This window comes from Bacillus cereus group sp. BfR-BA-01350 (genome assembly GCF_022663775.1).
Taxonomy (GTDB): Bacteria; Bacillota; Bacilli; order Bacillales; family Bacillaceae_G; genus Bacillus_A; species Bacillus_A paranthracis.
This window is the reverse complement of record NZ_JAKUGD010000001.1, coordinates 1-115343: the sequence shown is the minus strand read 5'-3', so window position 1 is coordinate 115343 and position 115343 is coordinate 1. Positions and strand designations below refer to the sequence as shown.

Genomic DNA, 115343 nt, shown 5'->3' with positions numbered 1-115343 from the left:
CATGTCGTTTCTCAATTCGTTCCTCAATTTCTTTCATATTTTCTTTATTATTTAATAGTGATTGTTTATTTTCAATTAATAATTGTTTAAAAGATTTTCTCACTTTTTTTCTCATTTTCATTGTCCTCCTTGGGGGATGGTTTATATAAAAGATAAGTATTTATCTGTTTGTCTTATAATAATTGATTGTTGTGAATTCCATTTGAACTTCACATGAAAATTCCGTTTATTTTCTGACAACTTTGTGAACAAAAAAAGAAAGACCGATTCATTTTACTTTTAATCGGTCTTCCGAGTATTTACAACATATTGATTAATATTTCAGGTCTTCCCCAATTCATTTCTTCACAAACGAATCGTAGTTTTTCTTCATCCATTGTGTGTAATCCTTCTTCTAGCGAACATGAAATAGGAACTTCACAATGAATTTGCGCTAATTGTAATGAAATATTTAAATTCTCTAAATCACTTTCGATCTTCGTACGTTGCGCTTTCGTTAATGATGCCACATTTTCTAGTACAGTTGCTACTGTACCATGTTCTTGAATAAGCTTATACGCTGTTTTTTCACCGATACCTTTTACACCTGGGTAATTATCGCTCGTATCTCCCATGAAAGCTTTCGCATGCACGATTTGCCACGGTTCTACACCTTTTTCTTCCATAATTTTCTCTGGTGTATAATACTCGTAATTTCCAATTCCTTTGCGCAGAAGCATAACTGTAACATTCTTATCAACAAGCTGAAGTAAATCCGTATCACCTGTTAAAATATAAACTTCCGCTTCATTACAATATTGTTTCGCAAGCGTACCGATACAATCATCCGCTTCATACCCTTTCATACCGATGACTGGCACGGATAATTTCGCAGTCATTTCTTGTACTAAATCAAATTGCGGAATTAATTCTTCAGGCGGCGCTGCACGATTCGCTTTATAATTTGAGAACGATTCTGTTCTAAATGTCGTACTACCCATATCCCAGCATGTTACGATATGAGTCGGTTCAATTGCTTGCATTGCCGTTAATAAATGTTTCATATAACCATGAATCCCGTTTGTAGGGGTACCATCTTGTCGTTTCATAAACTGCCCGTAGACACTTGTTGCATAAAAAGCACGAAATAATAGTGCCATACCATCAACTAATAATACTTTTTTCATAATTCCTCTCCTACCAAAAAAAATAATAACCCCACGTCATCACGTAAGGTTATATAAATAGATTACCATTCTACGTTTTTCAACTTTGTCTATTATACATTGTTTTTGTATATTTCGCATCATTTACACATTAAGACGTTTTACTACAACAAGTATGAAGAATCCCTGTATACGTATTTTTCCCAGTTGAAACTACTACAGCTTTTGCATTTCCACTAACAATATACGTCCCTTTGAAACATACATTTTCAAGTTCAAGTGGGTTATAGTCTTTCATTCTTTTCAAAGGAATAAATCGTTTGCGTTCAAGATGATAGCAGCTTTCAAATTTCTCAATATTCGCATCGTTTCCTGTTAGCACAGATTCATTTACTAATAAATCATTTGCATAAATAATACGTACATCTGCTGGTACTGTATCACCTTCTGAAAGGAAAATCATATCTCCAGGAACAAGCTCTTGTACTGGCAAATTCATCATTTTTAATTCACCGTTTACACCTGTTACACTAGAACATTCTACTCGAGACACAGTAATCTTCTCACATTGTAATCCATCACGCACATGTTGTTTTGAAAAACCTGGGATCATTTCACTTAGCTTCATCATCACTTCCGCAATACGAGCTCTTTTTGAAGTTAATTCATTTCGGCCGTATACTTGAATGCGTTTTTGTGCCTCTTTCATAGATAATCCGTCTCTTGTTGTTTTAAAATACGCAAATACAGATTTTACATCTCTCGTTGCGATTTCAATTAATAAATCTTTATTTTTTTGAAGCAATGTTTGTTCTTTCATTGATTTTTTACTTAATTTATATGACGTGTTACCCACAGTTTTGTTTGCATATAACATATTATCGTCTCCTCCTTTACAACATAGGAAGAAACGCTTTGTTTCTCAATTTATCCACTTTCCTGTGAAAGTGTCTAGCGCTTAAACATACATATAAACGCTACATGATGATAAATATAAAGGGAGGAACAAGTCGTTTCCTGCCTACATCATATATTTTTGATTTGAAGTATATGGGTAACGGAACCGAGTCAGAATTTGACATGCTCCTCACCTCCTCGTTTCATTTTATAGTTTATACTATGAAATTACGCATAGCTTTGTAACAAAAAGACCTTTACTCTGAAAAGAGTAAAGGCCATGACATACACAAATAAACGATTCCTAATACAATTAGAAATCTACGGACCTCTCCCTCGCCGAGTTTTAGCACTGTATAGCATAGGTACATTACCAGCTACGTTAAGAAAAACCTTAATTCGATCATTCCTGTTGACCCATTGGCGTCTCTCGACATTTTTGGGCAGTAGCATTTCTCTATACAGGAGCCTCACCTAACAGAGACTTATTTTTATTACATAGAAAATGTTACTCTTATTTAAAATAGATGTCAACACTTTGAATGGAATCTTTTCCTTATTACAACAACTCCCTCTCATATACATATTATTTCTCTTTCGACGCATCAAATGAATAAAGCACACATTTCAAAATTAGTAAAAATAAAAACCTTACGTTTAAACGTAAGGCTTTTAATAAGTTATACAACCAGCAATTACAATCCCAATTGAAAGCGATAAAAACATAAGAAAAAGACCGACCGCTTGATTATCTTCTTCAAGACTTTTATTTATATTAAAGCGTGGTGTAAGCCACTCAGCTAAATAAAAGACGATAATTTGAGCCAAAATCCCAACCGCTCCCCACGAAACCATATCAAGAAGTGAAATGGAATTAGCTGCTGTTGAATATAAAACAATAGCTAACCCAAGTAATCGCCCTCCAAGTACATAGCTTACTGCCTTATTCCCTTGGGCCATTAACTTAAATTCTTTTACTTTCGTTGTCACTTCCATCAGGAAAAGACCTATGCATAAAAGACCAAGTGTTACTGCCAAATATAATAAAAAATTAATCATATACTTCCTCCTTTTTTATACCTACTGGTAAATAGTACGATTCATTCCCCGTAATTTTTTCACCAGCACGAATACCGATACTACTTGCTTTTCCTGCAATTAAAAACGAACCAAACACATATGACAGTTTCTCCATCCCTTTCTCTGTTTCCAAAGATACGACTGGAAGTTCTGTATACTTTTGAAATATCGGCAGTGACGCTTTATACGTTTGGTGTGCATTTTGAATCATAATATTTTCGTCCTTATCACGAATGGTAATCGTGTCTCCCTCTCTACCAAATGAAGGTTTTTGAACGAAAGAACCTTTTCCTAAAAATAAATCTGGTTCTAAATATGTAGGTAACATATATTCTTTAATCCACTGCCGTTCCTCATTTGTATAAAAGACCTCTTCTTCTGCTAATCCCCAAATAAGACACTGAACTGATTTTGGCTGAAGTAAAAATGCTGACAAAGGATTGATGATAAAAAGCTTTCCGGCTTTTACAAGTTGCAACAACTCCACACCTACCAAATCTCCTGTTTCAGGATCTTGATCCTCAATTAAATCTTCTATCGGATATGTTTGGCGATATAAAACATCAATTTGCACTCCATCCCTATCCACTAAAGCATCTTTTGTAATTCTAAGTTCTGACATTGGCACTACTTTATTTTCAACATGGCATAACTGACTTAAATACATAGTCGTATTCCAATCCTCAATATGTTCATGATGCGCTGTAAAAACAACATTTGGGTTGTCTATTCCCTTTGTCGCTTCCATTACAGCTTTTGTAACACCAGAGGATAGCAATCGCTCTTGGCCTAAGTTTGGATCATCATAACCTAGCTTTTTACAAACTTCCCCATTCATTTGAAAGCATTCCATAATAAAGGTAGGTGTATCACTATTAAACTCAAGCATTTTCATTTGGTTATCGCCTGTTAAAACGAAATCAAATCGTGAAATAACAGATTCAGGATATAATCCTTTCATTCTAATGAACGATAAGCTTGCGGGGGGAAATCCAAGTTCAAGAAGCTGTTCGTCACTTAAATTACGCAAAAGTCTAGCAGTCTTAAAAAATATTTTCCCCATTCGTTCAGTTGCAACTTGTAATTGTTTCATAGTCTCATTTGTTATAGGAAAAACATGAAACAAACTATACTCACATTCATATAAATCCGACCAGAAATCCTGATATTTTGAATAAAACTCTTTTCGATCCCTTATGTATTGCGACATATGTTAGCCCCCAAATCCTCCCTTTGAACCGCTTCCAATTCCACCTTTAAATTCCGCAGACGATTGATAAGATTTAAACGCCGATGAATTTTTGAAAGTGGATTTATTTTGATAGTATCTCCCGCCATAGAAATAATGCCCACGATATCCTGAACTACTATCATCACACTGCCATACCCCAAGTTCATCATCCCAATCCCAATCTGCACAACTTTTATCATTCGGTTTTGGGGGAAGATCTTGTGCGCAGCCAAATAAGGTGCCAGTCATTAAAGACGTTACGACACCACCTACTAACCATTTCGTTTTTGTCACCTTCGCACTCCCCTTTTTAAATTCTATTCCTATTATATAGGATGGCATGATAAAGTAGAAGAAAAAGGAAGAAGAGTGATGAAATGCGCTTAGAATACCGACTTAATGATGAAACGAAAGGGTATCCAGCTTTATGGAACTATGCAAATATTTCTAATTCTGAAATCATTGCACGCATGACTTGTGAATATTTTATAAAAGATAAAAATACATATGTTGTCACTGCAACCTCAGTAGATCCAGACGGAACAGCAGTTATATATATTCAACAAGAAACTTTCTCTAACGATCCTTCAGATCCTACTTACTTCCACATCGGTTTTGAAATTAGAGAGCTAAAGGATACAAGTTCCAACTTGATTGAAAGTAAAGATGTATGGAACTATGAAGAAATTTTACCATCTCTTCATTCAGATATTATATATATTCAGCAAGACGGCAAGCATATGGAGTTTGCTTTAGATTCAAGAGAGATTGATGAAGACAGAAAGTGCTATATTTATTACGGAAACTTCACAGGTGAATCAAGATAACATGGATATATGTATACAACAAAAAAACCTTACGTATAAAACGTAAGGTTTTTATATAGCCCCACATATGCCGTTCTCTCTAGATGTCCATAAACCTGCTCTCACAGGTGGATGCTCTCACAAATGTTTGTAACTTCCTTCTTAAAAAGATGGCATGTTAGCTACATTTAAATATTGAACTTCCATATTAAACTTATTGGTTTAAGACATGCATAAGCTACGTACACCGTAGGAATTTTATATAATGTTAGTTGAAATAAGACCCCCGCACGTGCCGCTCCTCGTAAATGTCCAAAAACCCGCTACTCGCAGGTGGATGCCCTCACAGTTACCGTACATCTTCCTCCACAAGGAAGGCTTGATGATGGTCGCTAAATATTGAGCTTCCGTATAACTAACATCGGTTTTAGACATAAATAAGTTACGCACACCGCAGGATGTATTATTTACTTGTCGTTATATTATCACATTGTTTCCAATGTGTAAAATACAAAGTTTTTCGAGCAATCTCTTGCTTGTGACCTTATTTTAATACAAATTATTTTTGCATGCAAGTGATTAATCTTCTTCTTTTGCAATTTGATTTTCTGGATAAGAAATCCAATCACTCCAGCTACCTGCATACAATTTAACATTTTGGAATCCAGCTAATTTCAATGCAACGATATTTGGACATGCTGTAACACCAGAACCACAATATACAATTGTTTCCTTATCTTTCGAAAGGTTTTGGAATCGTTCTTGTTGCTGAGCTTCATTCTTAAATTGTCCTGATTGCAGCATTCCATCCTTCCAAAAATAATTTACTGCTGTTGGAATGTGTCCTGCTTTCGGATCAACAAGTTCCTCTACACCAGCATAACGTTTTGGCTCTCTAGAATCAATTAACGTAACATCTGCACCTGCATAGATATTCTCTCTCACCGTTTCCATCGTTACAAGCATATGATTTTGTACATTTGCTTTGAATGCTTTTCGTTTAGCAACAGAAATTTCTGTTGTTACCGGTAGTCCATTCTCTTTCCATGCTGGAAATCCACCATCTAATATATATACTTTCTCATGTCCTACATAGTTTAATAACCACCAAAGACGAGAAGCATTTGCACCCGCTTCACTGTCATATGTAATCACTGTCGTATGTTCATCAATACCAGCTCGCGACAGCTTGTCTGCAAACTCCTCAATATTTGGTAACGGGTGGCGACCACCATGTTCTGTTATAGGACTTGATAAATCTACATTCAAATCAAAATATAATGCATGAGGAATATGTTCCTCCTCATACTTTTCTCTACCCCAATTAGGATTCGCTAAATCAAAACGACAATCGATTATACGGACGTTCTCATCTTCTATATGCTCACGTAACCATTCGACTGTAACTAACATCTTTAACGACCTTCTTTCTCTTTCAAACGACTTACATACTCCATAACCATTTCTTTTGTAACATATTTACGCTCTAGTGTAACACCATTTTTTGCAAGAGCATTAATTTGCTTCGTTACAACATTAATGACATCAACCGAAAATTCTTTCCCATTTGACGCAAGAGATACGGCTGCTTCAATAGCTGCTTCACGCTGCGCATCTAATTGTAAACATGCTTTTACACTTTCATTTTGTTTACGAGAATGTGCTGTAATTGCTTTATGTACTTCCATCTTCTCTTCCCCCTAAATAAGTTATACGTTCTGATTTAATTCCATTGAAAGCCGAATCATATCACGGCATACAATCCCATTTTCAATAATCTCTTCTTCATAATGCTTCGAAAAGTAATCAAAATCAATAGAAAAAATACGAAATCCACATTTTTGATAGAAAGCAAGTTGTGAAACACTAGAATTGCCTGTACCAACTTCAAGTTTTGACATACCATATCCTTTAGCAGTTTCTATAGCATGACTTATTAGCTTCTTTCCAATCCCTTTTCCTTGCAAATGCTCTACAACCGCAATATTCATAATTTCCATCGTCTTCGGCCTTGTTTCCAAAATTACATATATACCGATTACATTATCCTCTTGCTTAGCTACGTATGTTAATCCTCTTTGTACATATGCACCAATTTGCTGTTCACTTGGATCAGCAAGTAGTAATAAAGACTTCGGTATAGCTTCTTTTGAAATACGTTCTATTACAACAGTCATAAAAAATTCCCCCTTCTCTATTGTTCTAAACCCTCCTTGTCTACCATAAGTAATAGAAAGGAGGGATTCACCATGGACAACAATGAGAAAAAATGCAACGTCATCTCTATTGATGGAAAGAAGAAGAAGAGCGACACGTATTCCTATCCAAAATTAGTAGTAGAAAATAAAACATATGAATTTTCTTCGTTCGTCTTATGCGGTGAAACACCAGACGGCAGACGACTCGTTCTTACTCATATGATTTCTACCGATGAATTTGCTGGATTTGTCAAATCTTTAGATACGGTACTACAAAAGAAAATCGAACGAATCTTTTTCTCATAACGACTACATCACATACATTTCTTTTTCAATCTCTACTAATTGCTTTTGCAATTGTTCTTTACTTTGTTCATATAGTGATACATCAATCGTTTCAGCCAATGCAAATAATACACTTTCATAATAATTCATCACATCTTGCTGCATCACTTTTTGGAATAAGTTCCATTTCAAATCCCACTCTTGCTTATAATGATGAACAAATAAATCTTTTTCATCAGCTACATAGTTTGATACGAGAGGTTCTAATACAGATTTAGCGTCTTCTTGCATAAAGGCTTTGTCATTCTTTTCAAAAAAGCTTTTCTCGTTTTTAAAGTGTGCCAATGCTTTTTTGAAATCTTTTATTTCAACTGAAGGAAACGGTTCTTTATGTGTAATATCTTTATATTCATATTCCACTGTTCCATTCATAGAAATTGATTCATTTTCTACTTTACAGTTCACCACAATTTCATTCTTTGCACGCTTCATCGCTTCATCTATCCATCTTTCAAGGCGTAATGATGTCGCACGCATTTCTTGTAATAAATCATGCTGAATAAATGCTACTAATTCCATAACACACTGCTGCAACTGCACTTTCACATTTCCATCCGTTCGAAGCGATGCTGGATTAATAAATTCAGTAAACACATCGTTATAGCGTAGGAATAGACGTTGTTGCACGTAATAAAGCAATTCTTTCACTTCATTTTGCATCGCCTGTTCTTCAGCAAGCACACTATATGATGAAATAATATGAAGTAGTTGATCACGCTCTGCTTCATATTTTTTCGTTTGCTTCTCTTTCTCTTCATTCCCCTGCTTTGCACCATTTATCATATTTACTAACAGCTGATCTGCCCCTTGCAATGCACCATATAAAGCATGAACAGATACGAGCATTAAATCTCTCATCATAAAGGATGTAAATGATTCCTCGAACTTAGCAATCCCAGAGTTTTGTAAAATACCGTACTTCTCTTTCTCAATATTTTTTCCTTGTTTCTCTTCAAGCGCACATAAACTTGAAATTGCAAATAAACGTGGATTTCTAATACCGTATTGTAGTAGCTGGTCTGCGATATAACCTTTTACCATTTCAAGTTCTTCTTCAGACTCTGCTAAATCGGCCGCATTAATTAAGAAGAACATTTTATCAAGAGCAAAAGTATCCTTTACACGACCAAGCTGAATTAAAAATTCACGGTCAGCACGAGAGAACACGTGATTATAATACGTGACAAACAAAATAGCATCTGCGTTTTTAATATACTGGAACGCAACGTCTGTATGGCGGGCGTTAATAGAATCCGCTCCAGGTGTATCTACAAGCGCTACTCCTTGCCTTGTTAATGCACAATCATAATAAAGCTCCATGTACTCAACAAAACAAGATTTTTCTTCATTCGCTACATAATCAGAAAACTCTTCTAATGTAACTTGTACTTTCTCACCTAAATGTACAGAAACTGTATCATACCCTTTTTGTACTGCTCGTAAAAAGCTAAATGTTGTTTTTTGCTTCCCAGTTGGTGAAGGGTATTTCATAACTTTATCAATCTGTGCTAACGCTTCATCTAACGTAGTAATCTCATAATGAAACAGCTTATAAACAGCTTTCATATCTTCTAATAAGGCTTGCTTTGATTTAAATTGAACCATTACTGTTCCGTGTGGTTTTTCCTCTGTAACTGGCAAAATTTGATTAATCGTTGCCGTCGTCGGATTTGGTGACACTGGAAGTACTTTCTCACCAAGCAATGCATTGGCAAATGATGATTTCCCAGCACTAAAAGCTCCGAATAACGCTACTGTAAATTGTTTCGTTTCCACACGGCGCCTTTTTTCTATTACCTCTTGCTGTACATGTTTTAGCGCTGGCAATGGTTCTAATATCGTTTCAGCTTTCTTCACTTTCTCTAATATACGCTGAATATTTAAAGCTGCCGTTCCTTTTATCTCTTCCTCACGAGCCGCTACGTTATCATTTACAATTTCCTGCTCTTGTAGTGTGAATTTCTCACTAACAATTTGTTTTTTACTTTGCAATATCTCTTCTATTTGCAGCCCTTCTGGTGTAGCAACACGCTCATGCCAAACATTTTGTAAATAACTTTCATATGTCTCCAAATTGTTACTGTATTGCAATTTCGTTTCTTTTGCCGTTTGCAACATCGTATATGTTTCAATCTCTTCTTCAATACGATCAACTGCTTCTTTTACCTTTTGCTTTAAAATGACTGCACTTTTATCAAAAATTTGCTGTGCTTTTGTAAAATAACGTTTCTTTAATTCATTCGCTACATCCGCTGTATAAAGAAGTAAGTAATCACCTGTGAAACCTGCACCTTGTTTAATTACTTCCGCTAACATTTCTGGTCCAAAAGCAATTTCTAAAGCATATATGTCTTTCCCAATCTCTTCTGTAAACAACCCTTCTTCTTTTAAGAAGGCAACAATAAATTCTTTCACATGAAAATCAAGTTGCGTTTCGACAGTCTTTTGCAAAGCAGCATAAAAAGCATCTAAACGTCTCTGTTTTTCTTGCTCAGTCTTTCCTTTCGCAAATAGCAAACCAACTTTAAATTTTGTTAATTTCGTTTCTAAGTACGCATTTGCCAATTCTCTCATTTCAAATGGCATTAAATACGCGTTATCTAATATAGCTTGTAAGCCTTTTATAAATTCATTTCTCATTTGAGACTCTTTATTAGCCTCGCGATGTTTCATTTCCGTTAATTCTTCTTTCTTTTCAACTATTTCTGAAATGGAAAGCGGTGATGCTAACTCTTCCTCATATTTCAAAAGAGCTTTTTCATTTTCAGAAAGAATAAACGAGAAATGTTCCCCCATTAAATATTCTGTTTCTCGCACCATTCCATCTCTTACATACTGCTCCTTTTCTTTCATAATAGAAGTAATTAACGTTTCTAGGTTTTCAATTTCATTATGTGGATGGTTCATCATTCGTAATGATGTATAATAAACTCCATCTACTTCAATATCCCAGTTAGAGAATGATTGTTTTACACTATCGCTATAATCTGCAAACGATAATTCATTTTCTTTATGTTTATCTATTTGATTTACAACGAGATAAACCGTTTTATTACGTTGTTTCAATTCTTTAACAAATTGTAAATTCACTTCCGATTGGACGTGATTATAATCCATCATATAAAAAATTACGTCTGCTAGATGCAGCGTTGATTCTGTCGCTAGTTGATGGGCATCATCTGTTGAATCAATCCCTGGTGTATCAACTAACATAACACCTTCAGGAATTGGCGCATCATTCCGATAAATATGAACACCAATTACCTCATCGCCATCTTTACAAATTTGTTTTAATTCTTCTGCTGAATATGCACCGTCATATTCGTACTGCTCTCCAGATTTAATCGTTACAACAACACGATCAAATCCCTTTTCAATTTTAACGACGTTAGCGCTTGTTGGAATTGGACTTGTCGGTAACAACTGCGCTTTATATAGATGATTCATCATCGTTGATTTCCCTGCTGAGAAGTGACCGCAGAATGCTATCATAAGCTGCTCTCGTTTATATTTTTGAATTACTTCAAACAACTTTAAACTATTCTCTGCATCGCCGTGTTTTTGCCACTCTTCATAAAAACAAACAAGCTTTTTCATACCGTTTGTCTGTACTATGTTTGTCATCCCCTTGTTCCCCTTTATCCAAGATGTATATGCTATTTGCAAGCTAATAACCAGTGAGAAATGCACCTACTCATTGATTACCTTTTCACTTTACTATCATACTAAATTTTCAGCATATTCTCATTAAAAATAAAAAATCCCTTTCATTCTTTTTACAAATGAAAGGGATTTTATGTAATATCACTCATTTTGCTGTTCCTACTCCATTTAAAACATACTTTGCAATAACTGCATATACAGCGACTGTACCTGCTACTAATGCATATACCATACTCATGCACCAACCTTTTTTGATAATGATTATCACTTTTGAATACATTTTATCATTAAAGAGAATCATTATCAACACTTTTTCATAAAGAAAGCCCCTTATAAGAAGGAGCTTCACTGCCTGTTTTGAAAAAAGGTAAAACTTGTTGTGCACTCTTATTATATCTCATCTTACATAACTTAATAGTTAAAAAAAATGGAAATCCACCCTATACCCTCCATCTTACATTTTGTATAATAAAAGGGAATTACTTAACAAGGAGGAAAATAATGACACAAAACATTTCACAAGGCGAGAGGATACACTCCATCGATATTATTAGAGGAATAGCTGTACTTGGTATTTTTCTTGTGAACTGGCCTGTTATCGCCGGGATTGACTCACGTGATATTACAGGAGTTTACGAGGGGCTAGATAGCTATATCCGTCTATTTTACGATATGTTTATTCAAACAAAGTTTTATACTATCTTTTCGTTTTTATTCGGCCTAGGATTTTACATTTTTATGACTCGTGCTGAAGCGAAAACAGATCGACCAAAAACTTTATTTGTTCGTCGCTTACTTATTTTATTATTATTTGGTTTCTTACATTACGTTCTTTTATGGGACGGAGACATTTTACATACTTATGCAATTACCGGGTTTTTCTTATTTTTATTTTACAAAAGAAAGCCACGTACTATTTTAATATGGTCAATTGTACTATTAAGTTTCATGCAATTGTTCACATTATTAGGTTCTCTTGTCATGTTAATCGTGCCAGTAGAGGAATTAGGCCTTGCCACAGCAATTATGCCGTTAGAAAACTGGGGCTTACAAATCACAGACCGATTCTATTCTTTCTACTCTGAAGCAATAAGTAACAGTCTTATTATGCTTCCTGAAACACTAGGATTGTTTTTACTCGGATTATATGCCGGTAAAAAAGATATTTTCCGCCGTGCGAAAGAATTAGATCCAAAACTAAAGAAATGGCAAATTATTATGTTTGTTTTAACATTACCGATGTGGTTTATTATGGTTTACTTCTTTATGAACAATCAACCATACACACCATTTTCACTTATGGGTATTACGATGATAAGCGGAAAGACATTATTCATATTCTACATTTTCACACTCATGCGTTTATTACAAAAAGAAAAATGGCAAAAGATATTACGTCCGTTCCAGTACGTTGGTCGAATGGCATTAACAAATTATATCTCGCATACAATTGTTACGTTGCTTGTATTCGGAATATTGTTCAAAAATGATTATCTTGCTCCATTATGGGTAGGACCACTATTTTGCATCGGTTTCTACACGCTGCAAATCTTTATTAGCCGCTGGTGGCTGTCACGTTACCAATACGGGCCACTTGAGTATATATGGCGCCTTGGTACGTACGGAAAGATGATGCCACTTAAAAAGAAAAGCAAGGTCTCATAGTGAGACCTTGCTTTTTTATGCTTCTCTTACCGCACTTTGTATCGGAACTGGTTCATCCTTTACTTTCACTTTACGCTGTGGCACCATATTAAATACGATATTTAAAAGGACTGCTGACGCACTTCCAAGTACGATTCCGTTATCTGTTAAAATACGAATACTTTCTGGAAGTTGTGAGAATAATGTAGGAACGACAGTAACTCCTAGTCCGATTCCGACAGAACATGCAACGATTAATAAGTTTTCTTGTCTTCCAAAATCAACACTGCTTAACATTTTAATACCATATGCCATTACCATACCGAACATCGCTAACATCGCACCGCCAAGTACCGATTTCGGAATAATTGTTGTAATGGCTGCGATTTTTGGAATGAATCCAAGAGCGATTAACATACCACCACAAGTGTAAATAATCACGCGATTTCTTACTCCAGTTAATTGAACAAGCCCTACGTTTTGAGAGTATGTTGTATACGGAAAGGCGTTGAAAATACCACCTAACACCATCGCTAATCCTTCTGCACGATACCCTTTTGTTAATTCTTTTTCACCAATCTTTTTATTGCAAATATCAGATAATGCAAAGTAAACACCTGTTGCTTCTACAATCCCTACGCAAGCAACGAGAATCATCGTAATAATTGGCGTTAATTCAAACGTTGGTGTACCGAAATAAAATGGCTGGATACCATGGAACCAATCCGCTTCTCCAACCGCTTGCAAGCTTACTTTCCCCATAAATGCTGCAACGATTGTACCAAACAATAGACCTAGTAAAATAGAGATTGAACGAATAAATCCGTCAAAGAAACGATACATAATGATAATAAATAGTAACACACCAAATGCTAATGCTAAATTTTCAAGACTACCGAAATCCTTACTTCCTACTCCTCCAGCCATATCATTAATTGCTGCTGGAACAAGTGTAACTCCAATTACGGTAACGACAGATCCTGTTACAACAGGTGGAAACAGCTTTACAAGCTTTCCAAATAATTTCGCAAAAATAACAACGAATAACCCCGCAGCAATAATTGCTCCATAAATAGAAGACACGCCGTATTGTTTTCCGATTGCAATCATCGGCCCAACGGCTGTAAATGTACAACCTAGTACAACTGGGAGCCCAATACCGAAAAAGCGATTTGATAATGCTTGTAAAATTGTCGCAACGCCGCACATTAATAAATCAATTGAGACTAAATATGTTAACTCTTTTTGATTTAAACCTAGGCCGCCGCCGACAATAAGCGGAACGATAATTGCGCCAGCATACATAGCAAGCATATGCTGCATACCAAGCGATGCGATTTTAATTGGATGTTGCTTCATCGTTTATTTCACCTCCGCAGTTTCTTGCTGTACAAATGTAACTGCGTTATTATCAAGTGATGCAATTTCTGCTAGTGACTCAACACGAATTCCTTGTTCACGAAGCTTCTTTCCTCCATCTTGAAATGCTTTTTCAATAACAATACCAAGTCCAGCAATACTTGCTCCAGCTTGCTCAACTAAACTCATTAAACCTAAAGCAGCCTGACCGTTCGCTAAAAAGTCATCAATAATTAAAACGCGATCACTTTCATCGATATGATTTCGAGATAATGAAATTTCATTCGTCTCTTGTTTTGTAAATGAATATACGCTTGCAACATACATATTATCTTGTAACGTTAACGATTTACGCTTTCTAGCAAAGATTACTTTTACACCAAGCTCTAATGCAGCCATAACTGCTGGTGCAATACCTGAAGATTCAATCGTCACGATTTTTGTAATGTTCTCTTCTTTAAAACGTTTAGCAAATTCTTTTCCGATTTCTTGCATAAGTAATGGATCAATTTGATGATTTAAAAATGCATCTACCTTTAATACATCACCAGATAAAACCTTTCCTTCGTTCAAAATCTTTTCTTGTAATACTTTCATGTTTGTTCCCCCTCTTATGCAATAAAAAAACTCCAAAAGCCGCCACCACTCGTTACAAGTGAGAGACGCGCTTTTGGAGTTTCGCAAAAAAGAATGCTAAACAAGCAAATATATTCGTCCTCACTCATAGTCAAAGTATTTACGGTACTTCGGTAGAAACTTGCAGGCCATATCCCCGCGATTATATGAGTGTAGCTAACTATTTATTTTATAGAAGGATTATAACGCACTTTTTATACTTTGAAAAGCTTTTATTCATAAAACACGTACAAATTTTATAAAAACATCATTTTCGTTCGAGTTTTGTAAACTCTTTCATTCCCAATTATAACTTCGTTAAAATGATTGGTCCATCTTCTGTAATCGCAATTGTATGCTCATATTGAGCTGATAATTTCCCGTCCATCGTTCTCGCGGTCCATCCATTTAAATCTACTTTCGAATATCGCATACCTACATTGACAATTGGCTCAATTGTAATTACCATTCCTTCTTGTAACTCAGGCCCTTGTCCTTGCTTCCCAAAATGAAAAATTGCTGGTTCTTCATGAATTTCTTTACCGATTCCATGTCCCGTAAAGTCTCTTGCGACAGAAAAACCTTCAGCAGCTACATAACTTTCAATCGCATAACCAATATCTCCTACATGATTACCGATTATCGCCTGCTCAATGCCTTTATACAAAGCATTCTCAGCTACTAGTAATAACTTTTCTGCTTCATCAGAAACTTTTCCAATTCTATACGTCCAAGCAGAATCTGAAAGACCACCATTTAAGTTTACTACCATGTCAATTGTTACAATATCACCCTCAGTCAAAGGAACATCGGCCGGAAATGCATGACACATTTCATCGTTTACAGATGCACATATCGCATATGGATATCCGTTGTACCCTTTCTGCTCAGACGTTGCACCATGTTTTTCTAAATACGCTTCCACAAACGTATTAATTTCTTTTGTTGTAATACCTGGTTTCATTATCTTCGCAATTTCTCTATGACATGAAGCAAGTAACTTTCCAGATTCATGCATTAAATCTATTTCATTTTTCGTTTTAATTGTAATCATGCTGTCTCTCCTTACTAAACTTGCTATTTACCATTAAACTTCAATCATACACATCCTCTTCCAAAATTACAAAACTTCCAATTACAAATAGTAAGATTTATTTCTGCATAAAAAAACAGAAGGAGATTCTTCTGTTTTTTTAATCATTTTCACATATATAATTCATTTTCAAAAATTCAAAATAACTACCATTCGTCTTCTGTATAAACGTTCCAACTGCTTCAAACCCTGCCCTTTTATACACTTTAATCGCTCTTTTATTAAATGTAGCTACTGATAGTGTTATATAATTACATCCATATTTTTCTTTACTAAAAGCTAGTATAGCATTTATGAACTGTAAACCAAATCCATTCCCAGTTATATTAGGTCTCATTCCAAGACCTATATCAACCGTCCCATCAGTTATTTTACAAACAGTAAAATAACCAATGAGAGTGCCATTTTCCTTCACAGAAAATGTATGATCCCCTCTACTCTCATCATGTAAAAATTCAGCTAAATCTTCTTCATCTGCCTCTATATCGTAAAAGGAATATTTCCCTTCATAATGCCAGTTGTATGCAATTTCTTCTGCTTCTTCTTGCGTCATTACTGTATAAGTATACTCCATTTTTCTATCCCCTTAAAAAAAAGAGCTGCAAGTAAGCAGCCCTTTTTTATAACTCGTAAATCTCTCTATACTTCGCTTCTAAATAATCTGCTAAGTAATTTGCATTCAATCCTTCACCTGTTACATCTTCTAAAATTTCAAGTGGCTTTTTCGTTTTACCGTATTGGTGAATGTTTTCTGTTAACCATTCACGAATTGGCGTTACGTTTCCTTCTTCTAATAATGCATCAAAATTCGGAATGTCTTTTACCATTCTTTGCTTAAATTGCGCTGCATACATATAACCAAGCGCATAAGATGGGAAGTATCCAAATGAACCACCAGCCCAGTGAACATCTTGTAATACGCCTTGTGCATCGTTAGCCGGACGAATTCCTAAATATGCTTCCATTTTATCGTTCCAAGCCGCTGGTAAATCCTTCACTTGTAATGTGCCATCAAATAACTCTTTCTCAAGTTCATAACGAACCATAACGTGAAGCGGATATGTAAGCTCATCTGCTTCTATGCGAATAAATGAAGGCTTCGATTCATTTATTGCATCATAAAACTCATCTACTGATATATCATTGAATTGACCATCGCTATACTCTTTTAATAAATCATAATTTTTCTTCCAGAATGATTTATTACGACCGATAAAGTTCTCAAAGAATAATGATTGTGACTCATGAATACCCATAGATGTTCCACTACATAGCGGTGTACCTTCAAATTTCTCTGCAATATTTTGTTCATATACAGCATGACCACATTCATGAATTGTGCCAAACACAGCCATACGGAAATCTTTTTCGTCATAGCGTGTCGTAATACGAACATCCCCTCTATTTAATGTGATCTCAAATGGATGTACCGTTTCATCAAGACGACCTGCTTCAAAGTCATAATTTAATTGCTTTAATAGCTCTAATGTAAAGTTTTTTTGTTTTTCTTTTGAAAAATGTTCTGATAAAGCACTTGTCTTTAATCTCTTTTGCGAATCCGATATTTCTTTTACGAGCGGTACGATACGCTCACGAAGTTGACCAAATACGTGGTCTAACACTTCTACCGTAATGCCCGGCTCATACATATCTAATAATGTATTATATTTATATGTTTCATAACCCCAATATGTAATAAATTTCTTTTTAAATTCAACGATTTTTTCTAAATACGGACGGAACATTTCGAAATCAGATTTTTCGCGAGCTTCTTCCCACACACTTTCTGCTTTCGCTTCTAATTTCACATACGCTTCATATTCCGCTTGTGGAATTTTCTTATTTCTATCATATTCTTTACGGCACTCTTCTACCATTTTCTTCGTCGTTTCAGAAAGCTTGTCTTCACGTATTAAATCTTCAAGCTCTGTTAAATAATTTCCCATTTCATCTGAAGTCGACATAGCAAACACTTCTGATGAAAGCATGCCAATTACTTCTGAACGCTGGTCTACACCTTTTTTAGGCGCCCCTGTTCTCAAGTCCCAAAACATTAAGCTTAATGCTTCTCCGTAATTTTGTATCTTCTTCACATATGTTAAAAATTGTTTTTCTACTTCATATGTAGCTACTGTCATTATATAAAAACCTCCTTTTTCTACCTCAAACTTAATTCGACATGAAAATCTAAATTCCTTTTATAATAGAAAAAAAGCTTGGCAAGCGCCAAGCTTTCTCCTTATAATTCTTTACCTTCTACTGGTAGTACGTTTTTCACTGCTTCTACCACTTTCTCATCTTCTGTATCAGATAAGAAGATTGATATAGCACCTTTATCTTCGCTCGTACGAATTAAACGGCCAATCCCTTGACGAAGACGTAAAATCATATATGGTACATCTACATCCCAGAATGGATCATTCACATGTTTACGCTTCGCTTCAAACACAGGATCGTTTGGAGGGAATGGTAATGACCAAATAATAACATGTGATAATGATGAACCAGGAATATCTAAACCTTCCCATAAATGAACGGCACAAAGTACAGTCTCTTCTTCGTTTTGGAAACGAGAAACAAGCTGACTAATTTCTTGGTCCCCTTCATATAGGAACGGAACTGACATTTGTTCTTTACCTACATACTCTTTAAACGCCGCAAGTTCTTGCGTTGTACGGAATAATACAAGTGTACGTCCATTTGTTTTTTGTATATTTTCAAGTGTATATTGACACTTTCTTTCCCATTCATTTTCTTTCGTATGAGATAGTAAGTTTACTGCCATTTGCTCCTCATAATCAAACGGTGAGGCAACTGAGAATGATAAGTAATCTTTTACCCCTAGGCTATTTGCTGTAAATGCGAATGAATCGTTGTTAGATAATGTAGCAGAAGAGAAAATATACGGGATTTTCTTCGAGAATACTTTCTCTTGTAATACTTCTTCAACTGCACGCGGCATAATTACTAACGTGAAGGCTCCATCACCTTCTTCACCCCATGTAATTACATTTTTCTCGTGCATAAACAGACGAAGTGAATGCTCTAATACATCTAAATGTTCATCAACGATATTTAAATCATACGTGTTTACTGTATGCATTTCACTTTCAAATACTAATGCATCACCGACTTCACCAATTTTCGCATAAAGTCGCTTCGCTTCAGCCGTTACTTTTTCTGTCACAGTAATTTCTAAACGATCAGAACCAGCAATTTCTTTTTTATTCTCTTGTAACACATCAAAGAATCGCTCTGTTTGCCAAATTGTTTCTTCTACTAAATGCGCAAATTCCTCGCGAATATCATTTTGTAATAATCTCGTTAAAAGTTGCTCCATCATCGTTTGCTTTAAACGATATGTTAAAGCTTTTTGAGCTGCATATTCTACAAGATGTCCTTCATCAAATACAACACAACTACTTTCTGGTAATAATGGAATTTGTCCTTCACGCTTACGAGCATCGTACGTCCAAATATGATCCATATAGAAATCTTGAGAACAAATAATTAAATCTGCTGCTTTACGATAATGTTCACGTGATAGAGTTTGCCCGCAACGATGTCGAGAATCACAAGTGAAGCAATCTTGGAAGTAATCCCAATTTACTTTTGACCATTCCTCGTCATTTAAAAGCGGAAATTCTTTTCGGTCACCATAGTGAGTAAAGTTTTGCATCGTACCATGGTCAAATACAAACTGCGGTAATTCGTAGTACACATCTTCAATTACTTCTGGAGCTCGTCCACTCATAACATCTTCAAGTTTACGTAAACATAAATAATTATCCATTGATTTCGCAAGTCTTACATCTACCGCTAAGCCTAATGCCTCAGATAATTTAGCAATGTCCCCTTCTTCTTTCACAAGCTGCTCAATTAACGTTTCATCTGCACAAGCGATAATCGCTGGCTTTCCAGTATAACGTGCATAACAAATTGCATATAGAAGATATACAATTGTTTTCCCGGTTCCTACACCAGCTTCTGCGAACATAACTTTCTTTTCTTGAAAAGCACGCTCTAATTGAAACGCCATAAAAATTTGTTCATCACGCTCTTCAAAGCCTTTTTCCGGAAGGATGTCGTAAAACACATCTCCAATCCACTCATTCAACTTATCATAAAAATTGTCTTGTTTCCCTACTTCAAATGGTAATCTCTTCTCAGTAAACATCCTTAGCCTCCAACCAAAAAGTTTTTCTATAAAAGATATAGCAACTGCTACTCATATGTGTGCAGCCACTTTCCCCTGTTGCAATACATAGAAATACACGAAAAAAAATTTTCCTTTCGAAAAAGGAAAATTTTCTTCTATATTAATGACTTTAAATACCGTTTATCAATCGCTGTTTCATGTGAAAGAGCTGACAAATATTCTTCTTGTGCTTTTTGTATTTCATCTACAATCACACCTTGGCTATCCAGTTCTTTTCCGATCTCATCATACGTACGGTGAATAGCCTTTTGAATCATTGATAATTGGAAACTATCCATATTAGTTCCTCCTTTACGCATTACATAATAGCCAGTATATGCGCGCTGGAGGAGTTTTATACTATGAATTACGAGGTGGACGTTTTCCGAAGTATTGGTAGTAATCTGTACGAATAAATCCGTTAAACAGTTTACGTTTCTTCGATGCATCTTTTCCGTAGCACTTTTCAAATGCTTCGTAACTTGTTAATACATATGCCGACCATGTGTCTAATGGACGGAATACTTGTCCCATTTCTTTATATAGTTGTTCAACAAGTGCTTTTTCACTTAAACGTTCTCCGTATGGAGGATTCGTTACAACATAGCCATAATCCTCTTTTGTTGTGAAATCTTTTACTTGCATTTGTTTAAATGTAATTAAATCGCCTAAACCGACTTCTTCTGCATTATCTTGAGCAACACGGATCATACGATGATCAATATCTGATCCAATGATTTGCAATGGTTGATCATAGTTCGCTAAATCTTCTGCTTCTTGACGAGCTTCACGCCAGTTTTGTTTACCAACCCAGCCCCACTCATCCGATGCAAAACCACGGTTAAAACCTGGTGCGATATTTTGTCCAATTAATGCTGCTTCAATCGGAATTGTACCTGATCCGCAGAAAGGATCCACGAAAGGACGATCTGGCTTCCAGTTTGTTAATTTAATTAAAGACGCAGCTAATGTTTCTTTTAAAGGAGCTTCCCCTTGATCCACACGATATCCACGTTTATGAAGTCCAACACCGCTCGCATCGATTGTTAATGTTGCAATATCCTTGAGCATTGCAATCTCAATACGGAATAACGGGCCATCTTCTTCAAACCAAGTTGTACGTTTATATGTTGTTTTTAATTTTTCAACGACAGCCTTTTTAACGATACGCTGGCAATCCGAAACACTGAATAACTCAGATTTTAAAGATTTACCGATAACAGGGAACTCACCGTTCTCTGGAATATAATCTCCCCAGTTTAATGCTTTCGTTTTCTCAAACAGCTCATCAAATGTTGTCGCTTTAAATTCGCCAACTTTAATTTTCACACGGTCCGCAGTACGTAACCATAAATTCGTGCGACAAATCGCCTTTTCATCTGCTTCAAATGTTACTTTGCTGTTTTCTACTTGGCATTCATAACCTAGATCACGAACTTCTCGGGCAACTAAAGCTTCAATACCCATTGCCGCTGTTGCGATTAAAGTAACTTTTCCCATTTGCATTCACCTCTTATGTATATTCAAACAATAATTAATAGCCATTTATCCTATTAATTATTACATTTTACGAAGAATTTTCTCATTAACCATTTTAACTCATAATTTATAACTTCATACAAATAAAAAGCCCTCCTCTAACAAAGGAGAGCTGAGTTATTTCATAGTTGGTTCATAACGTTCTGTAAGCCATGTTCTGTTCCTTTGTACTGCAAACGGCCCACGCCTCGTACTCCGGTGGCAATCATCTATCTACAGGTTATACAACCTGTCCTTTCCCATCGTTCATTTCCTTGGAAAAGATTCCCCTACCATTATTTGGGTTTCTCGCTCGTGGGGTTTACCTCGTTCCACTCCTATCATTTCTTCAAGGACTTCGTCACTGTGGCACTTTAAAGGTAGTCAAACCATATCCGAAAGGACTTAGGTTTTTTCCCTGCCGTTAAACCAGCCTTACAGCCAGAATACCCTAGCTTATGAATTGGCTAGGCACGAACACTACAGCCATCTCAGGCCGTGCGAGCATGGACTTTCCTCTACAACGTTGGCGTTGCAGCGATTACCCAAACGTTATGACATCCATTAGTATAGTGGAAACAAAAAGATTTTGCAATGTTTTTTTCTATGTAAAATGCTTTAACCTTTTTATCACCAGAAATTATTCGTATAACTTACTTCCAAATACAGCTTTTTCTAAATTCGATAGACGTTTTAAAATGTCCGTATTCGTGTTGTTATATACTGGTTGTGCAACTGGTGTTTGTACAACTGGTTGTTGTGGAACTTGCGTTGCTGCTAGCTTTTGTTCTTCTAGTTCACGCTTTAAACGAGCATTTTGTTGCTTTAATTGCTCAAATTCCTTGTGAAAAGCTTCGTAATCTTTAATGATCATATCAAGAAACTTGTCTACTTCTTCTTGTTGATAACCTCTCATACCTGTTTTAAATTCTTTTTCTAAAATATCTTTTGCCGTTAATTTAATTTTATCCGAAATCATTTTCTTCACCTCAAATTTTTGCCAAAACTTTCATTAACTAAATTTTTTCAGAAACAATGCTTTTTGTCAATCATATATACGAGTACTATATTACATATTACTCAGCATTATTCCACTGTTCCTCTTCTATTATATCTTGTAAATCGGAAAAAAGAATGAAATAACTGTGATAATTTTCTATTTCTCCTTTTTTCTTTGCCGCTTCTACAATATATTTAGGACTCCCTGGTTTTTCTTCATCATATACAGCTAAAAGTGCATCACTTTTTTCAATAAAAAATTGATTTTTTAATTTAAATTGCTCTGGGCTTTCGTACTTCCGTTTTGTGATACTATCAACATGGTCTGCTTGAGAGAGAATAAATTCGTAATATTCACGGTTATCTTCCTTCCAACCTTCTTCTTGTTCTAAAAATGGAGTAAATACCGCTAATTTTAAATCTGGATATTCTACTTGTATTTCAAAAACAACTTCAGCAGCCCATAATTCTACACCTAACTGGCCACTTATTATAACCCACTCTAAACCATCTTCTACAAAAGCAGTTAATTTACGACGCAGCGCCTTTTTTATACATTCTACTCCTGGATGATCATTTTTAAATATTCCAAGTTCAAATGGCTTATAGCCTGTTACTGCAATAACTTTCATATCAACACTCCAATTACAAAAAAAGAACTAGCATTTCGCTAGTTCTAACATATCATTTACTTTTTAAATATTCCACCAACGTTTGGTCCAATATTCGGACCTACTGGTGATACATTATTTGGTAAAAACGGTGATACATTTGGTCCTGGTCCAAACGGTGATACATTCGGTCCTGGTCCGAATGGAGATATTTGATGACCGTGGTGGTGATGATGATGACCATGGCCACATGGTCCACATCCGCCGAATCCTGGGTCGATTGGGTCCACAACATTTACATTTGAATTTGTTTGCGGGAAGAAGTTTTGGTTTTTAATTTGTTGATGATGTACATGTGTTGTATGTGTCGGGAAAATGTGTGGCACCACCGTTGTTGAAAAAGAGTGTGTTACGCATTGTTTCGTCGGATGAATGACAGGAGCAGTTGTACAAATAGGTCCTGTAGGCTTATGCCCTCCAAAGCAAGGATGACAATGATGCATAGTTTTTCTCTCCTCTCTCATAAAAAAAATCTGATTACACTTTACAGTATGAGAAAAGAGGGGAAGCCGCTTGTTATATATACCCATTTATTCTAAGGAAATTTGTCTAGTCCTTGATTTTCTATCCAATGCTTTTTATAGACAAACCTTCGACATTACTTACCAAAAAAGCCTCCCACTTGCTTTACAATACCTGTCACTTGATTCATCGCATTCATCATTTGTCCAGCTGTATTCATCATTTTATTTACATCATAGTTACCATCTGAATTTTTAAATTGGGAAACAAAACTAGAAAATTGACTTGGTTGCTGCTGTTGCTTTTGTTTATTTTGTGTCGGATACGGTTGTTTTGGTGGATAAAACATCGCTTGTTGATTGCCATAGGGAGATGGTGGTGGCATATAGTATTGTGAATTCATATAAGGTTGCGGTTGTTGGTTCATATAAGGTTGCTGCGGTTGATTCATAAACGATACTTCAAATGGCTGGTAATAATTTTGATTTCCATAATGAGGCTCGAAAGGATACATATTATAACGTAAATATGTATCCGTATTATATTGGTACATATTTTGCTGTGCATATGGATTAGATTGCTGATATACGTTAGATTGTTGAAACATGCATTCTCTCCTCCTTCACATAAGTTTCTACATATATAATATGTACTTGTAAAATAATTTGTGTGACGGAGTATCTGTCTATTTTTGTCGGAAGTTTAAATTTTTAAAAAATTATAAAAGAAAACCCTTCCATGCTATGATAAAAAAGAAGAAGATTCTCATGGGGGAGGAATCAACATGGTATTAGGGGATTTAAAACAAGCGTTTTCTCAAAAAAAGGGGTATTACACAGAGAATGTAAATGAATTGTTAGACTTTGCGAGACATTGGTATCTCGAAGGGAAAATATGTATTTCAGATTACCGAACAGTAATAAAAGAACTAGAAATAAACGGGGCAACAAAACCTACAACAGTGACAGAAGCATAAAAAACAAGAGGGTTTCCCCTCTTGTTACTTACATTGCTCAATTATATTTTGCAAAGTATACGAAATGGCTTGATGCGTTTCAAAGAATCGCTTACCTTTACCTTTATTTACAAAGCATTGCAACACATTTGTTTGTAAATTATCGTACACTTGATCAATTTGCTGTACATGTATATACTTCGGTTTTTCTTCCTTAATCCATTCATAAGCTAATTCTTTCCACACTTTTAATTCCTCATCTACCATATCTACAAACGGTTTCATATCCTTATAAAAATCGTATTCAATCATTTCTCTTTTTTTCACATTTGCTTCATTATTATGTTGCATAAGTTTTTCCGAAGACTGTATTAATGCTTCATACTTCATTTTATTCCCACCTTATTATGCACTCACTACGACGTTTTGAAATGCCTTCACCCAATTCCCTTTTTCTTCGTGATGCACTAATTTATTTTCCATATGCTCAATATGCATTTCTGTTATTTCTATCTTGTTGCATATTTTTTCACTCTTATCCTTTAATGCATGATTCATTCTAATCCCTATATTCATTTCCAGCAAATCGAGAGAACTTAACATTTGATCCATTGTTTTCATTACATCTTCCTTCTGAACCATCGCCATATACAAAACGCCTCCTTCTTTGCTTTTCCTTTGTCATGTAATTTCGCCGAATGATTCTTCACTCCTGCCCACATGACAAAACTAGTTGTTATTCGTCAAAGAAATCATTTTGTATGTCATTTATAGAAATGGTAACAATACAAAAAGGAGGTGCATGAAAATGGCAAAGAACAAAAACGAAAAAAAGAAAAAACAAAATAAACAAAATAAACCCGAAACTGGCAATCCAAAATTAGATGGTCCAAACTTCCCTGCTACATAAAGTGAAACTTCTTTAATCTCTTATATTCATTACGTTTTGAGATTAAATGTTTAACACGCATAGTAGGATTACTTCACATTAAGAAGTCCCGTCTTCATAAATGAAGACGGGACTTCTTTTTTATTATATCACGAACTCATCTATCCTTTTAACAAAACGATTTACGGTGGAAGCAATATAGATTTGCTCCCTCTTTCTTTTATACCATTCTGTTATATCAACTTCACCCCTATACTCTTCTCGTAAAAATAGCTCATTTATTTCCGTATCTCTACAAAACCAATCTCTCATACTTATTTCATCATGTGCAACAGCAGGATAAACTTCTCTAAGAGCTGGTGTACAAGATTTTCTAGCTTCACTTACATAACATTCATAATCTGCTCTTGATCCTGTGTGTATCGTTTGCGATGCAAATCTATGGAATAAACTTTTGTAATTCGGATGGAACAGTAACGCTGCTAATTTCTTTCCTAGTTCTATACGCTTCTGTAACGTTTCAAATTGATAAACTGAAAAACCATACACCTTCCCTTCAACGGTTGGGAATATAACGGCACTAATATGAAGCATTTCTTGTAATTTAAAAAGGGCTGTATGGAATACATGTTTTTTAAAGTATGCATTCTCAATAACTGGTTTTTGAATTTTATTTTGTTCATTTATAATAAGCGCTGTCATAAGTCTATTTATATCTTTTTTCTCCCAAAAATATATCCATTCTTTTTCCATAAAAATGGATACGTTAAAATATTGTAACAAATGGAATAGTGGGATCTGCCTCCTCTTACTTTCTTCGTATAACAACAGCTGAGGAAATGCATCTAAAAAAATAATCCAATTCGCTTCTTCATAAGTCAAAAACAAATGTTTTTTTACTGTTTGAGGTAAAACAGTAGCATAATACCTCCCTTGTAAATCAGTCATATTCCACCCCGCATTTCTCGAGACCATACTCGCTAAAAAAGACCACCTAATTTCACTATTTCTTACATAATATTCTTGATAACACTGCGTTCGAGAAATGTTGTCCATATTAGCTATTTCTATTTCCCTCTTCATGTTGTAAACCATTGTTTTTTCTTTCTCTGTACAGACCGTATTTTTACGATATTGTTTAATTTTTTCATAATCATTCCATGTAAACATGAATAAGTCATCATACCTTTCTTCAAAAAGGTCACATCTTTTTTCATTTTTTGTTATAATCACCTTTGTAAGTAATTCTTAGCAAGTTGGGAGTGGACACACTATGACCATTCGTTACCCAAATGGAAAACGGTACAATCAAGCTTCACAACCTCATAAAACACCAATTAAAAAACATACTTATAGTAACAGAGGTATGTCCCTTGAAGAGGAATTGAATGAAACGAATGAATATTACTTAACCCATAATATTGCATGCGTACATAAAAAACCTACACCTCTTCAAATTGTAAAAGTAGATTACCCCGCTCGAAGTGCTGCAGTGGTAAAAGAAGCGTATTTTAAACAACCTTCTACAACAGATTACAACGGTGTATATAAAGGGAAATACATCGATTTTGAAGCGAAAGAAACAAAAAATAAAACGAGTTTTCCACTTCAAAACTTCCACCTTCATCAAATTGAGCATATGAAGCAAGTAATCGCTCATAATGGAATTGCATTTGTTATTATTAAATTTACACTTTTTGATGAACTTTATTTATTAGATGCAAAACATATTATTGCATTTTGGCATCGTCAAAATACAGGTGGAAGAAAATCGATTACGAAAGAAGAAATAGAAGAGCATGGATCTTTATTATCATGCGGTTATCACCCTCGGATTGATTATATCCGTGTACTAGACACGGTTTATTTTTCGTGATAGAGTCATCACTAAGGCTCTTTTTTCGACTTTTGGGGAGAGAATGAAAGGTAGGAGAAAGTATAATGTCAGATAATTATCGTTCTCGTACAGAACGAAATCATGTAAAAAATCAAAAGCAAGAAACAAATACAGAGAAAAAACCAAAGAAAAAAGGCTCCTTTTTTAAAAAATTCCTTATAGGTTGTCTACTTCTTGGTATCGTTGGTCTTGTAGCTGGCGTTTCCGCTTTCTTTGTTATGGTGAAGGATGCTCCAAAATTAGACAAATCAAAACTCGTCAATCCTTTATCAACAAAGTTTCTTGATAAAGATGGGAACTTTTTCTATGAATACGGTGCTGAAAAACGAACCCACGTTACGTATGATCAAATTCCAAAAGTAGTTGAAAATGCATTCCTTGCAACTGAGGACTCACGTTTCTATGATCATAATGGTATTGATTTTAAACGAACTACAAAAGCAGTTATGGAAAATGTCACTGGAGGTTTCGGATCTCAAGGTGGTAGTACGATTACACAACAAGTAGTCAAAAACTATTTTCTAACGATGGACAAAACTGCAAAGAGAAAAGTACAAGAATGGTACCTATCTTACAAATTAGAGCAACAATACTCTAAACATGAGATTTTAGAAATGTACTTAAATAAGATTAATTTAGGTAACCGTTCATATGGTATTGCGACAGCAGCGCAAAAATATTATGGAAAAGATTTAAAAGACTTACAGTTACATGAAGCTGCTATGCTCGCTGGTTTACCCCAAGGTCCAAACATTTATGATCCAACCAAAAAGGAAAATGTTGAACGAGCAACAAATCGTCGTAATGTCGTATTGTCATTAATGAATCGACATGGTTATATAACAAAAGAAGAAATGAATAATGCAGTTAAGATTCCAGTAACAGAGGGTCTTCAACCGTCTTCAGAAATAACTGAGATGAAGTATCAAGCATTTTTAGATGCGGTTGTAAAAGAAGTTGAAAAAGAATATCCTGATGTAAATATTGGTTCAGATGGTTTAACGATTCATACAACACTTGATCAAGATGCTCAAGATTATGCTGATAAAATTATGGATGGCAATCTTATTAAGTATCCGAACGATCAATTCCAAGGATCATTCGTATTTATGGATACACAATCTGGAGAAGTTCGAGCAATTGGAGCTGGGCGTAAAGAAAGTAAGTCTACTTTCAAAGGTCATAATATGGCCACTGATTTAAAACGCCAAGTTGGTTCAACAATGAAACCAATTTTCGACTACGGTCCAGCAATTGAGAATTTACAATGGTCTACATACCATCAATTAAATGACTCAGAATATACGTATTCCGATGGTAAAAAAATACGAAATGCAACAAATAGTTACAAAGGTGACGTTTCACTACGTGAAGCTTTGAAAAAATCATTAAACATTCCCGCTTTAAAGACAGCTCAAGCGGTTGGTCTTCCTAAGTCACAAGCGTTTGCTGAAGGTTTAGGTATGACATTTAAAGACGGTAAAACATATGAATCAACAGCAATTGGTAGTAACGATAGTTCTCCATTACAATTAGCGGGGGCATATGCAGCCTTTGGTAACGGTGGGAACTACAATAAACCGCACTTCGTAAAAGAAGTTACCTTCCCAGATGGGAAAAAGAAAAGTTTTAAACCGAAAGAACAACGTGCGATGCAAGACTACACAGCTTACATGGTGACTGACGTTCTTCGTGACGTAGTAAAACCTGGTTCTGGTGGTACGGGTCCAACAGCATACGTTCCAGGTATAGATGTAGCAGGTAAAACAGGAACTCAAAACTTTGATGCAGACGTAATTAAAAAATATGGTATTCCAGCTGATGCAAACAGAGATAGCTGGTTCGCTGGATATTCACCGCAATATACAATGGCTGTTTGGACTGGTTACGAAAAAGATGGTCCAGAAAATTACATTGGCGATCGCTCTACTAGAATTGCGCAACAAATGTTCCAAGTAATGATGAGCAAATTCGCTACAAATAAATCACGCTTCGAACGTCCTTCTTCCGTACAAGAATTAAATGGTGAATTGTACGTAAAAGGTGCTAAGAAAGATGCGGTTAAACAAATTAAAGTAGATGCACCTAGTGGTCTTAATGTCACTTTCGATGGCGCTAGCACAGTTACACTAAACTGGTCTGGACCAGCAGAAGTTGATGCGTATGCCGCAAGCTATAAAGCGACTGACGGTTCAAGCGGTAGTTTATCAATAAAAGGTACGACAGCTACTCTTGGTGGTATTAAACCAGGTGTTACTTATAGCTTCTCTGTAGTAGCGAAAAAAGGTACTGGAACAAGCCCGGCCGTTGGTGCATCCTTCACTGCGCCTGGAGGAACTCCAGACGCGAAGAAAGCTGAAGATGAGGCTGCTAAGAAGAAGGCTGAAGAAGAAGCTAAGAAAAAAGCCGATGAGGAAGCTCAGAAAAAGGCTAATGAAGATAAACTAAAACAAGAAGAAGCTAAGAAAAAAGCTGAAGAAGAAACTAAGAAACAACAAGAGCAGCAGCTTAAACAGCAAGAAGAAGCTCAAAAGAAAGCTGAAGAGGAAGCTAGAAAAAAAGCTGAAGAAGAAGCTAAGAAACAACAAGAACAACAACGTAAACAGCAAGAAGAGGCTCAAAAGAAAGCTGAAGAGGAAGCTAGAAAAAAAGCTGAAGAAGAAGCTAAGAAACAACAAGAACAACAACAAAATACCGGCGAAGATACACCACACGCAGACGGAAATGTTGTTACAACAGAGTCTTAATACAAAAAAAGAAGTCCTTTCTCTTAACGAGAATAGGACTTCTTTTTTGTTATTATTTTCTTTACATATAGCTTTTCTATTTCAATGTACAACTGCGCTAACTGAATATAAGAATGATAATTATTCGGTTTCTTTATAATGAACGAATATCGCTCTATAAAATTAACTGGTTGTACTTCCAACTTACTCGTGTAATCTGCCATTTTGTTCAAACAATGAACAGGTTGCTCGTTTAGCCAATATACAATTGATAACAAATGCGCTGCAAAAAGAATCATTGGGCCTTCAGCTTCTTGCTTATTTCTGTTTCGAAATAGTGTCGCAATGTCTTCATGCTTACTTTTCCATACATTCAATAGTACTGGAATACTATTTTCAATTTCATTCCACGGCTCATATTGTCTTTCCATATCATATATAAAATAAGTATTTTGTATTGTTTCTTCAAAAGACTGTTCTGTATAATATACAATCGAATTTATACTTTCTTTAAAAAATGGTAAGCATCGAAATTCTTTCGGTATTTCTATCACTCGCTCCATCCTTTATTTCCCCTTCATTCGCTTTTTTCCTTCTCGGCATACTTCTAGTAAAGGGCACTCTTCACATTGTGGTCGCTGCGCTTTACAGTGATAACGTCCAAAGAAAATCATACGGTGATGTGTAACGCTCCATTCATCCATCGGAATTTTCTTCATTAATGTCTTTTCTACTTCTAACACCGAATCTTTCCATCTACAAATCGCTAACCGTTTACTCACTCTCTCTACATGCGTATCAACAGCAATTGCCGGAATACCAAACGCTACCGAAACAACTACGTTTGCTGTTTTCCGACCTACACCTGGTAACTTCGTAAGCTCATCTCGATCTTTCGGCACTTCCCCATTGTAATCATCTAATAACATTCTGCACAATTTTTGAATGTTTTTTGCTTTATTTCTATACAAACCAATAGAACGTATATCTTGTTGTAATTCTTCTAGCGAAACACTTAAATAATCTTCTGGTGTTTTATATTTTTGAAATAAATTTTTCGTCACTTTATTTACAAGTGCATCTGTACATTGTGCAGATAATGCTACCGCTATTACTAGTTCAAACGGATTATCATGAATTAATTCACAATGTGCTTCTGGGTACATATCCGCCATTGTGTCTAAACAATAGCGAATTTGCGTTTTATTTAACATATACTTCCTCCTACATTACTGCTCCAACCAATTATAAAAAGGCACTTTTCCAGTAAATTTCGTCTCTTGTTTTGTCGTTTGCTGCGTTCGTTGTTGATTTGCTCTAAATTTCCGTCCTTGGTTTTGGGCTTGATCTACTGTTTTAATACCATTCTTTTTCCATTCAAATAAAATACGATCAATATATCGGAAATTAAGCTTACCACTCATTACAGCTTCCCTGAGGGCCGCTTGAATTAAATTCGGATGATGTTGATCTTGATCTTCCCACATTCCCAACGTTTCACATTCAAATGGAGAAAGTGGTCTTCCAAATTCTTTTTCAAATACTGTATATAAATTTACTTGCAATTGCTTTATTTCTTTTTGTTCTTCCTCTATTGATTCATTCATTAAGAAATGCAATATTTTTTCCCATAGCGGTTGTAAAGAATAACTTTCACACATCATCGCTTCTGATTTTTGTCCACCTTCTAGTGATAAAAAACCTTTTTGAATCAATGCCTGAATTACTTCCATACATTTCATTTCGGTAATCGTCATCCGTTCTGAAATCTCTGACGGAGTCGGAAACGAATTGCCCGATTCTAAAAATGTATGTACATGAAGTACAACCATAAATTCCGTTTCATTTAACCCTAATTTTTTATAATGCATCATAAGTAATTTTGGAATTGCAATGCTTCCCTGCTCAAACCACTGTAACATCATTTTCTTTTTCATCACCAAACACCTCGCTCTCTAGTATAACACACCTTTCGCTATTTCTTTTTGCCACAATTCGTCAAAAAAACCTCCCTATTATGTAGGAAGGTTTTTGTATTACATTAATAAAATATACAATTAAGCTTGCACTTTACTTTTCATAAACGTGTGAATACGTTCTAATGCTTTCTCCACTTGTTCAAGAGATGTCGCATATGATAAACGAACGTTATTTGGAGCACCAAATCCTGTACCTGGTACAAGAGCTACTTTTTCCTCTTCTAATAGAGCTTTTGCCCAATCATCAACAGTTTCGTATCCTGATAAAGCTACTGCTTCTTTTACATTAGGGAATAAGTAAAATGCACCTTGTGGTTTAATGCAAGTAAAACCAGGGATTTGAATTAATTTATCATAAATAATGTTTAATCTCTCTTCAAATGCTTGACGCATTGTTTCCACAGGTTCTTGTGAGCCTGCATATGCCGCGATTGCGCCGTATTGAGCGATTGAAGTAGGGTTTGACGTACTATGACTCGCTAAGTTCGTCATCGCTTTAATAAGCTGCTTATTTCCTGCTGCATATCCAATACGCCATCCTGTCATAGAATGAGATTTAGATACACCATTAATAATAAGTGTTTGTTCTTTTAATGCATTAGAAAGCTGGGCAACCGAAGTATATTCTGCTCCACCATAAATTAATTTCTCATAAATTTCATCTGAAACGATTAAAATATTGTGTTCTAAACATACTTCTCCAAGCTGTTGTAATTCTTCTTTGCTGTAAATCATTCCTGTTGGATTGCTCGGTGAATTAATAATAACTGCTTTCGTTTTCTCTGTAATTGCCTCACGCAGCTGCTTCGCTGTAATTTTGTATTCATTATCTTCAAGGCCTTCTACATAAACTGGCTTACCACCAGCAAGCTTTACTTGTTCCGGATAACTTACCCAGTATGGCGTAGGGATGATAACTTCATCACCTTCATCAAGTAGCACTTGGAATAATGTATATAATGCATGCTTTGCGCCGTTACATACAATAATTTCAGACGGATCATACGTAATTCCTTGATCGCGAGTAAACTTCTTCACAATTTCTTGTTTTAACGCTTGTAACCCACCTGTTGGTGTATACTTCGTATGTCCTTCTAACATCGCTTTATGTGCAGCATCCATAATATGTTCTGGCGTATTAAAGTCAGGTTCTCCTGCCCCTAATCCAATTACATCATGACCTTCTGCTTTTAATGCTTGTGCCTTTGCTGTAATTTCTAAAGTTGCAGATGGTGTTAAAGCAGCTACTCGCTTTGCTAATTTCATTTGTAGTTCCCCCTACATCTATTTTTCAATGCTGTATCGTCGTAAAAACTGCCCATCTTTAAATGCAAGATAGTAATAACTATAACGATTTTCATCATCAATATATGTAACTTCCCATAATGGTATATTGTTTTCAAAGCCTAATTTTATTTTTAAAATTTCTTTAGGCTTACTTTTGTGCTCTTTACTGTCATCTCCGACTTGTTCAATCGTTCTTTGTAAAGCCTCTTTTTCAGAAATACCTTCACTCTTTTTCCTTACTATAGTTTCCCCTTTTTTCTCAGGCACCCAAACGATAAGTTGTTCTCCTTTTTCATCTGTACCTTGTACGACAGTATATGAAGATTCTCCGTTATAATAATCCACAGATTTTACTTTTACAAGCTTTGCTTTTTCTTTTGCAATTTCTACAGATTTTGCCTCTTTAGGGATTTTCTTTTCCATTGCTTTATTATAAACATACGCCCCATATATTCCGCTAGCAACGATTACGATAACGATTGCAAAGATCCACTTTTTCATTGTATCACTACGTTCTGTAAATCGTAAATACAGCTGTTTCTTTATCTTTTTCGTCTAATGCTAATCCGAACATGAGGTCCTGCTCTTTTAACGTACGATTCAAACTATCAACGATTTTATACAAGTCAGACGAATATTGAATACGCGTCGTTGATAGGACTTCGATTTTCTTATCCATGAAAAAACTCCTCCGTTACACAAAAATTTCTAATTATAGAAGAACGCAATGCGGTTACAATAAGAGTACATTCTTTACAACCCCTGCTTCATCACCCATCTATTATAGCAGGACATGTACAGCAAAAAAAGGTTTCAAGTCGAAAACCAATACATTTTGTATACAAGAAGTAAGAAAAATAAAATTCCTCCTACCCACATTTTTTACGCCTGAAGTTTCCATGCACTTCAGGCGTGTTTTTCCTTCCAATTTTATTCAATTGGCCGTTCCTTTAATTGTTCTAACAATTCTTCTAGAGGGCCTTCATAAAGCGGAACAGTTGGAATTGATTGTAAAAAACGTTTTCCATAGGAAGCGCTTGTCAAACGACGATCTAATACAAACACCGTTCCGGTATCTGTACTTGTTCTAATAAGACGACCAAATCCTTGTTTGAAACGCAGTATTGCTTGCGGGAGTGCTAACTTAGCGAATACGTCCTCTCCTTGATTTTTTAACCACTCTCCTTTTGCTTCCATCATCGGTTGATGAGGAGGCGTAAAGGGAAGGCGAACAATAACAAGACAACTAAGGGCATCTCCAGGTATATCTATCCCTTCCCAAAAACTACTTGTTCCTAATAAAATTGATTTATCGAACTCTTGAAACTTACGAATGAGACGACTTCTGCTCTTATTATTCACACTTTGCGTTAATAATAAATAGCCTTCTAATTCCTCATCATTTTTCAAATTCGTATACGCTTCTTTCAACATTTCATACGAAGTGAACAAAACAAGCATTCTACCTTCTGTAGCTTTCGCTATTTTTGCAATATGAGCCGACACAGATTCAATATATTCTTCATTACTCGCTTGCTTAATAAAGGGCACATCCGTTGAAACCATTAATTTCATCTGTTCTTCAAAATGGAATGGTGATGGGACCTGTAATGTATTTGGAGCAAAATCATGTAAGCCTAGCTCTTCTTTTATATAGTCAAATGAATCGTTTACTGTTAGCGTTGCTGATGTGAAAATAACACTCTTTTTCTCTGTTAAAAATTCATCAGCAAATCTTTCACCAATATGAACAGGTTGCCCATATAAAACAGTTGAATGAATGGTTCCCTTCGTTTCAGTTTCCATCCATGTCACATATGAATTTTTTTCTAAAATGAGTACTTGTAAAGATTGCGCCATCTTTCTCAACAACTCAATTAAATGCATAAATTCACCTGTAACAACATGCATTTCCCATTCTAATTTACTTTGCAATATATCAACTTGCTTCTCAAGTGTAGAGAGTAATTTTCTTACATCATATACAAAGCGATTTGTTAACTCGGTAATACTATCCCATAACTTACCTTTCTCTACTTCCGTGTTATATCGATAAATGAGTGGCATATTGCTAATCCCTTGTTCCTGCTTTGTTTGTTTAAAGATGAATGCACGTAACATTTGGAATAGCTCATCCGCATCAAATTTCAATTCCTTCAAACTATGACTTACCATGCGGAAAGTAGAACGGGAGGCTTGCTCTGATTTTTTCATCATCTTATATACTTTAGAAAGTACATCATCTGTTTCTAGCGTACCAAGACGAGATAAAACTAGCTGGAAATACATACAGGAGAACTGTTCACCTAGTGTTCTACTCGCTGCTTCCTCGATATGATGAGCCTCATCAAAAATAATATGTTCACATGAAGCAAACAGTGGTTCTTCACTTGAAAAATCTTGAAATAATAACGCATGATTTGTAATAACGATATCTGCAAATAATGCTCTATTCTTTGCTCGTTGATAAAAACAACGACTAAACCAGTTGCTTTGCATCCCACCCGGACTATGTACATCACTACAAATCCGGTTCCAAAGTAACTTTCCGCCCTCAGGAATATTTAATTCATCACGATCGCCCGTTTCCGTTTGCAATAACCACACTAAAATTTTTGCCTTCGTGAGCGCCATATCATAATTCTTCTCTTCTTCTTGCAAAGCATATTCAAATTTATGTAGACAAAGATAATGCTTTCTTCCTTTCAGAAGAGCTACTTCAAATGAAAATGGCATTATTTTCTGTAATAATGGAATTTCTTTTTCTAGTATTTGTTGCTGCAGTTGTACAGTTTGGGTACTTATGATGACAGGTTCTTCTTTTTTCTTTGCAAAATAAATACTTGGAAGCAAATATGCAAGAGTCTTTCCTGTTCCTGTTCCTGCTTCAATTAGTGAAAACCTAGAATCTCTTAGCGCTGTATATATTTCCTTCATCATACTCTGTTGGCTTTCTCTTTTTTCAAACTTTGGCATATTCGACTCAAGTTTATCAATTGTCTTATGCAAGAAAGCATCAAATTTAAATGCACATGTTTCACTTAAGTTTAAAGAATAATTCCGTTTTCGAAGTGCAATATTTCGATACACTTCATATCCCTCTGCTCCTTTTTTACCATGCATCATTTTCTTTAAAATATTTTCAGAAAGCACATCCGCTATATCACTTTGAAACACATCACTCAATTCATAAAGCGATTGCAAGGTGACAAGGGGTAACTTCTCAATTTCATTTAAAAATTGTAAAAACAATTCCGCTGTTGCAAGAGCATCACTATCCGCACGATGCGGTTGATCATGCTCTAATTCGTGTTGTTTAGCTAAATCACGTAATTTATAACTATCAGCCGTTGGCAAAAGAATTTGCGCCAACTCAACTGTATCAACTTTTGGACAATGTATTTCTGTATATCCAGCCTGCCTTAATTCTTCCGTTAAAAAATTCCAATCAAAGTGAACGTTATGTGCAACGAAAGCTGCACCTTGTAATAGCTCAACAACCATCGGGGCTACATCTTCAAATAACGGGGCTTGCTTAACCATACTCTCATCAATCCCTGTTAACTCTGTAATAAATGGCGGAATCTCTCTCTTCGGATTAATAAAAGATGAAAAAATCTCTAATATCTCTCCATCTTCCACTACAACAGCTGCAATTTGGGTAATTTTATCTTTCCCATCCTTCCAGGAGTTCCCTGTCGTCTCTAAATCCACAACGACATAACGCTTACTCATATATGTAACACCTCAATTTCTTACCTATCAAACAGAAAATTATATAATGTTACTATACCACGTTTTATCTCATCTTAATGAAAAGATGCACAAAAAAGGCTATCTCCATAATAGAGATAGCCTTCTTACTTATAATATCGTACCCGCTTTTTCAGCACCTAACATTTCAATAATTTGATTATCATCGTCTAATACTGCAATTTTCGGCTCTTGTTTATGAATATTTTCTTCTGCCACTAGACCGTAGCAAATAATAATAACTTTATCTCCTGGCTGTACAAGCCTTGCAGCTGCACCATTCAAACAAACAACACCGCTACCACGTTCTCCTTTAATAACATATGTCTCTAAGCGAGCACCATTATTATTATTTACAATTTGGACTTTTTCGTTTTCTACAATATTTACTGCATCCATTAAATCTTCATCAATTGTAATACTACCTACATAATTTAAATTTGCTTCTGTTACTGTTGCGCGATGTAACTTCGCTCTCATCATTGTGCGAAACATAGTTGCTCCCCCTTATTTAACCGTTACTGTTATATTATCAATTAATCGTACATTCTCAAATTTAACTGCAATTGCTAAAATGATTCGTCCTTCAATTTTATCCACTACTTGTAGTGAAGGATACGCATATAAATCAGCATAATCTACAGTGCCTTTCGTATACGTCTCAATATACTCTTTCACAAGAGTTGTAATGATTTCTGCATTACGTTCTCCTGTCTCAATTCTTTCTTTCGCTATACATAGACTGCGGTATAAATGAGGAGCCTCTTCACGCTCTTCTTGTGATAAATACACGTTACGAGAACTTTTGGCTAATCCATCTTCTTCCCTTACAATATCCACCGGTACGATTGTAACCGGAATATTAAAATCAGCGACAAATCCTTCAATGACAGCAACTTGCTGTGCATCTTTCATACCGAAATAAGCACGTGTTGGCAATGTAATATTAAATAGTTTCATTAGTACAATCGCAACACCAGCGAAATGACCAGGTCTTTGTTTTCCGCATAACACATCGGTACGCTTCACAACTTCTACTGTTGTCGTTTGTTCTGCTGGATACATTTCTTCTACGCTCGGATAAAATAAATAATCTACACCGTTTTCTTTTGCTACATTTTCATCTCTATCAATATCACGAGGGTATCGATCTAAATCTTCATTTGGTCCAAACTGTAGCGGATTAACAAACACGCTTAAAACTACAATTTCATTTTCTTCTCTTGCCTTACGCAATAAAGTCGCATGACCTTCATGTAAATAACCCATCGTTGGGACAAAACCAATACTTTTTCCACTTGTACGTAGTTCGTTTGTAATTTGCTGCATCTCTTGCACTGTATTTATGATTTTCATTATTGTTTTCCTCCGTATAACGCTAAACATTCTTCCTCTTTCATTGTGAATGAATGTTTTTCTTCCGGAAATTGACCTGTCTTTACTTCAGTTACGTATTGTGAAATCCCTCGCACAATCTCCTCTTGAACAGACGTATATTGCTTCACAAATTTCGGAACACGATTTACGCCATATGAGATAAGATCATGATAAACGAGTACTTGCCCATCCACTTTTTGTCCTGCTCCAATTCCAATCGTTGGAATTGTTAGTTGCTTCGAAATAAATTCTGCTAGCTGCATTGGCACACATTCTAATACAAGTGCTATCGCACCAGCTTCCTCACATCTCTTCGCATCTTCTATTAATTTTTTTGCACTTTCAGCATCTTTTCCTTGTACTTTATAGCCACCTAACACTCCTACAGATTGAGGAGTTAATCCTAAGTGTGCCACGACAGGAATTCCCGCACTCGTCAAGTAATGAATAGTTGATATCACTTCTCCTGCACCTTCTACCTTCAGTGCATGAGCACCACTCTCTTGAACGATGCGGCGTGCATTCACCATCGTATCTTGAGGCGACACATGATACGACATAAATGGCATATCAGTTACAATAAACGTCTCTTTCGCTCCTCGGCGTACAGCTTTCGTATGATGAATCATATCCTCTACTGTTACAGGTACTGTTGAATCATAGCCGAGCACAACCATCCCAAGGGAATCTCCAACTAAAATCATATCAACTTCCGCTTCTTCTGCTAACTTAGCAGATGGATAATCATACGCCGTTAGCATTGTAATCGGCTCACCTTGCTCTTTCATTTTCAAAAAATCTGTTTTTGTTTTCAAAAACTACTCCTCCTTTATACAGGAGAGAGGAGATGGCCGAAATCATATAAAAAACCCCTCTGGCCATAAAAGGGCAGAAGGGTTGTGTGTTAGTCGGCATTATTCATCCCTCTGTCCCAGTCCGTTATTGGATCAAGGCAGAATCCAAGTTATTATTTTTTGTATTGCATCGAATCATGGTGCAGTTCGCTCTGATACTGCCCATATTCGAACTAATTATAGCAAACTCTAAAAAGGAATTACTACATTTTTTTGAAAAAATAATTTTTATTCTTATTACGGTATGTGAAATTTATAAGTAAACGATTCAATCATAGAAAGATAAACTTTTTAAATACATGGTATAACTCATAAAATAATGATGCAGGTTAATTGAGGAGATATACTTACAAAAGGAGAATTGCGAATGTCTATAAACAAATGGTTATTTCGATTCATCGGTTTTCTTGTGATGCTTGTGGTAATAACAACTTTAAATTCCCTCAATGTATTTGCCTCAGTTAACGACTTGGCACAACCTATTGCGTCAGCGAAAGTGATTGAAGTTGAGCTAAACGATGATTACTTTAATCCAAACGTCATCACGATTCCAATTAACGAATCAACAACTTTACTGTTGAAAAATAAAGGTAAGAGTGAGCATACCTTTACAATCAAAAAACTCGGTATTGACGTCGTCGTCGAGTCAGGAAAAGAAAAAAACATTACCGTGAAACCTAACAGTGCCGGTACATATGAATTAATATGTCGATACCATCTCCTCAAAGGAATGGAAGGTAAAGTAATCGTCAAATAAGAAGCAAACTCAACTGGACGATCTTTTAAAATAAAACTTAAATATTAAAAGATTTTATTAATATTGAAATAAAAAAGAAGTTCCAAAAGAGGAACTTCTTTTACTTAATTTCGATATCCGCAGAATGAATGTGATGTACTTTTCCTTCATGGTCTTCTAGGAGCAATACACCATCCTCTGTAATTCCTTTTGCTACACCCGTAATCGTCTCTCTCATCGTTCGAGCGTTAATTTCTTTCCCGATACTCACAGCGTAACTTTCCCAAAGAATTTTAATGACAGAGAAACCATTTTGTAAATACTCTTCATATAATTTTTCTAGTTGTAAAAAGATTTGTTGCATAAGCTCCGCACGAACAATTGGCTTACCAGATTCAATCGCTAAAGAAGTAGCAATATGCTGAATTTCCTCATCAAAATGTTCTTGCTTTTGATTCGCATTAATACCAATACCCATAATGACAGCATTAATTTTATCAGGATCAGCTTGCATTTCTGTTAATATTCCTACAGCCTTTTTCCCTTGAATTAAAATATCATTCGGCCATTTTATTCCTACGTTTACACCTGTGCACTTTTCAATTGCTTGCGCAACGCTAACAGCGGCTAACAAAGTAAGTTGTGGTGCATGTTGAACCGGGATTGATGGACGTAAAATAATACTCATCCAAATTCCTGTTCCTTTTGGTGAATGCCATTTTCTGCTTAAACGACCTCTACCTGCTGTTTGTTCTTCTGCCACAACAATTGTTCCTTCTTCTGCACCTTCATAAGCAAGCTTTGCTGCAATATGTTGCGTCGATTCAACGGACTCTTCAAAATACACTGTTCTACCAATATGTTTCGTTTGTAACCCTAACTGTATTTCATTCGCAGTCACTTTGTCTGGCTTACTTGCAATTCGATAACCTAATCGACGCACAGCTTCAAGTTCATATCCCTCATTCCGAAGGTCCTCCATATGTTTCCACACAGCAGTTCTTGAGCAACCAAGTTTATCACTAATCGTTTGACCAGATACAAACTCGCCATCCGCTTCCGAAAAAACTTGCAATAACTGCTTTCTTATAGTAGATTGCATTCTTGCAGCCACTCCCTTATACACTCTTTCTCATTTACTACGTTTCCTTGTACAATTGCTTCTTCAATTTTTTGAATCATTTCAGCAACCCACGGACCTGGCTTTTTACTTGCCCAGTTTAACAAATCATTCCCAGTCACATTCATCTCTTGTCGACTCTTAATTGGCAATGCTTGAAACAACGTTTGTACCCGGTTAACAGCTGTATGATCATAGCTTTCAATCATCGCTTCATATACTCTTTCTGCCATTTCAGCTATATGAATTCCCGTTTTATAAAGAAGAACTGTATCCCAATCCTTCTCCTTTCTCTTACGGATTGTTAATAAAACTGCGACGATATCTTTTATTTTTTTATTCGAAAACTTCCATTGACGTAAAAAGACAGCTGGATGTTCTTCCCCGATACAGTATAAGAAAAACGCCCACGCCTCAATGTCTGCTTCAAAAGAATCCCATTTATACTGCGTAGCTTTTAACAATTTCTCTTCTGACATCTGTAAATATGGTAGATGAGAAAATAGTTTCGTTTCTACTAATTGTTTGAGAGCCTTCACACAATATGTGCCAGTTAACAGTTTTTCAAACTCCACTGTAATTCTCTCAATTGCTATATGTTCCAGCAAATGTCCATATGTTTCAATTGCTTGCTTCGTTTTCGTCTCTAAAGAAAAACCTAACGTACTTACGAACCGAATACCACGCATCATTCGCAGGGCATCTTCTTGAAACCGATCCGCAGCATTTCCCACTGTCACAATTTCTCTCTTTTGAATCGCTTCCTGTCCAGCAAATAAATCGACCATTTTTCCTTCTTCTGTCATTGCAATTGCATTCATTGTGAAATCACGACGTTTTAAATCCTCTTCTAATGAACGAACAAATTGAACACTACTAGGTCTTCGAAAGTCTTCATATTCACTCTCTGTTCGAAAAGTGGTTACCTCATAAGGCTCACCATTTTCTACTACAATTACAGTTCCATGTTCAAGACCAACAGGAACATGTCTTGGAAATATAGCCATCACTTCTTCTGGTAAAGCAGATGTCGCAATATCAATATCTCCAATCGGCCTATCGATAATAAGGTCTCTTACGCTTCCACCGACAAAGTAAGCCTCATGCCCTTGTTGCTTTAAAGTCTCAATAATAGAACTAGCTTTTTTAAATCTTTCCATTTTTGTCATCCCTTAGTACATCATAGTAAATCGTTTCATATTGTGAGACGATTTTTTCAGAGCGAAACTGCTCGTAAACACTTTCTCTTGCTCGCTCTCCCATATTACGGTGAAGTTCTTCATCCTTTAATAGCTGAATGGCTTGATCTGCCACTCCTGTTGTATCGCCAACTTCACATAAATATCCTGTATCACCATGTTGAATGACTTCTGGAATACCTCCAACCCTTGTTCCGATACAAGGTACACCACACGCCATCGCTTCTAATAAAACAAGACCAAAACTCTCCTTCTCTGATAAAAGCAACATTAAATCACTCATCGCAAGTAGTTCTGCAACATTATCTTGCTTCCCTAAGAATAAGACGCGATCTTCAATATGTAAATTTTTCACCAACTGTAAAATCGTGCAAAATTCTGGTCCATCTCCAACAAGAAGCAACTTCGCATCTACTTCTGTAACAATTTTAGCAAATGCCTGCACAACATCTTGCACACGTTTCACTTTACGGAAGTTTGAAATGTGAATGAGTATCTTTTCACTCTCACTTATACCGTATTCTTTCTTTAATTGGGTCATATCACGTTTGAAATATACACGTTCGTCTATAAAGTTATATACCGTTTGAATGTCTTTATTTGGTTTTACAAGCTCATGCGTTTCGTTAATTAATGAATGCGAGACAGCCGTCACAACATCAGATTGCTCAATACCAAAACGAATTAAATTATTTAGCGAAGGGTCGGATCCTAACACAGTAATATCTGTTCCATGCAAGGTTGTAACAATTTTAATACGCTCTCCAATCATTTGTTTTGCTAAATAAGCACAAATGGCATGCGGTATTGCGTAATGCACATGTAAAATGTCTAGGTTTTCTCTTTGTGCAACCTCTGCCATTTTACTCGCTAACGCTAAATCGTATGGTGGATATTGAAATACAGAGTATTGATTTACTGTCACTTCATGAAAATAAATGTTTGGATACACTTTATTTAACCGGAATGGTAAACCCGATGTAATAAAATGAATTTCATGCCCGCGTTCCGCTAATTGCTTTCCTAATTCTGTTCCAACAACTCCAGAACCACCTACAGAAGGATAACATGTAATACCTATTTTTAATTTCATTTACATCCCCCTATTAAATCAGCATGTAATAAAACCGGTTTCTTACTCATAAACCCTTCGGCATATAAAACTCCAACTTCTTTTCCAAACATTTTCTCACGGGCGACTACAGTTTCAACGTAACCTTCTGTTAACGGCGTTTTCACACCATCACTCCCTGTTGAAAACTGACTTTCATACGCTTCTAATGCTTCCACTTTTTTCGATACGTATTCACTAATATCTATACAAAAATTCGGTTTATGAAAACCATTAATCATATAATGATAAAAAGACTCCACACGATGTGGTGGAACCTCTGGCATATATTTGCGAATTCCCGCTGAAAAAATAGCTTCTTCCACAAGTTTTGCACAATTTGCGTGATCTGGATGACGATCTTCATAATACGGCGCAAAAACTAGTTTTGGTTTATATGTACGAATTACCTTTACAATTTCACGTATATACTCTTCTTTCATATACAAACCACGGTCTGGCATCGCTAAATTTAGTCTCGTTTTTACTCCCATTATACGAGCTGCCGCCTTTGCTTCTTCTTTTCTTAACTCTATCGTTCCGTTAGAAGAAAGATCAGCTTCTGTTAAATCACAAATACCTACTTCATACCCTTGCTTCGTATATTTAGCAATGGTACCCGCCATGCCGATTTCAACATCATCGGCATGGGCACCAAACGCTAATATATGTAATCCACTCATAATTGTTCCCCTCATTTTCTTAACTTGCGGTAATCTAAATCTCCTCGCTCTAATGCGTGCATTAACATTTCAGCACTTGCCATATTCGTTGCAAGTGGAATTGCATATACATCACATAAACGAAGCAATGCATTCACATCCGGTTCATGCGGCTGTGCTGTTAATGGATCGCGGAAGAAAATTACCATGTCTAAATCATTTTTCGCAATCATTGCACCAATTTCTTGATCGCCACCAAGAGGACCAGATTGATATCTTGTTACAACTAAACCGGTCGCTTCCATAATACGAAGCCCTGTCGTTCCTGTTGCAAATAATTCATGTTGTTCAAAAATTGGTTTATATGCGTATGCAAACGAAACCATGTCATTTTTCTTTTTGTCATGTGCGATTAAGGCAATTTTCATCCGTTGTCTCCCCTTTAGTCGATAATATTTTCTAAACCGTACACAAGATGATCTAGATTCATTACTGTCTCAATTGATAGTTTTACACCAGACATAAATGATGCACGATTGAATGAATCATGACGAACTGTTAACATTTGTCCGTCTCCACCAAACATTACTTCTTGGTGTGCAATAAGTCCTGGTAAACGTACACTATGAATGTGAATGCCGTCTACGTTTGCACCACGAGCCCCTTCTAGTTGCTCTACTTCATTTGGATGACCTTGCTGCTTTGATTCACGATTTTGACGAATCAATTCTACTGTTTTTACCGCTGTACCAGATGGTGCATCTAGTTTTTGATCATGATGCAATTCAATTACTTCAACATCTTGGAAGTATTTCGCTGCCATTTGTGAGAATTTCATCATAAGAACCGCACCAATTGCAAAGTTTGGAGCGATAATTGTTCCTACTGCTTTTTCTTTCGCAGTCTCGGTTAATTGTTTTAGCTCTTCTTCTGTAAATCCAGTTGTACCAATAACAGAACGAAGTCCACGCTCAACTGCTAGTGTAACGTGTTGTTTCCCAACTTCTGGCGTTGTTAAATCTAACAACACATCTGCTTCTACTTCCTCTAAACAAGTATGTAAATCTGCGTAAATAGGTGTATCTAGCGCTGGCATTCCCGGTAAATCAGAGATTTTCTCTCCACCATGCTTATAATCCACTGCTGCTACTAAATTAAAATGTTCCGTTCTTTCCATAAGAAGAACTGCTTCATGTCCCATACGTCCTCTTGGTCCAGCGATAATTACTTTAATTTCTTTCATTATTCTTTCTCTCCCTCATCAATACGTGTCCAGCGATCTTTATCGCGAGTATTAAATTTATTCATTACAATGTTATGTGCTGTTTCTAAATCAATATTTAAACTATTTGCCATACAAATCATAACAAATAATACATCTCCAAGCTCTTCTTCAATACTACGTTCTTTTTCAGTTGTTTTCTTCGGTTTCTCACCATAATAATGATTCACCTCTCTTGCAAGCTCCCCCATTTCTTCCGTTAAACGAGCCATCATTGCAAGTGGACTGAAATAACCTTCTTTAAACTGACCAATATATGCATCAACTTCTTTCTGCATATCCTTCATCGTTTTCGCTTCCATACAATTCACCTCTAATCCTTCCTCTTTCATGTTAGCCAATTCATCGCGATTTGACAAATATTATTCCCCGCCAAACACCTATTTGCGACCCTTTTTGGGAAAGATTATAATAAAGTGAAACTTTCTTTTGCGTTTTTGGCAAAAAATCAACCAGAACCAATCGATTTTTATAGCCTTCACTATTTTCACTAGCAATTAGAAATTACTTATCATTATGTTTTACCGTTTCAGCGGAGCAATGCCATTTACATAATTAGGGGGATTTCTATATGACATCAAATTTGAAGATTCGAAATATCATTTTCATTTTAATCGGTTCCGCTATTTTTTCTTTCGGTATTGTGAATATCAATATTGAAAATCACCTTGCAGAAGGTGGATTTACTGGTATTACACTATTATTGTATTTTCTATTTAAGTTTGACCCTTCTTATTCAAACTTAATTTTAAATATCCCTATATTTTTTATTGGTTGGAAGTTACTTGGAAGAACGACATTTATATATACACTAATCGGCACATTTAGCGTATCTTTATTTCTATGGATTTTTCAGCGTTACGAAGTTCTCAACTTACATTTAAACTTACAAAATGATATGACACTCGCAGCTTTATTTGCTGGGGCATTTATTGGTATCGGTCTCGGGATCATATTTAAATACGGCGGAACTACTGGCGGTGTAGATATTATTGCGAGACTCGCTCATAAATATGTTGGCTGGAGTATGGGGAAAACGATGTTTATGTTTGATGCTATCGTCATTATCGTCTCTATCCTTACCTATTTATCATATCGCGAGGGTATGTATACGTTAGTTGCTGTTTTTATCGGGGCGAAAGTCATTGATTTTATGCAAGAAGGAGCCTATGCAGCAAAAGGAGCAACTATTATCTCCGATAAAAACGATGAAATTGCTGCTAAAATTTTATCTGAGATGGAGCGCGGAGCGACCTTTTTAAAAGCTGTTGGATCGTATACAAAAGTAGAACGGAACGTATTGTATTGCGTTGTGGCTAAAAATGAAATCGTGAAATTAAAAAATATTATTACTTCTGTAGATCCTCATGCATTTGTTGCAGTAAGTGACGTACATGATGTAGTTGGTGAAGGTTTTACGTTGGATGAAAATAAAAACCCATTACATACATAAACACAACTAGAAAAGCTAAAAAGCTTTTCTAGTTTTTTATTACGTATTGCTTAAGTTTCTCTAAATCCTCATAAATAAGCTCCAATAAGCCCCGATTATAAAAAATGGAAGCAGGATGGAAGGTCGGAAAAATATGATATTCTTTCTCTGACCATGTAAATTCTGCACTTTGCATATCCTTTAATTTTCGAATGGGCTGTTTTAATAATTGCCCGTGTACATCTGTGATTTTTTTACCTTTTCCTGTTAAACGCTGAAGACCGATATTGCCAAGCGTGACAATTAGCTTCGGATTTAGTTTCTCTAATTCATAATCTAACAAAGGTGCATGGGCAACTATTTCTCCTTGATTTGGCGTTCTATTATACTTTTTTTGTATAATAGAACCATTTCGTTCTTTTTTCTCTCGCCACTTATAAGGTCTACTCCGAACAGCACTCGTAATATATACTTCTTCCCTTGTAACGTGAATACGTTCTAAAAAACCCATTAATTGTTTTCCCGCTCTCCCGCTAAACGGAATCCCATTATGAATTTCTGTTTCACCAGGCGCTTCTCCTAACAACATAAATTTCGGATTTTCAGGGCCTTGTCCACTTAAAAAACCTTCTAATTGATAAGGAGCACTACGCTCTTTCACCTGTTTTACTAAATGGCCTGGATATTGCATTTCCCCCACCGCCTTTCCGCATTACTTCTATTATTTCTATTTGCAATACATTATATAATTCAATCCACAAAACAAAAAAGACTATCAAAATTGATAGTCTTTAGTCATCGCTACGCTGCATACCAGTATAAATTAATACGAGACGTAATAATTCAAATACCGCTACGGCTGCAGCTGCTACATATGTTAATGCTGCCGCATTTAATACTTTACGAGCTTGCCCATATTCATCTGTTGATACGATACCTAACGCTTCAATTTGTTGCATAGCACGCTTTGATGCATCAAACTCAACTGGTAATGTAACAAGTTGGAACACAACACCTGCTGCCATTAAAATGATACCTAAAAATATCATGTTGGCCATCGATGCAAAAATACCGATCATAATAAATATCCAAGAAATATTCGATCCAAAGTTCGCAACTGGCACTAACGAATGACGAATACGCATAAAGTTATAGTCTTTTGCATCTTGAATTGCGTGTCCTACTTCGTGTGCTGCAACTGCTGTACCAGCAACTGAATGACCGTAATAGTTATCTGTTGATAATCGAACTGTTTTGGCAGTTGGATCATAATGGTCTGATAAATGACCTGGTGTTTCTTCTACAGCTACGTTGTATAATCCATTTTCATCTAAGATTTTCCGAGCCACTTCTGCTCCTGTCATACCTGATGTTGAATAAACTTGTGAATACTTGCTATAGGCACTACGTACTTTTGACTGTGCATACAACGGTATGATCAAAATGATCGCGAAGTAAATTAAATAAAACATCATGAACCTCCATTGAAGTTTTAATTATAGTACTTCTCATTCTATTTTCTTCTGCCACCATTGTCAATGAATAAACCTTACAATCCGAATCTTTATTTATTACATTATCTATTCTTAGAATGTACATTACTTTTTCTTTTTTCTCTCTCTCCTTTATACTTTCTCCACCCAACATAAGTTAATGTGAATAAAATAAGACCTCCAGTAATTGTCATAAACCAAATGAGAGAGGGTGCAATTTCATCTTTTTTTACTGTGTGAAATATTTTTTGCAAATCCCCTTTAATGATTCCTAATTGCATTTGTCCACCTTTCGTTTTTAACATAACGTTACGAAATTCATCCAAATAAGATAAATGGGCATTTACACGCTGCACTTCGTTTTCTGGCAGGGCTATCATTAAGCTTGGATAAATAATATTAAATTCATGTAAAAATGTGTTTAACGTTTGTTGAAACTGTCCCGTATCTTCTTTTTTCATCGCTTTTTCCATTTGAGAAAAGGCATCCATTACTTTTCCTTCTCTTTCCATCCAAAGTGGTTGATATTTCGATACTTGCGCATCGACAGCGAGCTGCAGGGCTAACACATTATCAATTTTAACTTGTTTCCTTACATCTTCTTCCGCGAGAGATTGTTTCGCCTTGTCGTAAGCTAAAGAAATAACTCTAACTTGATCTGGCGTTACTTCCTGCTTCTTTTCATTCCCCTTTATTACAAACTGCTCCGAGAAATGTTGCAGTACTTGTACTGCTTTTTCATCTTCATTACGCTTCACTAATTGTAATGAGTCATCTAACAACCCTGTTAGTTCACTCCACTCCTCAGCATATATACGTAACGGAAACATGATAATTAGAAATGCAATCAGTCCAATTAATGTTCTCTTCATCACGGTCCCCCCTATAACTACTAGTACAAAATATGTTAATGTGGACAAGAATAGAACAGAACTGGACCGAAAAATATATTATCGTTTTACAAACAAAAAAATTCTCTTTAAACAGAGAATTTTTCTTTTGAAATCCTTTTCTTTTTTACGAAATATTTATACAAGCTATAACAAATTATGCTACCACATAAAATAAATAATAAAATAGCACACGCTGCATGCATAAAAAACTCTTCTGGTAACATTAATATAATCGGATCCGTTTCAATATCAAACATCCAATAATCATTACTGAATAAAAGCTTATGGAATAATACAAAACTCTTTTCAAAATTAATAGCAATTGGTAACACAAGCGCAATCGGAAAGATAATTGTTACAATCGATCCATGCAGTAAAAACTTTTCATTTTTCTTTTTTAATAAATACATGCCGCCTACTATTGCAATTATAATTGTCGCATACATTACATATTGTATCTTTACTAAAATATTTTTAACATCTACAAAATGAATACGGCCATTTGTAGACATATCTAATGTGGGCAACTGTAATGCACCGTCATAAAACGGAGATAAATATGTGATAAGCACATCATAATTTCTTTTAATATCATCCTTCGTCATATCTGCTAAATCTGGAATGTTTAAAAAATCAATTTCAAAATAATATAGCCATTTTCCATATACAACCGCCGTTGTTGCGAGTGCAAATATAGAAAATGCTATGCTATATGAAACAATTATCGTAATCAATCGATCCAATATTTTTGTACCACTCGTATTTTTCTTCATTTTCTCCCCCTAATGTTCTAACGATTATAAAGAAAACTGTTTTCGATTCTCACGTAAGCAATAATAATATGTCATACAAAGCACAGCAATGCTTAACCAGAACGTAAAATAACCAATTTCTCCTACAAACAAATGCATAATTCCGTATCTCGGCATTTGCCAGAACAAATAATCAATTGCATCATTATGTAATGTCCATATAGCGGCTACCGCAAAATGCCATTTTTTTATACGGTAAAACGGTGCATATAGCACTGCTTGTACCGCCATCGCAAAATGCGAAAGCATTAACATATACCCGATAAGGCCAATAGGACCTTTTACATAGATCATAACCCCATTTACAACAACAGCCCATATACCATATTTTATTAAAGTAACAATCGCTAGCGCCTCTATTAATCCCCAATTTCTCTTTATTAAAAAAGCGATTAAAACAAAGACAAAAAAGAGACTCGCCATAGGACTATCGGGTACAAACGGCCAAAATATAGGTAAAGTTTCTTTTAATTGATTTCCATACCATATAAATCCGTATATTGTACCTAATATGTTAACAACTAATAAAAATAATAATACAGAGCGTTGCCTTAACATTGCATGCAAGTAAACCAAGCTGTATGTCCAACACCTTTCATTCTTTCATCAAACTCTACTCTATTATATAGTAAACTTTCTTTCATCAAAATAAAAAGCTGACTACAATTTTTTTGTAGTCAGCTTTTTATTATTTTTTATTATACTTTGCAACGAATTCCGAAAGCTTCTTCAGTTCCTCATCTGTACCTTTAAATACACCTTTAGGCATGGAACCTTTTCCCTCTTTCGCAATTTTAGCAATTTCTTCTGGCTTCAAAGTTAAATTTTGCAGTGCTGGTGCTGCTGCGCCGCCCTGTAAATTGTCACCGTGACATGTTAAACAAGTATTTTTTTGCATTAATTTATAACCGTCATCATTTTTATCAACTGGTGCTGTTTTTACAATTGCTCCTTGTTTTTTTGCAGCTTCCCAGTCGTGGTGTGCTACAGATTCCCAAGTTAAAAAGATAATCGATGCAACTGCTAAAAGCATAAATCCCGTTGCTACAGGACGCTTCAATGGGCGTCTTTCTGGGCCTCGATCAAGAAATGGAGCTAACAGTAATGCGCCAAACGCAATCCCTGGCATAATGAACGCTCCAATTACAGTAAATGAGCCAGAAGCATAAGAATACTTTAATAACTGATACAAGAATAAGAAATACCAATCTGGAAGTGGTATATACCCAGCATCAGTTGGATCCGCCATTCTTTCAAGCGGTGACGGATGCGCCACTGTTAAACATAAATAACCGATTAAAAAAACTGCACCAACCATCCATTCTTTTAACAAGAAGTTCGGCCAAAATGCTTCTGTTTTCCCTGGGTATTCCGAATAGTCTTTTGGAATATTTGGTTTCCGAGCTACTGGTACCCGAGAATCTCCTACAAACTTCATCCCTTTGCCGCGATGCATAATCTCCCTCCTTTAGTTCTTTCCCCTTTAATTTAGCAATCTCTTATAGCGGACCGGAAATACCTTGTTTGCGAATCATGATGAAGTGGAAGGCCATTAAACCTAGAAGTGCTGCTGGTAAGAAGAAGACGTGAATAGCAAAGAAGCGAGTTAATGTTTGAGCGCCAACAATTTCGGAATGACCAGCGAGTAATGTTTTAATGTAAGGACCAATGAGCGGCGTTTGCTCTGCAATTTGAATCCCTACTTTCGTAGCAAATAACGCTTTCATATCCCACGGTAATAAATATCCGGTAAAACCAAGACCTAACATGACAAAGAAAATAAGAACACCAACAATCCAGTTTAACTCACGAGGCTTTTTATACGCACCCTGGAAGAAAACCCTAAGTGTATGTAAAAACATCATTACAATGACGAGACTAGCACCCCAGTGATGCATACCACGAACAATTTGTCCGTACGCAACCTCATTTTGTAAATAATAAACTGATTCCCAAGCATTTTTAATATCAGGCACATAATACATCGTCAAAAACATTCCAGATAAAATTTGAATTACAGTAACGAAAAAGGTAAGTCCTCCAAAACAATAAACGAATGCAGAGAAGTGATGTGCCGGGTTTACATGCTCAGGTACTTCATGATCAGCGATATCACGCCATATTGGTGTAATATCTAACCTTTCATCTACCCAATCATAAATTTTATTTAGCATCTACTTTGCACCCCCTCTTGGCTTCGCTTTACCTAAATACAGCGTCCCGTCTTTCACTTTAGATTCGTATACATCAAGTGGTGCAAGGGGCGGCGTGCCTTTAATGTTCATCCCGTCTTTTGTATAACGACCCCCGTGACATGGACAAAAGAATTGATTCGGATGTGATTTATCCGAATTCCAGTTCACTGTACATCCTAAATGTTTACATACTGGAGAGAACGCAACAATGTCTCCGCTTTCATCTTTATGAACCCAAGCTGATTTTGGCTCTTCGGACTTGTACCAACCATCAACCTGCTTCACCTTAAAGTCGAAACGTTTCGGCTCTGTTGTAATATCCTTTACTTGTGCAACAGCAACCATATCCGTTCCCGCTTCTTTTCTTAACACCGGATCAAGCGCAAATCGCGTCATCGGCATTAAAATACCCGCCGCCATAAAGCCTCCTACCCCTGTAAGAGTGTAATTTAAAAACTGTCTTCTTGACACACGATGTTCTTTCTCGCTCACGAAAATTTCCCCCCTCTATCAGAAATTGTCCCCTCGTGATAAATTATATAAAAAATAAAAACTAGGACACTATCATGATATAATACGCTCATGCACAGGTCAATATCATACTACTCATAATAATAAGAACTTTCTGTTTATTATTGTTTTCCCCATTTTTCTTCTAACATTACCATTATATTTTTTATATGTGCATGAATCACTTCTCTTTTCGCTTGATCACTAAATTGTTCTAACGCTAATGAAGGAAACCAAAATAAATCTCCCTGCAATTCTTGCATATCTTCTTTCCATGAAAAATCACTTGTAACATAATTAATATGCTTAAAACCTTGCTTTTTCAAATGATTTGTCCATTCTTGCAAACGACCTTTTTCGTTTTTTTGACTTTCTACTAAATACGTAAATGCAGGTAGTAAAAGCACTCTTCCTTTATATTCTCTTTCTAGCTCCATACTCAACAATTCGATAAATTCCCCTTGTTCTACTACCGTTTTCATTTCTTTTGCTGCTGAAATTGATAAAAGTGGTATAACACCCGTATCTACATATTCTCTTGCTTGCTCAAACTGCTCCACATCTTTTACAATCCATTTCAAATGTCTTCCCTCCCCCACCTATAAATGACAGAACTTTCACTTTATATATATTAAACCATACTAAAAGAGGTAAAAAAAGAAAAACTACCTATATTAAGGTAGTTTTTCTTAAAAAGTCTGAAATTTGTAAAATTTTATGAATCCAAATGAATTCTATAACATCTTTAACTCCGCTGTTAACCTATGAAACGCTTCCTTATCTTGCTTATCCAGCGCTTCATCAATTTGCTTTAGAAGACGTTCTCTTCTAAAAGAAAATACACTTTCTTCTAAAAATCTTTCTGCAAGTAAACGATCTTTTTCATTTACTTCAATGTGCTTTGGTAAATACGGGTTTTCTTCTAATACAGCTACATAGTTGGCATTTTGAAACGATGATTTAAAATTGAGTTGAATATAAATATCCTCATCTCGATTTAAACGAATATCATGAAACGATTTTTCAGCATCTGTTGTCATAACATTTTGTTTAAAAAAGTGAAACGGTGTATCTTTTACACAATTCGCGGACATTACTAAGCCACGCGGACAATATTTTGCATGCTCTACGAAGTGGACTTTATGCATCAATTGGTCGTGACTCATTAAATAATTCAAAATCCATACACATTCACGCTGTTTCAGTTGGTAATTATTTAAAAACCATTTTACAAAATCCTTCTTCTCGTTTACAGAAACAGGGGTATTCATAGCAATTAAGTCCCTCCTCTGTCTTTCTCTTTTCTTTTTAGATTCAAGAAGCGGCATTCAGTTTCCTTCCAACTTATGAAAAATCCTCTAAATTATATAACAATTCTTCAATATGAATTTGTGTCGGGTCTAGTTGTATTAACTGAGTAAATACTTCTTTCGCCTCTTTTCGCATACCTTCTTCCAATAAGAAATAACCGTACTCTTCCAAGAAGTCTGGATGATTCTTAAAAGAAGTATATGCACTTTCATAGTGTTTTAATGCATCCGAATACATTTCTAATTGTTTTTTTGCAAATGCAAGATCCCAAAGTAGTTGTGTATCTGGTTCTCCGCTATCGATAGCACGCTCTACAACAGCAATTAGCTCTTCATACTTTTCTTGTTCCTTTAAGATATATGCATATTTTAATGTTGCACCTAAATGTCCTGGATCTAACTCAAGCGCTTTTTGAAGCACTTCCTCTGCTTCCGCAATTTTCCCTAATTTCGCCGCAATGTTCGCTAATTCTACATAAAATGGTACAGAAAGCTCATCTACTTTAATTCCTTCATGAAGTGTTTCATAGCTTTCTTGAAGCATCCCTTCTTTTTCATAGCTTTTCGCTAAATACATGTAAAGCGATGCATACTCAGGATCTAATTCTTTCAGTTCTTGCCAAGCACCAATTGCTCTTTGGTATTCTTCACCTTGGTATAACGTGAATGCATATCCAAATAATGAGTGAATATCTTTTTGTTCCTCTAAACCTGCTTCGTAGTAAGAAATCGCCTCTTCCCAATTTCCAATAGCACTTAACGTTTCTCCAAGGCGTAAGGCAATGACAACACCACCCATTACTTTATGCTCCGCTAATAGCGACTCATAATAAGTAATTGCCTTTTGTTCTTCACCTTTACTACTATATAACTCTGCTAATCCAAACGTAATAACAGGCTCGTCAGGCATCATTTCTTTCGCCTTTAATAGTTTTTGTTCTGCTACATCATCAAAACCTTGCATTTGGAATAAATCCGCAACTAGTAATAATGATTGAACATATAAATCATCATTTTCTGGAATATCATGAAGCACTTCAATCGCTTCATCTTCTTTGTCTAGATCAATATATAATTCTGCTAAAAATACAGTGAATTCACTTTCCTCTGGATACAATAAACGTAAGTCTTCTGTAATAGCTAACGCTTCATCCGTAAATCCAAGTGTATGATAATAGCGAGCGATATCATACTTCTCTTCATCATTCGCAATTTTTAATTGTTCTTTTAATAATTGTAATCCTTTTTCCGCTTCACCATTTTCAATATATGAAACAGCTTGTTCAAACTTTTGCATAAACGTCTCCTTTAATTCTAAAAAATATTCTTTTCTGTTCATTTACCCCGCTATTAACGGGCAGTAAGACCCCACCTCAAAATTCAGCTAGGGCAAAGAAGTTAGTTTTGGGGGCAACTGCCCGTAAAAGCCCGATTGGTTCAACTAATAATCAGCGGGGGATAAACATCCCCCCACTGATTAAAGTTTCACTTTATCATAAGCAACTCATTGTTAGAACGCAACCTTTAGAATGAGCATGCTTCTTCTTACAGAGTAGTTAATTGTTCAAAGGTTCGGATATGATACCGATACCTTCTTATCTTCTTCTATTGTACCGCTTTCTTTTATGACCGTGCAAATAACTTCTCCCACTAATTATCGAGCCATACAAATCGTGATTTACAGAACAACTTAATTACTAAACTTCAATTTTTTTAATGCGATAAAAAAGACTCCTCTAATAGGAGCCTTCACAATCTCTTAAGAATATGTTTCCTCTTTCTGTACTTGCTCATTTACAAGTTCTTTCAGTAACTCTATAATTTCATCATTTTCTTCTTTCAAACCGACAGTAATACGAATGCCATCATCGATACCAAATGCAGCACCAGAACGAACAATATATCCTTTTTTCATTAATCGTTCGAAAGCTTCATTACCAGTAATACCGAGTTTTAAGAAAATGAAATTTGTTTGAGATGGATAATAGAATACGTTATATTCCTTACAAAATGCGTAATATTGATGTAATCCTTCTTCATTCTTTTTCACACATTCTTGTAAAAATGCTTGATCTTCTAATGCAGCAAGTGCTACAGATTGCGCTACAGTCGATGTATTAAATGGTAACCTCGCTACTTCTAACTGCCCGATTAACTCCGTATTACCAACTGCATATCCGATACGGAAAGCAGCTAGACCATATGCTTTTGAAAACGTACGTAATACCATAAGATTTTCATACTTTTCAAGAAGTGGTAATGTTTGCGGATAGTCTTCTGCTCCCGCATATTCATAATATGCTTCGTCCATAATAACAAGCGCTGACTTAGGAACTGATTCTAAAAATGAAAGTAATTTTTGTTTTTCTACATATGTACCTGTCGGATTATTCGGGTTACAAATCCATACAATCTTCGTTTGACCATCTACTTGCTGTAACATCGCATCTAAATCGTGAATGCCATCTTTAAGTGATACTTCACGAACTTCTGCTCCTTCAATAACAGCATGGTGATGGTATTGCGAGAATGTTGGATTCGCCATTACAACATTTGTTCCTTCGTGTAGTAACGCACGACTAATCATTTGAATAACTTCATCTAATCCACTACCAAATAACAGTTGTTCCGCTTTAACACCTAAATGTTTTGCTACTTGTGTCCGAAGTTCAAAGGCATGTCCATCTGGATAAAGAGCGTATTGACTCGCTAAAGAAGTTAATGCTTCTGTTACGCGTGCTGAGCAACCGAACGGATTTTCGTTCGATGCCAATTTCACAATTTTCGATAACCCATATTCCCTTTTTACTTCTTCAATATTTTTCCCAGGTACATATGCTCTCAAAGTTAACAATTGCTCTTTCACTCTCATTTTTCTTCCCCCAGTCATTTTATTGAATTCGATTACAATACAATTTTAGCCCTTTACTGTAATCTTTTATCCTAACCGTCACTATTACGAAAACACCTCAAAATAAGCACTTCATGGCTACTCTTTATCATTTATTTTTCAACCATATCCTTTTGAAATGCCTCTAACGCAATATGAACAGTCTCATCTGGAATAGATACGACATTCACTACCCCATATTCCTGCATAAGTACCATATGAATTGCTCCAGCATTCGCTTTCTTATCTTGTTTCATCAACCCGACGAGGCGTTCCACATTCAAATCACGTGGCATTTTTGGATAACCGTAATTTAAAAACCACTGCTTCATCTCTTCATAAGCAAGATTAACCTTGTACACTTGCTCACTTAAGAATATAGCAAATAACATTCCAACCGCCACTCCGTCACCGTGAGTAATATTTCCATATCCTAGTTCTTTTTCTAGAGCATGGCCTAACGTATGTCCAAAGTTTAAATGTGCACGTACGCCTTTTTCTGTTTCATCTTGCGCTACAATGTTTGCCTTTACAGGAATCGCCTTCGTTAATATGTGGATTAATTTCTCATCACGAAGATCTGCTAATGTTTGCACTTCTTCTTTTAGCCAATGATATAGCTTTACATCACCAATTAGAGCATGTTTTATCACTTCTGCATAACCTGAGCGCCACTCTTTTTCAGGAAGAGACTGTAAAAACGGCGTATGATATACAACTGCTTCTGGTTGATGGAATGCACCTATCATATTTTTACCTAACGGATGATTGATTGCTACTTTCCCACCTACTGCGCTATCGTGAGCTAATAAAGTCGTCGGAACTTGAACAAAGCGAATTCCACGCATAAATGACGCAGCAACAAAACCAGCTAAGTCTCCAATCATCCCGCCTCCAAGTGCGATAATTAAAGAATTTCTATCTAATTTATTTTCAAGAGCTGACGTATGAGCCGCATAGAAATTTTCAAAGGACTTCTCTTTTTCACCACTCGGTACAACGAATGAAAATACTTTTTGATCTATTTGCAACGCATCTACAACTGTCTGTAAATGTAAAGGTGCAACAGCCTCATCTGAAATAATCATAATGTTTGATACAGATGGCTGCATGTTTTGAACGATTGTTGTCAAATGTGACAACGATTCTTTTCCTACATGTACATCATATTCTTTTGATTTCGTTTGAATATGTATGTTTTCCATTAAAATCCCCTCGCATATTCATTATGTTTCTCAATATTTTCACGAATAAGGTCCATACGATCTAATCCGAATTGTTCTATTAAAGCTGTCGCTAATTCCCAAGCTACAACCGCTTCCGCAACGACACTAGCTGCTGGAACAGCACAACTATCTGAACGTTCAATACTTGCTGTAAAAGGCTCTTTCGTATCAATATCGACACTTTGAAGAGGTTTATATAGTGTAGGTATCGGTTTCATCACTCCGCGCACAACAATTGGCATTCCAGTCGTCATACCGCCTTCTAAACCACCCGCGTTATTTGTTCTTCTTGTATATCCATGCTCTTCATCCCACAAAATTTCATCATGAACTTCGCTACCCGGTCTATGTGCTGCTTCAAAACCAATTCCAATCTCGACCCCTTTAAAGGCATTAATGCTCATTATTGCGGCTGCTAATTTTGCATCTAGTTTTCGATCATAATGCACATAGCTGCCTACTCCAATTGGCATTCCTTCCACAATTACTTCCACGATGCCACCGATTGAATCACCATTTGATTTCGCATCATCAATTGCTTTTATCATTTGATTACCAGCTTCTTCATCTAAACAGCGTACAGGTGATGCTTCTGTAATACTTTTTAATTCTTCAATTGAACGATACGTAGTCTCTTTAGCCTGTACACCGCCAATTTCAATTACATGGCCTGCTACTGCAATACCAAGTTCCGCTAACACTTTTTTTGCAACCGCACCAGCAGCAACACGTACTGTCGTTTCGCGTGCCGAAGAGCGTTCCAGTACATTTCTCATATCTCTATGACCATATTTAATCGCACCATTTAAATCAGCATGTCCAGGTCTTGGTTTTGTTACTTTCCTTTTCATTTCTTTTTCTTCTTGTTCCGTTAACGGCTCTGCACCCATAATTTTTGTCCAATGTGCAAAATCACGGTTTTCAACAACAAGTGCAATTGGAGAACCTAATGTCTCTCCATGTCTAACACCACTTACAATTTGCACTTGATCTGTTTCAATTTGCATGCGTCTACCACGCCCATATCCCTTTTGCCTTCTAGCTAACTCTTCATTTATATCATTCGCTACTAATGGTAGTCCGGCTGGAACACCTTCTATAATCGTTGTAAGTTGTGGACCATGAGATTCACCAGCTGTAATATATCGCATACGTTATTCCTCTTTTCGTATATGTATTTATCTCGCTATATTAAGCAATAATTTTATCTTTCATTACTCTAAAAATATGAAAGAGTTATTCATACATCAGCCATTCGCTTATTCTCCGATAGGCCTTTACTTTACATATCAATATATCATAACAGCTCTAACTTCGTAACTAATAGAAATAAAAAAAGTGCAAGAAGAATACCCCTATTCTCCTTGCACTTTCTACTATTATCACAGTGATTAAAGCGTTTACAAATTATTTCAAAATAATTAGTAAATCCATTCATTCATTAATTTTGAGTAGTCAACTAATTCTTCTTCCTTAAAGAAAATAGCAATCTCGCGCTCTGCACTTTCTAACGAATCAGAACCATGGATAATATTTTTGGCAACAGTTACACCGAAATCTCCACGAATTGTTCCAGGAGCTGCTTCATGTGGTCTTGTTTTACCCATCATGTTACGAGCTGTATCTACTACACCTTCACCTTGCCATACCATTGCGAATACAGGACCAGATGTAATAAAGTCTACTAATTCACCAAAGAAAGGTTTTTCTGTGTGCTCAGCATAGTGTTGTCCAGCGATTTCTGGAGTGACTTGCATTAATTTTGCACCAACTAATTGAAAGCCCTTCTTCTCAAAACGAGCTACAATTTCCCCAATGAAGGCACGTTGTACACCGTCTGGTTTAACCATTAGAAATGTTTTTTCCATAAAAAATCTCTCCACTTCTGAATTATGTATGTAATTGTATATCCCCACACACATATTAACACCCTTATCACAATTGTGCAATAGTTTTGAAATAGAGAGATTATTTTATTTTTTAGAAAAAACACTAAAATTTTCGTTTTCCAATATACTTTGCTACATTTTGTAATGCATACTTTGCTTGTCCACGTGGGAGTGGTTTTATCATTTCTAATGCTTTATGTAAATAACGTTCACTAAACGCAAATGCTTTATCAATAGCAGCACTATTCTTTACAGCTTCAATAATTTCTTTCATTTCGTCCGCTGTTGTATTTTCATGTACAGATCTGATTTTCTTACAAAGGATTGGATCTTCCATAGCATATAAGGCAGGAAGCGTAATGTTTCCTTGCAATAAATCGCCCCCAGCAGGTTTTCCAAGTTTCTCTTCTGTAGAAACGAAGTCTAAAATGTCATCAATAATTTGATACGACATCCCTACAAAATAGCCATACCAAAACAGACGGCTTACCGTATCACGATTAGCGCCAGCAGCAATCGCTCCTAGTTGGCAACTTGCAGCAATTAATAAAGCGGTTTTTCGCTTTATTCTTCTTAAATATGTTCTTAAATTTTGGTCATAGTTATACTTATCTTTAATTTGTTCGATTTCACCTTTACAAACTTCTAAAATGGTATGCGATAGCGCCTGATGCGCCTCTGGAATTTCAATATTCGTTATACATTCAAGAGACTTAGCGAATAAATAGTCCCCTGTATACATTGCAATACGATCTCCCCATTTCGCATTCACAGTTGCACTGCCACGTCGTAAAAACGCAGCATCAATAACATCATCGTGAACAAGAGAAGCCATATGAATAAGTTCTAACGCAACAGCTACATGCTTAATTGCATCTAACTTATAATCTCCAAATTTCCCCGCAAGCAACACAAATACAGGACGAATTCGCTTCCCACCAGCTTCAATAAGTTGTAATGCCGCCTCTTCTACTAATGGCTGTTCAGAAGCAACTGTCTTTTTTAATTCTTTTTCTATCACATTAATATCCGATCGTAAAAAAGAGTACATAAGTTGTAACTTCATATTGTTCACCTTAACCTAAAACTTCTTTTTTCTATTTTGATTCTGGTTTCATGCCTAAATGCATCGCTGCTACCCCAAAAGTAAATGGCTTCACTTGCACACGTTCAAGTCCAGCTTTTTCGAACATATTAGCCAATTCTTTCATACCTGGGAATGTACTAGCAGATTCTTGTAGCCATGAATATTCTTTATAACTTTTCGCAAATAACTTTCCAAATAACGGCATGATATATTTAAAGTATAAAATATAACCTTGTCGAAAACCAATCATTGTTGGTTGAGATGTTTCTAAACAAATTACTTTTCCACCTGGCTTTACTACACGCGTCATTTCTTTTAATACGTGCATATAATCCGGTACATTACGTAAACCAAATCCAATCGTTACATAATCAAACGTGTTATCTTCAAATGGAAGTTCCATTGCATTCCCGTGCAGAAGTTCTACTTGTTTTAATTGTAACGCCTCTACCTTTTGCTTACCAACAGATAACATATTTTCGCTGAAGTCTAAACCAACAACCTTGCCCTGTTCACCCACCGCTCCAGCTAGCGCAATTGTCCAGTCCGCTGTTCCGCAACATACATCAAGCGCTTTACTACCTGGTTTTACATCCATAATGCGCATCGTCTCTTTGCGCCACGCTTTATGTCTTTGAAAACTAATTACAGAATTCATCACATCGTATTTATCAGAGATTTTCTCAAATACATCATGTACTCTTTCTTCTTTTGATTGTTGCATGCTCGTACCTTCTTCCAATGTAAAATTGCTTATGTCTTCGATGTATCTCTTAACACAGAGTTTATTTCGCTTATATCTGTGTGATTTTCTAAAAATTGATTTTCTTTCTTCCTAAGTTTCATCATCCATCCATTCATAACTGTTTCTGCATCTGCTTTATCGTTCACAATCCCTTGAACAGCTTGAAAAACAGGTGAATGTTGTTTATTAACATGTAGTTCACATTCTTTTTGGAGACGATTTTTCCCTAGTACATATGTTATAAACGGCTTCCAATGCGCTAAATGAAAATGATCACATGTTTTTTGCAACAGTGCAGACTCAATCATTACTACACTCTCCATTATGTCATCCACCGTTTTATGCGCTTTTTGATATAACATTATTTTGTGTTCATTAATTTCTTTAATTCCTTCAGCAAGCGCACGAATTAAAACAATATCACGATTCATAGACAATAAGTAATAATATAACCCGCTATAGTAATCACCAGCAAGCACTGTTAACTGGCGACGCTTATGCGATTCATTCGCTTCTTCCCCTGCTTTATTTGATACTCTTTCATGTGTATCAAGCGCAATTTGCACAAGCATAATCGTCACTACATAATGCTCAATTTGTTCTATATGTAAATTTGCACCTTTTAAAGCACCATATAACAATGCGATTTTCTCTTCATCAATAAATGGTTCTTCAATATAGTTTATAAAATAAGGATGGCGTAATTTCACCATCAATTTCTCTCTTATACCCGCATACCCTCCGTAGATGTCACACACAAAAATCACCCTTGTTTTCTAATTCATAAAACTTATTATAACACATACACTCTATTTTCTATAACCAAAACTTGGCTACTCTTTCCAAACTTCTACCGAACTACATAACCTCTTCTATTCTTTTAAGTAATCTTTCTATTCTCACTGTGCCTCGCTAAAACTATATCATTTATTTACAAAAAAAAAAAAAAAAGAAAAGCAGTTTCCCACTTTTCTTTACTTCGTTTTAATAAAAGATAAAATTTCACTACGTGCTGCAGCATCATTTTCTAGCACACCACGTACTGCTGTTGTTACTGTTTTTGCACCTGGCTTTTTCACACCGCGCATCGTCATACACATATGTTCTGCTTCTACTACTACCATTACACCATGCGGCTCTAGTACTTCCATAATAGAGTTCGCTACTGTTGATGTAATACGTTCTTGCAGTTGTGGACGACGTGCAATTGTATCTACAGTACGAGCTAATTTACTTAACCCTGTCACTTTTCCGCCTTGCGGAATATATGCAACGTGAGCAACTCCATAGAATGGAACTAAATGATGCTCACACATCGAATAAAACGGTATATCTTTTACTAGTACAAGCTCCTCATGATCTTCTCCGAACACTTTGTGTAAATGTTCTTTCGGATCTTCATGCATACCTGAGAACACTTCTGCGTACATTTTTGCAACACGCTTTGGTGTATCAAGTACTCCCTCTCGATTAGGGTCATCTCCAATTGCCTCTAAAATAAGGCGTACTGCATGTTCAATTTGTTCTAAATTAACTTTTGCCATCCGCTAGCCCTCCCGAAAACCTAAAAGTGATACGAACACATTCTAGCATATTTATGTTTTTAAAAGCAAAAAGAAGAGTTTCCAAAAAGGAAACTCTTCTTCCCTGTTAATATGTAAGGATTATTTAACCGCATCTTTTAACGCTTTACCAGGTTTGAATGCAGGTACTTTACTTGCAGCGATTTCAATCTCCTCACCTGTTTGTGGGTTACGACCTTTACGAGCCGCACGCTCACGAACTTCGAAGTTACCGAATCCGATCAGTTGTACTTTATCACCTTGTTTTAAAGCTTCTAAGATAGAATCAAAAACAGCGTCTACTGCTTTTGTTGCGTCCTTTTTAGAAAGGGAACTTGCTTCTGCAACAGCATTGATTAAATCTGTCTTGTTCATGCCATTCACCTCCTCCCAAAGATAAGACTGTATAATGATCATAAAATGAGTCTTACTTTCATTTGTAGGCAATTTTTGCAAATTCTATACTACAAAGATGTAGATAAATCATTATCAACGCCTATATTATACGATTCTCCTTTATAATTCAATATTTTTAAGGAAATTGTTACTCTTAAAATGTGAAAATCTGATGAAACTTGACAATTTACAACAATATATTAGATAATAGCTGTTTATTTTCCTATTTTATATGCGAAAATTAAAAAATCCCTCTACGATGAGAGGGATTTTTTCTTATAATATAATCGCAATTAATCCGCCAGATCCTTCATTAATAATTCTTTCTAGCGTTTCTTTTAATTTATATCTCGCATTTTCTGGCATTAAAGATAGTTTCGCTTGAATGCCTTCCCGAACAATAGAACTCAGTGAACGTCCAAATATATCAGAATTCCAAATTGATAATGGATCATCTTCAAAATCTTGCATTAAGTAACGAACTAGTTCTTCACTTTGTTTTTCCGTACCAATGATTGGCTCAAACGTAGACTCCACATCTACTTTAATCATATGAATAGATGGAGCTACAGCTTTTAATTTCACACCAAATCTTGAACCGTGACGAATAATTTCTGGTTCATCTAAGCTCATGTCAGCTAACGCAGGCGCCGCTACACCATATCCTGTTTGTTTGACCATACGCAGAGCATCCGCCACTTGATCGTATTCTATTTTCGCATGAGATAAATCGAGCATAAGCTTCAATAAATGATCTTTCCCTCGAATTTCTACTCCTACTACTTCTTTTAAAATTTGATCATATAATTCATCTGGTGCATATAAATCAATCTCTGCTACGCCTTGCCCCATATCAATGCCAGCTAGGCTCGCTCGATCAATAAATTCATACTGACTAAACTGCCATACGACACGGTCTACATCACGAAGACGTTTTATATCCTTCACAGTCTCTTGAACGGCTTCTTGATAACTTTGGCGTAACCAATGCCCTTCATTTAGCACCATTACCCAGCTCGGAAGGTTCACATTCACTTCTAAAACAGGGAACTCAAATAACGCCTCTCGAAGTACATTGTATACATCTGTTTCTCTTAAACTTTCAACACTCATCGCAATGACTGGGATATCATATTCTTCAGATAAGCTTTGGCGCAATTGCTCTGTATCTGGATGATACGGCTGTACAGTGTTAATGATCATAATGAAAGGTTTTCCGACTTCTTTTAGCTCATTTACGACGCGTTCTTCTGCCTCTATATAATCTCTTCTTGGAATTTCACCAATCGTTCCATCTGTTGTAATTACAACACCAATTGTTGAATGTTCTTGAATTACTTTACGTGTTCCAATTTCTGCAGCTTCATGGAATGGAATAGGCTCTTCATACCAAGGAGTATTAATCATGCGTGGGCCATTCTCATCTTCATAGCCTTTTGCTCCTGGAACCGTATATCCGACGCAATCTACTAATCGAATATTCACTTCAAGACCTTCATCTACTTCAATAGAAACCGCTTGGTTTGGAACAAATTTCGGTTCCGTCGTCATAATTGTACGGCCAGCAGCACTTTGAGGTAGTTCATCCTGCGCCCTTTGACGGTCAGACTCATTTTCAATATTAGGAATAACTACAAGTTCCATAAATTTTTTAATGAATGTTGATTTCCCTGTTCGAACAGCTCCTACAACTCCAAAATAAATATCACCGCCTGTGCGTTCCGCAATATCTTTAAAAATATCTACCTTTTCCAAGTGATTCCCTCCCTCAATATTTTTGGGAATAATTCCACGTTTATAGTCAACTAATACCTTCTCTAACGTTGCCTATAATATCTGATATAATATAATGGTATTCTAGAAGTTCGGACAATATATCATATAATTTTGTCCAATTTCATATGACTATTAAAAAATACCTTTTGTTTGCATCGCAAGTTGTGTAACATAAAAAACCTTTCTTCTAGAACTTATTCACTAAAAGAAAGGTTCATGACTTATGATTTTAAAAAAATTGGTTCTCCATTCTTTACCGTATACGGTAAAGAATACGCAGGTACAAACGGAGAATCTTTCGAAAGTATATTTCGAATATCTTCCCCCTCCTTAAATTGCCCTTCATTTTTTTTCAACGCTTCATATAAGTCGATTCTATAATCAACATAAATTTCTCCCTTCTCATTAATTACAAAAGGAAGGCCTTTACCAGAATACGGACTTGTCACTTGCGGTACATCTTTATATCCAAGTTTTTTGAAATCTAATTCATACACACCATCTGAAATTACCTTTTTAAAAGGTGGATATTGATGTTCATCTCGATACATCCTAAGCTTTAATGATAATTCCTGAATTTGTTCAGCCATCCTAACATCAATTAACTTTACTGTTGGGTTTGTTTCAACGTCTATTAATACGTATTGATATACTCCTCCGCTTTCATAGGCATTCCCTGGTGCTTCTTGTATGTAACGCGGAGAAACCTTTTGAAAATCGATTGGATATTTTTGATAAATAGGCGTATTCATATCCCGCGTCTTAATTGGCAATATCCCATCATTTTGCTCCTTAAATGTCACAACAGCTTTTTGAACGACTTGTAGCTGATCTTCATAAGGAACAGCATTTTGTTTCATATTTTCTTTTGGATACAGACACCCTGTTAAAATGCTCATACAACAAAATATTAAAATAATATGGACTTTTTTCACTAGTAATCACCTTTTCATACTAATATAACTTACTCCGTACCATGCCCTTTACTGCTGTACAGGACCACTAAATACAACAAGAAAAATAACAATTCCTGACACAATCATGAGGGTGTACGCTACCAATGCTGTAATCCCTTTCAAAACTTTATTCTTTATTTTATATCTGCTTAGTAAAATAAAACTTACTGCAAAAAACATAAATCCAATTGCTCCTAAAGCAAACCACATTTTTATAAGCCCTTCCGACATATACACACCCCTTTTTATTAATCTATTTTTATACTATTTTAACAAATTAAAATCTTTAAACAAATACAAAAAAGAACATTTTACTACAAATCGAGAATATGTAGTTTTAATCAATAGGTTTTTCAGCATTTTCCACCAGTCTAGATAAAAATAAAACCGAAGCGAGCATATCTCTCGCTTCGGTTGACCAAATATGCCCAAAACAGCTCTATTCCCATACTTTCATGGCTATCATATGCACTCTACAAACTCTTTGTTTCTCATATTTTATTTTTTAAACATTTTGCTTAACGAGCCAAAATCTGTCGGCATATTATTGTTAATAATTGCTTTAACAATTTGATCCTCTTGTTCTTTCGGCACTTCACGTCCTGCCATAAGAGCCACTTGATGAATCAATTGACGAAGTACAGTCTCATCACGTAAATTCGCATTTTGTACCGATGATGCTAATTTAAAAATATCTTCTTTATTCACTTTCGCTTCTTTTTCAATGTTATTAAAAATGTTGTTATCCATTCTTTTCACCCTCTCCTCAAGTTACTCTTCATCCTATGCAAAAATAAAAAAATGGTGAAAAGACCCAAAAAAATAAAAAGCGACAGAAGTACAAATGTACTTCTGTCGCTTTTCTTTAAAGTAAGTCAGGTATAGCTTCCACTTCGTGTTTTCGAACACGCCCCATTAATGAGCCTACTGCATCTTTTACATTATTCCCATTGAATAGCACATCATATAAAGCAGCTGTAATCGGCATTTCTACTTCCATTTTTTCTGCCAATTCATGAGCAGCTTTCGTTGTTCTTACACCTTCGACAACCATACCCATACTTTCTAACACTTCTTCTAAAGAGTGTCCTTTTCCAAGCATATTTCCAGCACGCCAATTTCGGCTATGAACACTTGTACAAGTTACAATTAAGTCACCCATACCAGTTAGTCCAGCAAACGTTAACGGATTTCCGCCCATTTTTCTTCCTAAACGAGCAATCTCCGTTAAACCACGTGTCATTAATGCCGCTTTCGCATTATCACCTAATCCAAGGCCATCAGTTATCCCAGCAGCTAATGCGATAATATTTTTTAACGCACCACCAAGTTCAACTCCAACGATATCTGGATTTGTGTATACACGGAAGTAACTATTCATAAACAAATCTTGTACTTCCTCAGCCGCTTCCATACGCTTTGCTGCAGACGTAACAGTTGTCGCTTGACGCAACCCTACTTCTTCAGCATGACTCGGTCCAGACAGTACAACAACATCTTTAATCAAGTCCTCTGGAATTTCTTCCTCAATCACTTCCGAAATACGTTTTGACGTACCAGGTTCAATTCCTTTACTTGCATGAATCCAAGTAGTCGGACCTGCCACATATTTCTTCATATCTTGCAGTACTTCTCTATACGCTTTCGTTGGTACTACAAGAAGTACTACATTTACATCTACTAATGCTTCTTCTAAAGAAGAGTAGGCTACGATTGTGCTTGGCAATGTAATTCCTGGGAGATATCGACTATTCTCATGTTTTGTATTAATCTCATCCATAAGTTCAGAACGATTTCCCCAAATACGTACATCATGCCCATTGTCAGCTAATACCATCGCTAACGCTGTTCCCCAGCTACCTGCTCCAACTACTGTGATTTTTGTCATAAAATCACATCCTCTCCATTAGTCTCTTGCTCTAGCGATAATGTGAATCGGTGTTCCTACAAAGCCGAATGATTCACGTAAACGATTCTTTAAGAAGCGCTCATATGAGAAGTGCAATAGTTCTGGATCGTTTACAAACACAACAAATGTTGGTGGTTTTACCGCAACTTGTGTTGCATAGAAAATCTTCAGACGACTACCATTATGCGTTGGCGTTGGATTCATCGCTACCGCATCCATAATTACATCATTTAATACGTTCGTTTGAATACGGATACTATGGCTTTCATTTACCTGATCGATAACCGGTATTAGCGTTTGTGTACGTTTTCTCGTTTTTGCAGATAAGAATACAATCGGTGCGTACTCTAAAAATTGGAAATGAGCACGGATGTTTTCTTCAAATGCTTTCATTGTTTTCTCGTCTTTTTTCACTGCGTCCCATTTGTTTACAACGATCACGACAGCTCGCCCTGAATCATGAGCGTATCCAGCGATTTTTTTATCTTGTTCAATAATTCCTTCTTCACCGTCTAAAACGACTAAAACAACGTCAGAACGTTCAATCGCTCTTAGTGCACGAAGTACACTATACTTTTCTGTACTTTCATACACTTTCCCTTTTTTACGCATACCAGCTGTATCGATAATTACATAATCTTTCCCATCTTTACTATATGGTGTATCGACCGCATCACGAGTTGTTCCTGCTACATTACTAACAATTACACGCTCTTGACCAAGAAGAGCATTTACAAGTGATGATTTCCCTACGTTTGGACGTCCAATTAAAGAGAAACGAATTGTATCTTCATCATATCCGTCTTCTTCAATCTTTGGAAAATGCTGTGCAGCTTCGTCTAATAAGTCACCTAATCCTAATCCGTGTGTACCTGAAATTGGGAATGGCTCACCAAATCCTAATGCATAGAAATCATAAATGTCACTGCGCATTTCCGGATTGTCCACTTTATTTACTGCAAGTACAACTGGTTTATTTGAACGATATAATATTTTCGCAACTTCTTCATCAGCTGCTGTTACACCGTCACGACCATTTGTCATAAAAATGATAACATCCGCTTCATCAATCGCTACTTCAGCTTGTTGACGAATTTGTGTCAAAAATGGCTCGTCTCCAATATCAATTCCACCTGTATCAATAATGTTAAATTCATGATTTAACCATTCTCCAGCGCTGTAAATACGATCGCGCGTTACACCTGGAATATCTTCTACAATTGAAACTCTCTCTCCAACAATTCTATTGAAAATAGTAGATTTCCCTACGTTCGGGCGGCCTACTATTGCTATTACTGGTTTCGGCATATACTTTCATCCTTTCAACTTGCTTCTGTTTATTATGTAAAAAACCCTTCTTTGTGCAAGAAGGGATTTGCATTCCAGAATATTTCTCAGCGTATCAAAACACCTCACATTATAACACACGTTGCTAATGTTTCACAATAATATATACATTCTCTTGTAAGCGATGCGCAATGCCATCTAGAATTGCCTCTAAATTATTTGCAACAAATTCTAACTCCTCTGTCGATTCACAAGTAAACAGAGGGGCACCACCAGCAAATTTCTCCGGAGTCGTTGTAATAACTGCAAGAATTACACTTTCTAACATCATCTCTTATCTCCCCTTCCTTTCGGGGCTTCCGATGACATATGAACAGCACTTTCTAACGTCGGCACGTTCCCTATGACACCTATCGCTTTCTCCACATCTTGATCTTGTGGTAAGACAAAGATTCCAACCCTGCCATCCTCTAAATCACGCTTTGCTAGCGGCGCAAGTGCCGGCGTACCAGAATCTCTATAAATCCCTAAAGCAACAGAAACATCATGTAAAATAGCCTGGCGTTGCCCTAAGTTTGAGATTGTCACCATCGCATCAATTGATTTTGGCCTTAAAATAAAACCCATTCCATACTTCATAATTTCCTCTTGTCTTGCTGGCAATCCAATATTCATAATGTAAATATTATCAATATATAGCCCCGCTCCTTCAAAACGAAGTGGAACATGCTCGATATCAACAAGATCATGTAACCTCTTACCAGACATTAATGTTTTCGCGATAAAAAATGCGATTATGGCCATAATTACTCCGGCAATCCATGAACGAAATCCTATATACGCAAACGTCGTTGCAAACGACGTTAACATCGCCAAATAGTTGCGACTTTCAAAAACTAATGCAATTCCTTCAATATATGTATTCCCACGCGGTACAAGCTCATATCCATCTAATTGTTGAAGTGTATTCCTTTCCATGTTACGCACATCACGAAACTGTGTCGCTGCTAACGTAAGAAACGTAATGGCAGAAAAATCTTTTTTCAAAATGGATGGAATCGCGATTGCTCCTAAAGCCGCTGCAATTAATCCCATCGCAATGTGAATAATTTTCCCATGGAGCCTCGTCGGATATTGCCGCGTATCTGTCCGAAGCATGAGCACTCTCGTTACTGTCCCTGCTATTACGCCGCATAAAATGGCCGGTGTATATTCAATCATGTATTACCCTCGCCTTTCTTTTACGTGTTTTCCTCTTAAACTGTTCCATGTGTACGGAGACTTTCGCAATCCAAAATAAAATTGCCATGAATAATGTAGAAACAGCAACGATATCAAAAAACGCTAAACTACCGTAATCGTAAGGAAAATGCAGTTTCCGAAAAATAATTGTCACAAACAATTCTCCCTGTAACATTCCTATATAAAGAGAACATAGTCGTAATATGCGATCCTCATGTAATAAAACGGATGCATATACAAGAGCACTACTTAACAAAAACAACCTGTCCACCACAATCCAAATTGGATCATATACTTCTAACAAATGAAAACTTGTATATAACATTGCAATAATAAGTGCCGAAAGTAAGCTATATATTTTTTTCCAAATAGAATAGAGCGTGAGTCCTATAAAAGCTATACCAGAAAGTAAAAGTGCATTTACTGATACCGTGAATGAAGCAATCGTTACATGTAACGGAGAGCAAATAATAAAAATCAATATACAGGCGCTTATCTTCCACCGAATAGAGTCCTTTTTCATAAAGAAAGTTACAACAATCCACCCTATCCAAGCTACAAAATAAAAAGTACTCCCTTCCATGATTTCACCTCCTATGTTTTCCATTATGGGAACTTTTTATGAAAGTTAATCCACTTTCTTCACGCATAGTTTTTTCCGATAACAGCAACACTTTTAATAAGGAGGTGCTATTCATTATGGGTAAAGATCGTCAAGAACGAAAACTAAGAGAATCTCGCCGCGTTGAATCTGATCGTGACCAATCACTACAATATCCGGGTGCAACTGGACTTGATACACCTGAGCAAGCTCGAAAACAGAATCAGCACTAATGAATACAAAAAGACGGTTTCGATATTGTACGAAACCGTCTTTTACATAATTCTTTCATATTTTCTACTCATAATATAATTCTTTTGTTTTAGCATTATAGATCCGATCACTTGACGTGGCATCAATCGTAACTATACCTGTTGGTTTTTTAGAATATGTAATAACATAATACGTTTGAAGAGAAGAATCTTTACTATTTACTTCTACACGTACATAATTCGTCTCCCCTAATTCTTTTAACTTTCGCTCCACTTCCTTCTTCACATCAGCAATATTTTCTCGTTCGTTTTTAACTTTTCTGCTTCCTATGATGTTTCCTTGATCAGAAAGTAAGACTACTTCAGCTGTACTTAAATCCACATCATTTGGTATATCGAAATAATAATTTACATATGAATCTTCTGATGGATTATTCTTGTCTTGTCCTAATTCCCTTGGCAATATTAACGCTTCCATCCCACTTCCTGCATTTACTATCGGATTCCTATACAATTTATTCCCAATTGAGATTGCAATATTCTCCGTTTTAATTGTCAATTGTGCTGTCGTTGAACTAGAACCCCCATCTCGCACATTTGAAGTTAATGAAATTTCTACTTTTTGATTATATCCAGAAATCGCCGTATCTTCTCTTATATTCCGCGCATGGATATTAACATCATCACTATTATACGTAATACGTCCTATTGTATTTTTACTATCTGAAGATACATTTTCTCCTTTTTTATTAACATCCGTATTCCCTAAATTATCGTAAGTTTTTTCTTGCTTCTTTTGACTCTTAAATTGCAATCTATTATTTTGTTTGATCATCAACCACTTATATTGAAACGTTTGCACGCGTTCTGGTTTTCCATTCGTATAATTCGTTTTATATGTCATTGAATAAGTTAATTCATTTTGTTCATCGTTATCCTTTTTCATAGCATCTATCTTAACGTCTAGTGCTACTGATTTAAAATCTTTTCTCTCTTTACACAATTTTATATAAGCGATTACATCTTTATACGCTTCATCTTGATTCGCATCCACGAAGTACGTCTTTAATCCCTCAGCAACACTTTCCTTTTCATTTGCACCACTTTCAATAAGTTTAGCATACGTGATCAAATCTTCCTTTACCGTATTCTCCGAAATAGTAACCTTTTCATTTTTGATTTCTTCATTATTCGGTTTTACATTTCTTTTTTCAGCAGATGTAACCTTCTTATTAGAATAACTATTATAGTACCAATAACTACCTATGCTAATTGTCCCAATAGCAATGAGACTTATAATAGAGATTAATATTTTCTTACTTTTGCCATATTTCTCTCCACAAACATGGCAAAAACTAGCCTCTTCCAATAATTCAGTAGTACACTTTCTACATTTCCTCATTTTTATAACCCCTTCTTCAAAAGAAACTTCTACAAAAACATCTGTATATCGTTAAATTATAATATAAAACGTCTATTTTTTCCATTTTTAGGATTATACGTAACAATAGCTCCCTTCCCGCGCTATAATTTTAAAAAAAGAAAAGAATACAAAAAAAACCAACCAAACGGTTGATTTTTTATCTTCTACTATAATGCGTCGTATCAATGCCACGCTGCGTTAACCAATGATACGTTTCGCCCTTTATAACAAGAGGTACGGACTGTAACTCTTCTATCGTCTTTGCACCGAGAGCTGTCATAATAAATTTCAAGTCTGCATGTAATAGATCAATTTCATCCACTAACTTCTCGATACCATCTTGCATTAAAATGCGTAAAAAATAGCCAGCGAATGCAGTTGTATTCGCCCCTAATGCGATTGCTTTCGCTACGTCAAGCGCTGTTTGTATACCCCCAGATGCAATAAAAGAGAGGTTATTATTTGTAGAGGTTGCTTCAATAATCGAGGTAGCTGTTTGTATGCCCCAGTTATTAAAATAAGAAAGCATTCGCTGTCTTCTTTCATTTTCAACAGCAGCAAAATTCGTACCACCTTGTCCGCCAATATCAATTGCCGTTACACCTATGCTCGCTAACTGTTGCATTGTTTCCTTACTCATCCCAAATCCAACTTCTTTTACAATGACAGGAACTTTACTATTTAAAACAATTTTCTCAATACGCTGAAGTACACCAGTAAAGTCACGGTCTCCTTCTGGCATCGTTAACTCTTGTATGACATTTAAATGAATTTGCAATGCATTCGCTTCAACCATATCAACAGCACGCTCTGCCTGTTCAACAGTTGCCTCACTACCTAAATTAGCAAAGAAAATACCATTTGAATTTACCTTTCTAATAATCTTATAAGAAGCTGCCTCACTTTCATCTTTTAACGCCGCCATTTGCGAACCTACAGCCATAGCAAGGTTATGATGTTTCGCTACATATGCTAATTGCTCATTAATATGTAACGTTTTCTCTCCTCCACCACCAGTCATCGCATTGATAAAAATCGGCGAACTTAGTGAAAGTTCGCCGATTTTTGTTTCACATGTTATTGTGTCATAATTTGAATTTGGCAAGCTTTGATGCACAAAATCAATATCATGAAAGCCATGCGTACGAGACTGACCAGTAGAAAGAGCGTATTCAATATGATCTAATTTACGTTTTGCCCTTACCACTTGTACCCCTCTTTATTTTTTTAATTTTTTCAGTTGTTCACCAATAATGTCACTTAATTGGAAAGTAGCAGAATCAGCATTCGGTTCATACTGACTATAATCTTCAGTTACATTATTTTCCTCAAGCGCTTCTTTTATACTTAAAGAAATACGTTTCTCTGCTACATGCACTTCAAGCACTTTCACTTTTACTTCTTGTCCCATTTCCAATACTTCATTTGGATTCTTCACATGACGATTTGCAATTTGAGATACATGCACAAGACCTTCAACGCCCGGTAAAATTTCAACGAATGCACCGAATGTAACAAGACGCTTTACTACTCCTTCACGAATATCTCCAGCTTTTACTTCGCCACCAACATTTTCCCAAGGTCCCGGTTGAGCTGCTTTAATTGATAAAGAAATACGTTGTGTGTCAGCATCAACAGATAATACCTTTACTTTTACCTTTTGACCTTGCTCTAATACTTCAGAAGGTTGCTCTACACGTTCGTGCGAAATTTGTGAAATATGAACTAAACCGTCCACGCCCCCAACGTTAACGAAAGCGCCGAAGTCAGTTAGTCGTTGCACTGTTCCTTCAACAACGTCTCCTTCTTTTAATGAAGAAATCGCTTCTTTCTTCTTAGAATCTAGTTCTAATTCTACTACCGCTTTATGTGAAAGGATTACACGATTTTTTTCACGGTCTAATTCAACAATTTTCACGGCTAACGTTTTGCCTTTATAGTCAGTAAAATCTTCTACATAATGTACTTCTACAAGTGAAGCCGGGATAAAACCACGAACACCAAGGTCCACAACTAATCCACCATTCACGATATCTTTTACGGTAACATCAAATACATGACCAGAATTAAATTTCTCTTGTAATTCTACCCATGCTTTTTCTGCATCAACAGCACGTTTAGATAATACAAGATCATTCTCTTCTAATTTAATAACCTTTAATTCTAGTGTTTGATCTAATTCTACAACATCGCTTGCTTTTTCAATATGAACGTTAGCTAATTCACTAATTGGAATTACGCCATCTGTTTTGTATCCAACATTTACAAGCACTTGTTTCTCTTCAACTTTCGTTACAGAACCTGTAACAACGTCACCAACTTGTAATTCTTTTGAATCCATAACTTCTTCATTCATTTTCTCTACCATGGAAATACCTCCCTACAGAATTGACAAAGCATTTTTTATGTATATACGAAATGAAAACAATTGTTTTCATTTGCATGTTTAAGAATTTATCATCACATACGTAAGCTTCATACATTTCACTAGAAAATATATTAAACCTATATAAATAGTATACAGCAAAATCATGTTGAAGAAAGTATGTTTTGAAATATAATAGCGAATATATTCTGACAGTTTTATTCCTCTTTAACTAACTTCTTATAAATCCGGTCATTTGTCAAGGAAAGAGACTCACAATTCACGTATCCTTTACATTTTTATATAAACAAAAAAGAAAGAGGCTACCCCCTTTCTTTATTTCGCAAACACTCCCGAAACAATACCCATAATTTTTTGGACAACTTCTTCAATTGATAAAGAAGTTGTATCTAATTCCAATGCATCATCAGCTTTTTTTAGAGGAGAAACTTCGCGTTCTGAATCTAATTTATCACGCTGAGCAATTTCTTCTTTTAACTGCTCTAAATTAGAATCGAAACCTTTATTCATATTTTCTAAATGTCTTCTTTCTGCTCTTTCTTCAACAGAAGCAAGCATAAAGATCTTCACTTCAGCATCTGGTAACACATGTGTACCAATATCACGACCATCCATTACAACGCCGCCTTTTTCCGCTAACTCTTGTTGACGACGTACCATTTCTTCACGAACAAGGCGATGTTTTGCCACAATCGATACTCGATTCGTCACCTCAGGTGTACGAATGACTTCCGAAACATCTTGTCCATTTAAAAATACAAGTTGTGTATTTTCTCCTTGCTGAAACTCGATTTTCACATTCTTTACAACTTCCATTAGCTGCTCTTCATTTTCAATATCCACTTTTTGCTCAAGGGCTGCGTATGTAATCGTACGATACATTGCGCCTGTATCAATATAAACGTAAGAAAGCTTCTTCGCTACAACTTTCGCAACTGTACTTTTTCCAGCAGCTGCTGGACCATCTATAGCAATTGAAATTCTTTTATCCATCGTAACACCTCATTTTTTCGCTTATAAAACAAAACGAAAAGCAGGTATTCTCCTGCTTCTTCTCATTTGCTTCACGTCATTAAATCCTCAATTATTGTAGCATAATCCTTCATAGAAGAAAATGAAAACTACCTATTCACCTGTAAGATTTTCGTTTTGTTTTTTACCATAACACCTTCATAATAAACAATTTTAGATAAATATTTCACCGATGATTTATGTATAAATAATAATTGTACAACACAAAGACAAATAAATTGTATTATTAATATACGAATAAAAATTCTCTCCATCTTTTTCACCGTAATTGCTCCCTCTTATACTATATTTTTACATTTCATTTTGTTATTTTATACATCGTACATATAGCAGTTCATTTTATTGTCATTTTCGAGGCATACTTTTATACATTTCCATTGTCGAATTTACTCAAAACATGTTATGTTCTAAATGTATTTTTTACTTGAAAGGGGTATAAGCATTGAAAAGAATCCTAGTTTTACACACAGGTGGAACAATTGCAATGGAGGAAGATAAAGAAACTGGGGTCGTACAACCAGGTGAAAAAAATCCTCTTTTAAAATTCATTCCTGATTTAGAAGGCGATGTTGATTTAATCGTTGAAGATGTGTTCCATCTACCATCTCCTCATATGACACCAAGCGAAATGTTACAATTACAAGTCATCATTGATGAAAGAGTAAAACAAGACAACATTCATGGCGTAGTCATTACGCATGGTACGGATACATTAGAAGAAACAGCCTATTTCTTAGATTTAACAGTACAAGCAACTATTCCGATCGTTGTAACAGGTGCAATGCGATCTAGCAATGAATTAGGTGCTGATGGTCTATATAACTTCTTATCAGCTGTAAAAGTCGCTAGCAGTAGTGAAGCCGCAGAAAAAGGTGTTTTAGTCGTATTAAACGACGAAATTCATTGCGCTACAAACGTAACGAAAACACATACAAGCAATGTAGCAACATTCCAAAGTCCACAGTATGGACCAATTGGTATGGTAACAAAGCGCGGCGTTGTATTCCACCATGCTTTAGTACATCACGAAACATATTCAGTAAATAAAATTTCTAAAAATGTAGTCGTTCTAAAAGCGTACGCTGGTATGGACGATACATTGTTAGCAGCAATTGAAAATCTTCCAGTAGACGGGATTGTTATTGAAGCACTTGGACAAGGTAATTTACCTCCAAGAACACTTCCTAGTCTAGAACGATTAATAAACAAAGGAATTCCCGTCGTATTAGTTTCTCGCTGTTTCAACGGCATCGTTCAAGATGTATATTCATATGAAGGTGGCGGCAAGCAATTAAAAGATATGGGTATTGTATTCACATACGGTTTAAACGCTCAAAAAGCACGTATTAAATTATTAGTTGCATTAGAGAATACAACTTCTCATGAAACAATCCAAAACATGTTTATGCATGATTAAAAAAAGAAGCTGTCGAAGTTTATTTCGACAGCTTCTTTTTACATTTCTCTTGTTGCGATGGTTTGCGCAATTGCATCTCCATGAAATCGACCGTTCTCAATAAATATTTCATTTGCATTATTTCCAGCGGCAATTACACCTGCAATGAAAATATTTGCAGCGTTCGTTTCCATCGTATCCTCTGCATAAATTGGACGTCCTGTCGCTTCATCAATCCGAACACCCATCTTTGTTAAGAAGCTATGATCTGGATGATAACCAGTCATCGCAAATACAAAATCATTTTGGATTGTAGTTGTCTCGCCATCAACCGTATACGTTAATGTATGTTCAGTAATTTCTTTCACATGAGCCCCGAAATGCATGTGAATTGTACCATTTCGGACTAACGCCTCAAACTCTGGCAAAATCCACGGTTTTATGCTTGGTGAATACTCACTTCCGCGATATAATACCGTTACACGCGCACCAGCTTTAACAAGCTCTAACGCGGCATCTACACTCGAGTTTTTCCCACCTATAACTACTACATCTCGATCAAAATAAGGATGTCCTTCTTTAAAATAGTGAGCTACCTTCTTCAATTCTTCACCTGGAACGTTCATATAATTTGGATTGTCATAATATCCAGTTGCTACAACAATATATTTCGCTATATATATTTCTTTACTTCCATCACGCTTTGTCGTTTCAACCTGAAAAACTTCTCCATCTTTTTGAACTTTCTCCACTCGTTCAAAAGCATTTACACGTACAGATTTACGCTTTACTACTTCACGATAATACGCAAGCGCTTGATTTCGAACAGGCTTACGATTTTCTGTAATAAAAGCTACATCACCAATTTCTAATTTTTCACTAGAGGAGAAAAATGTTTGATGAGTTGGATAATTATAAATCGCATTTACAATGTTTCCTTTTTCAATTACTAACGGATTTATCCCTACCTTTTGCAACGAAATTGCTGCTGCTAATCCGCACGGACCGCCTCCAATTATAATAGCTGTTTCTTTCTGCATACTCGGTTCACTCCTAGTCTTCTACCAATACACTATTTATAAAAACAAGAAAAAACCTACTTACAGCAGTAGGCACCTATCTTTATTGTATTCATTTTTCATATATTTGTCATCTAAACGAAACGTACATCCGATAGACATCTGCTAAAAACTGCTGAAATTTAATACCTTGTTTCCCTAATACATTTTCAGGATCAATCTTTCTAGCTGGGTCAAGTGTTTTATGTGATACGATATCTTTTTTCGGATTCAAGCCGAAGTTTTGACATAAATACGCATGATACCACGTAAAACGGGTATATGCTTCCCAAAAGTTAACATCACCACCATAACAAAGCTCCACTCCAATGGCAGCCTTATTAGCATCATACCCATATAAGTCATTATCTGTCGGCACACCATATCGAACATGGTAGGCAACTTCATTTATAGGAATAATTTCCAATATTGTTTTATCATCTATAAATGTATGTGCCGAAGCTTTCGGCTGTATTTCATTAAAATAATCCCGATTCCCAATCGCATTGCTACCAGGATTCCCCGTATCATGGCTTACAATAAACCTTACTTTAGAAAGAGGAATACCCGGTCGTGAACTTCCATATCCAATATAGTTACGCTCTATAGGAAACATCGCCATTACTACCAACTCCCGCTTCAGAAGATTACCTTACTTCTTTATATATGTATTCGGTAGCAATGTCCTTATAGCATATTTCTTACGCGAAGAGAAAATCGAAAATATTTGATGTGAACACCATAAATAATAAAATACTTACAGCAACTCCATAAAAACCGTAAAACCAAACACAATCTTCTTTCGTATCTAAACCGAAAAATTTATTTACTGATTGTAATAATGTGCCGCGCTTACTTTGTTTGTTTCTTAACACTTCCACTCGTTCTACAACATCCGCTGGCATCATAAATCTTTGGTCTACTGTCATTTTCATCATTTATCTCTCCTTAAAATCATTTCCGTTTTGTTTATCTAAGGAGATTATAGCACGTTTGTTCGTATAGAACAAGCGTTCTTTTTGTTTTTATTTTATTTTTCGGCAAATCCAGTAAGAATCGTGATTACAAAGGCGATAATTGGCCCTACTACAACCGCACCAAATATTAAAAACAGTAGCCCTTCCCCGAACACCCGAACAATACTTGTCTTTTTGGCTTTCGTCGTTCTTGCAAGTTCTCCCTCTAACCTCTTAACCTTTTCTTCTAATTGTTCTACTCGTTCCATCATTTTATTTTCCATACACAACACCTCACTCTAATACTTCAACAAAAAAACGTGATCCCCTCGAAAGGAATCACGTTTTCTCACAATATAATATTATACCCAACCTCTAAAGCGACTTGCTTCAGCCATTTTACGAACACCGACCATATACGCCGCTAAACGCATGTTCACTTTACGAACTTGTGCTGTTTCATAAATAGAATCAAACGATCTTACCATTACTTTTTCTAAACGTTGTTCTACTTCTTCTTCAGTCCAGTAGTAACCTTGGTTATTTTGTACCCACTCAAAGTAAGATACTGTTACCCCACCAGCACTTGCTAATACGTCTGGAACAAGTAAAATTCCGCGATCTGTTAAAATTTTAGTTGCTTCTAATGTTGTTGGACCATTTGCAGCTTCAACAACGATTTTTGCTTTAATATCATTAGCATTTTCTTCTGTAATTTGGTTCTCAATTGCAGCTGGAACTAAAATGTCGCAATCAAGTTCTAACAATTCTTTGTTTGAAATTGTATTATTAAATAGTTTTGTTACTGTACCGAAGCTATCACGACGGTCTAATAAATAATCAATATCTAATCCGTTTGGATCATGTAATGCGCCGTAAGCATCTGAGATCGCAATAACTTTCGCACCTGCATCATGCATAAATTTAGCTAAGAAGCTACCAGCATTACCGAATCCTTGAACAACAACGCGTGCACCTTTAATATCAATGTCGCGTTTTTTTGCAGCTTCGCGAATACAAATTGTAACACCTTTCGCTGTTGCTGTTTCACGTCCATGTGATCCACCTAATACAAGTGGCTTACCTGTAATAAATCCTGGTGAATTAAATTCGTCAATACGGCTATACTCATCCATCATCCATGCCATAATTTGAGAGTTTGTGAATACATCTGGAGCTGGAATATCTTTCGTCGGTCCTACGATTTGGCTAATTGCTCGTACATAACCGCGGCTTAATCTTTCTAACTCACGGAATGACATTTCACGCGGGTCACAGATAATTCCACCTTTACCTCCGCCATATGGTAAATCAACAATACCACATTTTAAACTCATCCAAATTGAAAGTGCTTTCACTTCATTTTCTGTTACATTCGGATGGAAGCGAATTCCACCTTTCGTTGGACCAACAGCATCATTATGTTGCGCACGATATCCTGTAAATATTTTAACAGTCCCGTCATCCATACGAACTGGTATTTTCACTGTCATCATACGAATTGGCTCTTTTAATAATTCATATACTTCGTTTGGATAACCCAATTTTTCTAACGCTTCACTAATAACAATTTGTGTTGAATTCAATAGTTCAAAATGTTGTTCCCTTTGTTGTTGTGTTTTTGTTTGAGTTCCCTTTTCGGCTACCATAGTAAGTAAACCCCCTGTAATTTCACTTGTTTAGTAAACCTTCATTGCCTAGTATACACCGTTAAATTTGGAATGCAATAGAAAACGCTAACAAATATATACAAAGTATTTTCTTTTGCAAGCGTTTTCGCTATTATTATAGTCCTTTTATTGCTTTTAGAAAAGTAAAATACTTAAATATTTAAATATTTTTTATTTCACTTAAACACAGCACTTTAAAAAGATACATTTAAGTAAAATAAAAAACAAAACCTTAGCTATGTTATATTAGCTAAGGTTTTGTTTTTTCACAAAGTAATTGTGTATTTGTTCAATTGCTTGAGAAGCCATTAATTCTTTACCATACTCCATTAGACGATAAATAGTTGCTGTAGACGGATTACCATATTCCGCTAAAATAGCTATAAAATCTGCCTTCAGTAATTGTATTTGCTCCTCTTCTTCCATCCAAAGATAGAAACGCCCATCCCACGTATATAATTTTCCGCCAGTTACATCAAGGTTATATAAACGATTCGACAGGTTAATTACGTCATCTAGTGTAGCAAACTCATAAAGGATATGCTCGCTTTCATCTAGAGTCACTTGCATTTCAATAAATTCGTCACGGAACTCATCATCTGTATCCGCTTCTTGATGTTCTTTCGTTACAATTACGACCATTCCTTGCGCTTGTAGAGAAAATACTTCAACTGCAATCGGGCCATCCGCTTCAAATCCCAATTCTTTATTTGCTTCTTGCATCATATCACGAAATAATTGCTGTACTTTCGGTGCATTTCTCCACAAATCTTCTTTCGTTAATCCTCGTTCAGATAAATCATCAAATGTTAAGAAAATTTTTATCTTATTGTAATTTAATCGTTCCAGCCTCATCTCATACCCTCCCTACGCAACCAATGAATATAATTTTTATTATATGAAATAGAAAATAGATGGTTCTTTTCGAACAACTATTCTAACATTTTTAACCAATCATCCCATTCTTCTTTCGTATCACCAATTAGGCTTGTTTGAATGTTCAACTGATCTCCAGCACCTATTTCTCCTATAACCCCAACAGAAAGGTTTTCACTTTTTTCTTGCAACAAACTCAAGTAGCTCGTTGCGTTCTTCAGTTCTCGTCCGTCATCAAAAGAGATTACTACATATTTAGGTCTTATTTGCTCAACAGCTAACGTAATACTATCTTCCGCTAAGCTTGCCCTAATATATATCACCTCATATCCTTTTAATCGTAAATACGTTGAGAAAACAAACCCTTTCAACATATTACTTTCTAACACAACAACTTTGTGTATAGAAGAAAACGATGATGCATTATGATATACCATCCCTAGACGCGTTTGTAAAAATGATACGACATATTGGAATTGCACCATTGTAACTTCATTATTATTTTTTAACGTTAACAATTTATTTGACACTTGAAGAACAATACTTGCGATAACTTTTTCTGTTGCATAAATACTAAAAGCCTCGTTTAACAATGCAGAAGTTGTAATTTCATCAAATTTTAACAAAGCTTGTAGTAAATCGTCCACTAAAACAACTTCTCTATCGTAATGTATTTCATTTTGAACACTATTCTGCAAACGATTCCCTTCTAATAATTGAACTGCTTGTCCAATCATCATGCCGGAAGAAACCTTGTCCATTAACCATTTCAAAATTTGAATATGCTCTTCTGTATATAATCGATGCCCCGCATGATTCCGCTTTGGGGCAATCATTTGATATCTTCTTTCCCATGCACGAAGCGTACTTGGTTGAACTCCAATTATTTTTGAAACAGCTTTTATGTTATATTTTCCGTTTAGAGTTGGCATCATTTCCCTCCGCATAACGTAATAATATGTGTTTGAGCAGGTGCTCGGAAGCGAAGTGGAATCAACGTTGTTCCATACCCATTACTAACAAAAAGAGTTATATTTGAATGCTTATATACGCCACCTTTTAAATATTTTTTAGATGGGAATAATCGAATCTGCCCTCCATGTGTATGTCCACTTAGCACAAGTGAAATTTGTTCTTTTCCAGACATTTTATTTATTATATCAGGGTTGTGGCTAATTAATATACGAAAACCATCTTCTTTACAATCAGCCAACGCTAAATCTAAACGATCACGTTCCAAACCAACATCATCTACACCGAGCAAACAAATTTTCTCTCCTAATTCAGACTCAAATACAACTCTTGTATTATCTAAAACTTTCACATTATTTTCTAATAACAAAGCATCTAATTCATGATATTCAATTTCATAATCATTATTTCCCCATACAAAATATACAGGAGCTATCGCTCTTAGCTTTTGTATATTTGCAGAGATTTTCGATAAAGGGACACCTTTTTCCGCTAAATCACCACCAATAATTACAAGATCAACTCTTCCTTTTACTTGTTCAATTAACGAATTCGAAATGACCCTTCTATGAATATCAGATATAAAAAATACATTTACTTTTTGAAAACTTTTCGGAAATTCTTCAAATATTAAAGTATGTTCTAGCACCGTATTACGCATTGCTTCTGTATACATTACAAGAAGCATTATAATACCAATACAAACGAGAGTACTTAATAAGATAATCCATATCATATATTTTTACTCCCCTCCTCATAAAGATAATCCTCAGTTTTTATAGTAAGTATTTTACTAACTTTCTCGCTTTGTGGACTTATCTTTTATCGGAATTTTTAATTCTTGACCTACATTCACTTCATCTTTTTTTAAATCATTATACTTTTTAATCACTTCGATCCCAGTTTCATCTGAAAAATATTGCTTCGCTATACTTTCTAAAGTTTCTCCCTCTTTCACCGTATGCGTGACGACTTTCTCAGATGATGCCTCGGACCCAGATTTAGCTGAATCAAAAAAAATAACCTCAAATGCACTTTTTCCAGCGTTATTACTATCACTTTTCACCTGAATATATTTATCTGTATACCATAAGATGCTAATTGGTAGTAATATGAATAGAAATGTTAAAACTCGAACGAAAATATGATTCATTTTAAACTTTTGTTTTTTTTCTTTATTTCTATGAATTTCACTACGCGGCGGTAAACCTTCTTTTTCTTCCACTCGCTCAACTTCTAATTCCTCTTCAAAATCAGGAATTCGTTTCCTCATGTTGTTCACCACCACCTTCCATTTATTTTCTTAATTGGAGTCCCATTATAAAATCAACAAGAAAGTGTGCAAAGATTGTTATAAACAAATTTCCTGTCCATTCAAATACGTAACCAAAGACAAAACTAATGAAACAGACGAAACAAAACAAAAATGGCTTTTTTATATACCGAATATGTAACACTGCAAATACAAAACTCGCTATTACAATTCCAAAGTGCGTCTGCACTACACCTCTAAATAAAAATTCTTCTGCAAAGCCGATAATGAACGTAATAACGAGTAGATGCATAACTGACATCCCTTGAAACATCCTATCGTTAATACCACCATCATCAAACCAAGACTCTGGAAACACCCGCATTGCAACATAATCTAATAACACAATACCAATTGCTAACAAGCCACCTATTATAAGTATAGACACCGGTTCCCATTTCCACAGACTATACACCGATTTGATATCTCGGAATAGTATATATGCTAGTAAACAACCGATACCAATAATAATGAACTGTGTGATATACAGATTCAGCCTTATTTCTTTCGGACTCATATCTTCAATATTATGCCTTTGAATGTTCATCATTCCCCCATCTTTTCTAGACCGAAAAGCTTTTGTAACTCTGTTTCCCAATTATAGTCGAAATCCGATTGTTGCGCTTGTCTTTTTTTATAATCTGTTTTTGTAATATGACAATAGTCGCAGCAATTCTTTAACTCGCCCTCTTTTCTGTAACCGAACTGTTGCAATAAATATTCACGTCTACATCCTTTCACTTGTATCCATGATTTCATGTTTTCTAGCTCACTATATTTATTACGTAACCTGATTTCTACTTCAGCTATTAATCTGTTCATAATTTCATCTGACAAGCTCTCTAATATTAGTTTTCGTTGTTGTATGATTCCAAGCTGTTCAAGATGATAGCGGATGAAACGCCAATATTGTTCATTAAATCTTGCTGCATTATAACAAATTTCTTCTACCTCTTCTATTGGTAATTCTTTCGTTTGAAACATTCTTTCCTGTAGTAAAGAAAATAAAAATTGTATTTGCGACTGGCTTGGCAATTCATCTTCAATTATTGAAATTGGTAAATCGTGATCTAACGGACTGCATAGTAAAATAGCTATACTTGGTTCACCATCTCTTCCAGCTCTTCCGATTTCTTGTAAATAAGAAGCTATATTAGTCGGATAGTGAAAATGAATAATATATCTCGTGTTCGATTTATTTACTCCCATACCAAAAGCACTTGTACATATTACAAGCTGCAATTGGTCATTCATAAACTGCTGTTGAATTAACATACGCTCTTCATGTTCCATACCACCATGATAGAAAGCGACACCAGTAACGCCTTTTCCTCTTAAATATTCCGTTAAACGTTCTGTCCACGCTCTGCTTGAACAATATACAATCCCCGGCCCTTGTAAATACATCACCTGGTCCAAAAGCGCCTCTTTCTTCTCTTCTATCGTCTCTACAAATTGTACTTCCATTGCTATATTTGGACGATCAATAGAGTATACATGCTGCGTCACATTCTCCAAATTCAAACTCTCTGCTATATCTCGGAGTACATCTTTCGTCGCTGTTGCAGTTAATGCTAGCACCGTAGGAGACCCGATATTCTTAATAACTACATTTAGTTTTTTATAATCTGGTCTAAAATCATAACCCCATTGCGAAATACAATGAGCTTCATCCACAACAAATAATGAAATATGAACTTTCTTCAATTCTCTTATTAACAATTCCGACTGCAACATCTCTGGTGATACAAAAATAAATTTATAAGAAGCTAATCTTTTCATCGCTTCTCTTTTTTCCTGTAATGTCCGAAAACTATTAAATGCTATCACTCGGTTTTTCACAACATATTTTAATTGTGTAACCTGATCTTCCATCAAAGATAATAATGGTGATACAACAAGTACTGTCCCTTCTTGCATAAGCCCTGGAAGTTGATAGCACATAGACTTCCCTCTTCCGGTCGGAAGCATCGCTATAACATCTTTTCCTTCCAATAAATCTGTAATGACTCCTTTTTGACCTGGACGAAATTCAGAATATCCAAACCACCTATATAAATATTCCTCAAGTTTCATTTATACCCTCCATCCGCGCCAATACAAGACGAACTTCAAAATAAGAGATATCCTCTCCAACCGCTTGTTTCAACTCACGCAGCTTACGTGTTTGTAATGCATCAATTACTTCTGTTACTTTATCTATTTTGTCTTTTTCCATAAACATTTCAATTGAAAAATCTCTTTCTCGCAAAGCAATTTCAACAAAATGATCTTCTATCGTTGCAACCTTTAGATTTCTAATTGTCGCTATTTCTTCTAATGAGCGCCCTTGCCTCCAAAAATTATATGTTTTTTTCGTTGATAAACTAAATAATTCAGCTCTCTCATTTGGATAAGAGATAATCTCAGATAATAACGGAAATTCATTTTCATAATCGCGAACTTCTTGTATAAGGAAATGAATTGTACCCCAAAATAAAAAGTACACCCTGAAAACATCTCGTCTCGTAATTTCTGCTAACTGCTGCAATGTACAACCGATACGTTCATATCCTGTTAATCTATATGTTACAATCGTTGCTTCTACCACATCACATTTCCTTAAAAGAGTATATATTTCTTTCCATAATCCTTTTGCCAATTCACTACGCCTATACGGCATACCTGTTAAAAAGCGTTTCACCCAAACCATTATTTCTGTATCTTGTTGAATAGGAATAAACTTCGTATTATTCTGTTGTAAATTAGATATAGTTTGAATAATTAAGGATAATCTTTTCCAAAATGTTTCACCTAATTCACCATAGTGCAAACCATGTAAATGCGCTGGAAAAGCATACCCTTCCTCCCATGTATGTAACTGCATTTTACCTTTAGGTGTTAACAAATATGTATTTTCATGTATCTCTTGAATCAAATCTGCTTGCAACAACTTTGCAACTTCACGATCATATTCAGCTCTATTTAGCGATTTATATATTCCAAACAAAAAAGAAATTCGGAACATATTTCCATCTTGTAACGTTTGCGAAGAACGTTTTCCCTTTAATAAATAATAAATAGAAGAAACGGTCCTTTCACCATTCAATTGTTTTAAACAATACAATACAGTATATTGTAGTTGCATTACCGCTTCCACCTTTCAATCTAACTTAGTTACTCATTAAACTTATCATATTGGCAATATGTACTTGTATATATTCTATTGTACCAAACGAAATAACATTTACGTATTTTGAAAATCTTATGACATAATGCAGAAATTAGTTGACACTCTAATTGATAAGGATTATCATTATAATTTTATGTTGAAAAGTTTTAAAAACCGTTTTACAATAAGGTTATAATTTTTATGGCGAGCTTTTCACATACATATTATCAGGAGGGAAAAAAGATGGCAAAATATACAATCGTTGATAAAGATACTTGTATCGCATGTGGTGCTTGTGGCGCTGCTGCACCAGACATTTATGACTATGATGATGAAGGTATTGCATTCGTAACATTAGACGATAACCAAGGTATCGTTGAAATTCCAGATGTATTACTTGAAGATATGATGGATGCATTCGAAGGTTGTCCAACTGACTCAATTAAAGTTGCTGACGAATCATTCGACGGCGATGCTTTAAAATTCGAATAGTCTTTTATTAACTTCAAAAAATACCCCTCATTCCTTTGAGGGGTATTTTTTGTTTTCTATTTTCATTCTCCTTATTAAAAAACCATTAGTAGTTACATACTACTAATGGTTTTATTTTATATTTTATGCATTTTTCATTTTTGCAAACACCCATACTTTCAGGCGTGAGAATAACGCTACAAATACAATTGTCACAACAATTCCTTTAATCAAATTAAATGGTAAGATTGCCGTTACAACCGTTGTTTTTATCGCTTCGCTAGACATAGCTGGTGAATTTAAAAACCAAGTGTAAGCTGGGAATATGATGATGTAATTTAATACGCTCATAATAAGAGCCATTGTAATTGTCCCTAGCATTAATCCTGTCGTTAAACTCTTAACAGTACGATACTTCCTAAATAAGAAAGCTGCTGGTCCAATAAATAAACATCCTGCAATAAAGTTAGCAATTTCTCCAACTGGTACTCCCGTTAAACTCCCTTGAATCCCGTAATGTAAAATATTCTTTATCGCTTCTACAATTATCCCTGCAACTGGTCCGAAAATAATTGCAGCAATTAGAGCTGGTACATCACTAAAATCAATTTTTAAAAATGGCGGAAGCCCTGGGAATGGGAAATCCAACATCATCAGTAAATATGCAATACTACTTAGCATCGCTACACTCACCATCTGCACTACACTGTTTTTTTGTTTCATCTTTCTCTCTCCTTTTCCATCGATCATCTCATGGAAAGTGGAAAGGTTCTGCTATGCCTACTTTTTCATAGAACGAAAAAACCCTTTGTGTTTTACACAAAGGGAGAATTTAAGGCACATCAAACAGACGTTCAAATACTTATCTTTTTTGAACGCTTGAACCTCCATCTTCTCCCATCCAGACTGTACTGTCGGCTTTGGAATCACACCAAATCCTGCCTTAACGGCTCGCGGGCTTAGAACAAAATCACATATAGTTCATCACCGCCGGTCGGGATTTTCACCCTGCCCCGAAGATAGACCGATATTCTATTTTCCACTTCATTATACAACAACATGATCGTATTGTGAACAAAAAAAGTGTAACTTATTAAAAATAAGTTATTAATTTTACATAACCAAAATCATACATTATATTTTACAATACACCCCATATTTTTTAGTATTCGGCATTTCTCCTATGAATCCCCTAGTCATATATAATTAAAAGTGATAAGATGTTGAATTGTTAAGATAAGAACATTTTCTGGATTATGGAGGAAATGTCATGAAGAAAGAAAAGAGACACTCTATTCGAGAAACAATGAAAAAAAACTTAAGGAAAGAATACTTTTACTTAAAAAAAGAATTACTTTTCTACTGTCCAATTGATTTAGGCACATTCTCAAGTGAGACATACTATGCTGCTTTCGATGAAGATGGCATCAGTATTTATCAGTATGATAAAAAGACAGAAAGTAAATTAAAATTATGTGAGCGCCATCCATGGAAGAATTGGAATAAAGTGAAGGTTGATCATTATTTGACAACTTCACAATTTATTTTCCAAGGTGAGCGAAACTGGATATTATCCCTTTTCCAAAAAGGAAAAGAAGCTCAAAAAATAATCGAAGAGCATACATCTTTACAAACTGAAGTTGTTTCCCGCTCTTTCTTAAAAAAGCTTCCTGGTTTCCGTTCTAATGCACCATTGAATAAATACATCGGCAGCATTTGCTATACTGCACTCATTGCATTTTTATTAAAATGGATGATTCCATTTCAAGGACCACAAATCGCCCTGTACTCTATTTCAATCGGTTGTATGCTTCTTGGTTTACTTTGTTTGACAATTGGTTTAATTGAACCGACTATTGTACTATTTCGAACAAACGAAAAAACAAGAGCGAAAGTATTTTACTTATATAGCTACTTAGCTATTTCTGGATTTATATGTGTCTTTATTTTTTGGTAAAAAAGAGCTAGTAACTAGCTCTTTTTTTACTTTACATATAATTGTTGATTTGGATAAATGAGCTCTTGTTGCAACCCATTTTTTTCTTGAATTTCCTTAACGGACATTCTAAATTTCCGTGCAATGCTAACTAGAGTATCACCTTTTTGGACAACGTATAACGATGAAGAAACTGTTTCATTTCTTTGTTCATGTAAAACAAGCAATGGATTCATCGCATTCTTTTTTGCCATCGTCCATTTTCCTTGATGAACTTCTAAATGTAAGTGTGCACCTCGGGATTCTCCTGTATTTCCTACTTCTCCAATTATTTCTCCCTTTGAAATATAATCCCCTTGAACTACATATCTCTTATTTAAATGTGCATACACAGCCTCATATTCTCCATGTTTAATAAATATAACGTTTCCATAACTACTTGAATAATAAGACTTTGTTACCTTCCCTTCTTGAATAGCTGACACAGGCGTGCCGATCGGTGCCGCTATATCTATACCGTAGTGTTTTCCGTGCCTTGTCCCAAAATAATCACTTATCTGTCCTTCAACAGGCCATGCCCATTGATTTCCCTCTGCGTACACATGTAATTGAGATAAAAACAGTACTGTCAATAACATGACGCCGTATTTTAAAGCTTTCATATACATCCTCCGTTTTCTAATTACGACCATACCTTCTCTATTTTGGTATATTACAGAAAAAAGTATACAAAAAAAGAAAGTGAATCACTCCACTTCCTTCTCTTTCTTATCACGAAAAACGATTGCACTGCGATTATACTCTACATCTTTTACTTGTAATCGAGCGTTTATTACTCTAGCTACTGCAAATAAATAGTCAGATAATCTATTGACATACTTTAGAACAACTTCATTTATTTCTCCTTCTTTTTGCAGGGACACGATACATCGTTCTGCTCGCCTTACAACTGTACGTGCAATATGAATAGCAGCTGCCGACTCGCTTCCACCTGGTAAAATAAAACGTTCTAGCGGCGGTGCTTCTTCTATATACGAATCAATCCTACTTTCTAAGTTTTCGACCATTTCAATTTTTACTTTATAAGGAATTTTCTCACCTACTATCGCCAAGTCTCCCCCGCAATCAAATAGTTCATGTTGAATCGTTTCAAGTTCATTGTAAATATCTCCGAAAACCCCGCCTTGTAGTTTCGTCATCGCATATCCAATATGAGAATTCGCCTCATCTATCGTGCCATATGCTTCCACTCGGATATTATCTTTATCCACTCTGCCACCTATTACACTTGTTGTTCCTTTATCTCCTGTTTTTGTATATAATTTCATCGCTTTACGACACCCCTCTCATTATTCTTCATTCGACTAAGTTAGAAAAAAAGTTCTACTATTATTTATTTAATTGATTTTACAAAAAAATAAAAAACAGTAGAACTTTATTCATTATCAACTTTAAAAACAAATATCTAAATTATACGATTCGGTAAATAGACAGAGAATGTAGTTCCCTCTCCAACAACACTTGAAACAGCAATTTTCCCATCATGGCCTTGCACAATATTTTTTGCAATCGCAAGCCCGAGTCCTGTTCCACCTTTTTTTCCACGTGTTCTTGCTTTATCAGCTTTATAGAAACGATCAAATAAAAATGGAATATCTTCTTCTGGAATACCGGCGCCTGAATCTTGCACTTCAAAAATAAGACCATTATTTTTCGTATCAATTACAAGCGTTACATGTCCGCCTGCGTTCGTATGACGTATTGCGTTATCAATTAAATTCGTCAATACTTGTTCCATACGATCTGCATCAAACGGGTACTGCTCAATTTGATCTTTGAAATCAACTGTTAACGCGACTTCTTTATCCTTCGCAATCCCTTGGAATTTACGACCTATTTTTTCAACAAAAGGATGAATATCAACTTCACCTATATGTAACTCTACATTACCACTTTCCATGCGCGCTAAATCTAATAATTCATTTACAAGTTTACCTAAACGAACGGATTCATCATAAATGATTTGAACAAACTCATTAATTTCTTCTTTCGTTTGTACAATATCATCTAAAATTGCTTCACTATACCCTTGAAGCATGACCATCGGTGTACGAAGTTCATGTGATACGTTCGCAATAAAGTCTTGACGCATCTTCTCAAGACGGCGTTCTTCCGTCATATCACGCAATACAGCTACAGCCCCGCGAATTTTCGTTTGATTGTAAAGCGGCGTCATAAGAACTACATAGTTACCTTTTTGTAAATTAATTTCAACCACTTGTTGTTGTTCGCTTTCTACAACGAGATGGAATAGTTCAACAAGTTCAGAAGGTAGTTTTTTACTGAGCTCTATCTCTTTTTCTTCTTGCCAAACTTGTAAGAAATGTTCAGCCGGCGGATTGATTACAACGACTTCACCCTCTTGATTTAATGTAATAACCCCATCTGCCATACTACTTAAAATACTAGCTAACTGCTCTTTCTCTTGCTGCAGGGCATTCATATTAAACTTCAACTGTTTCCCCATTTGATTTAAGGCTGTTGCAAGCTCACCAATCTCGTCCTGAGATACCATAGGAGCTTTCGCATCAAACTTCCCACGCGACACCTCAAAAGCAACCTCACGCATTTTACGAAGTGGCGCTGTAATTCGAGTAGATAAGAAGAATGCAAAGAAAGTTGTTAATATAATCGCAATCCCTGCTGATAAGAATATAAAATCAGTCGTTCTTTCCATACCTTGTATCGGTACTTGTAAAGATTCGTATACAAACACTGCACTTTCATTTTTTGACTGCACTGGTTTTCCGACAATCATAATATCATTTTCAGTATTTTTATTCTTTCTACTATTAGAGGCTTTTCTAATGTTATTTTTAATTTCTTTTTTGTCTGTAAAAACAGCCGCTAATTCTTTATCTTCTTTCAAATCATCCATTGTAAGAGTGACTAATCCTTCTTGTTTCGGTGAAGAAGATATTTCTTTACCATCTTCTACAATAATGATCCTTGAAAGTGGGTCAGAGAATTTGTACGCGATATTCTCAATCGTTTTTACATCGGCACCTTCTTCAATTAACTCTGAAACACTTGTTGCAACTTTTTGAAGCCTAGCTTCACTCATATCTACATAATATGTTCTAAAAAACTGTGAAAGTAAAATCGCAACAAATCCAAGCACGAACGAAACGAGAAGTAATATGGTCATCCATAACTTCCCTACTACACTTCTCCAAAGCATCAGTCGTTCACAACCTCAAACTTGTAACCTACGCCCCAAACGGTAACAATCATCTTCGCAGCATCTGGTGATTTTTTGCTTAACTTCTCACGTAAACGCTTTACATGCGTATCAACTGTACGTAAATCTCCGAAGAATTCATATTGCCATACTTCTTTTAACAATTGCTCACGATCAAATACCTTATCAGGCGCTTTCGCTAAGAATAATAGTAATTCGTACTCTTTCGGGGTTAAATTCACTTCATTCCCATCTGCTGTAACACGGTGTGCATCATTATCAATTGTTAAATGAGGGAACACAGTAACATCTTTTGTCGTTGTATCTTGTGTAAAGAATGTTGTTGGTACAGAACGGCGTAAGACCGCTTTCACTCGAAGCACTACTTCACGTGGGCTAAATGGTTTCACAATATAATCATCAGTTCCTACCTCAAATCCTTGTACTCGATTTACTTCTTCACCTTTTGCTGTCAACATAATAATTGGCGTTGCTTTCTTCTCACGAACCCCTTTACATACTTCAATACCATCTTTACCAGGCATCATAAGATCTAATAGGATTAAATCATAATCATTTTGCAACGCCATTTCTAAAGCTGTATCACCATTGTCTGCTTCTTCAATTGTGTATTGTTCTCTTTCTAAATACATTTTCAACAAACGACGAATACGATCCTCATCGTCTACAATTAAAATTCTTGATTCATTTTCCATTTCTACCCGTTGCGTACTTTTACCACAACGGTTCACACCTACCCTTCTATACTATTATGTTGCGCTATTCTCGTTTATTTAAGCAATCCTCTAAATGTTTCACTTTCCATACTATGCTTCACAAGAATAATAAAGTTTGTTCAATTTTTTTCCAAAACTATGTATTTTTTTTGAACAGTATATAATGTCCTCGACATCATTTTACAAAATCAACTGCTACTTTGTCATGTTTTTCTCAAAAAAGAAGAAAAGTTGACAAAAATAAAATAGGAAAGTGACATACACTCTCCTATTTTATTTCTCTATGCGTATGAATGTAAACCCGCGATAATTAAGTTTACTACAATAAAGTTAAACATAATGATTGCAAAACCAATTACCGCTAACCACGCTGACTTCTCTCCGTGCCATCCTTTTGATAAACGTAAATGTAATACCGCAGCATAAAAGAGCCAAGTAATAAGCGCCCAAACCTCTTTCGGATCCCATCCCCAAAAGCGTGTCCATGCTATTTGAGCCCAAATCATGGCGAAAATTAATGCACCTAACGTGAAAACTGGGAATCCAATTGCAATAGAACGATATCCAATTTCATCTAACAAATCGCTGTTCGTATTTTTCACTAACGGCTGAAGTGCCGCTGATACTCTTTTACGTAAAATTAGCCTTAATACGATATACAGTAACGTTCCAACTAACACTGACCAAATAACAGTATTTAATTTTTTCGCATTTACAATCGCTGGAACTTCAACTGTCGGCTCTAATTTATTTTCTGTCAGCAACTTCCCTTCATGCGGCGCTACTAAAGCCGGAAGATTGTACTTCATTTCCACTTGTTGTTCATTTTTATCAACCCATTGAAACTTCGCTTCATATTTCATACTAGAAAATACCGTTGTCACTCCAATAAACCCAACTGTACAAACAAGCGTGAACACGACCGTTTCTAACCAAAATGTACGTTTGCTTCTCGTTGATTGATCTACATTTTTCAATAGATACATAACGCCCGTAATAAAACTAATCGCTAAGATTGCTTGTCCTGCTGCTGCAGTCGTCACGTGAATATGTAACCAATTACTTTTTAAAGATGGAATAAGCGGTGATATTTCCCTCGGAAACATACTCGCGTAGGCAATTAATAAAAGCGCAACTGGTAATGCAAAGAGCCCAATTATACTTACGCGGTACATAAAATACATAACAATAAATGCTCCTACAAGCATCATACCGAAAAACGTACCAAATTCAAAAAAGTTACTTACTGGCGCATGACCTGATGCGATCCACCTTGTTACAAAATAAACTGTTTGTGCAATAAACCCTAAAATTGTAATCGTTATTCCTACATTTGCCCATTTATGACCCTTTTCTTTAATTGCTCCCCCGAAAAATAGAGTTGCAATTAAATATAAAATAAATGCGGTAAAGAGAAAGTTACTACTTATTTGCACCATATCATTTCCCCACCTTAACTAATTTTTTTATCGACTACTTTATCATTTGGTTGCGGAATTGCTGTACCTTCTAGTACTCTTTCAATATCTTTCTTTAAACCGAACCAATTTTTATTCGTATGTCCTGCAATCCACCATTCATCATTAACGCGTTGTATCCAAATACGGCGATGATTCCAATACATACCTTGAATCACACCAACCATAAATATAAATCCTCCAATACCGAGAATCCAAAGCGTTAAATCTTTCCTTACAGTAAGTGCTGTTGCATTTTGCATTTCCACACCTGCAAAGGACATTTTATATTTGTTATTCCCATCAGCTTCTATATTTTGCTGTATACCAACAAAACTCACTTCACCATCTGGTGTTTCAGGTGTAAACATTTTAAATACGAATGCTGGATTGTTTGGTAATTTCGTTTTTGTATTTGGTCTTCCATTCTCATCAAAATAAAAATCTGGGAAATAGTTTAATAGTTCTAAAGAATAACCATTTCCTAAATCATATTTTTCTATAGGATTCGTTAAATCGACTTTAATCGGTCCCCATTTTTGATTATTTTCTTTATTTTGCAAGTTAAAGGACATACTTTTAAATTCACTTTCTTTGTAATCCACTTGATACACTGCAAATTGATCAAATTTCAACGGTTCATTCACTCGAATTTCCGCTTCTTTTACTTTTTCTAATTTCGGTTTTTCTCCTGCTATATTTTCACCTATTGCTTTATACAATATGGCATTCGTTTGGAAGTTTTTCGCAATCATTTTATCGCCTACACGGTCAATTGCTTCATCAAAAACTTCTTTATCCTTACTTTTATCATAAACTTCCTTTATAAACTTCTCATTTTTTAAATAGTATTGCCCATCCGTTCCTGGTATTTCTTTCGTTTCACCATCACGTAACCAAAGCGCTTCGTCTACGTACATACTTGGTAAAAAACGAAGCATCGCACCGAATAAAAAGATGATAAGACCGATATGATTTACATATGGACCCCAACGTGAGAAACGTCCCTTTTCCGCTAAAATGTTTCCGTCTTCCACTTTCACATTATAGTTCACTTTCTTTAAATTCTTTTGCACTCTTTCCAGGTCACCATCTTGCGGTGCACCAGTGCCGTATAATCTTTGTCTCTTTAAAAAGCTAGGATGTCTTTTAACCCCTTGTTTTTTTAAAGCTTTATAAAGTGGAATAACGCGGTCTAAACTACATATCACAAGTGAAATACCGATAGAAGCAATCAAAATCATATACCACCATGAACCGTATAAATTATTAAATCCTAATTGATAGTATAATTGTCCTAAAAACCCATATTCTTGTTTATAATATTCAGCTGGTGCAATTCCTGGAGTTATGTACATTTCTTGCGGAAAAATAGTTCCTATCGCCGATGCCGCTAAAGTGATTACAATTAGCCATACACCCACTTTTACAGAAGAAAAAAAGCTCCAAATTTTATCGACTATCGTTTTTGTTTGCGTGAGAGATCTCCGAGCACTCCCCTCATAGCGCATATCCAATAGTTTTATATTTTCATTGCTTTCAAATGGTTTCCCACAAGCTTCACAAAAAACGGTTCCTATCGGATTCACATGTCCACATTCACATTTAATTTCTTTCAACACTCTCACCGCCCCTGTATCTATATGTACTATTGTATATTCTAACCTCAAGTTACCGCAATACTCAGAATTTTTAAACCAGAGGCACTATAGACACGCACCTCTTATGTAAAGGCTTTCTTTATTACGGAGTAATTTTCTTTAAATATCCTTCTAACTGTTCTTTCGTTTGTTCACCTATAATTTGCTCCACTACTTTTCCATCTTTATCAATCAAGAAGCTTGTTGGTAATGGTCCTACTCCGTATGTTCCTATAATTTTTTGTCCTTTATCAATGGCAACTGGGAATTTCAAACCGTATTGGTTCACAAAATTCTTTACTGCGATGTCCGTCTCATCTGCATCTAACGCAATAATTTCAACGCCTTTTTCTTTATACTTTGGGTATAGTTCATTCATATAAGGCATTTCTTTCTCACAAGGTTTACACCACGTACCCCAAAAATTTAAAAATACACCTTTTCCCTTTAAATCTTTTAGTTCAATTTTCTTTCCTTCTAAATCCGTCACAACAAAGTTAGGCGCTTCTTTTCCAATTTGCATTTTCTCTTTATCAGCAAAGAATCCTTGATAAAGTGTAAATCCTACAGCACCGCTTAAAATGAGCAGAATGATAACGCGAAATAATAAGCGATTTTTCTTCATATTGTTTCCCCTCTCTTCGACGAGTGATGAATATATGTATTTTTTAATAAATCACCAGCGGAACATTCCACTGGTGAAAGTTTCACAATATCGATTAGCGAGGCTTTGTGGAAGCCAATGCACGTAATTGTTTCACCTCATGTGGTGTCAATTCTCTTGCATCACCAGGTCGCAAGCTACCCACTTCTAAAAAGGCGTAGCGTTCACGCTTTAGTTTCACTACTTTACAGTCTAAAGCTTCAAACATACGACGTACTTGACGGTTACGTCCTTCATGAATTGTTAGTTGTACAATCGCCATTTCTTTACGCTTGTCCCAAGAAATAATCTTCACACGCGCTGGTGCTGTTTTTCCGTCTTCTAACGTCACACCACGTTCTAACATGCGGATTTTTTCACCTGTTAGAGGCCCTTTTATTTTTGCAACATATGTTTTTTCAACTTTATATCTAGGGTGCATTAATACGTTTGCGAAGTCCCCATCGTTTGTCATTAATAATACGCCAGACGTATCATAATCTAAACGTCCGATTGGGAATAAACGTTGTGTAATTTCTGGGAAAAAGTCTGTTACAACACTTCTTCCTTTATCATCTGATACACTTGAAATTACGCCAGTTGGTTTATATAGTAAAAAATAAACAGGTTCTTCTTTTTCAAGAGGGATGTTATTTACTTCTACTTTATCTTGAGGAGTTACTTTCGTTCCTAACTCCTTCACTATTTTTCCGTTAACTTTCACTTTTCCTTGCTGAATTAATTCCTCAGCCTTTCTTCTCGATGCAATACCTGCTTGCGCAATCACTTTTTGTAATCGTTCCATTTCTTTTTTTCACCTCGAATTTATCTTACCTTACATTAGAAAGACTTGGCAACCGCATACACTTGACGGCTTTTCGCTCCATCTTACTTAAACAACATAGCGATGATAATAAACATATAAAGGTCAAACCATGTTTTTACCTTTTATTATTGTCCATATTTTTCATATTGCTCACAATAAAAGTTCATTATTTTGTCAAAAATACCGCATAAAAAAACCACTATTAAGCAACACCTTAATAGTGGTCGTATACGTATTATAAGCGAAATAGCATAAAAAATGAATAGTATTACTTAAACATTAAAGAAACAAACACAATCGAACAAATAATTCCGATTAAATCGGCAAAAAGTCCTACTTTTAATGCATCTCCCATTTTTCTAATTCCAACAGCTCCGAAGTATACTGTTAAAATATAAAAAGTCGTATCTGTACTCCCTTGCATCGTAGAAGCCAATCGCCCAATGAACGAGTCTGGTCCATACGTCGCAATTAAATCGGTCGTAATACTTAAACCAGCAGAGCCCGAAATAGGACGTATAAGTGCTAGTGGAACAATTTCTGCTGGGACATGAATTAAATCTAACATCGGCTTCATCACTGATATCATTGCATCTAATGCACCTGAAGCTCGAAATATAGAAATAGATACGAGCATTCCAACCATAAACGGTAAAATGGAAATTGCAATTTGAATCCCTTCTTTTCCTCCCTCAACGAACGATTCATACGTCGGAACTTTCTTTATCGTTCCATATAAAAGGATAAAACCAATGACACAAGGAATTACCCATAATGATATCGTATTGACAATGCTCATTTTTTCCGCCCCTTCCTACTCCTTCTTCGGTAAAAATAGCGGTCAATCCAAATCGCTCCGATCATAGAGAGTACTTGTGCAATGAATGTTACCCCAACGATTTCGGTGGGATTTGCTGATTCATACGTCATTCGAATCGAAATGACGGTCGTAGGAATTAAAGTAATCGCTGATGTATTTAATGCTAAAAACGTTACCATAGAACGACTCGCCGAATCCTTCCCTCCATTTAACTCTTTCAATTGTTCCATCGCTTTAATGCCAAGAGGGGTCGCTGCATTACCTAATCCAAAAAAATTTGCCATCATATTTGATAAAATAAATCCCATTGACGGATGATCCTTCGGTATTTCTGGAAACAACCTTTTTACTATCGGCATAAAAAGTGCCACTAACTTTTTTAACAACCCAGCTTCCTCTGCAATTTTCATTAAGCCGAGCCAAAATACTAAAACACTAATCAGTCCTATACAAATTGTTACTGCGTCTTTTGCTCCATCAAATACAGCTTTATTTATTGCTTCCATCGTTCCATTTATCATCGCATACACAATCCCAATGACAGCCATCGCTACCCATACGAGATTAACCATCGTTCCCAACACCTATCATGTAAGAAAAAATTTCTTTCACATTATTCCAGTACATTCCCGTTGTAGCTACTAACTTTCGTTTACTATAAAATAAATTCCGTTCTCCAACTTTCTCATTGCCAACATAAATGTCTGTCTTTCCAACCTTTACTCCATCCACAAGCTTTGCACTTTTATCTAGTTCAACTTTTAATACTACGCTCTTTTTTTCCTCTTCAGTTAAAGGTACTGAAAAACTATTTTTCGTGTAAACATGATTGGCGTATTTCTTTTCGGTTATTTCAGCAAGTGCTCCTTGTCCTAAAACTTTTGTTTGTTCGAAACGGTCAAAACCTTTATCAAATAAATTCATATGATCATCCCAATCGCTAGAAGCGCTCAAAGTTACGACAATTAGATCTAGTCCATCTTTTGATGCTGTTGTAACAAGCGTTCTTCCTGCTTTCTTCGTAAAACCTGTTTTTCCCCCTGTTGCAAATTCATAATACGACGTCACAAGTTTATGTTTGTTTTTCCACGGATAATCCCACGAATCTGATTTATACGTTTTTGTTCCAAAAATTTTCTTAAAAGTCTCGTTCCCCATTGCATATCTCGTTAAAAGTGCCATGTCATAGGCCGACGAATAATGAGATCCATCTCCATCCAAACCATGTGGGTTTGAAAAGTGAGTATCTTTCATTCCAATCTGTTTCGCCTTTTCATTCATTAAATATACGAACCCTTCTATACTCCCTCCTACATTTTCAGCAATTACTTGTGCTGCGTCATTACCAGATCTAAGCATAAGTCCGTATACTAAATCCTCTAGCTTCACTTTTTGCCCAGGCTTTAAATAAATTGCAGATCCTTCGACCCTGACCGCTTCATTACTTACTAATACCCTTTCTTTCATCTTTCCTGATTCAGCAGCTAATAAGGCTGTCATAATTTTTGTTATACTAGCAATTTTTTGCGGCTCATGTTCTGCTTTTCCGTATAATACACGTCCAGAATGTTGTTCCATTAATACAGCATTACGAGCACTGACATTGCTGTTCATCTTTGCATATGTAGGAATTGGTATAACGCTTGCGTACATAATAAGAAGCGTAATGATTACACAAATTCGTCTCATATTTCCCCCCACGTCCTTTTGGCACTTTTTGTACAAGTGTATGCTTGGCCTTTTAAAATATGAACGAAATCTCCCTCTCCTTCCAATAAAAAAGACGCAGAGAACCTGCGTCTAATAAGGTGTCCATTCTATTTGTTTTGCACTTTCAAATCTTTTTTCTACATCCGGCCAATTTACAACATTCCACCAATTTTTAATATATTCATCTTTTCGATTTTGGTATTGTAAATAATACGCATGTTCCCACACGTCTAGTACAAGGAGCGGTATCGTATCCCATTGTGTAAATAATTGATGAAGTGTACTCTGTAAAATTTCTAATCTTCCCGATCGGGGAACCCAAACGAGAATTGCCCATCCTGAACCTTCCACTTTAGAGGCTGCTTCTGTAAAATGTTTTTGAAAACGCAAGAAACTTCCAAAATCTTGTTCAATCCGGTGTGAAAGAGCCCCTCTTGGACTTCCGCCGCCACCTTTTTTCATGTTATTCCAAAATATTGTGTGCAAGTAATGACCTGATCCATGAAAAGCAGCTTCTCTTTCCCAATGCTTAATTAAATCAAATTGATTTGTTTTTCTCGCTTCTTCCATCATCTTCTCTGCCTTATTTAATCCTTCCACGTAACTACGATGATGTTTATCATGGTGTAACATCATAATTTCTCTAGAAATATACGGTTCTAACGCATTATATGGATAAGGTAGTGGTGGGAGTGTATGCCCTCCAATTGGAACAGCTCGTTCACTATCCCCTCTTTCACATAGTTCATATTCCTCTTCCCCCTGCACGAATACTTCCTGCAAATGATGCTGAATATGTTCTACATCATCACTTATTTCATACATAAACTCTGCATCTGTATCATACTCATGCTCTTTCATACGGTCTAATAACGTTTGAATTTTATAAGCAAGCATATGGACATCATACACTTCCATTGCACGGCTATCTAATACGTGAAGAACACTTTCACACCAGCTTTCTACTTCATGAAAGTAATCTGTGAATACACCTTGCTGACTCATGTTACACCTCCTTAATGCTATCCCCTTAAATATATTCAAAGGAAATCTCTTATATAACTGTACAAAAGGAAAAGAAGCTAAGTCCCCTCAGCTTCTTTTTCGCAGTTAATATTTGTGTAACATCTTTGTTTGATAATCCGTCTCATAATATTCTAATTCTTCACGCATCAATTGGAATTTCCCCTCTAAGCTCTTCATTACTTCCTCTACAGATGCAGGTGGTGTTTGTTGAAAAACGATGGAGTTTTTCCCTGTATAAGCAGACCGACTATTTTCATACCAATGATCACTCTTTGGTGAAAAAAACTCTGCAATTACTTGATGATAAATTTTATATAAAATCTTTTCAGCTGCTGTCTTTCGAAATGGCTGGCTATTTAACAAAACAAAACATGCATCATGCCCTTCTTCACAAAAAACGAGAAGACGTCTTATTGACGCTAATAACCCTTTATAATATTGTTCGTTTCCTGCCGGTGTCTCTTCTAATAAAGAAGGCAACGTATGATAATTTACATAATTGGTTATCAAATGAATAACATCTTCTAAAAACATAGAAACTTGTTCTGTTTGATTTTCCACCATTAGATTAGACATTTTTCCCTCTCCTTTGCCATTTCACGCTATTTCTACTCTTTTATTTTTATGTAATTCAGCCAATATTTCTTGTACTTTCACCACTATTTCCTCATCAAAATATTGTTGGAATTCTTCTATATTATTTAAATACAAACGTTTTTGCATACGAAGCTCATTCTCTTTCAGTAAACAACATATCGCTACAATATCCCGCAAATATATGTCTTGATTTTCTACTTTACATACTGGATTTCCTTCAAAAGGAGTAATTTCTTGTAAAACTTCTTCAAAATACCGAACATATAAAACAGAAAAGGTTCTTTCTTTATCATTTAATATATATGTCACTTCAGATCTATTAAAAAAATCTTCTGACGTATTAGGTTTTGCTTTCTCTAGCTCATACCCTGCATAACCTATTATAATCATCTAATTCCCCTCTCTTCCTTCTTTCAACTTATTTTAACTTAATTTTCTGACAAACGAAATACTCTTTTAAATATAACCCTTATAAAAAATAGCTTCCTTATACAGGAATTTACCTTTTTATTTTTCTTGAAGTTTGTCATAATAATATTATTGTCTCAGTTTTCTTATACAAGGAGAGTTGTATTTATGTCGTTTTCATGGAAACGTTTCTTACAAATCGGGAAAATTATCTTCCCATTTGTTGTATTAACAATTGTATTCTTTCAAGCAAAAAAAGAATTAGCAGGCATTTCTTTTTTAGAAGCAATTAATACAATTAAAAACATTCCAACCGGAGGAGTCTTTTTAGCAATTACACTTGGTGCATTTGCCGTATCAACAATGTTCTTTTATGACTATGTTATGCTTCGTTATTTAAAAGCTGATATACCTGTCCAAAAGATTTTTCGTATCTCATGGATTGCTAATACTTTAAATGGATTTATTGGATTTGGTGGTCTCGTTGGAGCAGGTGTACGAACAATGCTTTATCGTCCATACATAAAAGAAAATGGCAAACTTATTAAAAGTATCGCCTGGATGACAACCGCTTTTATTAACGGACTCGCTATTCTTTCGTTCCTCGGTCTTATTGGAATATTAGACACAAGTTTTATTTTGCATGAAAAACCGTGGCTATGGCCTGTTCTTATCTTCTTCGCCCTTTTCGTCCCTATATACATTGGCTTTTCTAAACTAAAAAATAGAAAACCAAAGCAAACCGAAGGACAAGATGAAGGAGAAGAAGAGAAAAATCCAACTGTTTTATACTCATTAGTTTCATTAGTTGAGTGGGTATCTGCTGGTATCGTTATGTATGTCATACTAATATTATTTGGCATTGATATCGAATTTCAAAAGTTTTTAGGTGTGTATGTAATTGCTGCATTAGCTGGTGTTGTTAGTCTTGTACCTGGTGGACTTGGTTCATTTGATCTTGTCTTTTTAACTGGGCTCGGACAGTATGGCATTGATACAGGTGTATTACTACCTGCTATGTTATTATATCGCCTCGTCTATTACATTTTACCATTCTGCCTTGGTCTTATTTTTGCAGCTTTTGAAATGACAGGCGTGGCCATTAAAAAGTTTGAAGACAAACCTTTTATTGCGCCTGCATTAGAAACAACTGGTGTTATATGGACTTTGCAGCGTGATTTTCTAGGAAAACTAGGTTCGTGGGCCTCTGCTGCTTTAACAGTATTTGCTGGATTAATGGTTATTTTATCGACCATTCTACCGACAAGTATAAACAGAGCACACGCCTTACATATTCTAGCTCCAAAACATCTTATTCAATTTTCTTTTAGCTTATCACTAACATTCGGTATTCTCCTCCTGATCCTTTCACGAGGCATATATTATGGAACAAAGCGTTCTTACTATATGACGATTATTTCTTTAATCGGAGCAGCTATCTTTAATACGCTAAAAGGGATTGATATTGAAGAAACGTTTATTTTATTAATTGTACTCGCTGTATTATATATGCTTCGTAAAAGATTTGTACGCGAGAAAATGGAAGTCTCACTTTCTGATATCGTAAAAGTTTTTATATTCTTACTTATAACTTTATATTTATATAAAAACTTAGGTATTTTATTTGCAGGTGCAAAAGAAGCTTTTAAACCTGATTTTGTCGTTCGTAATATTACGCAAGTAAAACGAAGTGCATTAGCAGCTACCTTTTTCGTTCCTACATTTTTACTGATTGGCTCACTCATTGCTAATCGTTATAGAAATGAATTTCCCGGGCAACCAGCTAATGATAAAAGATTACAAAACTTTTTAGATGAACATGGTGGAAATGTACTTAGTCATTTAGGTTTCTTAGGCGATAAACAATTCTTCTTTAGTAGTGATGGGAAAGCGCTCCTTCTCTTCTCTATAACTGGAAAACGTCTTGTTGTGCTAGGTGATCCAATTGGAGATCCTTCCTCCTACCGTACTGTGTTACAAGAGTTTTTAGCTGAAGCTGACCGATTTGGATACATTTGTGTATTCTACCAAATCGAAAGTAAATGGATGAGTTTATATCATGATTTTGGTTACAACTTCTTTAAGCTTGGTGAAGAAGCTGTCGTTGATTTGAATACATTTACAATAACAGGAAAAAAACGTGCCGGTATGCGAGCGACTTTCAACCGTTTTGAACGAGAAGGCTATACATTCTCTATTCACCAGCCGCCGTTCTCAGATGAACTATTTGAAGAATTAAAAAAAGTTTCAGATGCGTGGCTCGGTGGAAAAAAAGAGAAAAGTTTCTCACTCGGATACTTTGATCGTGAATATATTAGCCGTGCTCCTATCGCTACATTATCTGATGCAGATGGAAAAATCATTGCATTCACGACATTTATGCCCGTATATCAAAACGGATCATTGTCTGTTGATTTAATGCGCTATTATCCAGATGCGCCTAGCGGCATTATGGATGCAATTTTCATCCACCTATTCCAGTGGGCAAAAGAAAATGAATACCACTCCTTTAATATTGGTATGGCACCACTTTCAAATGTAGGTTTATCGACACAATCTTTCTGGTCTGAACGGGTTGCTGCTGCCATCTTTAATAATGTTCGTTACACATATAGTTTCAGCGGGTTACGACATTTTAAAGAAAAATATAAACCAACATGGAGCGGTAAATATTTAGCATTTAGAAAGAATCATTCTTTACCAATTACAATGCTCTCTGTAACAAAATTAATAGGAAAAAGAAAAAACAGCTAAATAGTTAGCTGTTTTTTCTTTTTTGAACTTGTACAATAAATTCTTTTTCATATTTCTTACCATTTATATAGAAATCTCCCCATATTTTGTACGTTCCTTCAGCAGGAAATGTAATGCGATATTGTAATTGCTCATCTGTATCAACAGGAATTGCATATAAAAAGTTTTCTCTCGTTTCGTCCACGATATAGAGCGCCTCCACTTCTCCTCTCTCTGCATGTAATTTCAATTTCTCACCCTTTTTCGCTTGAAATTGAAATGTTAACGTCACTGGTTCATTCGGATGCAGTGCACCAAATAAAAGAGAAACTTCATACTCCCCTATTTTTTTTGTAAGTACACTATCGATTGGAAACTTTACTTTTTTCTTATTTTTCTCCTCTATTTCCTTCCCAAAATCTTTCTTCGCAAATGATTGCACAGACTTATTTTTGTCTTCATATAAAAATATTGTATAGCCTTCATCTTTCGCTATTTTAGAAGATACCTTATATGATCCATTTCCTACGAATGCAGGTTTCATTTGTTGTACATGTTTTAATTGTCCGTCTACAATAACTGCCCGAATTTGATCATTCACACCACGTACTTCGCTATTTTTATTATTTAATAATTGAAACACAATATCTGCTTTCTCATTTCCTTTTCCATTTGACACATCCCATTTTACTTCCTGAACATCACCTACAGTCTCTGTAGTTTCCTGATACTTTTTTATGTAAAATCCGCCTACTACAACAAATAACAAAGCAACAAGTCCAATGACAAGATTTTTCAAAACATCACCTACCATTTTTATAGTCTCTATTCATACAAAACTTCTTTCATATATATTCTAGATTATGATTTATGAAATCCTTCTGTTTTGCACATATTACAAAGGATAAAAAAGATTTTAATTGAAAGGATTCATAGTGTATAATGCAAATGATATTGATTTCTATCAATACATTATAAGGAGGACTTTTCATGAGTGTACATATTGAAGCAAAACAAGGCGAAATCGCTGAATCTATTCTATTACCTGGTGATCCATTGCGTGCAAAATATATTGCTGAAACATTTCTAGAGGACGTTACTTGCTATAATAACGTTCGTGGAATGTTAGGATTCACTGGAACTTATAAAGGAAAACGTGTATCTGTGCAAGGTACAGGTATGGGTGTTCCTTCTATTTCTATTTATGTAAACGAATTAATCCAAAGCTACGGAGTTAAAAATTTAATTCGCGTTGGAACTTGCGGTGCTATTCAAAAAGACGTAAAAGTACGTGACGTTATTATTGCAATGACAGCTTGTACGGATTCTAATATGAACCGTTTAACATTCCCAGGATTTGATTTTGCACCAGCTGCAAACTTCGACCTTCTAAAGAAAGCTTACGATGCTGGAACTGAAAAAGGCCTACACGTTCGTGTTGGTAACGTTTTAACAGCAGATGTATTTTACCGTGAGAGCATGGACATGGTGAAAAAGCTTGGGGATTACGGTGTACTAGCAGTAGAAATGGAAACAACTGCGCTTTACACATTAGCAGCGAAATACGGTGTAAATGCATTATCTGTCTTAACAGTAAGTGATCACATCTTCACTGGTGAAGAAACAACATCTGAAGAGCGTCAAACTACATTTAACGAAATGATTGAAATCGCTTTAGATGCAGCAATTCAACAATAATACATTAAAGAACTCGTCATACGTCTGTCGAGTTCTTTTTATGTGACTTTTTATTAAAAACTACTTTCAGAAGAGACAGATTTTCTCCTCTACTTTTTTGTAACGTTTGTTATAATTAAGAAATCATTTACAGTATTTCTCACAAGAGGTGACGCAGTGAAAAACAGAAGTATCGTCTTTAAACTATTCTTATTAACATCGACATTATTTACAATCATATTCCTCCTTTTTTTCTTAGGACAATCTCTATTTTTAGAGAAATTTTATATTAATAAAAAAGTAAAAACCGTCCAAACAGCTTTTGAAAAATTCGTAGCTAATTATGAAAAAAGTGATAAAGATCCTGAGGAAATTAGAAAACTAAAACAAGAATTTCATGATAAAACAAATGCTGATATGCAATTTTTAAATTCTGAGGGCATTATTAAAAGTGATAACAATTACTACATTGATGTCATTAATCCTAAAAATAATGAAACATATTTCATTCCACTCAATAATCTTTTAACGCCCGAAGAATATAAGAAATTTGAAAACTTAGGATTGAAAAAAGATGGCATGATAAACGTCGTCGGTTTGCTACGAGGGAAAACAATAACCCCACTAGAATTGACAACAAATTATAATCGATGGCAAAACGAACGTTTCAATTCAGATTTTCAATCCATTAATGGCAATTCTACTAAAAATAGACTTACAAGCCGATCCAAAACTGTGACTCAAATTGAGTTTACTGGTATTGTATCTAAATTACAGCTTCCGTCAAAAGCCGAGGTTCGCCTTGCAAATGATTTTGAAACATTACAAGCCGTTCAATATTTTGCAGACATTATTAGAAATGGCACTGCTAACCCGCACCAATTGAACACTTATATAATAGATGGTGGAGAGAATATAAAAAATAGCATCTTTGTAAAACCTATTGTGGAAAATGAAAAAATTACAGAATACGCTTTTGCGATAGCATCTTTACAACCTGTTAATGAAGCGATGCTCGTTTTAAAGGATTATTATGTCTATGCCTTAATCATCGTATTTCTCGTAATTATTTTATTATCCTTCTACTACTCAAAAATCATTGTGAAGCCATTAATTAAAATGAATCGCGTTACAAAGAAAATGGCCAATTTTGATTTTAGCGAGAAGTTACCTGTAACAGCAGACGATGAGATTGGCGGGCTTTCCGGTAGTATTAATACGTTATCTGTAAACTTAAAAGACCGAATCGATCGATTAAATGTTGCCAATACAAAATTACAACAAGATATTGAACGTGAACGTCAATTAGAGAAAACGCGAAAAGAATTCATTTCTGGTGTATCGCACGAATTAAAAACACCACTTAGTGTAATTAGAAGTTTCGCAGAAGGAATTAAAGATGGCGTTAGTAAAGATACGACGTATTACACAGATGTTATTTTAGAAGAAACCGAAAACATGAACAGACTTATTGTTGAAATGTTAGAATTAGCAAAATTAGAGTCAGGTACGTACAAACTAGATATGACGACATTCTCGATCGGTGAATTAATTCAACAAGTCTATACAAAGTTATTATTTAGCATGGAAGAAAAGCATTTACAAGTGAACATAGATGGAGACTCTTCTATATTTGTTCAAGCGAACCGTAGTCGTATTGAGCAAGTCGTTGTGAACTTACTTAGCAATGCAATTCGCTATACGCCAGATGGAGAAAAAATACAAGTCTCCGTTATAGAAATGGAAGATACAGTAAAAGTTGAAATAGAAAACACAGGAAACCCTATTCCAGAAGACAGTCTTGAAAAAATTTGGGATCGTTTCTACCGTTTAGATGCATCGCGTAGCCGTCATACTGGTGGTACTGGTCTTGGATTATCTATTGTTAAAAATATTTTAGACCTACACCATGCCGAGTACGGTGTATATAATACGACTAATAGTGTTGTATTCTACTTTAATTTACAAAAAGTAAAAGAAGTCAAATAATTTGTCTTAATTTCACTAGGAGTTCACATGAAATTCACACTCTCCCTTTATAGTAAGAACAAGTTAATCCTTTCCTTTACACATATAAAAGAGGAGAGTGCGTGAAATGAAACAAGCAGGACAACCTATTCAAAACGAAAAACAATTAGAAACTATCAAAAATATACTTTTACAATCTTCGAAACGTGATGGCTTATTATTCGTATTAGCTGTAAATTCTGGCTTAAAAGTAAGTGAAATCTTACAATTAAAAGTTAGTGATGTAATCGATGAAAACGAAAATGTTCGCCATTCCATTTTATTTTACAATGAAAAAGTAAAGAAACATAAATGGTTTGCTGTAAATGAAGACTTACAGCACGCGATCGAAGACTACATGAAAGAACGTAAAACTTGGAAACGTAATGAACCATTGTTAAAGTCTCAAAAAGGAACAAAATCTATTACGAGACAACATGCGTGGTACATTTTAAACAAAGCTGCAAAAGAAGTTGGATTAGAAGGGATTAGCTCACATACACTTCGAAAAACTTGGGGATATTGCGCATACAAATCAGGTGTTGATATCGCATTTTTACAACACTTCTTTGATCATAGTACTCCATCAAAAACTTTAAAGTATATCGGTATTGCTTAATAACTCTTATACATAAAAAAGGTTACCATTTATAAATGGTAACCTTTTTTATGTTTCACATTCTCTTTTCTTGTCTCTCCTATATTGTAGTGGTACTCTAATAGTAAGGGGGAGAAATTATGAACACTTTAACAATTGAATTACCGAAAGAAACGGCTGAAAAACTTGATTTATTGAAACAAGCTTATGAAAAGAAAACAGGTGCTTCTATTTCTGAGAGTACTCTTGTTCAAACACTTATCTCAAAAGAATTTATCCAAGCGATAACTCCTTTTGATTTACAACAATTCATCACTAGCAAAGAACAGCATTAATTGCTGTTCTTTTTTTATACTTTATCCCGCATTAACGGGCAGTAAGACCCCCACCTCAAAATTCAGCGGAAGCAAAGAAGTTAGATGGAGGTCGGGCTGCCCGTAAAAGCCCGATTGGTGAGGGCTGATAATCAGTGGGGGGATGAACAACCCCCCCCCTGATTAAAGTTTCACTTTATCAGGGGTTTGCAGGAAATCTACCTCGAAACAATTCTTTACTTTAGCCAAACTCCTATTAGGGATCTCCCTATCGTTACTATCCCATAAAAAATTTTTTATTTATTTTCAGGAAAACCATTGACAATGATAATGATAACCATTATCATTTATTACGAAGCCAACAATTGATGAATCAACCAAACGCTCAGTAACATTGTTACCCCTCTTTTTCATATAGAAAGGCACTGTACATTCCCCCTGTTTGTACAGTGCCTTTCTTGTTTATTATCACTCAAACAAATTTAATTGCTCAGGCTTTGGCTCACCATATGTAATGTTCATCATTTTCATAAGCTGTTTCGCATTATCAGCTGCATCTCCGCCTGAATTATTGTTAAATAATACGTATATGTCCTTTGTCTTCTTTTTTAATTGTTCTAGTCTTTCTACCCATTCTTCTAATTCTTTATTGTTGTAGCGATATAAGCAACGAACCGCTCTCCAATTTTCCCCTTTATCAAGCCAGCCATGAACATTTCGGCCATGAAAACGTATTAACACCATCTCTGCATTCGTTACTTCTAATACGAGTGGTACTGAACCCATCCCTGCCTGTGGCTCATCACAAATTGTATGAATCCATTTTTCTTGCTCTAGAAACTGTAACGTCTTATCTCTCATTTCTGGATAAAACCATGTTTGATTTCGAAATTCTATTGCACACGGCAAACCTTCCATTTTTTCTTTCGTATATCGAAGAAAATCTACATTTTTCTTTTTACAATCAAACCATGGTGGATATTGAAATAAAATCGTTTTTAATTTACCCGCTTCAATTAAAGGAAGAATAGATTGTTTATATACATCAAACATCTCATCGAACGTAGAAAAAGGAACTTCACCTTTCATATGTCCTGTCATTCCTTGATATGCTTTGACGATAAAAGAAAAATCTTTCGGTGTTTCCATTGCCCATTTTGTATAGTTTCGTGCAGGTTGCATCGCATAAAATGAACTATCCACTTCTACTATAGGGAAATACTCACTATATGTTCGTAATTTATTTCTATTTTCATAGGGGTCTATATATAAAGAATCATGATCTCCCCACCCTGTTACTCCAATGAAAAGCAAATATATTCCTCCCTTTTCAACTTCACCTACTATCCATTCTACTCACTTCCTGAACACTTCGACCAATCAATTTCATTAAGTAGTCCCTTCTTTAAGAGTATCCGTATAAAAATATGATATACTAGATGGAAGAATTTTTAAATTGAGGGGTTATTTATTTATGCTTCCAAAAGATGATATTGTGTCTCATGAAAAACGAATAGAAGAATTAGAAAATAAAGTACGTTTTTATGAAGAACTTGTGAATCAATTACCACATCATTTTACATATAAAAATCCACAGATTGGTTTACAAATAAAGAAAACGAGATCAACTCATTCTATTCAAAACATACAAAAAGAGAATAAAGAGGCTGATTTTCAGCTTACTTGCGATTCATTATTTTTATTTAAACAACTTGAAACATACTTTGTTCATATTTTTGATGCTTTTTCACATCATGTAACCTTTGTTGATAATAAAGGAAATATAACTTTATGTAATCAGGCTGCGGCAGATGATTTTGGTGTAGTACGAAATGATATAATCGGAAAGCCAATTCAACAATTACTAAAATTACCTGAAGAAAAAATTAAAGCTCTTGAAACATTAAGAACAGGCACAGAAATATATAATGAAGAAGTTTTAGACAAAAACTATGGTATTTTAAATAACCGAATTATTCGTGATTATAACGGAGAAATTTTTAGAGTTATTAGTGTCTTTCATTATTTAAACACAGAACGTGATGCAGAAAAATTTTCGTTAGCAGGGCGAATCGCAGCTGGTATTGCACATGAAGTCCGTAATCCTCTTACAACCGTACGAGGTTATTTACAATTTTTACAAGAAACTGTTTCTCCATCTAATAAAGAACTATTTAAAAACTTACTTATTCCTGAATTAGATCGCGCAAATAGTATCATTACAAAATTTTTATCTATTTCAAAAACACGTGAATTTACAAGAGAACCCTTTCCAATTAATACATTTTTACGTGAGTATATTCAACAGTTACTAGCTAGCGAAGTCTTTTTACATAACATTTCAATTAATTATAATTTTTCTACCGAATTAGATGATATTTTAGTTCATATTGATCGTCATGAACTTGTGCAAGTTTTTTTAAACTTATTCCAGAACGCTGTCGATGCTCAAGGGGAAAAAAAACTTTCTATCCAAATTACTAGTTACCGCCTAGATAATTTTGTTCGTATTACTTTCACTGATAATGGGACTGGTATTCCATCAGCGATTCAAGAATATATCTTTGATCCATTCTTCTCAACAAAAGATTCCGGTACAGGACTCGGCTTGGCAGTAACGAAAAAAATTATTCAAAATCATAACGGTACATTAAAAATGACTAGTAATGAAGATGGTACTACTTTTACTATTTCAATTCCAATCTTACCTAAAACAGCCCTTGAAAGATTAAATCAAGACAAATAAAATCCAATCCACGAACTGCATGTCAATTGTTAAATCCCTTAACAATCGACATGCAGTTTTTTATGTTGAACTTTTCTTCTTTACATTATATGAAACCTTCTCTATATCTTACTTATTTGTTTGCCAAGCGGGCCAATTTCTTATTTTTTTAGAAATGGTAGTTTGTCCATCACGGATTTAGTATAAATTTCATTTTAATATATAGTAATGACTATTGATTCTATGAAAGAAAGGAATGAAAAGATGAACAATAAAAATAAAGGAAAAGTATTTTATGGTAATGACTGTTGCGAAGTCAGAGCTTGTAGTCATATTAACATCTCTAAGTCCGAACTTACAGAATTTGTTAGACTTCTTCAAGCTCTTGGCCAAGCTATTCAAGCTGTTTTTCAAAACCCTTCTCAAAATAATATCGATAACTTAATCGCTGCCCTAAATAACTTACAAAAATTTCTCAATTGCTTAGATTTATCTCCAGCACAAAAACAAATTGGAAATTCTATCATTGCTAATCTATTAACTATTTTAAGAACAACACCTTTCTCATGCGGAGCGTTGTACGTTGAACTACAAAGCCTGCTTAATTATTTATTATATATCGCTAAGTTATTCAAAGTAGATTGTTGTACGACCGACAAACTAGTTAAACTCATAACAGAGATCCAAGCTATCCTAGTTCAATACGGATCAGGTTGTCTTGGAGGTGGAGGCGCTACTGGTGCTACCGGTGCTACCGGCGCTACCGGCGCTACTGGGCCTCAAGGACCGGCGGGTGCTACCGGTGCTACTGGGCCTCAAGGACCAGCGGGGGCTCAAGGTGCTACTGGACCTCAAGGACCTCAAGGACCTCAAGGACCGGCAGGTGTTCAAGGCGCTACTGGACCTCAAGGGCCTCAAGGTATTCAAGGGCCAGCAGGGGCTACGGGGGCTACTGGGCCTCAAGGTGTTCAAGGACCAGCAGGGGCTACCGGCGCTACGGGGGCTCAAGGACCTCAAGGCGTTCAAGGACCAGCAGGCGCTACCGGCGCTACTGGTGCTCAAGGACCTCAAGGCATTCAAGGACCAGCAGGCGCTACTGGTGCTACTGGTGCTCAAGGACCGGCAGGCGCTACTGGTGCTACTGGACCTCAAGGACCTCAAGGCGCAACAGGCGCTACTGGTGCTCAAGGACCTCAAGGTGTTCAAGGGCCAGCAGGGGCTACCGGCGCTACTGGTGCTCAAGGACCTCCAGGTGTTCATGGTCCAGCAGGCGCTACTGGCGCTACGGGGGCTCAAGGACCTCAAGGCGTTCAAGGACCAGCTGGCGCTACTGGCGCTACGGGGGCTACTGGACCTCAAGGCGTTCAAGGA

General features: G+C 35.7%; 125 protein-coding genes, 3 other RNA genes and 3 riboswitches (1 of these 131 running past the window's edge). Of the genes, 20 read left to right on the top strand and 108 right to left on the bottom strand.

Features of this window, described 5'->3' with window-relative positions:
• The 6 genes from MR147_RS00640 to MR147_RS00615 form a co-directional block, all read right to left on the bottom strand.
• On the bottom strand, positions 1 to 115 hold the 5' portion of the coding sequence (locus tag MR147_RS00640) for an FbpB family small basic protein (RefSeq protein ID WP_001228046.1). The gene continues 26 nt to the left of window position 1, outside the view; the window shows 115 of its 141 coding nt (coding positions 1-115); it begins with the start codon at positions 113 to 115; its stop codon lies off the left edge, out of view.
• A 184-nt stretch (positions 116 to 299) separates the two neighbouring features.
• Positions 300 to 1166, bottom strand: coding sequence for a 5'-3' exonuclease (locus MR147_RS00635; RefSeq protein WP_074610195.1), 867 nt, complete (start codon positions 1164 to 1166; stop codon positions 300 to 302).
• 130 nt (positions 1167 to 1296) lie between these two features.
• Positions 1297 to 2022: a P-type ATPase actuator domain-containing protein gene (locus tag MR147_RS00630; RefSeq protein ID WP_074610194.1), complete on the bottom strand. Its 726-nt coding sequence runs from the start codon at positions 2020 to 2022 to the stop codon at positions 1297 to 1299.
• Between the two features lie 343 nt (positions 2023 to 2365).
• Positions 2366 to 2531, bottom strand: a riboswitch (M-box (ykoK) riboswitch).
• 183 nt (positions 2532 to 2714) lie between these two features.
• Positions 2715 to 3101 carry a DUF350 domain-containing protein gene (locus tag MR147_RS00625; RefSeq protein ID WP_000606860.1) on the bottom strand — a complete coding sequence of 129 codons (387 nt, stop codon included), beginning with the start codon at positions 3099 to 3101 and terminating at the stop codon, positions 2715 to 2717.
• Positions 3094 to 4332, bottom strand: a complete 1239-nt coding sequence (locus tag MR147_RS00620; protein ID WP_074610192.1) for a glutathionylspermidine synthase family protein — start codon at positions 4330 to 4332, stop codon at positions 3094 to 3096. The genes MR147_RS00625 and MR147_RS00620 overlap by 8 nt, the downstream gene beginning before the upstream one ends.
• A gap of 3 nt (positions 4333 to 4335) precedes the next feature.
• A complete protein-coding gene (locus MR147_RS00615) occupies positions 4336 to 4647 on the bottom strand; it encodes a hypothetical protein (RefSeq protein WP_000169020.1) in 312 nt (103 codons plus the stop codon).
• Between the two features lie 83 nt (positions 4648 to 4730).
• On the opposite strand from MR147_RS00615, the gene MR147_RS00610 reads away from it, so the two are divergent.
• A complete protein-coding gene (locus tag MR147_RS00610; protein WP_074610189.1) occupies positions 4731 to 5180 on the top strand; it encodes a hypothetical protein in 450 nt (149 codons plus the stop codon).
• 54 nt (positions 5181 to 5234) lie between these two features.
• On the opposite strand, the gene ssrS (MR147_RS00605) is transcribed toward MR147_RS00610, so the two are convergent.
• The 5 genes from ssrS (MR147_RS00605) to MR147_RS00585 form a co-directional block, all read right to left on the bottom strand.
• A non-coding RNA gene (ssrS, locus tag MR147_RS00605) (6S RNA) lies at positions 5235 to 5418 on the bottom strand.
• Between the two features lie 21 nt (positions 5419 to 5439).
• A non-coding RNA gene (gene ssrS, locus MR147_RS00600) (6S RNA) lies at positions 5440 to 5622 on the bottom strand.
• A gap of 116 nt (positions 5623 to 5738) precedes the next feature.
• Positions 5739 to 6572 (bottom strand): sulfurtransferase, encoded by an 834-nt coding sequence (locus tag MR147_RS00595; RefSeq protein WP_074610187.1) that lies wholly within the window; start codon positions 6570 to 6572, stop codon positions 5739 to 5741.
• Between the two features lie 2 nt (positions 6573 to 6574).
• Positions 6575 to 6847, bottom strand: coding sequence for a YpbS family protein (locus MR147_RS00590; RefSeq protein ID WP_000451811.1), 273 nt, complete (start codon positions 6845 to 6847; stop codon positions 6575 to 6577).
• A gap of 21 nt (positions 6848 to 6868) precedes the next feature.
• A complete protein-coding gene (locus MR147_RS00585) occupies positions 6869 to 7336 on the bottom strand; it encodes a GNAT family N-acetyltransferase (RefSeq protein WP_074610185.1) in 468 nt (155 codons plus the stop codon).
• A gap of 72 nt (positions 7337 to 7408) precedes the next feature.
• Here MR147_RS00585 and MR147_RS00580 point away from each other — a divergent pair, with 72 nt between their 5' ends.
• Entirely contained in the window at positions 7409 to 7663 is a 255-nt protein-coding gene (locus tag MR147_RS00580; protein WP_000369740.1) for a DUF3931 domain-containing protein, read from the top strand.
• Between the two features lie 3 nt (positions 7664 to 7666).
• Here the strand turns inward: MR147_RS00580 and MR147_RS00575 are convergent, their stop codons facing one another.
• Positions 7667 to 11326: a dynamin family protein gene (locus MR147_RS00575; RefSeq protein WP_074610183.1), complete on the bottom strand. Its 3660-nt coding sequence runs from the start codon at positions 11324 to 11326 to the stop codon at positions 7667 to 7669.
• Positions 11327 to 11866: 540 nt separating this feature from the next.
• Between MR147_RS00575 and MR147_RS00570 the strand changes: the two genes are divergently transcribed.
• Positions 11867 to 13030 carry a DUF418 domain-containing protein gene (locus MR147_RS00570; RefSeq protein ID WP_074610180.1) on the top strand — a complete coding sequence of 388 codons (1164 nt, stop codon included), beginning with the start codon at positions 11867 to 11869 and terminating at the stop codon, positions 13028 to 13030.
• A gap of 15 nt (positions 13031 to 13045) precedes the next feature.
• Here MR147_RS00570 and pbuX read toward each other — a convergent pair whose 3' ends face one another.
• The 13 genes from pbuX to MR147_RS00505 form a co-directional block, all read right to left on the bottom strand.
• Complete coding sequence (gene pbuX, locus MR147_RS00565; protein WP_074610178.1) at positions 13046 to 14368, bottom strand: xanthine permease PbuX; 1323 nt, start codon at positions 14366 to 14368, stop codon at positions 13046 to 13048.
• Positions 14369 to 14371: 3 nt separating this feature from the next.
• The gene (locus MR147_RS00560) at positions 14372 to 14965 is read right to left on the bottom strand and encodes a xanthine phosphoribosyltransferase (RefSeq protein WP_074610175.1); all 594 of its coding nucleotides are present in this window, start codon (positions 14963 to 14965) and stop codon (positions 14372 to 14374) included.
• Between the two features lie 107 nt (positions 14966 to 15072).
• A riboswitch (purine riboswitch) is annotated at positions 15073 to 15174 on the bottom strand.
• Positions 15175 to 15290: 116 nt separating this feature from the next.
• Positions 15291 to 16037 (bottom strand): type I methionyl aminopeptidase, encoded by a 747-nt coding sequence (locus tag MR147_RS00555; protein WP_000628426.1) that lies wholly within the window; start codon positions 16035 to 16037, stop codon positions 15291 to 15293.
• A gap of 139 nt (positions 16038 to 16176) precedes the next feature.
• Positions 16177 to 16650, bottom strand: coding sequence for a GNAT family N-acetyltransferase (locus MR147_RS00550; protein WP_074610173.1), 474 nt, complete (start codon positions 16648 to 16650; stop codon positions 16177 to 16179).
• A gap of 46 nt (positions 16651 to 16696) precedes the next feature.
• A complete protein-coding gene (gene ypwA / locus MR147_RS00545) occupies positions 16697 to 18214 on the bottom strand; it encodes a carboxypeptidase (RefSeq protein WP_074610170.1) in 1518 nt (505 codons plus the stop codon).
• Positions 18215 to 18315: 101 nt separating this feature from the next.
• Positions 18316 to 20253, bottom strand: a complete 1938-nt coding sequence (locus MR147_RS00540; protein ID WP_074610168.1) for an ATP-dependent DNA helicase — start codon at positions 20251 to 20253, stop codon at positions 18316 to 18318.
• A gap of 137 nt (positions 20254 to 20390) precedes the next feature.
• The gene (locus MR147_RS00535; RefSeq protein ID WP_071730592.1) at positions 20391 to 20573 is read right to left on the bottom strand and encodes a DUF3921 domain-containing protein; all 183 of its coding nucleotides are present in this window, start codon (positions 20571 to 20573) and stop codon (positions 20391 to 20393) included.
• 61 nt (positions 20574 to 20634) lie between these two features.
• Entirely contained in the window at positions 20635 to 21774 is a 1140-nt protein-coding gene (locus MR147_RS00530) for a THUMP domain-containing class I SAM-dependent RNA methyltransferase (RefSeq protein WP_000521234.1), read from the bottom strand.
• A 180-nt stretch (positions 21775 to 21954) separates the two neighbouring features.
• Positions 21955 to 22345: RNase P RNA component class B (gene rnpB, locus MR147_RS00525), an RNA gene on the bottom strand.
• A gap of 87 nt (positions 22346 to 22432) precedes the next feature.
• Positions 22433 to 22771 (bottom strand): cell division regulator GpsB, encoded by a 339-nt coding sequence (gpsB, locus tag MR147_RS00520; protein WP_000622430.1) that lies wholly within the window; start codon positions 22769 to 22771, stop codon positions 22433 to 22435.
• A 97-nt stretch (positions 22772 to 22868) separates the two neighbouring features.
• Complete coding sequence (locus tag MR147_RS00515; RefSeq protein WP_000862921.1) at positions 22869 to 23423, bottom strand: SLOG family protein; 555 nt, start codon at positions 23421 to 23423, stop codon at positions 22869 to 22871.
• A 56-nt stretch (positions 23424 to 23479) separates the two neighbouring features.
• Positions 23480 to 23905, bottom strand: a complete 426-nt coding sequence (locus MR147_RS00510) for a CotD family spore coat protein (protein WP_000546265.1) — start codon at positions 23903 to 23905, stop codon at positions 23480 to 23482.
• A gap of 155 nt (positions 23906 to 24060) precedes the next feature.
• Positions 24061 to 24531 (bottom strand): YppG family protein, encoded by a 471-nt coding sequence (locus MR147_RS00505; protein ID WP_074610165.1) that lies wholly within the window; start codon positions 24529 to 24531, stop codon positions 24061 to 24063.
• A gap of 177 nt (positions 24532 to 24708) precedes the next feature.
• Here MR147_RS00505 and MR147_RS00500 point away from each other — a divergent pair, with 177 nt between their 5' ends.
• A complete protein-coding gene (locus tag MR147_RS00500; protein ID WP_000242664.1) occupies positions 24709 to 24900 on the top strand; it encodes a YppF family protein in 192 nt (63 codons plus the stop codon).
• A 24-nt stretch (positions 24901 to 24924) separates the two neighbouring features.
• Here the strand turns inward: MR147_RS00500 and MR147_RS00495 are convergent, their stop codons facing one another.
• Together MR147_RS00495 and MR147_RS00490 are read right to left on the bottom strand one after the other, a co-directional pair.
• Positions 24925 to 25269 (bottom strand): YppE family protein, encoded by a 345-nt coding sequence (locus MR147_RS00495; protein ID WP_000872959.1) that lies wholly within the window; start codon positions 25267 to 25269, stop codon positions 24925 to 24927.
• A 15-nt stretch (positions 25270 to 25284) separates the two neighbouring features.
• Positions 25285 to 25527: a hypothetical protein gene (locus MR147_RS00490; RefSeq protein ID WP_001252039.1), complete on the bottom strand. Its 243-nt coding sequence runs from the start codon at positions 25525 to 25527 to the stop codon at positions 25285 to 25287.
• Between the two features lie 85 nt (positions 25528 to 25612).
• Between MR147_RS00490 and MR147_RS00485 the strand changes: the two genes are divergently transcribed.
• Positions 25613 to 25789: a hypothetical protein gene (locus MR147_RS00485; RefSeq protein WP_001982922.1), complete on the top strand. Its 177-nt coding sequence runs from the start codon at positions 25613 to 25615 to the stop codon at positions 25787 to 25789.
• Positions 25790 to 25912: 123 nt separating this feature from the next.
• Here MR147_RS00485 and MR147_RS00480 read toward each other — a convergent pair whose 3' ends face one another.
• Positions 25913 to 26938 (bottom strand): DUF2515 domain-containing protein, encoded by a 1026-nt coding sequence (locus tag MR147_RS00480; protein WP_074610224.1) that lies wholly within the window; start codon positions 26936 to 26938, stop codon positions 25913 to 25915.
• Between the two features lie 103 nt (positions 26939 to 27041).
• Between MR147_RS00480 and recU the strand changes: the two genes are divergently transcribed.
• Together recU and MR147_RS00470 are read left to right on the top strand one after the other, a co-directional pair.
• Positions 27042 to 27644, top strand: coding sequence for a Holliday junction resolvase RecU (gene recU, locus MR147_RS00475; RefSeq protein WP_074610163.1), 603 nt, complete (start codon positions 27042 to 27044; stop codon positions 27642 to 27644).
• A 65-nt stretch (positions 27645 to 27709) separates the two neighbouring features.
• Positions 27710 to 30412 (top strand): PBP1A family penicillin-binding protein, encoded by a 2703-nt coding sequence (locus tag MR147_RS00470; RefSeq protein ID WP_074610161.1) that lies wholly within the window; start codon positions 27710 to 27712, stop codon positions 30410 to 30412.
• A gap of 23 nt (positions 30413 to 30435) precedes the next feature.
• On the opposite strand, the gene MR147_RS00465 is transcribed toward MR147_RS00470, so the two are convergent.
• The 10 genes from MR147_RS00465 to panB all read right to left on the bottom strand — a co-directional run bounded on the left by MR147_RS00465 (position 30436) and on the right by panB (position 39602).
• Positions 30436 to 30954 (bottom strand): YpoC family protein, encoded by a 519-nt coding sequence (locus MR147_RS00465; RefSeq protein ID WP_074610158.1) that lies wholly within the window; start codon positions 30952 to 30954, stop codon positions 30436 to 30438.
• Positions 30955 to 30957: 3 nt separating this feature from the next.
• The gene (gene nth, locus MR147_RS00460; protein ID WP_000933025.1) at positions 30958 to 31605 is read right to left on the bottom strand and encodes an endonuclease III; all 648 of its coding nucleotides are present in this window, start codon (positions 31603 to 31605) and stop codon (positions 30958 to 30960) included.
• 15 nt (positions 31606 to 31620) lie between these two features.
• The gene (gene dnaD / locus MR147_RS00455; RefSeq protein ID WP_000728540.1) at positions 31621 to 32328 is read right to left on the bottom strand and encodes a DNA replication protein DnaD; all 708 of its coding nucleotides are present in this window, start codon (positions 32326 to 32328) and stop codon (positions 31621 to 31623) included.
• Between the two features lie 120 nt (positions 32329 to 32448).
• Complete coding sequence (gene aspB, locus MR147_RS00450) at positions 32449 to 33636, bottom strand: aspartate transaminase AspB (protein WP_049113584.1); 1188 nt, start codon at positions 33634 to 33636, stop codon at positions 32449 to 32451.
• Between the two features lie 18 nt (positions 33637 to 33654).
• Positions 33655 to 34158 (bottom strand): cell wall elongation regulator TseB-like domain-containing protein, encoded by a 504-nt coding sequence (locus tag MR147_RS00445; protein WP_000758749.1) that lies wholly within the window; start codon positions 34156 to 34158, stop codon positions 33655 to 33657.
• Between the two features lie 7 nt (positions 34159 to 34165).
• Complete coding sequence (locus MR147_RS00440) at positions 34166 to 34336, bottom strand: YpmA family protein (protein ID WP_074610157.1); 171 nt, start codon at positions 34334 to 34336, stop codon at positions 34166 to 34168.
• Between the two features lie 251 nt (positions 34337 to 34587).
• On the bottom strand, positions 34588 to 37392 hold the full coding sequence (gene dinG / locus MR147_RS00435; protein ID WP_000044928.1) for an ATP-dependent DNA helicase DinG: 2805 nt from the start codon (positions 37390 to 37392) through the stop codon (positions 34588 to 34590).
• A 129-nt stretch (positions 37393 to 37521) separates the two neighbouring features.
• Positions 37522 to 37905, bottom strand: coding sequence for an aspartate 1-decarboxylase (gene panD / locus MR147_RS00430; protein WP_000490176.1), 384 nt, complete (start codon positions 37903 to 37905; stop codon positions 37522 to 37524).
• Between the two features lie 12 nt (positions 37906 to 37917).
• Positions 37918 to 38766: a pantoate--beta-alanine ligase gene (gene panC, locus MR147_RS00425; RefSeq protein ID WP_074610156.1), complete on the bottom strand. Its 849-nt coding sequence runs from the start codon at positions 38764 to 38766 to the stop codon at positions 37918 to 37920.
• Entirely contained in the window at positions 38766 to 39602 is an 837-nt protein-coding gene (gene panB, locus MR147_RS00420; RefSeq protein WP_000853114.1) for a 3-methyl-2-oxobutanoate hydroxymethyltransferase, read from the bottom strand. The genes panC and panB overlap by 1 nt, the downstream gene beginning before the upstream one ends.
• Before the next feature lie 406 nt (positions 39603 to 40008).
• On the opposite strand from panB, the gene MR147_RS00415 reads away from it, so the two are divergent.
• A complete protein-coding gene (locus tag MR147_RS00415; RefSeq protein ID WP_000026410.1) occupies positions 40009 to 40398 on the top strand; it encodes a cupredoxin domain-containing protein in 390 nt (129 codons plus the stop codon).
• 100 nt (positions 40399 to 40498) lie between these two features.
• On the opposite strand, the gene MR147_RS00410 is transcribed toward MR147_RS00415, so the two are convergent.
• From MR147_RS00410 to MR147_RS00380, 7 genes are read right to left on the bottom strand one after another with little or no spacing between them, the layout of a single operon-like run.
• A complete protein-coding gene (locus MR147_RS00410) occupies positions 40499 to 41479 on the bottom strand; it encodes a biotin--[acetyl-CoA-carboxylase] ligase (RefSeq protein ID WP_070805626.1) in 981 nt (326 codons plus the stop codon).
• Positions 41464 to 42657: a CCA tRNA nucleotidyltransferase gene (locus MR147_RS00405; RefSeq protein WP_070805625.1), complete on the bottom strand. Its 1194-nt coding sequence runs from the start codon at positions 42655 to 42657 to the stop codon at positions 41464 to 41466. The genes MR147_RS00410 and MR147_RS00405 overlap by 16 nt, the downstream gene beginning before the upstream one ends.
• On the bottom strand, positions 42644 to 43789 hold the full coding sequence (gene bshA, locus MR147_RS00400) for an N-acetyl-alpha-D-glucosaminyl L-malate synthase BshA (protein WP_000768296.1): 1146 nt from the start codon (positions 43787 to 43789) through the stop codon (positions 42644 to 42646). Before bshA ends, MR147_RS00405 begins: the two co-directional genes overlap by 14 nt.
• Positions 43786 to 44490, bottom strand: a complete 705-nt coding sequence (gene bshB1, locus MR147_RS00395; protein ID WP_000015664.1) for a bacillithiol biosynthesis deacetylase BshB1 — start codon at positions 44488 to 44490, stop codon at positions 43786 to 43788. Before bshB1 ends, bshA begins: the two co-directional genes overlap by 4 nt.
• 11 nt (positions 44491 to 44501) lie before the next feature.
• The gene (gene mgsA / locus MR147_RS00390) at positions 44502 to 44897 is read right to left on the bottom strand and encodes a methylglyoxal synthase (protein WP_000684765.1); all 396 of its coding nucleotides are present in this window, start codon (positions 44895 to 44897) and stop codon (positions 44502 to 44504) included.
• Between the two features lie 14 nt (positions 44898 to 44911).
• Positions 44912 to 45712, bottom strand: a complete 801-nt coding sequence (gene dapB / locus MR147_RS00385) for a dihydrodipicolinate reductase (RefSeq protein WP_074610152.1) — start codon at positions 45710 to 45712, stop codon at positions 44912 to 44914.
• Positions 45712 to 46053: a nucleotide pyrophosphohydrolase gene (locus MR147_RS00380; protein WP_002108639.1), complete on the bottom strand. Its 342-nt coding sequence runs from the start codon at positions 46051 to 46053 to the stop codon at positions 45712 to 45714. The genes dapB and MR147_RS00380 overlap by 1 nt, the downstream gene beginning before the upstream one ends.
• 269 nt (positions 46054 to 46322) lie before the next feature.
• Between MR147_RS00380 and MR147_RS00375 the strand changes: the two genes are divergently transcribed.
• Positions 46323 to 47204, top strand: a complete 882-nt coding sequence (locus MR147_RS00375) for a YitT family protein (protein WP_000203305.1) — start codon at positions 46323 to 46325, stop codon at positions 47202 to 47204.
• Between the two features lie 28 nt (positions 47205 to 47232).
• Here MR147_RS00375 and MR147_RS00370 read toward each other — a convergent pair whose 3' ends face one another.
• The 29 genes from MR147_RS00370 to MR147_RS00230 all read right to left on the bottom strand — a co-directional run bounded on the left by MR147_RS00370 (position 47233) and on the right by MR147_RS00230 (position 71944).
• The gene (locus MR147_RS00370) at positions 47233 to 47874 is read right to left on the bottom strand and encodes a uracil-DNA glycosylase (RefSeq protein WP_242303552.1); all 642 of its coding nucleotides are present in this window, start codon (positions 47872 to 47874) and stop codon (positions 47233 to 47235) included.
• A gap of 100 nt (positions 47875 to 47974) precedes the next feature.
• Positions 47975 to 48655, bottom strand: coding sequence for a zinc metallopeptidase (locus MR147_RS00365; RefSeq protein ID WP_000499536.1), 681 nt, complete (start codon positions 48653 to 48655; stop codon positions 47975 to 47977).
• A 104-nt stretch (positions 48656 to 48759) separates the two neighbouring features.
• Positions 48760 to 49548, bottom strand: coding sequence for a sporulation protein YpjB (gene ypjB / locus MR147_RS00360; protein ID WP_000831595.1), 789 nt, complete (start codon positions 49546 to 49548; stop codon positions 48760 to 48762).
• Between the two features lie 107 nt (positions 49549 to 49655).
• Entirely contained in the window at positions 49656 to 50342 is a 687-nt protein-coding gene (lit, locus tag MR147_RS00355; RefSeq protein WP_000742534.1) for a lipoprotein intramolecular transacylase Lit, read from the bottom strand.
• Positions 50343 to 50366: 24 nt separating this feature from the next.
• On the bottom strand, positions 50367 to 50957 hold the full coding sequence (lhaT, locus tag MR147_RS00350; RefSeq protein WP_139302924.1) for a lipoprotein heptaprenylglyceryl N-acetyltransferase LhaT: 591 nt from the start codon (positions 50955 to 50957) through the stop codon (positions 50367 to 50369).
• 112 nt (positions 50958 to 51069) lie between these two features.
• Positions 51070 to 51837: a menaquinol-cytochrome c reductase cytochrome b/c subunit gene (gene qcrC, locus MR147_RS00345; protein ID WP_000554606.1), complete on the bottom strand. Its 768-nt coding sequence runs from the start codon at positions 51835 to 51837 to the stop codon at positions 51070 to 51072.
• A 43-nt stretch (positions 51838 to 51880) separates the two neighbouring features.
• Positions 51881 to 52555 carry a menaquinol-cytochrome c reductase cytochrome b subunit gene (gene qcrB / locus MR147_RS00340; RefSeq protein ID WP_000932700.1) on the bottom strand — a complete coding sequence of 225 codons (675 nt, stop codon included), beginning with the start codon at positions 52553 to 52555 and terminating at the stop codon, positions 51881 to 51883.
• Positions 52556 to 53068, bottom strand: a complete 513-nt coding sequence (gene qcrA, locus MR147_RS00335) for a menaquinol-cytochrome c reductase iron-sulfur subunit (RefSeq protein ID WP_001290423.1) — start codon at positions 53066 to 53068, stop codon at positions 52556 to 52558.
• Positions 53069 to 53208: 140 nt separating this feature from the next.
• Positions 53209 to 53667: a YpiF family protein gene (locus MR147_RS00330; protein ID WP_074609526.1), complete on the bottom strand. Its 459-nt coding sequence runs from the start codon at positions 53665 to 53667 to the stop codon at positions 53209 to 53211.
• A 153-nt stretch (positions 53668 to 53820) separates the two neighbouring features.
• Complete coding sequence (locus MR147_RS00325; RefSeq protein ID WP_001095923.1) at positions 53821 to 54357, bottom strand: ReoY family proteolytic degradation factor; 537 nt, start codon at positions 54355 to 54357, stop codon at positions 53821 to 53823.
• A 73-nt stretch (positions 54358 to 54430) separates the two neighbouring features.
• Positions 54431 to 55693: a tetratricopeptide repeat protein gene (locus tag MR147_RS00320; protein WP_001168676.1), complete on the bottom strand. Its 1263-nt coding sequence runs from the start codon at positions 55691 to 55693 to the stop codon at positions 54431 to 54433.
• Positions 55694 to 56155: 462 nt separating this feature from the next.
• Entirely contained in the window at positions 56156 to 57268 is a 1113-nt protein-coding gene (gene hisC, locus MR147_RS00315; protein WP_074609529.1) for a histidinol-phosphate transaminase, read from the bottom strand.
• A gap of 131 nt (positions 57269 to 57399) precedes the next feature.
• Positions 57400 to 58491, bottom strand: coding sequence for a 3-dehydroquinate synthase (gene aroB / locus MR147_RS00310; protein ID WP_074609531.1), 1092 nt, complete (start codon positions 58489 to 58491; stop codon positions 57400 to 57402).
• A complete protein-coding gene (aroC, locus tag MR147_RS00305) occupies positions 58491 to 59663 on the bottom strand; it encodes a chorismate synthase (protein ID WP_074609533.1) in 1173 nt (390 codons plus the stop codon). The genes aroB and aroC overlap by 1 nt, the downstream gene beginning before the upstream one ends.
• A gap of 270 nt (positions 59664 to 59933) precedes the next feature.
• Positions 59934 to 60380: a nucleoside-diphosphate kinase gene (gene ndk, locus MR147_RS00300; protein ID WP_000415885.1), complete on the bottom strand. Its 447-nt coding sequence runs from the start codon at positions 60378 to 60380 to the stop codon at positions 59934 to 59936.
• 124 nt (positions 60381 to 60504) lie between these two features.
• Entirely contained in the window at positions 60505 to 61467 is a 963-nt protein-coding gene (gene hepT / locus MR147_RS00295; RefSeq protein ID WP_000776082.1) for a heptaprenyl diphosphate synthase component II, read from the bottom strand.
• 31 nt (positions 61468 to 61498) lie between these two features.
• Entirely contained in the window at positions 61499 to 62212 is a 714-nt protein-coding gene (menG, locus tag MR147_RS00290; protein WP_001187667.1) for a 2-heptaprenyl-1,4-naphthoquinone methyltransferase, read from the bottom strand.
• Between the two features lie 29 nt (positions 62213 to 62241).
• The gene (locus MR147_RS00285) at positions 62242 to 62991 is read right to left on the bottom strand and encodes a heptaprenyl diphosphate synthase component 1 (RefSeq protein ID WP_002163716.1); all 750 of its coding nucleotides are present in this window, start codon (positions 62989 to 62991) and stop codon (positions 62242 to 62244) included.
• 216 nt (positions 62992 to 63207) lie between these two features.
• Positions 63208 to 63777: a GTP cyclohydrolase I FolE gene (gene folE, locus MR147_RS00280; RefSeq protein ID WP_001151482.1), complete on the bottom strand. Its 570-nt coding sequence runs from the start codon at positions 63775 to 63777 to the stop codon at positions 63208 to 63210.
• Between the two features lie 120 nt (positions 63778 to 63897).
• Positions 63898 to 64170, bottom strand: coding sequence for an HU family DNA-binding protein (locus MR147_RS00275; RefSeq protein ID WP_001043860.1), 273 nt, complete (start codon positions 64168 to 64170; stop codon positions 63898 to 63900).
• A 297-nt stretch (positions 64171 to 64467) separates the two neighbouring features.
• Complete coding sequence (gene spoIVA, locus MR147_RS00270) at positions 64468 to 65946, bottom strand: stage IV sporulation protein A (RefSeq protein ID WP_000416519.1); 1479 nt, start codon at positions 65944 to 65946, stop codon at positions 64468 to 64470.
• A 242-nt stretch (positions 65947 to 66188) separates the two neighbouring features.
• Complete coding sequence (locus tag MR147_RS00265; protein WP_000755473.1) at positions 66189 to 66902, bottom strand: hypothetical protein; 714 nt, start codon at positions 66900 to 66902, stop codon at positions 66189 to 66191.
• A gap of 48 nt (positions 66903 to 66950) precedes the next feature.
• On the bottom strand, positions 66951 to 67154 hold the full coding sequence (locus MR147_RS00260; RefSeq protein ID WP_001288998.1) for a DUF2768 domain-containing protein: 204 nt from the start codon (positions 67152 to 67154) through the stop codon (positions 66951 to 66953).
• A gap of 267 nt (positions 67155 to 67421) precedes the next feature.
• Entirely contained in the window at positions 67422 to 67673 is a 252-nt protein-coding gene (locus MR147_RS00255; RefSeq protein WP_000369754.1) for a stage VI sporulation protein F, read from the bottom strand.
• 115 nt (positions 67674 to 67788) lie between these two features.
• Positions 67789 to 68811, bottom strand: coding sequence for an NAD(P)H-dependent glycerol-3-phosphate dehydrogenase (locus tag MR147_RS00250; protein ID WP_000161776.1), 1023 nt, complete (start codon positions 68809 to 68811; stop codon positions 67789 to 67791).
• A gap of 18 nt (positions 68812 to 68829) precedes the next feature.
• Entirely contained in the window at positions 68830 to 70140 is a 1311-nt protein-coding gene (der, locus tag MR147_RS00245) for a ribosome biogenesis GTPase Der (protein WP_074609535.1), read from the bottom strand.
• A gap of 124 nt (positions 70141 to 70264) precedes the next feature.
• A complete protein-coding gene (locus MR147_RS00240) occupies positions 70265 to 70450 on the bottom strand; it encodes a capping complex subunit for YIEGIA (RefSeq protein WP_000979054.1) in 186 nt (61 codons plus the stop codon).
• Positions 70447 to 71340, bottom strand: a complete 894-nt coding sequence (locus MR147_RS00235) for a YIEGIA family protein (protein ID WP_074609537.1) — start codon at positions 71338 to 71340, stop codon at positions 70447 to 70449. Before MR147_RS00235 ends, MR147_RS00240 begins: the two co-directional genes overlap by 4 nt.
• Positions 71333 to 71944 carry a YphA family membrane protein gene (locus tag MR147_RS00230; RefSeq protein ID WP_074609539.1) on the bottom strand — a complete coding sequence of 204 codons (612 nt, stop codon included), beginning with the start codon at positions 71942 to 71944 and terminating at the stop codon, positions 71333 to 71335. Before MR147_RS00230 ends, MR147_RS00235 begins: the two co-directional genes overlap by 8 nt.
• A 116-nt stretch (positions 71945 to 72060) precedes the next feature.
• Here MR147_RS00230 and MR147_RS00225 point away from each other — a divergent pair, with 116 nt between their 5' ends.
• The gene (locus tag MR147_RS00225; protein ID WP_000513900.1) at positions 72061 to 72195 is read left to right on the top strand and encodes a YpzI family protein; all 135 of its coding nucleotides are present in this window, start codon (positions 72061 to 72063) and stop codon (positions 72193 to 72195) included.
• A gap of 64 nt (positions 72196 to 72259) precedes the next feature.
• On the opposite strand, the gene MR147_RS27220 is transcribed toward MR147_RS00225, so the two are convergent.
• The 5 genes from MR147_RS27220 to MR147_RS00200 all read right to left on the bottom strand — a co-directional run bounded on the left by MR147_RS27220 (position 72260) and on the right by MR147_RS00200 (position 77278).
• The gene (locus MR147_RS27220) at positions 72260 to 73576 is read right to left on the bottom strand and encodes a hypothetical protein (protein ID WP_242303551.1); all 1317 of its coding nucleotides are present in this window, start codon (positions 73574 to 73576) and stop codon (positions 72260 to 72262) included.
• 178 nt (positions 73577 to 73754) lie between these two features.
• Positions 73755 to 74804 (bottom strand): type 2 isopentenyl-diphosphate Delta-isomerase, encoded by a 1050-nt coding sequence (locus MR147_RS00215; RefSeq protein ID WP_074609541.1) that lies wholly within the window; start codon positions 74802 to 74804, stop codon positions 73755 to 73757.
• A gap of 12 nt (positions 74805 to 74816) precedes the next feature.
• A complete protein-coding gene (gene rpsA, locus MR147_RS00210) occupies positions 74817 to 75965 on the bottom strand; it encodes a 30S ribosomal protein S1 (RefSeq protein WP_000229574.1) in 1149 nt (382 codons plus the stop codon).
• Positions 75966 to 76298: 333 nt separating this feature from the next.
• Positions 76299 to 76976, bottom strand: coding sequence for a (d)CMP kinase (gene cmk / locus MR147_RS00205; RefSeq protein WP_000361264.1), 678 nt, complete (start codon positions 76974 to 76976; stop codon positions 76299 to 76301).
• Positions 76977 to 77104: 128 nt separating this feature from the next.
• Positions 77105 to 77278: a YpfB family protein gene (locus MR147_RS00200; protein ID WP_000738053.1), complete on the bottom strand. Its 174-nt coding sequence runs from the start codon at positions 77276 to 77278 to the stop codon at positions 77105 to 77107.
• Positions 77279 to 77457: 179 nt separating this feature from the next.
• Between MR147_RS00200 and ansA the strand changes: the two genes are divergently transcribed.
• Positions 77458 to 78432 (top strand): asparaginase, encoded by a 975-nt coding sequence (ansA, locus tag MR147_RS00195; RefSeq protein ID WP_000822018.1) that lies wholly within the window; start codon positions 77458 to 77460, stop codon positions 78430 to 78432.
• 38 nt (positions 78433 to 78470) lie between these two features.
• Here ansA and MR147_RS00190 read toward each other — a convergent pair whose 3' ends face one another.
• The 12 genes from MR147_RS00190 to MR147_RS00135 all read right to left on the bottom strand — a co-directional run bounded on the left by MR147_RS00190 (position 78471) and on the right by MR147_RS00135 (position 88382).
• Positions 78471 to 79451 carry a YpdA family putative bacillithiol disulfide reductase gene (locus MR147_RS00190; protein WP_001168490.1) on the bottom strand — a complete coding sequence of 327 codons (981 nt, stop codon included), beginning with the start codon at positions 79449 to 79451 and terminating at the stop codon, positions 78471 to 78473.
• Positions 79452 to 79560: 109 nt separating this feature from the next.
• A complete protein-coding gene (locus MR147_RS00185) occupies positions 79561 to 80091 on the bottom strand; it encodes a peptidoglycan recognition protein family protein (protein WP_001240643.1) in 531 nt (176 codons plus the stop codon).
• A 79-nt stretch (positions 80092 to 80170) separates the two neighbouring features.
• Positions 80171 to 80407 (bottom strand): DUF3961 domain-containing protein, encoded by a 237-nt coding sequence (locus MR147_RS00180; RefSeq protein ID WP_001983018.1) that lies wholly within the window; start codon positions 80405 to 80407, stop codon positions 80171 to 80173.
• Between the two features lie 92 nt (positions 80408 to 80499).
• Complete coding sequence (locus MR147_RS00175; RefSeq protein WP_000428478.1) at positions 80500 to 80709, bottom strand: hypothetical protein; 210 nt, start codon at positions 80707 to 80709, stop codon at positions 80500 to 80502.
• 78 nt (positions 80710 to 80787) lie between these two features.
• Positions 80788 to 82074: an NAD-specific glutamate dehydrogenase gene (gene gudB / locus MR147_RS00170; RefSeq protein ID WP_000225170.1), complete on the bottom strand. Its 1287-nt coding sequence runs from the start codon at positions 82072 to 82074 to the stop codon at positions 80788 to 80790.
• Positions 82075 to 82341: 267 nt separating this feature from the next.
• Entirely contained in the window at positions 82342 to 82950 is a 609-nt protein-coding gene (locus tag MR147_RS00165) for a genetic competence negative regulator (protein ID WP_001235392.1), read from the bottom strand.
• A gap of 77 nt (positions 82951 to 83027) precedes the next feature.
• Complete coding sequence (locus tag MR147_RS00160) at positions 83028 to 83903, bottom strand: MerR family transcriptional regulator (RefSeq protein ID WP_139302866.1); 876 nt, start codon at positions 83901 to 83903, stop codon at positions 83028 to 83030.
• Entirely contained in the window at positions 83903 to 84679 is a 777-nt protein-coding gene (locus tag MR147_RS00155) for a metallophosphoesterase (protein ID WP_000637818.1), read from the bottom strand. The genes MR147_RS00160 and MR147_RS00155 overlap by 1 nt, the downstream gene beginning before the upstream one ends.
• A 57-nt stretch (positions 84680 to 84736) precedes the next feature.
• The gene (locus tag MR147_RS00150) at positions 84737 to 85216 is read right to left on the bottom strand and encodes a LysM peptidoglycan-binding domain-containing protein (protein ID WP_074609545.1); all 480 of its coding nucleotides are present in this window, start codon (positions 85214 to 85216) and stop codon (positions 84737 to 84739) included.
• A 22-nt stretch (positions 85217 to 85238) separates the two neighbouring features.
• Positions 85239 to 85802, bottom strand: a complete 564-nt coding sequence (locus tag MR147_RS00145) for a CPBP family intramembrane glutamic endopeptidase (protein WP_001025765.1) — start codon at positions 85800 to 85802, stop codon at positions 85239 to 85241.
• Positions 85802 to 87331, bottom strand: a complete 1530-nt coding sequence (locus tag MR147_RS00140) for a RecQ family ATP-dependent DNA helicase (RefSeq protein ID WP_071730640.1) — start codon at positions 87329 to 87331, stop codon at positions 85802 to 85804. The genes MR147_RS00145 and MR147_RS00140 overlap by 1 nt, the downstream gene beginning before the upstream one ends.
• Positions 87321 to 88382: a YpbB family protein gene (locus tag MR147_RS00135; protein ID WP_001176993.1), complete on the bottom strand. Its 1062-nt coding sequence runs from the start codon at positions 88380 to 88382 to the stop codon at positions 87321 to 87323. The genes MR147_RS00140 and MR147_RS00135 overlap by 11 nt, the downstream gene beginning before the upstream one ends.
• A 267-nt stretch (positions 88383 to 88649) precedes the next feature.
• On the opposite strand from MR147_RS00135, the gene MR147_RS00130 reads away from it, so the two are divergent.
• Positions 88650 to 88898: a ferredoxin gene (locus tag MR147_RS00130; RefSeq protein WP_001151996.1), complete on the top strand. Its 249-nt coding sequence runs from the start codon at positions 88650 to 88652 to the stop codon at positions 88896 to 88898.
• Positions 88899 to 89021: 123 nt separating this feature from the next.
• Here the strand turns inward: MR147_RS00130 and MR147_RS00125 are convergent, their stop codons facing one another.
• Complete coding sequence (locus MR147_RS00125; protein WP_000810850.1) at positions 89022 to 89600, bottom strand: ECF transporter S component; 579 nt, start codon at positions 89598 to 89600, stop codon at positions 89022 to 89024.
• A gap of 162 nt (positions 89601 to 89762) precedes the next feature.
• Positions 89763 to 89902: riboswitch (FMN riboswitch) on the bottom strand.
• Between the two features lie 245 nt (positions 89903 to 90147).
• Between MR147_RS00125 and MR147_RS00120 the strand changes: the two genes are divergently transcribed.
• Entirely contained in the window at positions 90148 to 90834 is a 687-nt protein-coding gene (locus MR147_RS00120) for a hypothetical protein (protein ID WP_074609547.1), read from the top strand.
• A 26-nt stretch (positions 90835 to 90860) separates the two neighbouring features.
• Here MR147_RS00120 and MR147_RS00115 read toward each other — a convergent pair whose 3' ends face one another.
• From MR147_RS00115 to MR147_RS00050, 14 genes are all read right to left on the bottom strand, one after another.
• Entirely contained in the window at positions 90861 to 91475 is a 615-nt protein-coding gene (locus MR147_RS00115; RefSeq protein ID WP_000645701.1) for a peptidoglycan DD-metalloendopeptidase family protein, read from the bottom strand.
• An 84-nt stretch (positions 91476 to 91559) separates the two neighbouring features.
• Positions 91560 to 92141 (bottom strand): cob(I)yrinic acid a,c-diamide adenosyltransferase, encoded by a 582-nt coding sequence (locus tag MR147_RS00110; RefSeq protein ID WP_074609549.1) that lies wholly within the window; start codon positions 92139 to 92141, stop codon positions 91560 to 91562.
• A 137-nt stretch (positions 92142 to 92278) separates the two neighbouring features.
• Positions 92279 to 94054 carry a sensor histidine kinase ResE gene (gene resE, locus MR147_RS00105; protein ID WP_074609551.1) on the bottom strand — a complete coding sequence of 592 codons (1776 nt, stop codon included), beginning with the start codon at positions 94052 to 94054 and terminating at the stop codon, positions 92279 to 92281.
• On the bottom strand, positions 94054 to 94770 hold the full coding sequence (gene resD, locus MR147_RS00100) for a DNA-binding response regulator ResD (protein WP_000426862.1): 717 nt from the start codon (positions 94768 to 94770) through the stop codon (positions 94054 to 94056). Before resD ends, resE begins: the two co-directional genes overlap by 1 nt.
• A 302-nt stretch (positions 94771 to 95072) precedes the next feature.
• Entirely contained in the window at positions 95073 to 96230 is a 1158-nt protein-coding gene (gene resC / locus MR147_RS00095) for a cytochrome c biogenesis protein ResC (protein ID WP_074609553.1), read from the bottom strand.
• 14 nt (positions 96231 to 96244) lie between these two features.
• Positions 96245 to 97870 (bottom strand): cytochrome c biogenesis protein ResB, encoded by a 1626-nt coding sequence (resB, locus tag MR147_RS00090; protein ID WP_000910533.1) that lies wholly within the window; start codon positions 97868 to 97870, stop codon positions 96245 to 96247.
• Positions 97871 to 97991: 121 nt separating this feature from the next.
• Positions 97992 to 98513, bottom strand: coding sequence for a thiol-disulfide oxidoreductase ResA (gene resA, locus MR147_RS00085; RefSeq protein WP_000742206.1), 522 nt, complete (start codon positions 98511 to 98513; stop codon positions 97992 to 97994).
• A 94-nt stretch (positions 98514 to 98607) separates the two neighbouring features.
• Positions 98608 to 99336: a 23S rRNA pseudouridine(2605) synthase RluB gene (gene rluB, locus MR147_RS00080; RefSeq protein ID WP_000440556.1), complete on the bottom strand. Its 729-nt coding sequence runs from the start codon at positions 99334 to 99336 to the stop codon at positions 98608 to 98610.
• 289 nt (positions 99337 to 99625) lie between these two features.
• Complete coding sequence (gene spmB, locus MR147_RS00075) at positions 99626 to 100156, bottom strand: spore maturation protein SpmB (RefSeq protein WP_000029511.1); 531 nt, start codon at positions 100154 to 100156, stop codon at positions 99626 to 99628.
• Complete coding sequence (gene spmA, locus MR147_RS00070; protein WP_000247805.1) at positions 100153 to 100749, bottom strand: spore maturation protein SpmA; 597 nt, start codon at positions 100747 to 100749, stop codon at positions 100153 to 100155. Before spmA ends, spmB begins: the two co-directional genes overlap by 4 nt.
• Positions 100742 to 101866 (bottom strand): D-alanyl-D-alanine carboxypeptidase DacB, encoded by a 1125-nt coding sequence (gene dacB / locus MR147_RS00065; RefSeq protein ID WP_074609555.1) that lies wholly within the window; start codon positions 101864 to 101866, stop codon positions 100742 to 100744. The genes spmA and dacB overlap by 8 nt, the downstream gene beginning before the upstream one ends.
• A 111-nt stretch (positions 101867 to 101977) precedes the next feature.
• On the bottom strand, positions 101978 to 102892 hold the full coding sequence (locus tag MR147_RS00060) for a superoxide dismutase (protein WP_000082669.1): 915 nt from the start codon (positions 102890 to 102892) through the stop codon (positions 101978 to 101980).
• Positions 102893 to 102997: 105 nt separating this feature from the next.
• Positions 102998 to 103489: a YpuI family protein gene (locus tag MR147_RS00055; protein ID WP_000067567.1), complete on the bottom strand. Its 492-nt coding sequence runs from the start codon at positions 103487 to 103489 to the stop codon at positions 102998 to 103000.
• Between the two features lie 21 nt (positions 103490 to 103510).
• The gene (locus tag MR147_RS00050; protein WP_000583785.1) at positions 103511 to 103900 is read right to left on the bottom strand and encodes a hypothetical protein; all 390 of its coding nucleotides are present in this window, start codon (positions 103898 to 103900) and stop codon (positions 103511 to 103513) included.
• A gap of 186 nt (positions 103901 to 104086) precedes the next feature.
• Here MR147_RS00050 and mprF point away from each other — a divergent pair, with 186 nt between their 5' ends.
• Positions 104087 to 106672, top strand: a complete 2586-nt coding sequence (gene mprF / locus MR147_RS00045) for a bifunctional lysylphosphatidylglycerol flippase/synthetase MprF (protein WP_074609557.1) — start codon at positions 104087 to 104089, stop codon at positions 106670 to 106672.
• A gap of 4 nt (positions 106673 to 106676) precedes the next feature.
• On the opposite strand, the gene MR147_RS00040 is transcribed toward mprF, so the two are convergent.
• Entirely contained in the window at positions 106677 to 107465 is a 789-nt protein-coding gene (locus tag MR147_RS00040) for a hypothetical protein (RefSeq protein WP_074609559.1), read from the bottom strand.
• A 176-nt stretch (positions 107466 to 107641) separates the two neighbouring features.
• Here MR147_RS00040 and deoD point away from each other — a divergent pair, with 176 nt between their 5' ends.
• From deoD to MR147_RS00020, 4 genes are all read left to right on the top strand, one after another.
• Positions 107642 to 108349 (top strand): purine-nucleoside phosphorylase, encoded by a 708-nt coding sequence (deoD, locus tag MR147_RS00035; protein WP_000110707.1) that lies wholly within the window; start codon positions 107642 to 107644, stop codon positions 108347 to 108349.
• 156 nt (positions 108350 to 108505) lie between these two features.
• Positions 108506 to 110317 carry a sensor histidine kinase gene (locus MR147_RS00030; RefSeq protein ID WP_074609560.1) on the top strand — a complete coding sequence of 604 codons (1812 nt, stop codon included), beginning with the start codon at positions 108506 to 108508 and terminating at the stop codon, positions 110315 to 110317.
• Positions 110318 to 110423: 106 nt separating this feature from the next.
• Positions 110424 to 110954 (top strand): tyrosine-type recombinase/integrase, encoded by a 531-nt coding sequence (locus MR147_RS00025; RefSeq protein ID WP_000806236.1) that lies wholly within the window; start codon positions 110424 to 110426, stop codon positions 110952 to 110954.
• A gap of 119 nt (positions 110955 to 111073) precedes the next feature.
• Positions 111074 to 111268, top strand: a complete 195-nt coding sequence (locus MR147_RS00020) for a DUF3924 family protein (protein WP_001094859.1) — start codon at positions 111074 to 111076, stop codon at positions 111266 to 111268.
• A gap of 447 nt (positions 111269 to 111715) precedes the next feature.
• On the opposite strand, the gene MR147_RS00015 is transcribed toward MR147_RS00020, so the two are convergent.
• Complete coding sequence (locus MR147_RS00015) at positions 111716 to 112561, bottom strand: DUF72 domain-containing protein (RefSeq protein WP_000897342.1); 846 nt, start codon at positions 112559 to 112561, stop codon at positions 111716 to 111718.
• 160 nt (positions 112562 to 112721) lie between these two features.
• On the opposite strand from MR147_RS00015, the gene MR147_RS00010 reads away from it, so the two are divergent.
• Complete coding sequence (locus MR147_RS00010; protein ID WP_074540231.1) at positions 112722 to 113993, top strand: PAS domain-containing sensor histidine kinase; 1272 nt, start codon at positions 112722 to 112724, stop codon at positions 113991 to 113993.
• Positions 113994 to 114236: 243 nt separating this feature from the next.
• Positions 114237 to 115343, top strand: a 1107-nt coding sequence (locus MR147_RS00005) for a collagen-like repeat preface domain-containing protein (RefSeq protein ID WP_242303550.1), incomplete at its 3' end; no start/stop codon positions are given.

Excerpts from the sequence above, each read along its gene's own strand:
- der (WP_074609535.1), bottom strand. The coding sequence starts at position 70,140 with ATGCCGAAACCAGTAATAGCAATAGTAGGCCGCCCGAACGTAGGGAAA.
- MR147_RS00410 (WP_070805626.1), bottom strand. The coding sequence starts at position 41,479 with ATGCAATCTACTATAAGAAAGCAGTTATTGCAAGTTTTTTCGGAAGCG.
- MR147_RS00060 (WP_000082669.1), bottom strand. The coding sequence starts at position 102,892 with ATGAGTCAGCAAGGTGTATTCACAGATTACTTTCATGAAGTAGAAAGC.
- bshB1 (WP_000015664.1), bottom strand. The coding sequence starts at position 44,490 with ATGAGTGGATTACATATATTAGCGTTTGGTGCCCATGCCGATGATGTT.
- recU (WP_074610163.1), top strand. The coding sequence starts at position 27,042 with ATGACCATTCGTTACCCAAATGGAAAACGGTACAATCAAGCTTCACAA.
- MR147_RS00380 (WP_002108639.1), bottom strand. The coding sequence starts at position 46,053 with ATGGAAGCGAAAACGATGAAGGATATGCAGAAAGAAGTTGATGCATAT.
- mprF (WP_074609557.1), top strand. The coding sequence starts at position 104,087 with ATGTCGTTTTCATGGAAACGTTTCTTACAAATCGGGAAAATTATCTTC.
- MR147_RS00635 (WP_074610195.1), bottom strand. The coding sequence starts at position 1,166 with ATGAAAAAAGTATTATTAGTTGATGGTATGGCACTATTATTTCGTGCT.
- ypjB (WP_000831595.1), bottom strand. The coding sequence starts at position 49,548 with ATGAAGAGAACATTAATTGGACTGATTGCATTTCTAATTATCATGTTT.
- MR147_RS00610 (WP_074610189.1), top strand. The coding sequence starts at position 4,731 with ATGCGCTTAGAATACCGACTTAATGATGAAACGAAAGGGTATCCAGCT.
- MR147_RS00150 (WP_074609545.1), bottom strand. The coding sequence starts at position 85,216 with ATGAGGAAACGAATTCCTGATTTTGAAGAGGAATTAGAAGTTGAGCGA.
- folE (WP_001151482.1), bottom strand. The coding sequence starts at position 63,777 with ATGGCAAAAGTTAATTTAGAACAAATTGAACATGCAGTACGCCTTATT.
- rluB (WP_000440556.1), bottom strand. The coding sequence starts at position 99,336 with ATGGAACGATTACAAAAAGTGATTGCGCAAGCAGGTATTGCATCGAGA.
- MR147_RS00490 (WP_001252039.1), bottom strand. The coding sequence starts at position 25,527 with ATGGCGATGGTTCAGAAGGAAGATGTAATGAAAACAATGGATCAAATG.
- MR147_RS00480 (WP_074610224.1), bottom strand. The coding sequence starts at position 26,938 with ATGTTTACATGGAATGATTATGAAAAAATTAAACAATATCGTAAAAAT.
- MR147_RS00560 (WP_074610175.1), bottom strand. The coding sequence starts at position 14,965 with ATGAAAGTATTACAAGAAAAGATTTTGAACGAAGGAAAGGTTTTATCT.
- MR147_RS00255 (WP_000369754.1), bottom strand. The coding sequence starts at position 67,673 with ATGGATAACAACATTTTTAATAACATTGAAAAAGAAGCGAAAGTGAAT.
- cmk (WP_000361264.1), bottom strand. The coding sequence starts at position 76,976 with ATGGATAAAAGAATTTCAATTGCTATAGATGGTCCAGCAGCTGCTGGA.
- MR147_RS00470 (WP_074610161.1), top strand. The coding sequence starts at position 27,710 with ATGTCAGATAATTATCGTTCTCGTACAGAACGAAATCATGTAAAAAAT.
- deoD (WP_000110707.1), top strand. The coding sequence starts at position 107,642 with ATGAGTGTACATATTGAAGCAAAACAAGGCGAAATCGCTGAATCTATT.
- hisC (WP_074609529.1), bottom strand. The coding sequence starts at position 57,268 with ATGAGAGTGAAAGAGCAATTGTTAACTTTGAGAGCATATGTACCTGGG.
- MR147_RS00055 (WP_000067567.1), bottom strand. The coding sequence starts at position 103,489 with ATGTCTAATCTAATGGTGGAAAATCAAACAGAACAAGTTTCTATGTTT.
- dinG (WP_000044928.1), bottom strand. The coding sequence starts at position 37,392 with ATGAGTAAGCGTTATGTCGTTGTGGATTTAGAGACGACAGGGAACTCC.
- MR147_RS00225 (WP_000513900.1), top strand. The coding sequence starts at position 72,061 with ATGGGTAAAGATCGTCAAGAACGAAAACTAAGAGAATCTCGCCGCGTT.
- MR147_RS00630 (WP_074610194.1), bottom strand. The coding sequence starts at position 2,022 with ATGTTATATGCAAACAAAACTGTGGGTAACACGTCATATAAATTAAGT.
- MR147_RS00580 (WP_000369740.1), top strand. The coding sequence starts at position 7,409 with ATGGACAACAATGAGAAAAAATGCAACGTCATCTCTATTGATGGAAAG.
- resE (WP_074609551.1), bottom strand. The coding sequence starts at position 94,054 with ATGCTTTGGAGAAGTGTAGTAGGGAAGTTATGGATGACCATATTACTT.
- dacB (WP_074609555.1), bottom strand. The coding sequence starts at position 101,866 with ATGAGACGAATTTGTGTAATCATTACGCTTCTTATTATGTACGCAAGC.
- menG (WP_001187667.1), bottom strand. The coding sequence starts at position 62,212 with ATGCAACAATCAAAAGAAGAAAGAGTACATGATGTATTTGAGAAAATC.
- aroB (WP_074609531.1), bottom strand. The coding sequence starts at position 58,491 with ATGGAAAACATACATATTCAAACGAAATCAAAAGAATATGATGTACAT.
- MR147_RS00445 (WP_000758749.1), bottom strand. The coding sequence starts at position 34,158 with ATGAAAAAGTGGATCTTTGCAATCGTTATCGTAATCGTTGCTAGCGGA.
- rpsA (WP_000229574.1), bottom strand. The coding sequence starts at position 75,965 with ATGGTAGAGAAAATGAATGAAGAAGTTATGGATTCAAAAGAATTACAA.
- MR147_RS00530 (WP_000521234.1), bottom strand. The coding sequence starts at position 21,774 with ATGGGAAAAGTTACTTTAATCGCAACAGCGGCAATGGGTATTGAAGCT.
- MR147_RS00160 (WP_139302866.1), bottom strand. The coding sequence starts at position 83,903 with ATGCCAACTCTAAACGGAAAATATAACATAAAAGCTGTTTCAAAAATA.
- ypwA (WP_074610170.1), bottom strand. The coding sequence starts at position 18,214 with ATGACAGTAGCTACATATGAAGTAGAAAAACAATTTTTAACATATGTG.
- MR147_RS00495 (WP_000872959.1), bottom strand. The coding sequence starts at position 25,269 with ATGAAGTATGAAGCATTAATACAGTCTTCGGAAAAACTTATGCAACAT.
- panD (WP_000490176.1), bottom strand. The coding sequence starts at position 37,905 with ATGTTTCGCACAATGATGAGAGCGAAGTTACATCGCGCAACAGTAACA.
- MR147_RS00465 (WP_074610158.1), bottom strand. The coding sequence starts at position 30,954 with ATGGAGCGAGTGATAGAAATACCGAAAGAATTTCGATGCTTACCATTT.
- MR147_RS00120 (WP_074609547.1), top strand. The coding sequence starts at position 90,148 with ATGAAGAAAGAAAAGAGACACTCTATTCGAGAAACAATGAAAAAAAAC.
- ndk (WP_000415885.1), bottom strand. The coding sequence starts at position 60,380 with ATGGAAAAAACATTTCTAATGGTTAAACCAGACGGTGTACAACGTGCC.
- MR147_RS00585 (WP_074610185.1), bottom strand. The coding sequence starts at position 7,336 with ATGACTGTTGTAATAGAACGTATTTCAAAAGAAGCTATACCGAAGTCT.
- MR147_RS00375 (WP_000203305.1), top strand. The coding sequence starts at position 46,323 with ATGACATCAAATTTGAAGATTCGAAATATCATTTTCATTTTAATCGGT.
- resA (WP_000742206.1), bottom strand. The coding sequence starts at position 98,513 with ATGAAGAAAAATCGCTTATTATTTCGCGTTATCATTCTGCTCATTTTA.
- MR147_RS00130 (WP_001151996.1), top strand. The coding sequence starts at position 88,650 with ATGGCAAAATATACAATCGTTGATAAAGATACTTGTATCGCATGTGGT.
- MR147_RS00175 (WP_000428478.1), bottom strand. The coding sequence starts at position 80,709 with ATGGAAAATAAAATGATGGAACGAGTAGAACAATTAGAAGAAAAGGTT.
- MR147_RS00040 (WP_074609559.1), bottom strand. The coding sequence starts at position 107,465 with ATGGTAGGTGATGTTTTGAAAAATCTTGTCATTGGACTTGTTGCTTTG.
- MR147_RS00570 (WP_074610180.1), top strand. The coding sequence starts at position 11,867 with ATGACACAAAACATTTCACAAGGCGAGAGGATACACTCCATCGATATT.
- pbuX (WP_074610178.1), bottom strand. The coding sequence starts at position 14,368 with ATGAAGCAACATCCAATTAAAATCGCATCGCTTGGTATGCAGCATATG.
- gpsB (WP_000622430.1), bottom strand. The coding sequence starts at position 22,771 with ATGATTTCGGATAAAATTAAATTAACGGCAAAAGATATTTTAGAAAAA.
- resD (WP_000426862.1), bottom strand. The coding sequence starts at position 94,770 with ATGGAAAATGAATCAAGAATTTTAATTGTAGACGATGAGGATCGTATT.
- MR147_RS00415 (WP_000026410.1), top strand. The coding sequence starts at position 40,009 with ATGTCTATAAACAAATGGTTATTTCGATTCATCGGTTTTCTTGTGATG.
- MR147_RS00185 (WP_001240643.1), bottom strand. The coding sequence starts at position 80,091 with ATGGCGATGTTTCCTATAGAGCGTAACTATATTGGATATGGAAGTTCA.
- MR147_RS00110 (WP_074609549.1), bottom strand. The coding sequence starts at position 92,141 with ATGAAATTATATACAAAAACAGGAGATAAAGGAACAACAAGTGTAATA.
- MR147_RS00440 (WP_074610157.1), bottom strand. The coding sequence starts at position 34,336 with ATGGATAAGAAAATCGAAGTCCTATCAACGACGCGTATTCAATATTCG.
- qcrC (WP_000554606.1), bottom strand. The coding sequence starts at position 51,837 with ATGCATCGCGGCAAAGGGATGAAGTTTGTAGGAGATTCTCGGGTACCA.
- aspB (WP_049113584.1), bottom strand. The coding sequence starts at position 33,636 with ATGAAATTAGCAAAGCGAGTAGCTGCTTTAACACCATCTGCAACTTTA.
- MR147_RS00555 (WP_000628426.1), bottom strand. The coding sequence starts at position 16,037 with ATGATTACAATTAAAACGAAAAATGAAATAGATTTAATGCATGAATCT.
- MR147_RS00135 (WP_001176993.1), bottom strand. The coding sequence starts at position 88,382 with ATGCAACTACAATATACTGTATTGTATTGTTTAAAACAATTGAATGGT.
- MR147_RS00370 (WP_242303552.1), bottom strand. The coding sequence starts at position 47,874 with ATGCAATATCCAGGCCATTTAGTAAAACAGGTGAAAGAGCGTAGTGCT.
- MR147_RS00240 (WP_000979054.1), bottom strand. The coding sequence starts at position 70,450 with ATGATGTTAGAAAGTGTAATTCTTGCAGTTATTACAACGACTCCGGAG.
- MR147_RS00625 (WP_000606860.1), bottom strand. The coding sequence starts at position 3,101 with ATGATTAATTTTTTATTATATTTGGCAGTAACACTTGGTCTTTTATGC.
- MR147_RS00595 (WP_074610187.1), bottom strand. The coding sequence starts at position 6,572 with ATGTTAGTTACAGTCGAATGGTTACGTGAGCATATAGAAGATGAGAAC.
- nth (WP_000933025.1), bottom strand. The coding sequence starts at position 31,605 with ATGTTAAATAAAACGCAAATTCGCTATTGTTTAGACACAATGGCGGAT.
- MR147_RS00620 (WP_074610192.1), bottom strand. The coding sequence starts at position 4,332 with ATGTCGCAATACATAAGGGATCGAAAAGAGTTTTATTCAAAATATCAG.
- aroC (WP_074609533.1), bottom strand. The coding sequence starts at position 59,663 with ATGCGATATATTACAGCTGGTGAATCTCATGGTCCACAACTTACAACG.
- lit (WP_000742534.1), bottom strand. The coding sequence starts at position 50,342 with ATGAAGAAAAATACGAGTGGTACAAAAATATTGGATCGATTGATTACG.
- gudB (WP_000225170.1), bottom strand. The coding sequence starts at position 82,074 with ATGGTAGCCGAAAAGGGAACTCAAACAAAAACACAACAACAAAGGGAA.
- MR147_RS00515 (WP_000862921.1), bottom strand. The coding sequence starts at position 23,423 with ATGAAAGTTATTGCAGTAACAGGCTATAAGCCATTTGAACTTGGAATA.
- MR147_RS00505 (WP_074610165.1), bottom strand. The coding sequence starts at position 24,531 with ATGTTTCAACAATCTAACGTATATCAGCAATCTAATCCATATGCACAG.
- MR147_RS00575 (WP_074610183.1), bottom strand. The coding sequence starts at position 11,326 with ATGACAAACATAGTACAGACAAACGGTATGAAAAAGCTTGTTTGTTTT.
- MR147_RS00125 (WP_000810850.1), bottom strand. The coding sequence starts at position 89,600 with ATGAAACAAAAAAACAGTGTAGTGCAGATGGTGAGTGTAGCGATGCTA.
- dnaD (WP_000728540.1), bottom strand. The coding sequence starts at position 32,328 with ATGAAAAAGAAAATGATGTTACAGTGGTTTGAGCAGGGAAGCATTGCA.
- MR147_RS00050 (WP_000583785.1), bottom strand. The coding sequence starts at position 103,900 with ATGATTATAATAGGTTATGCAGGGTATGAGCTAGAGAAAGCAAAACCT.
- qcrB (WP_000932700.1), bottom strand. The coding sequence starts at position 52,555 with ATGCTAAATAAAATTTATGATTGGGTAGATGAAAGGTTAGATATTACA.
- MR147_RS00500 (WP_000242664.1), top strand. The coding sequence starts at position 24,709 with ATGGTATTAGGGGATTTAAAACAAGCGTTTTCTCAAAAAAAGGGGTAT.
- mgsA (WP_000684765.1), bottom strand. The coding sequence starts at position 44,897 with ATGAAAATTGCCTTAATCGCACATGACAAAAAGAAAAATGACATGGTT.
- MR147_RS00365 (WP_000499536.1), bottom strand. The coding sequence starts at position 48,655 with ATGTTTTATTTAATTTACTTCGCGATCATTTTGATCATACCGTTGTAT.
- MR147_RS00155 (WP_000637818.1), bottom strand. The coding sequence starts at position 84,679 with ATGATATGGATTATCTTATTAAGTACTCTCGTTTGTATTGGTATTATA.
- MR147_RS00010 (WP_074540231.1), top strand. The coding sequence starts at position 112,722 with ATGCTTCCAAAAGATGATATTGTGTCTCATGAAAAACGAATAGAAGAA.
- MR147_RS00325 (WP_001095923.1), bottom strand. The coding sequence starts at position 54,357 with ATGAATACCCCTGTTTCTGTAAACGAGAAGAAGGATTTTGTAAAATGG.
- MR147_RS00510 (WP_000546265.1), bottom strand. The coding sequence starts at position 23,905 with ATGCATCATTGTCATCCTTGCTTTGGAGGGCATAAGCCTACAGGACCT.
- MR147_RS00405 (WP_070805625.1), bottom strand. The coding sequence starts at position 42,657 with ATGGAAAGATTTAAAAAAGCTAGTTCTATTATTGAGACTTTAAAGCAA.
- MR147_RS00590 (WP_000451811.1), bottom strand. The coding sequence starts at position 6,847 with ATGGAAGTACATAAAGCAATTACAGCACATTCTCGTAAACAAAATGAA.
- MR147_RS00230 (WP_074609539.1), bottom strand. The coding sequence starts at position 71,944 with ATGGAAGGGAGTACTTTTTATTTTGTAGCTTGGATAGGGTGGATTGTT.
- hepT (WP_000776082.1), bottom strand. The coding sequence starts at position 61,467 with ATGAAGTTACAACTTATGTACTCTTTTTTACGATCGGATATTAATGTG.
- MR147_RS00165 (WP_001235392.1), bottom strand. The coding sequence starts at position 82,950 with ATGAGGCTGGAACGATTAAATTACAATAAGATAAAAATTTTCTTAACA.
- spmB (WP_000029511.1), bottom strand. The coding sequence starts at position 100,156 with ATGAGCATTGTCAATACGATATCATTATGGGTAATTCCTTGTGTCATT.
- panC (WP_074610156.1), bottom strand. The coding sequence starts at position 38,766 with ATGAAAATCATAAATACAGTGCAAGAGATGCAGCAAATTACAAACGAA.
- bshA (WP_000768296.1), bottom strand. The coding sequence starts at position 43,789 with ATGAAATTAAAAATAGGTATTACATGTTATCCTTCTGTAGGTGGTTCT.
- MR147_RS00320 (WP_001168676.1), bottom strand. The coding sequence starts at position 55,693 with ATGCAAAAGTTTGAACAAGCTGTTTCATATATTGAAAATGGTGAAGCG.
- MR147_RS00025 (WP_000806236.1), top strand. The coding sequence starts at position 110,424 with ATGAAACAAGCAGGACAACCTATTCAAAACGAAAAACAATTAGAAACT.
- spmA (WP_000247805.1), bottom strand. The coding sequence starts at position 100,749 with ATGGTTAATCTCGTATGGGTAGCGATGGCTGTCATTGGGATTGTGTAT.
- MR147_RS00260 (WP_001288998.1), bottom strand. The coding sequence starts at position 67,154 with ATGTCGGAAGGGCTTATAAAAATGTGGTTTGCTTTAGGAGCAATTGGA.
- MR147_RS00115 (WP_000645701.1), bottom strand. The coding sequence starts at position 91,475 with ATGAAAGCTTTAAAATACGGCGTCATGTTATTGACAGTACTGTTTTTA.
- MR147_RS00180 (WP_001983018.1), bottom strand. The coding sequence starts at position 80,407 with ATGATGAAAATGACAGTAGACCAAAGATTTATGATGCCAGCGGATGTT.
- MR147_RS00235 (WP_074609537.1), bottom strand. The coding sequence starts at position 71,340 with ATGATTGAATATACACCGGCCATTTTATGCGGCGTAATAGCAGGGACA.
- MR147_RS00550 (WP_074610173.1), bottom strand. The coding sequence starts at position 16,650 with ATGGAGTATACTTATACAGTAATGACGCAAGAAGAAGCAGAAGAAATT.
- dapB (WP_074610152.1), bottom strand. The coding sequence starts at position 45,712 with ATGAAAGAAATTAAAGTAATTATCGCTGGACCAAGAGGACGTATGGGA.
- resC (WP_074609553.1), bottom strand. The coding sequence starts at position 96,230 with ATGGTGCAAATAAGTAGTAACTTTCTCTTTACCGCATTTATTTTATAT.
- MR147_RS00250 (WP_000161776.1), bottom strand. The coding sequence starts at position 68,811 with ATGACAAAAATCACAGTAGTTGGAGCAGGTAGCTGGGGAACAGCGTTA.
- MR147_RS00190 (WP_001168490.1), bottom strand. The coding sequence starts at position 79,451 with ATGCAGAAAGAAACAGCTATTATAATTGGAGGCGGTCCGTGCGGATTA.
- MR147_RS00275 (WP_001043860.1), bottom strand. The coding sequence starts at position 64,170 with ATGAACAAGACAGATTTAATCAATGCTGTTGCAGAAGCAAGTTCCCTT.
- MR147_RS00140 (WP_071730640.1), bottom strand. The coding sequence starts at position 87,331 with ATGAAACTTGAGGAATATTTATATAGGTGGTTTGGATATTCTGAATTT.
- MR147_RS00020 (WP_001094859.1), top strand. The coding sequence starts at position 111,074 with ATGAACACTTTAACAATTGAATTACCGAAAGAAACGGCTGAAAAACTT.
- MR147_RS00145 (WP_001025765.1), bottom strand. The coding sequence starts at position 85,802 with ATGAACATTCAAAGGCATAATATTGAAGATATGAGTCCGAAAGAAATA.
- MR147_RS27220 (WP_242303551.1), bottom strand. The coding sequence starts at position 73,576 with ATGAGGAAATGTAGAAAGTGTACTACTGAATTATTGGAAGAGGCTAGT.
- MR147_RS00535 (WP_071730592.1), bottom strand. The coding sequence starts at position 20,573 with ATGGATAGTTTCCAATTATCAATGATTCAAAAGGCTATTCACCGTACG.
- MR147_RS00540 (WP_074610168.1), bottom strand. The coding sequence starts at position 20,253 with ATGTTTACTGAGAAGAGATTACCATTTGAAGTAGGGAAACAAGACAAT.